The sequence below is a fragment of the Pseudonocardia hierapolitana genome (assembly GCF_007994075.1).
Taxonomy (GTDB): Bacteria; Actinomycetota; Actinomycetes; order Mycobacteriales; family Pseudonocardiaceae; genus Pseudonocardia; species Pseudonocardia hierapolitana.
Genome location: NZ_VIWU01000001.1, coordinates 1579175 through 1694517, shown reverse-complemented (window position 1 = coordinate 1694517; position 115343 = coordinate 1579175). Strand labels below are relative to the sequence as shown.

Here is a 115343-nt window from a genome sequence, read left to right as displayed (position 1 = left end):
GGTCGCGCGAACCACGCCCAACCCGTCGACGCCGGGCATCTCGTAGTCGACGAGGGCGACGTCGGGTCGCTCGGTCCGGATCGCTTCGAGGGCCGCCCTGCCGTCCTCGGCCTCGGCGACCACGCGGATCCGGCCGCTCATGGTGAGCCCGCGGGTGACGCCGTCGCGGAAGAACGGGTGGTCGTCGGCGACGACCACCCGCACCGGGGAGTCGGTCGAATCCATCGCGGTCAGGATAGGGACGCGGGACCGGATCCGGTGCCACCATTGGCAGGCCGTGCGCACCCCCGGAGGTCGCCGTGCCCGCATCCAGCGCACCCGAGGTAGCCGCCGTCGTCCTCCAGCACGCCCGTCGCGGGCTGGTGCTGCAGTCGTGGCTGCGGCTGGTGCTGCTGGCCTTCATGGTCCTGACCATCGTCGCCGTCCCACCCGAGCGGTACGCCCTGGCCTGCGCCATCGTCGTCGCGGGATACGCGCTCTCGGTGCTCGCCGTCACGGTCTGGATCCGGAACGGCGCCCCGTCCGCGGTGCGCATGGCGTGGCTGGCCCAGTTCGTCGACCTCGCGGTGCTGGCCGTGCTCACCCTGCTGACCGGGCTCGCGACGCCGCAGAGCTGGACCTCCGACGTGCTCGAGGCCGGGTTCCTTCTCATCCCCGTGATGGCCGCGACACAGCTGCGGCTGCGGGTCTGCACAGCCGTGGTCGTACCGACCGTGCTGGTGTACCTGGCGGCGGGGATCGTGACCCGCGTCGCCAACGAGGAACCGTGGTCGTCGCTGCTGCTGCGCACCCTGGTGCTGGCGGGGGTCGGCCTCGGCTGCGTCGGCCTGTCGCGGATCCAGCGCTCGCGGGTGCGCACGATCGGCGCGCTCGTGCGCGATCGCACCCACCTGCTCGCCGAGCTGACCGACATCGAGCAACGCGAACGCCGGTTTCTCTCCGAACAGCTGCACGACGGCGCGCTGCAGTACGTGCTCGCCGCGCGCCAGGACCTCGACGAGGCCCGCGAGACCGGCGACCAGGCCGCGTTCACCCGCGTCGAGCACGCGCTGACCGAGTCCTCTCAGCTCCTGCGCTCAACCGTGGCCGAACTGCACCCGGCCGTGCTCGACCGGGCCGGGCTGCCGGCCGCCCTGCGCGAGCTCGCCCGCAACGCAGGCGCACGCGGCGGGTTCTCCGTCGACGTCGACGTCCGCAACTGGCCCGACGACGTGCGCACCCCCGCCGACGCCCTGCTCTACCGCACGGCTCGCGAGCTGCTCTCCAACGTCACCAAGCATGCGGCCGCCCGGTCGGTGACGGTCGCACTCGCCCACGTCGGCAGCCGAGCGCGGCTCACCGTGACCGACGACGGCGTCGGCATCCCGGACGGCGCGGTGCAGCGCAGCGCGCAGCTCGGCCACATCGGGCTCACCTCGCACACGCTGCGCGTCGAGGCAGCGGGCGGCACCCTCAGGCTCCTCCCCGGCCCGGTGGCCGGAACCGAGGTGTTCGTCGACGTGCCGTGGCCGGAGGCGTGAGAGCCGGATCAGGAACAGCCGCCGTCGTCCCGGTGGCCGAGGACCGGCCTCGGGTTGCGGCGCGGCCGCATCATCGATGCCGCTGGACTCGTCAGACCTCGGCTACTGCAGCGCCTGGAGCGTCGAGAATCCGTAGCGCCGTGCGGATCTCCCGGCGGGCGTGCGCCACGGCGGTGGCGGCCGGAAGTCGAGCGCCCTCGGCGAGTGCCTGCTCGGTGGGTGCGGTTCCGAGCCGGTCGCGGACGCGCTCGATGGCGTCATGCAGGAGGGCACCGTCCCGCGCGATGCTGACCTGGCGGTCGCGGGCGGCGAGCACCGCCCCGGCGAGCACGGCCCCGGCCCTCGAGGCACCGACGCGCACGAGGAGTACGGCGACGATGAGCAGCACCGACCATTGCGCCGCCTCGTTGCGAAGGTCCTCCCACTCGTCGACGACGCGGCTCGCGTCGGTGAGCGCGACGTCGGCGCGACCGTGGCGGATCGCCAGCCGCAACGTCGAGGTGCGGGCGAGGTTGCCGAACAACCGGTTGTCGACCCGGGCGGCGTGCTCGGCCGCGGCGGCGTAGGCGGCGCGCGCCTGGTCGGTATCAACCTCGGCCTCGCCCGTCACGAAGTGTGCCCAGGCCAGTGTGCTCGGGTTGCCGGCGGCATCGGCGCGCTCGAGCAGGTCGGGCATCCGCGCGGCCGCAGCGGCGAACCGACCGGAGTAGGACAGCGCGAGCGAGATGGAGATCTCGCAGGCCAGCGCGCGGACGGACTCCCCGGCCGCGCGGTGCAGCGCCGCGGCCGCGGAGAACCGGGCGACGGCTTCGTCGGTGCGGCCGTCGAAGTTGGCGAGGTTGGCGCACTGGTTGACGGCACGGGCGACGCTCGGCGCATCGTCGGCGGCAGCGCGGTCGGCGAACGCCTGAGCGGCCGAGAGGCGCCCGGCCGACCAGGCTGCCGCCGCGGCCGCCGCGAGGGCGATCGGCAGCTTCGGATGCTCGACGTCCCATGTGGACACCACAAGACCCCATTCCAGCAGGTCCCGGCGCTGCCGGTGGTAGGCGTAGTCGTAGACGTCGGCGGCCAGCTGCACGGCGAGCGCTCGGTCGTGGTCCACTGCGTGGTTCCACGCGGCGTGCAGGTCGGCGCCGAGCGCCGCAATGGCGGCGACGGCGGCCAGCTCGTCGGAGGTCGAGAGCTGCGGCGCGAGGGAGGCCAGGCGCGCGGCGGTGTCGCCCGCGTGCCGGGCGCGCAGCCGGTGCGCGTCTGCGGGGTCGAGCCGCTCGGCGGCGTACACCCGCAGCGTCTCCAGCAGCCAGAACCGACCCTGTCCGGACTGCACCAGGGACTGCTCGACGAGCCGGGCGAGCAGCTCCGGAACGGATCGGGCCGCGGTTCGCTCGTCGGCGCCGACGGCTTCGGCCTGGACGAGGGTGAAGCTGCCCGGGAAGACGGCGAGCCGGGTGAAGAGTCGTGCCTCGTCCTCGGTGAGCAGGCCGTACGACCAGTCGACGAGGGCGCGGAGCGTGCGGTGGCGCGCCGCGGCCGTGCGGCGTGCCCCGGCCAGCAGCTCGAGCCGCTCGTCGAGGCGGGCGGCGAGCTCGTGCAGGCCGAACGTGGCCGCCCGCGCCGCGCCGAGCTCGATGGCGAGCGGCAGCCCGTCGAGCCGGCGGCACAGCCCGGAGACGACGCGGACGTCGTCGTCGGACAGCGACGCCGCCTCCAACCCAGGGGTGCGGTCGACGAACAGCCGCACCGCCGGGTTGTCCCGGTCGTCGTCCGCGGGGAGCGGCAGCGGGGCCAGGAGGTGCACGTGCTCCGGCGCGACGGCGATCCGTTCGCGGCTGGTGGCGAGGATGGCCAGGTCCGGGGCAGCGTCGGCGAGACGCTCGACCACGGGCGCGAGGGTCTGCAGGAGGTGCTCGGCGTTGTCGAGGCACAGCACGCCGCGGTGTCCGGCGAGAGCCGCGCACAAGGAGCCCGCCGGGTCCGCGGAGCGCGGGACCTCGATCCCGGCGGCCTCGGCCAGTGCGTCGGACACGCGCTGGGGGCTGACCGTGACGAGGTCGGCCCACCACACCTGGCGGTCGACGGCGAGCCGGTGGGCCGCCTCCAAGGCGAGCCGCGTCTTTCCCACGCCACCGGGTCCGACCAGCGTGACGAGCCGCTGCTTCGCCAGGCACCCGACGAGGAGGTGCAGATCGCGTTCGCGGCCCAGCAGCGGGCCCGGCCGCCAGGGCAGGTCGCGGCGCGGTGGTCGCGTCGCTGTGGGTGGTGGTGCCGGCGGGGGCGCCGGCGCGCGGACGGCGCCGCGCAGGAGGGCGCTCTCCAGCTCGCGGAGGCCGGGCGCGGGATCCAGCCCGAGCTCGGCGGCGAGGAGCTCCCGGTGCCGGCGGTATACGTCGAGCGCCTCGGCCGTCCGCCCGCCCGCGTGCAGGGCGCGCATGAGCAGCTCGACCGGCCGCTCGCGCAGCGGCTCCTGCGCCGTCAGGTCCCGGGCCCGGGAGACGGCCCCGGAGTCGCCCCGCCGGAGCAGGAGGGCCACCCGGTCCTCGAGCGCCGCGATTCGCAGCTCCTCGAGTCTCGCCGCGGGCGCGCGGGCGAACCCGTCGGCGAACTCGCCGTAGGCCGGTCCTCGCCACAGCCCGAGTGCCCTGTCCAGCAGCGCCTCGGCCGCCGCCGGGTCCTCGGGTGCGATCCGTCGCGCGGCCCGGTAGTCGGCCTCGAAGCGTTCGGCGTCGACGGCTGCCGGGTCGCGCGCCAGGCGGTAGCCGGCGGGACCGGTGGCCACGACATCGTCCCCCAGCTGCCTGCGCAGGCGGCCGACCACCTGGTGCAGGGCGTTGGACGCGTCCTCCGGCAGCCGCTCGCCCCACAGCGCGGCGATCAGCCGGTGTGCCGGCACGACGGTGCCAGGCTGCAGCAGGAGCGCGGTGAGCAGCGCGCGCGACCGGGCCCCCGTCAACGCGACGGGGCCCGTGTCAGCCTCGACCTCGAGCGGGCCCAGCACCCGGAACAGCATCGGTCACCTCGGCGCAGCGGGCTCGAGTCTGGCACGCCGACGGCGACAGCGCGACGACACCGGATCGACAGGAGCGTGCGCCAACGTGGTCCGCATGTCCGACAACCACTCCTATGACGCGATCGTCGTGGGCGCCCGCTGCGGCGGTGCAGCCACCGCGATGCTGCTGGCCCGCCGGGGCCATCGCGTACTGCTGGTCGACCGGGCCACGTTCCCGAGCGACATGCCCCTGTCCAACCACCTCGTGTGGCCGCCCGGAGTCGCCGCGCTCGAGCGGTGGGGGCTGCGCGACGAGCTCGCCCGCACCGGCTGCCCGGCGCTGACCTCCGGGACGATCGACGTCGGCCCGTTCGCCCTGACCGGCCGCTTCCCGCCCGCCGGCGGCGTCGCGGAGGCCTACGCCCCGCGCCGCAGGATCCTCGACGGCATCCTCGTCGAGGCCGCGACGCGGGCGGGTGCCGAGCTGTGGGAGGGGTGCACGGTCGACGGGCTGCTGCGCACCGGCGACGGGGAGACCGTCCGGGGGATCCGCGGCCGGGTCCGTGGCCGCACCGTCGAGGCGAGGGCCGCGATCGTCATCGGCGCGGACGGCATGCGCTCGACGGTGGCGCGGATGGTCGACGCCCCCACCTACCACGAGCGACCTGCCCGCCAGGGCATCTACTTCACGTACTGGAGCGGCGTGCCCGTCGCCCCCGCCGCCACCCTGTACTCGCGGCCCTACCGGTCGGTCGTCACCGTCCCCACCCACGACGACCTCACCGTCGTGAGCATCAGCCTGCCGGTGGACGCGTTCCGCGCCGCCCGCGCCGACATCGCCGGGCACTACGCCCGGACGCTCGACGAGGTCGCGCCGGACCTGGCCGAACGGGTCCGCGCCGGCCGGCGCGAGGAGCGGTGGATCGGCGCCGCCACCCCCGGGTTCTTCCGCAGGCCCTACGGCCGCGGATGGGCGCTGGTCGGCGACGCCGGCTACGTCAAGGACCCCTGCACCGCGCAGGGGATCACCGACGCGTTCCACCACGCCGAACTGCTCACCGACGCCATCGACACCGGCCTGCGCGACCCGCGGGCGATGCATGCCGCACTGGTCGGATACGAGCAGCGGCGCAACGACGCGGTGATGGCGATGTACGAGTTCACCTGGCAGCGCGCCGCGCTCGAGCCACCCACCCCGCAGATGCAGCAGCTGCTGCTCGCCCTGCGCGACGACCCGGCACGGACCGAGCTCTTCTTCGGCGTCTTCACCGGATCCGTCGCCGTAGCCGACTTCTTCGCCGCCCCTGCCCAGCAGCCGGCGGCCTGACCCCAGATTCCCACTCCCGGAAGGACTGGAGCATGTCCACGTTCCTCGGCTCCCGTGGCCGCGTCTTCCACGACCGGTGGCTGCCGGACGGCCCCGCCCGCACCACCGTCGTCCTGATCCACGGCTACGGCGAGCACCTCGGGCTCTACGACGCGCTCGCCCGCCGCCTCGCCGCGGACGGCCACGCCGTGCACGCGTTCGACGTGGTCGGCCACGGCCGCAGCGACGGCGCCCGCGCCGTGATCGAGTCGTGGGACCACCTCGTCGACGACGCCCGGCACCTCGCCGCGCTGGCCCGCGAGCAGCATCCCGGGACGCCGCTGGTGGTGATCGGACACTCCGGCGGCGCGGTCGCAGCGACGCTGCTCGCGCTCCGCTCCGCCGAACTCGCGGACGCGCTGGTGCTGTCCGGCGCCCCGGTGAGCCCGCTGGAGTGGGTCGACGCCGAGCTGGCTCTCGGCCGCGACGAGACCGAGTCGGGGGAGCCGCCGGAGTTCCTGAGCACGCACCCGGACTACGTGCACGCCCTGCTGCACGACCCGCTGACCTGGAAGGGCGGCTTCCGCCGCGAGATGCTGCTGGCGTTGCGGGCCACGTGGCCGGAGATCGACGCCGGGCTCGCAGCCGGCCGGCCCGACGTGCCGGTCCTGCTCGTCCACGGCGAGGCCGATCCCATCGTCCCCGTCGCCGACGCCCACGCCGTCGCCCGCCGGCTCCCGCGCGCGACCGTGCGGACCTTCCCCGGCGACCTGCACGACGTTCTCAACGAGCACGACCGGGACGTCGTGCACGACGTCGTCGCCGCGTTCCTCGACACCGCCGTCGCCCCCCGAGCGGTCGCCCGCTGATTCCGATCCCCGGCGCAGTCGCAGGCCGGTGCCCATCGGGTCGTTGCCGAGGCCCTCCTGGAACATCTGCGCCAGCATGAACAGCGCGCCGATCAGCGCGAAGTGCTGGAAGAAGGCCGAGACGTTGGCGATGGTGAAGCCGCGGCTGCGGAAGTGGGCCATCGGCAGCATCGCATGCGGCACGCGCTTCTCCCAGAGCACGAACGCCACCAGCAGGAGAAGGCCGCCGACGATCGGCGCTGATGGCAGGAGAAGACGACGTGGACGCCGCCGTCGCCGCCGGGCGGGTACGCCTGCAAGGAGACACCGATGCGGGCCGGGCCCTACTCGCGGCCGTGTGGCGCAGTGACATCTCCGCCGCCTGACGAATTCCCGACGATCTCCATCCCCGGCTCCGACACGAGTCAGGTGACGAGCCCTCGGCGGTAGGCGTAGACGACCGCCTGCACCCGGTCGCGCAGGTCGAGCTTGGTGAGGATGCGCGAGACGTATGTCTTGACCGTCTCCTGGCTGATCACGAGCGTCGCGGCGATCTCGCTGTTGGAGCGCCCGTCCGCGATGAGGCGCAGCACCTCCAGCTCGCGCGGGGTGAGCGGAACGTCGTCCGGCGCGCTCTCCTGCGGCCGGATCCGAGCGGCGTAGCGGCCGACGAGCTGCCGGGTCACCTCGGGGGCCAGCAACGCGGCGCCCGAGGCGACGGTGCGGATTCCGTGCAGCAGCTGCGCCGGTGGGGCGTCCTTCAGGAGGAAGCCGCTCGCCCCGGCGCGCAGCGCCTCGTACACGTACTCGTCCAGGTTGAACGTCGTCACCACGAGCACCTTCACCGGACTCGCCACGCCGGCGCCGGCGAGCAGGCGGGTCGCCTCGATCCCGTCGAGGACCGGCATCCGCACGTCCATCACCACGACGTCGGGGTGCAGCCGGCCGGCGAGCTCGACCGCGGCGCGGCCGTCGCCGCACTCGCCGACCACCTCGAGATCGGGCTGCGCGTCGATGATGGTCGCGAACCCGGTGCGGATCAGCGCCTGGTCGTCGCAGACCAGGACGCGCACCGGTGCGGTCACGAAGTGCTCTGCACGGGGATGCGCGCCCGCACCACGAACCCGCCGCCGTCGCGGTGGCCTGCGCTGAACTCGCCACCGAGCACCCCGACCCGTTCGCGGAGTCCGGCGAGGCCGCGCCCGCTCCCGCCCGGCGACGCGACCGCCGATCCCGTGCCGTCGGTCCCGATCTCGACCGCGATCTCCCCCTCGCCGTGCCGCACGTCGACGGTGGTGCTGCTGCCGTGGGCGTGCTTGAGGGCGTTGGTCAGCGACTCCTGCACCACCCGGTAGACGATCATCTCGGCGCTGCCGATACCCGCAGGCGGGCGCCCCTCCTCGGTGAACTCGACGGGCTGACCGGCCCGGCGGGTCTGCTCCACGAGGTCGTGCAGCTCGCCGACGGTCGGCGTGCGCGCCCGCGGGCCTTGGTCGGGGTCGAGCAGGTCGAGCAGGTGCCGCAGATCGGAGATGGCCTTCCGGCCGGTCTCGGTGACGATCGTCAGGGTCTGGTCGAGGCGGTCGGGCTGGGCGGTGAGGTAGCGCGCCGCCTCGGCCTGCACCACCATCGCAGTCACGTGATGGGTCACGACGTCGTGCAGCTCGCCGGCGATGCGGGTGCGCTCGGTGGCGCGGGCGGCGTCGGCGACGTGGAGCCGGCGCTCGACCTCGGCGACCCGCGACTGCCGCAGCCACACCCCGGCGCCCCAGGCGAGGGCCAGTGCCAGGTAGAAGGTGACGTAGCCGAGTACGCCCTCGGGTGCGCCACGCAGGGTCAGCGCGATCACCATCAGCACGTACGCGGCGGACGCCAGGACCGCGGTGGTGCGGCGATGGTGCTCCAGGTGCGCTGCCGTGCTCAGCAGCGCGATGGGCAGCGCGGTCCCGGCGACCGTGTGGTAGCCGAGGACCTGGTCGGCCGCGAAGCCGAGGAACACCAGCGCGAGGCTGAGGGCCGGCCAGCGGCGGCGCACCACCAGCGGGAGGCACTCGAGGGCGACCACCGCGACGGTCAGCAGGTCCATCGGGCGCGTCGGCAGGCCGCCGATCTGCGTGCCGTTGCTGTTGACTTCCGGCACCAGCGCCGCGGCGGCGAGCAGCAGCGCGAGCGGCGCGTCCCGCAGCGGGACGGGCAACCGCCGCCACCGCTGCGCGAGGTGCCCGGTGTCGATCACGGGGCGAGCGTAGTGCGCGGAGCGGTGCGGGCCTCGCGGCGAGACACGATGCGGCCGCGGCGGTGGGCCAGCCACAGGAACACGACGGTGAGGACGGTGGCGAACAGGACGGCGTAGACGCTGCCTTCGGGTCCGAACTCGCCACCGGTGAGTGCCGTTGGCCCGTTCATGACGGCGTGCAGCAGGCCGTCGGGGGTGTCGTTGCCGGACACCTCGGTGCTGAAGATGGCGCCTGCCGCGCAGTTCCAGCCGAAGTGCAGGCCGATGGGGAACCACAGCGTGCGGGTGGCGGCGTACGCGGCGGCGAGCATCGCGCCGGCCTCGACGGCGATGGCGAGCGCGCCCCAGACGGTGGCGTGCGGGTTGAACAGGTGGGACAGGCCGAACAGTGCAGCGGTGAGGACGAGCGCGGTCCAGGTGCCCGTCCACTGCTCGATGATGCGGAACAGGATGCCGCGGAAGATCAGCTCCTCGGTGACAGCGGCAGCGGCCATGAACCCGACCAGCGCGATGGCGCCGGCCGGGGATCCCCAGCCGAGGACCCGGTAGCCGTCGAGGAAGGCGATGTTGAGGATGACCGAGGCGAACAAGCCGACGCCGATCAGGGTGCCGCGGGCGAGTGCGGAAACGGCGCCGGTGCGGGACAGCTCGTCGGTTGCGCGGTGCTCGGTGCGACGCACGACCCACCTGTAGCCCAGCAGCGCCGCTGCGGCGGTGACGAGGCCGACGATCAGGGTGAGTGGCGGGTTTGACGCCACGGCGCTGACGAGGGTGCTGCCGGCGAGGGCGATTGCCGCGACGACGGCGAGCTGGATGACCAGTCGCATGGGGGTCCTTGTCCGAGGGCCGCGACCGGGGCGCGCGGCGTGGTCAGGACGGTATGGCTCCGCGGGCGCATGATCGTCACCATGGAGGGGGTACTTCTGGGTAGCTCGCACGGGGGACAACCAGCCGGAAGCGTCGTGCCGGGGACGGGAAGGCTCCCGTCCCCGGCACGAGGTGGATGATCAGGCGCTCACGGTGGCCGCGCCATCGGGCTCGTTCGCCGGTACGGAGGCCGGCGGCACGTGTCGCAGCAGGGTGACCGCGAGCAGGGCCGCGCCTGCGACCAGCACCGCCGCCACCACCCCGGCGACGTTGAGCCCGCTGGTGAACGCCTCCCGCGCCGTTGCCACCAACGACTGCGCCGCGTCGCCGGACATCGTCGAAGCCTCGTTCAGCGCGCCCGACAGCGAGTCCGCGGCCTGGGCGGGCAGGCCGGACGGCACCGTGGCGTGGTAGACGGCCGTGCCGATGCTGCCCATCACGGCGATGCCGAGCGAGACGCCCAGGTCGATGGACGTGGAGCTGACCGCCGACGCGGCGCCCTGCTTCTCCGGCGGCGTGGCCGACATCACCAGCTCGGTGGTCAACGCCATCGTCGGCGCGATGCCCGGGTAGAGCAGGTAGAACCCGGTGATCAGCAGCGGGAGCCCGGCCACGCTGTCGACCTGCGTCAGAAGGACGTACCCGGCCATCGAGAACAGCGCACCGACCGCCACCACGTACGCTGGCCGCACCTTGCGCGCCACGATCGGCGACACCGTCGACACCACCACCAGCATCAGCGCCGCGGGCAGGATCCACAGTCCGGCCGCCAGCGGCGACAGCCCGGCCACCTGCTGGAGGTACTGGGTGAACAGCAGGTAGATGCCGCCGAGTGCGATGGCGGACAGCAGCCACACGCCCAACGCGCCGCTGAACGAGCGGTTCCGGAACAGCCGCACGTCGAGCAGAGGGGTGTCCAGGCCGAGCTGCCGGCGGACGAACACGACCCCGAACGCGATCCCGACCAGCGTCGTCACCACCGCCGTCACGGTCAGCCCCGACTTGGCGTAGTCCTTGATCCCATAGACGAACGGCAGCAGCGCGGCCATGGACAGCAGCACGCTCAGCACGTCCGGCATCCGCTGCCCGGCAGCGTCCGGCGCCTTGTACTCCGCCACCAGCAGCGGCGCCAGGATCACGACCAGCGCCATCACCGGCACGCCGATCAGCAGCGCAGCGCCCCACCAGAACGACTCCAGAAGCAGCCCGCCGAGCAGCGGGCCGATCGCGACGCCGACCGACACCGATGCTGCCCACATCCCGACCGCCGTCGCCCGCTGCCGCGGGTCCTTGAACATGTTGGGGACCAGCGACAACGTCGACGGCATCACGGCCGCCGCGCCGACACCCATCAACGCGCGCGCCGCGATCAGCACCCCGATGCTCGGCGCGAACGCGGCCACCACCGAGCCCACGCCGAACACGACCGCGCCGAGCAGCAGCACCCGCCGGCGGCCGACCCGGTCCCCGATGGTGCCCATGGCCACCAGGAGCCCGGCCATCGCGAACCCGTACACGTCGTTGACCCACAGCAGCTGGTCACTGCTCGGCCGCAGGTCGGCGGCGATGTGCGGAGTGGCCAGGAACAGAACGGTCTGGGCGACGAACAGCAGCGCGGTCGGCAGCAGCAGCACCGTGAGGCCGAGCCATTCCCTGGTCCCGGCCCGGTCACCGACTTCGACAGACATCGTGATTCTTTCCCTCGCTCGAACCGTTCGGGCGGTTGGTCCGCCCGTTCGGAACCCACGGTGGCCGGTGCGGCTCCAGGAATCGTTCGGACCGACTTCGGGTCGCATTCGGGTACGGTCCGATCGTGCGTTTCGGGGTGCTCGGCCCGCTCGCGGTGTGGACGGCCGATGGCCGCCCGGTCCGCGTTCCCGAGCTGAAGGTCAGGTCGCTGCTCGCCCAGCTGGCGGTCGACGCGGGCCGCGTGGTGCCAGCCGACCAGCTGATCGACCGCCTGTGGGGCGACCGGCTGCCCGCGAACCCCGCGGCCGCACTGCAGACCAGGGTGTCCCAGCTCCGCGCCGCGCTGGACGACGCAGAGCCCGGCGCGCGGCAGCTCGTCGTCTCCCGCCCGCCCGGCTACCTGCTCGACGTCGCACCGGACGCGGTGGACGCCGGGCGGTTCGAAGCGCTACTCGCCGAAGCTGCCACGATCGGTGACCCGCGGGCGCGGGTCCCGGTGCTGGACGACGCTCTGGCGTTGTGGCGGGGTGCTGTGCTGGCCGACTTCGTCGACGAGGCATTCGCGCGGGAGGTCACGGCCCGGCTGGTCGAGCTGCGCCTCACCGCGTGGGAGCAGCGGGCCGAGGCACGCCTCGAGTTCGGAGATCCGGGCGTGCTGGCCGACGAGCTCGGCGACCTGGTGGCCCGCCACCCGCTGCGCGAGCGCCTCCGGGCCGCCCACCTGCGTGCGCTCTACCGAGCCGGGCGGCAGGGCGAGGCGCTGGCGGGCTACCGCGACGTGCGGGCCAGGCTGAGCGCGGAGCTCGGCGTCGAACCGGGCCCGCGCCTGGCCGCGCTGCACCGCGCGATCCTGGAGCAGGATCCGTCGCTCGGTGGCTCGGTGGAGCCGCCCACGAACCTGCCGCACCTGCTCGGCGACCTGGTCGGCCGGGAGGCGGACCTCGGCGAGGTGCGGTTGCTGCTCGCGGCGGACAGGCTGGTCACCCTCACCGGCCCGGGTGGCGTCGGCAAGACCCGCCTGGCACTGGCCGTGGCCCGGGAGCTGGTCACCGGGTTCCCGGACGGCACGTGGCTGGTCGAGCTGGCCGCGCTGCCGGCGGGCGCGTCGCCGGACGAGGTGGCCGCGCTGGTGGCGGCGAGCGTGGGCATCCGCGACTGCGTGGTGACGGACCTGGCCGGCACGCTCGCCGAGGCGTTGCGAGCCAAGCGGATGTTGCTCCTGCTCGACAACTGCGAGCACGTCGCACCGGCCGCGGCGGAGCTGGCCGCGGGGCTGCTGCGCGCCGCGCCCGGGCTGCGGGTGCTGGCCACCAGCCAACGCCCATTGGCCGTGGCCGGTGAGCTGCTGTGGACCGTGCCGACGTTGGCCGAGCCCAGCGCCGTCGAGCTGTTCGCGGCCCGAGCGGCGGCGAGCGCGCCCGGCTTCGCCCTCGACGCGGACAACGCCGACGCCGTCGCGGCGATCTGCCGCAGGCTGGACGGCATCCCACTGGCCCTGGAACTCGCCGCCACCAGGGTCCGCGCATGGGGCGTCCACGAGGTACTGGCGCGGCTGGACGACCGGTTCCGCGCGCTGACCGCGGGGCACAGCGACACGCCCGCCCGGCAGCGGACCCTGCGGGCGATGCTCGACTGGAGCTGGGAGCTGCTGACCGAGGCCGAGCGGACCGTGCTGCGCCGCCTGTCCGTGCACGTGGACGGGTGGACGTTGAGCGCGGCGGAGGCCGTGTCCGGCGGCGCCGGCCTCGACGTGCCGGACCTGCTGGCACGCCTGGTCGACCGCTCGCTGGTCACCGCCACCACCGCCGATCCGCCCCGATATCGGCTCTTGGAGTCGGTCGCCGAGTACGCCTCGGCGAAGCTGCACGAGGCGGGCGAGGTCGCCGAGGTCGAGCGGCGGCACCGGGACCACTACGCGCGGCTCGCCGCCACCGCCGACCCGCACCTGCGCGGACCCCGGCAGCGGCAGTGGCTGCGCCTGCTCGACGCCGAGGCCGCCAACCTGCGTGCCGCGATCGACCACGCGGCCCGCGACGGCGAGGCGTTGCCGCTGGTCGAGTCGTTGGCCTGGTACTGGGTGCTGCGCGGTCGGCTCGGCGAGGGGCGGCGGGCGCTGACCGCGGCGCTGGCCGCCGGCGGTCCCGACGGCGTGGCGGGCACGGTCCGGGTGTGGCACACCGCGTTCAACCTGCGCATGGGCGTCGGGTCCGCAATGGTGCCGCTGCTCGAGACCCGGCCGACCGACGCGGAGGCCGCGGCCCGGCGGGCGCGGGCCGAGTGGTTCCTCGGGTTCACCGGCCTGGGCATCGGCGAGCTGAGCATCGGCCACGACCTCGTCGCCGGGGCATTGGCGGTGTTCGAGGACCAGGGCGACCGGTGGGGCACGGCCGCCGCCCACGGCACTCTCGCGCGGTATGCGTTGGCGCGCAGCGACCTGCCCGCGATGGCCCGGCACGGCGAGCGCGGCATGGCCCTGTTCACCGAGGTGGGCGACCGGTGGGGGCAGTTGCACGCGACGTTCGGCCTCGGCACGCACGCCGAGGTCGTCGGCGACTACGACCGCGCGGCCGAGCTGCACCGCGACGGCCTGCGGATCGCCGAAGAGCTGGGCCTGAGCAGCGAGGTGTCGGACAAGCTGTCAGCGTTCGGCCGGATCGCGTTGCTGACCGGCGACTTCGAGCAGGCCGACGAGCTGCACGAAAGCGCCCGCGTGCAGGCCGTGGCGCAGGGCTACACGATCGGCGAGGAGTTCGCCGAGCTGGGCTTGGCGCTGAGCGCGCGGCGGCAGGGACGATTCGACGAGGCCGAGGCGTGGTTGCGCAAGTGGCTGGCCTACGACCGGCGGCTGGAGTCGGACATGGCGATCGCCCTCATCCTCGCCGAGCTGGGCTTCATCGCCGAACAACGCGGTGACGCCGATGCCGCCTGCGCCCTGCACCTGGAAGGGCTGGCGGCGGCGCGCAAGGCGGCCGACCCGCGTGCGGTGGCGCTGGCGCTGGAAGGGCTCGCCGGCGTGGAAGCGCTCTGCGGCGACCACGAGCGGGCGGCGCGGCTGCTCGGGGCGGCCGCCGCGCTGCGGGCAGAGGTCGGTGCGCCGTTGCCGGCCGGTGAACGGGGCGACGTCGACCGGATCACCGCGACGTGCCGTGCGGCGGTGGGGGACGACGCGTTCGCTTCGGCGTTCGACCACGGCCGGGTGCACGGCGAGCCAGAAGCGGGCCTCCTCGTCGCCCGCGCGACGGAATGACTGCCGGGCAGCGGCGGCGCCCGGGCATCGCACAGGCGTGCCGGCTGCTCCGAGGAGAGGGTGGGCACGGCCGCAACGATCGGCCGTGCCGTTCGCTCAGGCCGCGGGCGGGACGTAAGGGAAGACACCCGTCGGCTTACTCGTGACCGACTCCTTGCCGATGCCGAGGGAGATCGGGGTGTTCGCCGCGAGGGAGAACATGACGTCCGGCGCGTTGTCGGTCAGCGAGCGGCCGATCCAGCCGCTGAAGCCGAAGGTGGCGGCGGTGCCGACGGTGTAGGGCAGGACGTTCGGGAGCATGCGAGCGACGAGCCCCTCCGCGTATGCCGTTGGGTCCTCGGCGGTTCCGTAGGCGCCGACGATGCCGGCGATCTCTTTGGTCAGCAGGTCCCCGTATGTCGCGAGGTCCTCGCTCGGCGCGCCGGCGTTGAGGCGGTCCCCGAGATCCTCGTCGTACTGGGTGAACAGCGGGTGGATCATCGGCAGCCCGACGCGGTTGATCGAGCGCCACCCGCCTGCGTCCGTGGCCAGGGAGGCGACCGCCCACACGCCGATCCGCCCGTCGGCGGCCGACGACACCAGGGCGGCGTCCGGGACCTCGAGCACGATGGAGTGCACGGTCTGTCCGGCGAACAGATTGCTCGCCTCGGCGGGCGTCCAGCCGGTGAGGTCGACCGTCGTGCCGTCCTGCACCGCGTGTCCGACCGCGTGCAGCACGGTCGGCTCGATCCAGAAGGGATCCCCTGCTCGACCTGCCCAGATGCGGGCACCGCCCTCCGCGGTGAGGGTCTGCTCGGTGCGGCCCTGCGCGACGACGGTCCCGACGGCCGACGGGTCCGTTGCCTCGACGCCGGTGAGGCGTCGGACCTCATAACCCTGGCGACCTTCCGGATCCCGGGCGTCGAACGTGAAGCGGTAGGTCAGGTCCTCGACGACATCCCCGTCCAAGTCGATCTTGAATTCGTACCTTCCCTCGGGGTGGTAGCCGGGGACGGCCGCCTTGCCCAGGGAATGACAGACGTTGATCACGAATACGGTGCCGCTCTCGCCGCCGAAGACGTAGAGATCGGTGATGTCGAGCCGGATGTCCTGCCGCGCGAGCGGCGAGTCGAGATGGTGGGACACGGGAGAACCTGCCGTTCCGTCCGTAGGGTCAGTGTGGCCAACAGACGTGCTGGTCGGAGCCACGGAGCACGTCTGTCGTGCGCGCCGCGGTTGTCGAGGCTAAGCAGCGCCGGCCGCGCGATCCGCCGAGGACGCGCAGAGAAGTCCCGAGAACGCGCATTACCCTGTGTCGGCGGGAGGGTGGGCATGGACGTCGGCGCGCACCTGGTGGAACGCACCTCCACACTGCGCTTGGACGCGCACGAGCGCGCGGAGTTCTGGAGCCAGTACGTGCGGACCAACCACTGCAGCTTCTCGTCGGGGTTCGCCGACGCCTCGGACTTCCGCGCGCGGACCGTGCTCCAGCGCGGGCCCCGCCACCAGATGGTGGAGTTCTGGTCGGAGCAGATCCACTACGTCCGTTCGGCGAAGGACGTGGCGCGGGACGACGACTACCGGGTCCGTGTCCTCGTCCCGCTGGCGGGAAACATGCTCGTTCGGGCCGGCGACCAGGACGTCCGGCTGAATCCTGGCGCCGCGGGCCTGCTGGCGACGGCTCATCCTTTCGAGATCCGTCACGGCGACGGAGTCCGCGCGCTGGTCTTCACCCTGCCCGACGCGAGTCCCGACACCCCGCCCCGGCCGGTTCTGGACCTCCGGACGGGCCTGGGCGCGGTGGCCCACAACCTGCTCACAGGTATCGCCGCGGAAAGCGATCGCTTCGGCCCCGGCGAGTTCGAGCGGGCGGCGGCAGGAGCCGCCGAGATGCTCCGCCAGCTCGCGACGCCTGCCACGAGTGGGTCCCTCTACCTCGTCGAGCAGGCCTTTCGCGCACACGTCGCCGAGCATGCAGCGGATCCGAAACTGACCGGAGCTTCTGCCGCCGCTGCCCTCGGCTGGTCGCTTCGCCAGGTGCAGGTCGCCCTCAAGGCGGCAGACACCACGCCGAGCGAGGTGATCCGTCGGGAACGCCTGACCCTCGCTCGCAGGCTCCTCGGCGACGGGCGGCTGCGGATCTCCGACGTCGCGTTCGCCAGTGGCTTCTCGTCGGTGAACACCTTCACCGACGCATTCCGCCGAGAGTTCGGTGGGACGCCGCGCTCCTTCCGCTCCTGAGAGCCCCGGGGTAGCTCGCCGCTGCCGGCGCGGCGATGAGCCCGGCCGTCAGAGCCCGCGCGCCGCCAGCGCCTCGCGCACCGCCTTGCTGGTGGAGGGCACGGTGGCCGACGGGCCGATGTGCCCGGACACGGCGTCGAGGGTCTTGAGCCCGTCGCCGGTGATCAGCAGCACGGTCTCGGCGTCGGGGTCGAGCTGCCCCGACTCGATGAGCTTCTTCGCGGTGGCCACGGTGACGCCGCCGGCCGTCTCCGCGAACACGCCCTCCGTGCGGGCGAGGAGCCGGATGCCCTCCACGACCTCCTCGTCGCTGACGTGCGCGACGGCCCCGCCGGTGCGGCGGACGGCGTCGAGGACGTACGGGCCGTCGGCGGGGTTGCCGATGGCGAGGGAGCGGGCGATCGTGTCGGGGCGCACCGGCTGCACCACGTCGTGGCCGTCCTCGAACGCCTTGGCCACCGGTGAGCAGCCCGTGGCCTGGGCGCCGAACACCCGGTACGGGGTGGGCTCCACCAGGCCGAGGGTGCCGAGCTCGGTGAAGCCCTTGTCCACCTTGGTCAGCTGCGAGCCGGACGCCACGGGCACCACGATCTGCTCGGGCAGCCGCCAGCCGAGCTGCTCGGCCACCTCGTAGCCGAGGGTCTTGGAGCCCTCCGCGTAGTAGGGCCGGACGTTGACGTTGACGAACGCCCAGTCCTCGTGCTCGGCGGCGAGCTCCGTGGCGAGCCGGTTGACGTCGTCGTAGTTGCCGTCGACGGCGAGGAGGGTGCCGTCGTAGACGGCGGTGGTGAGCACCTTGGCCTGCTCGAGGGAGCTGGGGATCAGCACCACCGAGTCCCAGCCCGCCCGCGCGGCCGCGGCGGCCACCGCGTTGGCCAGGTTGCCGGTGGACGGGCAGCAGAGCACCGTGAAGCCGAGCTCGCGGGCCGCGGCCAGCGCCACGGCCACCACGCGGTCCTTGAAGGAGTGGGTGGGGTTGCCCGTGTCGTCCTTGACCCACAGCGTGCGCACGCCCAGCGCGGCGGCGAGCCGGTCGGCCTTGATCAGCCGGGTGAGGCCGGGCTCGGTGTTGGGGTGGGACTGCACGTTCGTGGGCACGGGGAGCAGGTGGCGGTAGCGCCAGATGGACTTGGGGCCCGCCTCGATCGACTCGCGGGTGACGGTGCCGAAGTCGTAGGCCACCTCGAGCGGGCCGAAGCACTCCGGACAGGCGAACTCGGCCGCGAGCGGGATCTGGTGACCGCATTCCCGACAGGACAGCGCACGGGCGGGTCCGAGGTCGAAAGCGGTGGTCGTGGCGCTGTCAGCAGTCAGGGACATGAGAAGTCTCCTCATCTTTCCCGCACCGTGCGGGTCGGAATTGGCACCGTGTTCGAGCGCAAGAGCGCGCATCGCCGGTTGCCGGGGCTTCGTCGGGCCGTTCCCTCTGCCCCTCTGGATGAGCCATATGCGGTTGTGCCCAACACGTTACGACACGATCACCCCGGCTCCCAAGCGCGTCCCGTGATCTGGGAGCCGGGTCACGTGATGTCGGGGCCGTGCGGGAGCATGGACGCATGGCCGCGCCAGCCCCCCTCCGCCTCGTCATCGGCGAGGAGGAGCTGCTCGTCGAGCGGGCGATCGAGCAGGTGGTGGCCGAGGTCCGGGCGGGCGACCCGTCGGCCGAGGTGCGCCGGATGCGCGCGTCCGAGCTCACCCCCGCCGACCTGGCCGAGAGCCTGGGCCCGTCGCTCTTCGCCGAGGGGCGGGTGCTCGTCCTGCTCGCGGTGCAGGAGGTCGGCAAGGAGCTGGCAGGGGCGATCGTGGAGCAGTCGGCCGACCCGGCCGAGGGCATCGTCCTCGTGGTCGTCCACTCGGGCGGGGCGCGCAACAAGGCGCTCGTCGACGCGCTGCGGAAGGCGGGCGCCCCCGTCACCACCTGCAACAAGATCACGAGGATGGACGAGCGGTCCGACTTCGTGCGTGCCGAGGCCCGCCGCGTCGGCGGCAAGATCACGGGGGACGCGATCGGCGCGCTGCTCGAGGCGGTGGGGTCCGACCTGCGGGAGCTCGCCTCGGCCACCAGCCAGCTGGTGGCCGACACCGGCGGCTCGGTCGACGAGCGCGCGGTGCGCCGCTACCACCGCGGCCGGGCCGAGGCGTCCGGGTTCGCGGTGGCCGACAAGGTCGTGGCAGGCGATCGGGCCGGCGCGATCGAGGCGCTGCGCTGGGCACAGCTCCTCGGCACGCCGTCGGTGCTGGTCGCCGACGCACTGGCCGACGCGCTGCGCACGCTCGCGAAGGTCGGGTCGGCGGGCCGGGGCGACCCCAACCGGCTGGCCGGCACGCTGGGCATGCCGCCCTGGAAGATCCGCAAGGCGCAGCAGGCGGTCCGCGGATGGGGCCCGGAGGCACTGGCCGAGGCGTTCGCGGCGGCGGCGGAGGTCAACGCCGACGTGAAGGGCGCCGCGGCCGACCCGGACTACGCACTGGAACGAGCCGTCCTGCGCATCCTGGCGGCCCGCTCGCGCCGCTGAGCCGCGCCGGCGCTACGCGAGGGTCAGGTCGGCCGTGGATGCGGTCGATCGCGGGTGCGGGCATGTCGCATCTACGTCCGACCTGCCCGGGAGGGTCGAGAACTCAGCTGTTTCCGCTGGTGCGGGACTTCTTGAACCAGCCTCCGACCTTGTCGCCCAGTAGGGCGCCGCCGATACCGGCGAGGACGGCGGGGATCAACGCGAGCAGGTCAACGAGCATCGGGGGAATCTCCTCGTGTCGGACGGGCGAGGGGAGCGTGGCGCCCGCCGGCGAACTCCTACTGTCGGCGAGAGCCGCCGGAGCTGTCGATGCGATGTATCCCATCTCACGTTTGATGCGCGTCCTCCTCGGTGGCGCTCGCATCGAGCGGAACCCGAGGGTGATCCCGCCCGTTCCGCGGGCGGTAGCGTGCTGACTGGCGCACCGACTGGTGAGGGGAAGCGATGACCGTGGCAGACGCCAAGAGCCGCATCGGCGTGACCGGGCTGGCCGTGATGGGGGCGAACCTCGCCCGCAACATCGCCCGTCGGGGCACCCCGGTCGCCGTCCACAACCGGACGGCGGCGCGTACCCGGGAGTTCATGGAGGCCTACGGCTCGGAGGGCGCGTTCACGGCGGCGGAGACGGTCGAGGAGTTCGTCGCCGCGCTGGAGCGGCCGCGGCGGATCATCGTCATGGTGAAGGCGGGCGCGCCCGTCGACGCCGTGATCGAGGAGCTCGCGCCGCTGCTCGACGAGGGCGACATCATCATCGACGCAGGCAACTCGCACTTCCCCGACACCAAGCGGCGCACCGAGGAGTGCGCCGCCCGCGGCCTGCGCTTCATGGGCGTGGGTGTGTCCGGCGGCGAGGAGGGCGCGCTGCTCGGGCCGAGCATCATGCCCGGCGGCGACCCGGCCGCGTACGCCGAGGTCGAGGAGGTCTTCACGAGCATCGCCGCGCAGGTGGACGGCACGCCGTGCTGCGTGCACGTCGGGCCGGACGGCGCGGGCCACTACGTCAAGATGGTGCACAACGGCATCGAGTACGCCGACATCCAGCTCATCGCCGAGGCGTACGACCTGCTCACCCACGTCGCCGGGCTCGACGCGCCGGCCATCGGCAAGATCTTCGAGGAGTGGAACTCGGGCGACCTGGAGTCGTTCCTCATCGAGATCACGGCCGAGGTGCTGCAGAAGACCGACGCCCGCACGGGCCGCCCGCTCGTCGACGTGATCCTCGACGAGGCGGAGCAGAAGGGCACCGGCCGCTGGACGGCGATCGACGCGCTCGACCTGGGAGTGCCGCTCACCGGCATCACCGAGGCCGTGTTCGCCCGCACCCTCTCGTCGCTGAAGAGCGAGCGGAAGGCGGCCGCGGGCACCCTCGGCGGTCCGGTGCCCGGGGCGGGCGAGGATCGCGCCGACCTGGTCGAGGACATCCGGCAGGCCCTCTACGCCAGCAAGGTGGTGGCGTACGCGCAGGGCTTCGCGCAGATGCGCGCGGCGTCGGCCGCGAACGACTGGAACCTGGACCTCGGCGCGATGGCCACGATCTGGCGGGGCGGCTGCATCATCCGCGCGCAGTTCCTCAACCGGATCCGCGACGCCTACGCCGAGCACGGCGATGTGGAGAACCTGCTGATGGTGCCGTACTTCACCGACGCCGTCGCCGAGGCGCAGGACGCGTGGCGGCGGGTGGTGATCACGGCGACGCAGCAGGGCGTGGCGATCCCGGCGTTCGCGAGCTCGCTGTCCTACTACGACGGCTACCGCCGCGAGCGCGGTCCCGCCAACCTGATCCAGGGTCTGCGGGACTTCTTCGGCGCCCACACCTACCGGCGGACCGACACCGAGGGCGTGTACCACACCCGCTGGGCGCAGGACGGCACCGAGGTTCGAACGGACGCCTGAGGAGCGCTCCCAGCGCCTGCTTCACGCCCCGCGCAGTCCCAGGTACTCCCGGGCTTCGGCGGGCGACGCGGGCGTGCGATCGAACAGTGCGGCCAGCTCGACGACCTTGGTGACGAGGTCGGAGTTGGACTTCGCGTGCTCGCCGCGGCGCACCCGCAGGTTGTCCTCCAGCCCGACGCGGAGGTTCCCGCCCATGACCAGCGCGAGCGCCGCGACCTGGTACTGCCCGGGATAGCCGACGCCTGCGGCCGACCACGTGAACCCGCCGACGCCGAAGAGCCGCTCCGCGGTGCGCACCATGTGCACGAGCTGGTCGGCCTCGACGGCGTTGGCGCCCAGCACACCGAGGACGAACTGCAGGTTGAACGGCGCCTCCAGCACCCCGTCGGTGACGAGCCTGCGCACGTTGTAGAGCTGCCCGACGTCGTAGATCTCGATCTCCGGCCGGGTCCGCGCCTCCTTCATCAGCCCGGCCAGGTACTCCATGTCGGCGAAGGTGTTGCGGAAGACGTAGTCGCGGGTGCCCTCCAGGTACTCGCGCTCCCAGTCCTGCAGGTCCAGGTCGCGCCGGGCGACCGGGTAGAGCCCGAAGTTGAAGCTGCCGGCGTTGAACGTCGCCATCTCGGGCTTCAGGTGCGGCACGACGGCCGCGCGTTCGGTGATCGTCATGCCGCGACCGCCGCCCGTCGTCGGCTGCAGGACGGCGTCGGTGCGTTCCCGGAGCCCCTCGACGACGCGGGTGAACAGCTCGACGTCCTGCACGGGCCGCCCGGTCGACTCCTCCCGGACATGGATGTGCAGGATCGCCGCGCCCGCCTCGGCCGCGGCGACGCCCTCCTCGACGATCTGCGCCACCGTGATCGGGATGGCCGGGCTCTGCGCCGGAACCGTCATCCCTCCCGTGAGCGCGCACGTGACGATGACCTTGTCGGAATCCACGGATCACCCCTCGAACACGACGTCAGACGACGGCCAGCGGGTCGACCATCGACCCGGTCGCCCCTGCGATCTTCAGCGGTAGCGCGACGAACAGGAACTCGTACACCCGGGCGGCCGCGAGTTCCTCCAGGTCGAGGCTCTCCATGATGTAGACGCCGCTGTCCACGAGCAGGTGCACGTGCACCGGCTGCGGGTTCGCCGGCGAACCGGGGTCCGGTGCGGGCTGGACCTCGAACGTCTCGGTGTCGCTGCCGACGGCGACGACGCCGCGCTCGGTGAGCATCCGCGCCACCGACAGGTCCGGTCCCGGCGTGAGGTGCTCGGCCATCCGGGTTCGGTCGGGCCACAGCCCCATGTAGCCGGTGCGGAACAGGACGACGTCCCACTGCCCGATCGTCACACCTTGCGCCGCACAGATCTCCTCGACCTCCGCGGCGTCGACGGCCGCGCCCGCGGGCAGGCAGTCGACCCCGCGGTGCGCGGCCAGGTCGACCAGGACGCCGCGGGTGAACATCGCGGGCAGGCTGGAGGCGTCACCGACCGTCGGGCCGAAGTCGCCGAGGTGCTCCGTCGCGTTCGCCCCGCCGTACCAGCGGCCCTCCTCACCGACGGTGATGTGCGCCAGCGCGTCGACGTGCGCGCCGGAGTGCACGGTGCCGGACACGACCTCCGTCATGCAGCCGAGGCCGACCTCGTTGGGCGCGGGGTCCCACAGGTTCTCCCCGGCCGCCCGCAGCCCCTGCGGGGTGCGGTAGCTGAGCACTTGGAACTGCGGGTGGCCCGGGAACAGCGGCATCCCCGGGAACCGCGTCGCCGCGAGCGAGAACGACCGGCCGGTGCGGACGAGGCCCGCGGCCCGGGCCCGCGCCGTGTCGGGTACGTCGGCGGCGGGCCCGGCGGCCGGTGGGCTGGTGCGGGTCACGACCGGTCCCGGGCGGCGTCGGCCACCATCGCGACTACGCGCTCGGGCGTCATCGGCAGCTCGTCGACCCAGACCCCCAGCGGGCGCAACGCATCGTCGACGGCGCTCGCGATCGCGGTGGGAGCCACCAGCCGGCCGCCCTCGCCGGCGCCCTTGACCCCGTACTCGGTGAACGGCGACGGCGTCTCCAGGTGCTCGACGACGATCTCCGGCACCTCGTGCATGCTCGGCAGCAGGTACTCGCGGAACGTCGGCGTGCCCAGCGCGCCGTCGTCGTCGTAGCGGTACTCCTCCATGAGCGCCGCGCCGATGCCCTGCACGACACCGCCGACGACCTGCCCCTCGACCAGCGTCGGGTTCATGACGGTCCCGCAGTCGTTCACGACGTAGTAGGCGCGCATCGTCACGACGCCGGTCTCCGGGTCGACCTCGACGATCGGGATGTGGCAGGCGTGGGAGACCATCGGGTAGAAGGCGCCCATGTCCGTGCGGTCCGCGGACGGAGGCGTCGAGTACGGATGGTCGTAGGTGTGCACCGCGACGAGGCCGCTGGACTCGCCCTCCGGGTTGTCGTGGAAGAACAGCTGGGCCCGCATCCCGACGTCCGCCATCGACATCGACGTGCCGGGCGCCCCCTTCGCGCGGAAGGTGCCGTCGACGCACTCGACGTCGCCGGGGTCCATCTCCAACGCGTGCGCGGCGATGCGGATCATCTTGTCCCGCACCGTTCGCGCCGCTCCCCGGGTCGCGCCGCAGAGCATGATCGTGAGCCGGCTGCCGCCCGGGCCGGCCGACATCGCGCCCGCCGTCGAGTCGGCGTAGGTGACCGACACGTCCTCGGGGTCGACGCCGAACTCCTCGGCCACCACCTGGCTGACGACGGTCTCGGGGCTGTTGCCCCACAACGGGCAGCCCACCTCGACCCGGACCCCACCCATCGCGTCGACGTCGAGCTTGACGCTCTCGGGCGTGCTCGTCGCGGGCAGCGGCGGCTCGTCGTAGAGGAACCACCACTCCGAGGCGTTGTAGCCGGACCGCTCCTGGCAGGTCGCGAGGCCGATGCCGAGGTAGCGCCCCTGCGCACGCAGCCGTTCCTGCTCGGCGCTCCAGTCGTCGATCTTCGCGAGCTCCAGCGCCCGGTCGAGCACCGCGGCGTAGTCGCCGGAGTCGTAGACGTTTCCCGTCGGGGTCTTGAACGGGAACTGCTCGGGCCGGATGAAGTTGCGCCGCCGCAGCTCCACGCGGTCGATGCCGAGCTCGATCGCCGCCTTGTCGACGAGCCGCTCCAGGACGAAGTTGCCCGGGTCGGCGCCGGCGCCGCGGAAGAAGCCCTGCTGCACCTTGTTCGTGAGCACGCACGACACGTCGTAGCGCAGGCTGCCGATCCGGTAGGGGCCGGTGGGCTGGGCCATCGCGTTGCCGTGCTGGCCATGGGCGAACTGGAAGTAGGCGCCGTAGTCGTCGACGATCCTCAAGCTCAGGCCGAGCATCTCGCCGTCCTCGGCCAGCGCGAGCTCGGCGTCGTAGATCCGGTCGCAGCCGACGTTGTCGTTGGCCGCGATGTTGTCGAGCCGATCCTCCAGGTACTGCACGGGCCGACCCGTCGCCTTGGTCAGGGCGCCGGCGATTGCGAGCACCTTCGTGATGAAGTGCTTGCTGCCGAAGCTGCCACCGACGGCACAGGGGATCATCCGCAGCCGGTTCGTCGACACCCCGAGCATCCCCGCGAACGCCCACGGCAGGAAGTTGTGGAAGTTCGAGTTGGAGTAGACCGTCATCGACCTGCTGAACGGGTCCCACGACGCGACGGCGCCCGCGGTCTCGATCGGCTGCGCGCCCATCCGGTGCCAGCGGGCTCGAGTGCGTACGACGGTGTGCGCACGGGCGAGGTCGGCGCCGACGTCGCCGAAGTCGAGCGTGCGGTGGAACACGACGTTGGAGTCGAGCGTCTCGTGGATCCGGGTCGCGTCCGGCGCCATCGCGGCCTCGGGGTCGACGACGGCGGGCAGCACGTCGTACTCGACGCGGATCGCGGCGCAGGCGTCCTCGGCGATGTAGCGGTCCGTCGCCGCGACGACAGCGACGGCCTCGCCCGGATAACGCACCCGTTCGACCGCGATCGCGGTCTGCGGGACGGGTTCGGCGCAGAACGCGGGCATCGGGTTGACCAGCTCGGCGGCCTGCGCGCCGGTGAGCACCGCGGCCACCCCCGGCATCGCCTCGGCTGCGCTGGTGTCGATGGAGACGATCCGCGCGTGCGCGTGCTGGCTGCGCAGCACGGCGCCGTGCAGCATGCCGGGCAGCACCACGTCGCCGACGTAGTTGGCGCGCCCGGCCAGCAGCTTCGGGTCCTCCTTGCGCGGGACGGCGCGCCCGACCCAGCGGCGTTCGGCAACCGCGGGACGGTCCTCGACGGTGCTCATGCCTTCGTTCCCCTCGGCTCGGCGGCCATGATCCGGCCGGCGGCGCAGACCGACCTCACGATGTTCTGGTAGCCGGTGCAGCGGCAGAGGTTGCCGCCCAGTGCCTCCCGCACGTCGTCTGGGTCCGGCTCGGCGGTGTGCTCCAGCAGTTCGCAGGCGGCCATGAGCATCCCCGGGGTGCAGAACCCGCACTGCAGACCGTGGTTCTCGTGGAATGCCCGCTGGATCGGGTGCAGGGTGCCGTCGGTGGTGGCCAATGACTCGACGGTCCGCACGGCGGCGCCGTCGAGCTGGGCGGCGAAGACCAGGCAGGAGCGGGTGGCGGTGCCGTCGACGAGGACGGTGCACGCCCCGCAGACGCCCTGTTCGCAGCCGAGGTGGGTGCCGGTGAGCCCGAGCTCGCCGCGCAGCAGGTCGGCCAGCAGCGTGCGCGGCTCGACGAGCAGGTCGTGCGGCACCTCGTTGACGGTGAGCCGGATGCGGACCTTCTCGGGTCCCGTCGTCTCAGGCATCGGTGGCCTCCCCGGCCGCTCGTGCGATGGCGGTGCGCAGCGCGCGGCCGGTGAGCACGCGCGCGAGATGGCGGCGGAAGTCCGCCGAGCCGTGGCAGTCGGCGATGGGGGACCGGCCCTCGGCGGCGCGGGCCGCGGCTTCGGCGACGGCGTCGTCGCCGCCGTCGGAGCCGGTCAGCGCGTCCTCGGCGGCGCGGGCGCGCACGGGCCGCTCGCCGACCCCGCACAGCGCGATCCGGGCCTCGCTCACCCGCCCGTCGGCACCACGGGTCACGGTGGCGGCGACCCCGCACACCGGCAGGTCGCCGTGGCGGCGCGCGACCTCGACGAACGCGCTGCCGGTCCGAGCCGCGGTCGCGGGGACCTCGACGGCGACGACCATCTCGCCCGGTGCGAGGGACGTCGTGAACGGGCCGGTGAAGAAGTCGTCGGCCTCGACCGTCCGCTCGCCGGAGCGGCTGCGCACCACGACCCGCCCGTCGAGGGCGAGCAGCGCCGTCGGCAGCTCAGCCGACGGGTCGGCGAACGCCACGCTGCCGACGACGGTCCCCCGGCCGCGCACCGGCGCGTGCGCGACGTGGGCGCCGGCCTCGGCCAGGAGGGGGGCGTGCGCGGCGACCTCCGGCGAGAGCTCGCTGGTGCGCTGGCGCACCGTCGCTCCCAGACGCAGCGTTGCGGGGCCGGAGCTGTTCCGTACCTCGAGGGCGTCGAGACCCGGGACCCGGTTGATGTCGACGACGACGGCCGGTGTCGCCAGCCGCGCGTTCATCAGCCGGACGAGGCTCTGGCCGCCGGCGAGCACGCGGGCGTCGGAACCGTGCTCGGCGAGCCGGTCGAGCGCCTCGTCGAGGTCGCGTGGTGCCAGGTAAGCGAACGCCGCAGGCTTCACTCCACACCTCCTTGTGCGGGACTGCTGGGCGACCGGGGAAACCGGTCAGCTTCGTGCGAAGGCCAGCTCGCCGAAGTGCTCGATGTGGTGGCGCATCTCCTTGCCCGCGAGGGCGGGGTCGCGATGGCGCAGTGCCTGGAGGATCGGCACGTGGGACTCGACGATCTCGGTGAGCCCCACCCGGACGCGGGTGTAGGTGACGAGCGCGCGGATCTCGGCGTGCAGCGACCGCCACACGTCGAGCAGCAGCGCGTTGTCGGCGGTCTCGAAGATGATCTCGTGGAAGCGGGCGTCGTGCACCAGGACGGCGTGCACGTCGTCGTCGCGGGTCGCGGCCCGCATCGCCTCGATCTCGTCGTTCAGCCGTTCGAGCGTCTCGGCGGTGACGACGGGTGCCGCCGCCCGTCCCGCGACCTCCTCGAGCGCGGCCCGGACCGGGTACATCTCGGCGAGCTCGCGCTCGGAGACGAGCCGGACCCGGACCCCTCGGTGCGGGAAGCTCTCGACGAACCGCATGGCCTCCAGGTCGCGGAGGGCCTCGCGTACCGGGGCCTGGCTGACCCCGTACTCCTTCATGACGTGGCTCTCGACGATGCGCTCGCCGGGGGCGAACTCCCCGTCGAGGATGCGGGCGAGCAGGCGCTCCCGGAGCTGTTCACGCAGTACCGCGCGAGCCAGACCCCCCGTACCGTCGGCCACCCTGCCTCCCCGGAATGTGCGGGACGTCCCGTGCTGCTCGATTATCGATAATCGAGCAGCACGGGTCAAGTCTTCCCGTGCTTTGCAAGATGCGGCTCAGCCGCGCCGAACTGCCTCCACTGGGCCCGGCATCGAGATCCCGTACTCGCGGATCTTGCGGTAGATCGTGGCGCGCGACGAGCCGAGCAGGCGGGCGGCCTCGACCTTGTTGCCGCCGGTGTCGAGCAGCGCCTCGATGATGGCGTCGCACTCGATCGCCTCGAGCGGGGTGAGCACCCTGCGGGTGGTGATCCGGCACTCGGGCGGCAGGTCGCGGGCCTCCACCACACCGGCGCGGCGCTTGGCCACGACCTTGCGCAGCACCTGGTGCAGCTGTTCGATGTTGCCCGGCCACCGGTTGCGCATGAGCACGTGCATGGCCTCGGGTGAGCAGGTGAGGGCGCCGCGGGCGAGGCGGGTGAGCAGGTGCGGCACCAGTTCGGTGACGTCCTCGATGTGGTGGCGCAGCGGCGGCACCTCGACCGTGCGCGGGAAGCAGGTCAGCAGGCCGGCGAGATCCGGGCTGCGCCCGCGGGGATCGCGCGTGACCGTTGCGGCCACCCACGGCCGGTCGATCCCGGTCGCCTCGCGGTAGGGCTCGAGCGCATCGGCGAGTGCGGCGGCGCCGGCCGCGGGCAGCCGGTCGAGGTGGGTGATGACGAGGGTTCCGCCATGCTCCAGCTCGCCCGTCACCTCGCCGATCCACTGCGGGCCGTAGTCGTCGGCGTCGAGGACGCGCAGGTGGCCCGCGGGGGTCCGGTTCTGGTGCGTGGCGCGAACGAGGGTCGACTTGCCGACGCCTCGCTCGCCCTCCAGGACGAGCCATTCCTGCGCCTGGAAGTGCCGGTCGACGGCCTGCCCGCACTTCTTCCACGCCGTGCTGGACCCGACGGCCGTCGGCAGCGACAGGGCGTGCGGCGACGCGGTGACGCCCCGCTCCGCTGGGGTCATCTGGGCGACGAGCTGCACCTGCAGCACGCCGCCGGACACGCCGCCCTCGCTGAAGCTCGGCCTGCAGTGCGCCCGGGCGGTGTGCCCGCTGGGGAGGTCGACGACGAGCCGCTGCTCGCGCCCGGCGGCGAGGGCCTCCACCGCCTCGGCGAGCAGTGCCCCCTGGTCTCGCGCGTCGAACAGCTCGCGCGCACGGTCGTTCATCATCAGCAGGTCCGCGCCGATCGCGAAGACGGCTCCCCGCCCGCGCCGGCAGACCCTGAGGTAGTCCTGCAGCAGCAGGTGCTCCCGCCGCCCGGCGTGATCGAGGACCGCCTCCTCGATCCGGCGGCCGATCGAAGCGACCGCGGCGGCCATCATCGGCCCGGCGTTGCGGCGCCAGCAGGTGATGTCGATGACGCCGAGCACCCGGCCCGTGTTCGGATGCCGGACGGGGACGCCCGCGCAGGCGAGGTCCTCGAGGTGCTCGACGTAGTGCTCGTGCCCGAACACCTGCGCCAGCCCGCCGCCCTCGAGGGCGCTGCCGATGCCGTTGGTGCCGACGTAGCGCTCGGCGTAGCTGAAGCCGGGGGAGAGCATCACGCGGTCGAGGTGTGACTCGAGGCCGGTGTCCGCGGTGCGCCGGTCGAGCACCACGCCGTCGGCGTCGCAGAGGATCACGCTCACCGGCTCCGTGGCGAACTGGTCGGAGACCTCGGCGAGCACGGGCCGCGCTGCGCGCGCGAGCAGGCCGTCCGGGTCGATGTCGTCGGCGTGCGGCAGCTCGATGTGGTCGGCGGGGACGCGCCACGCGATCGACCGCGACCAGGACGCGAGGATCGGCTCCCGGACCACGCCGGCCTTGACCGGCTCGTCAAGGAGGAACGACACGCGGGCGCGCGCGAGCTCGTCGGTGGCGGGCCCGGCCGGCGCCCGCGTTCCGCTTTCCGTTCGCGCAGCCAAGAGGCCTCCTCGGAGCAGCGTCGATCCGGCAGCGTCGTCCCAGAGTAGGCGGTCGGGAGCCGGGGCGGGCGTCTCATATTGAGACCGCGTGTGCAAGCCGCAGGGGGTGTGATCGGCGACACGAGCGGTCGACACCCGCGCCGTCGACGACTCGCCGCCAACCCACCACCCCAGGAGGAGATGACGTGAGTCGGCAGAGTCTGGCGAAGGCTCACCAGAAGATCCAGGAACTCGCCTGGGAGCCGCAGTACCACGAGCCCTACATGAAGTACGGCACTGACTACACCTTCCGGAAGGCCGCGAAGAAGGACCCGCTGAAGCAGATCCTGCGGTCCTACTTCCCCATGGAGGAGGAGAAGGACCACCGCGTCTACGGCGCCCAGGACGGCGCGATCCGCGGCAACATGTTCCGCCAGGTGCAGGAGCGCTGGCTGGAGTGGCAGAAGCTGTTCCTGTCGATCATCCCGCTGCCGGAGATCTCCGCGGCGCGATCGATGCCGATGCTGTTCCACACGGTGCCGAACCCGGAGCTGCACAACGGCCAGGCGATCCAGATGATCGACGAGGTCCGGCACTCGACGATCCAGCAGAACCTCAAGCGCCTGTACATGAACAACTACATCGACCCCGCCGGGTTCAACAACAGCCTGCGCGGGTTCCAGGGCGACTACTGCGGCACCATCGGCCGCCAGTTCGCCGAGGGGTTCATCACCGGTGACGCGATCACCGCGGCCAGCATCTACCTGACGATCGTCGCCGAGACGGCGTTCACGAACACGCTGTTCGTGGCCATGCCGGCCGAGGCGGCGGCCAACGGCGACTACCTGCTGCCCACGGTGTTCCACTCGGTGCAGTCCGACGAGTCGCGCCACATCTCCAACGGCTACGCCACGCTGTTGATGGCGCTGTCCGACGAGGAGAACCACCAGCTGCTCGAGCGCGACCTGCGCTACGCGTGGTGGAACAACCACCGGGTGGTCGACGCCGCCATCGGCACGTTCATCGAGTACGGCACGAAGGACCGGCGCAAGGACCGCGAGTCGTACGCGGAGATGTGGCGTCGCTGGATCTACGACGACTACTACCGGTCCTACCTGGTGCCGCTGGAGAAGTACGGCCTGAAGATCCCGCACGACCTCGTCGAGGAGTCCTGGAAGCAGATCTGGGAGAAGGGCTACGTCCACGAGGTGGCGCAGTTCTTCGCCACCGGGTGGCTCGCCAACTACTGGCGGATCGACGGGATGACCGACGAGGACTTCGAGTGGTTTGAGTACAAGTACCCGGGCTGGTACGACAGGTACGGGAAGTGGTGGGAGAACTACAGTCGCCTCGCCACCCCCAACGGCCACAACCCGATCGTCGCCGAGAACGTCGACTACGTGTACCCGCACCGGTGCTGGACCTGCATGGTGCCGTGCCTCGTCCGTGAGGACATGGTGATGGACCAGGTGGACGGGCAGTGGCGGACGTACTGCCACGAGATGTGCCACTGGACCGACAAGGTGGCGTTCCGGCCGACCTACCAGGGCCGGGAGACCCCCAACATGGGCCGGCTGGTCGGGCACCGCGAGTGGGAGACGCTCTACCACGGCTGGAACTGGGCCGACGTCGTCAAGGACATGGGCTTCGTGCGCGACGACGGGAAGACCATGACGGCGCAGCCACACCTGGATCTCGACCCCCAGAAGATGTGGACGCTCGACCACATGCGCAGGCTGGCGCCGCTGCAGAGCCCGAACGTCCTGCTGAACGAGATGAGCGACGCCGAGCGTGCGGCGTTCGCGGCCGACTACGTCCGTCAGGGACCGGCCGGGCGCCCCGCCCCCACCGACGCCTGAGCGCGGGTCAGGCGAAGGGGGAGGGCCGGTACTCACCGGCCTTCTCCCTGCCCGAGCCTGCCCTTCCCGGAGCTGCTTGGAGATCCAGTTGGGTGAGAAGCACGTCGTCCGGTTCGAGCCGGTCGGCATCGAGATCGAGGTCGACGAGGACCAGACCATCCTCCGCGCGGCCGCCGAGCAGGGCGTCCAGCTCATGCACGGCTGCAAGGAAGGCCAGTGCGCGGCCTGCAAGTCCTTCGTGCTGGAGGGCGAGGACATCGAGCTGGACCGCTACTCGACGTTCGCGCTGCCGGACTACGAGCGGGAGGAGGGGCAGACGCTGCTCTGCCGGGCGCATCCCTACGAGGACCTGACCATCGAGCTCCTCAACTACGACGAGGAGATCATCCGTTCCGGGCTGCCGTTGCGGCGCGGCACGGTCGAGGTCGTGGCGATCGAGGCGGTCACCCACGACATGCGGCACCTGGTCGTCAAGCTCGTCGAGCCCGAGGAGATCAAGTTCTTCCCGGGCCAGTACATGGACTTCCGGGTGCCCGGCACGCAGGAGAGCCGGTCGTTCTCGATGGCGAACACGCCCAACCGGGACGGTCGCTTCGAGTTCGTCATCAAGGTCTATCCCGACGGGCTGTTCTCCGGGCTGCTGGCCACCGGCCTGCAGGTCGGGGACCGGCTGGAGGTGGAAGCGCCGTTCGGCACCTTCACCCTCCGCGAGAGCCGCACGTCGGACCTGGTCTTCGTGGGCGGCGGGGCCGGCATGGCCCCCATGCTCGGACTCCTGCGGTCCATGGCCGAGCGGGGGATCGCACGCCGGGTGACGTTCTACTACGGCGCCCGACGGGCACGTGACCTGTGCTTCGAGAAGGAGCTCGTGGGGCTGCAGGAGCAGCTGCCCGGCCTCACCTACGTGCCGGCGCTGTCCGAGCCGTCCGAGGCCGACGCCTGGGCGGGCGAGACCGGTCTGATCACCGACGTCGTCGCCCGGCACGAGTCCGACCTTGCCGGCAAGGACGCCTACGTCTGCGGCCCGCCGCCGATGGTCGACGCGGCGATCGCGGTGCTCACCCGGCTCGGCTGCAAGGCCGACCACATCTTCTACGACAAGTTCACCACCACCGGTGATCCGGAGGACCAGTCATGACGACCACCGAACGTCCCGAACGGAGCGTTCCGAAGCCCGTCTTCACCGATGCCGAGGCCGGGGCGCGGGAGTTCCCCGACTCCGGCGCGAGCGCCCGGCGCTACAACTACTTCACGCCCGCCAAGCGCAAGCAGACGCACTACGAGGACGTCACCGTCGAGGTGCAGCCCGACCCGCGGCACTACCTCACGCAGGGCTGGATCTACGGCTTCGCCGACGGCCAGACCGGCTACCCGCTGCACTGGACGAAGCTCAAGGCCTGGGGTGTCGACCGGCCGGAGCCGCAGCGCGGCCCCGGCACGGGAGGCATGCCCGTCGAGAACTGGCCGGCCCACGGATGGCACGAGTTCCGCGATCCCAACGAGGAGTGGGAACAGACCATCTACCGGTACAACGCCAACGTCGTCCGGCAGCTGAACCAGAACATCGAGAACGCGCGGAACACGAAGTCGTTCGAGCAGTGGTCGCCGAACTGGATCCGGTTCGTCGAACGCCACGTCGGTGCCTGGATGCACATCGAGCACGTGCTGGGCCTCTACGTGTTCGCCGCGAACGAGCGTTCCGCGCCGACCAACATGCACAACACGGCGCTGGCCGTGAACAGCGCGCACAAGATCCGGTTCGCGCAGGACCTCGCGCTCTACAACCTCACGCTGACCGAGGAGATCGAGGGCTTCGACGGCACCGCGCACCTCGACGCGTGGAACTCCGACGTCGAGTGGCAGGGCGTCCGGAAGGTGTGCGAGGCCCTCACCGCCATCGAGGACGACTGGGGCGAGGCCGTTCTCGCGGCGAACATCGTGTTCGAGCCGCTGCTCGGGGAGCTGTTCCGCAGCCACCTGGTGATGCAGTCCGCGGCCGGCCACGGCGACTTCGTGACGCCGACCGTGATGGGCGCGGGCGAGTACGACTTCGCCCAGCGCGACCTGCGCTGGACGATCGCGTGCCTCGCGCCGCTCACCCAGGACCGCGAGTTCGCCGAGCACAACACGGCGCTCATGCAGGGCTGGCTGTCGCACTGGGTGCCGCAGGCACTCGAGGCGGCCCGCCAGCTGCAGCCGCTGTGGTCGCAGCCCGACGCCAAGCCACCGCGGTTCGAGGACAGCCTCGACCGGGCCAAGAACCGGTTCGCCGGGATCTGCCGCGATCTCGGCCTCGCGACCCCCGAGGAGCTGAAGAAGTGACGACCACTGCAGCGAGCCGTTTCGAGTCCAACAGCACCGCTTCGAACATGTGCGGCTTCACGCTGATGAACAGCCAGGTCGGCGTGCTCATCGCCCACGTGCTGGAGCGGCTGGACAACGTCGAGGTCACCCACCTGCCCTCGATGATCCGCGTCGACGGCCGGGGCCGGTTCGACGTCGTCTACGCCGACGTCGACGAGGAGGCCGGCGAGGAGGAGGGCTGGTTCAACGCCGCCGAGTTCGAGGAGGCGATGTCCACCCACTACGGGCGGATGGTCCACCTCGACGACCGCACGATCATGTTCGCCAATCCTGAGGACGCGGCCGAGTACCTGGACTTCGACCTGAAGCCGGTGGCCCAGAACCCGGTGTCGTAGCCCCTCCGGCCGGGCCGCCGCCCGCTCGCCGCAGGCGGCGGCCCGGCTCGTCGATCCCACCCGCGCAGCCGACCGACGTTTCCGCACACCCAGGAGGACCCAGACCATGGCGAAGGAACTGCGATTCGGAGAGGAGGGCCGGCGGCTGCTCCAGGCCGGGGTCGACCAGCTGGCCGAAGCCGTCAAGAGCACGCTCGGGCCCAAGGGCCGCAACGTCATCCTGGAGAAGATCACCGGATCGCCCGAGGTCACGAACGACGGCGTGACGATCGCGCGGGAGATCCACCTGCGCGACCCGTTCGAGAACATGGGCGCGCAGCTGGTGAAGGAAGCGGCGGTCAAGACCAACGACACCGTCGGCGACGGCACCACCACCGCGATCGTGCTGGCCCAGGCGATCGTCCGGCAGGGCATGAAGGCCATCGCCGCAGGCGGCAACCCGGTGCTCGTGAAGCGCGGCATCGACCTCGCGGTGCATCGGATCGTGGAGCACCTGCAGCAGGTGACCCACCCGGTGTCCACCGAGCAGGACTACGCCCGGGTGGCGTCGATCTCCGCGAACGACGACGAGCTGATCGGTCGGGTCGTCGCGAGGGCGCTGCACACCGTCGGCGAGGACGGCGTGGTCACCGTGGAGGACGTCCCGCAGCACGGGGTGAGCGTCGGGTTCGTCGAGGACTTCCAGTTCGACAACGGCTACATCTCGCCGTACATGGTCACCGACCCCGGAAGGCTCGAAGCCGTCGTCGACGACCCGTACCTGCTGTTCACAGCGGAGAAGGTCACGGACGTCCGGTCCCTCATGCCGGTGCTCGACAAGATCATGCGCGGTGAGCGGCGCCCGCTGGTGCTCGTCGCCGAGACCGTCGAGGGCACGGCCCTGCAGATGCTGGTGCACAACCACGTGAACCGCACGTTCCAGGCAGTCGCGATCAGGGCGCCGGGCTTCGGGGAGAAGCGCATCCACCTGCTCGAGGACATGGCGGCGCTGTGCGGTGGCAAGGTGCACAGCCGCAGCTCGGCGTTCGCGTTGGACCAGATGACCACCGAGCACCTCGGGCGGGCCGCGCAGGTGCGCGTCACCAGCGACAGCACGACGATCATCGGTGGCGGCGGGGACCGGGAAGCCCTGGAGCTGCGGCTCACGCAGCTGCGGGCCGAGCTGGCCCGCGCGACGATCGGCAGCGACGAGGACTTCCTCTCCGAGCGCATCGCCCGGCTGTCGGGCAAGGCCGCGGTGATCGGCGTGGGCGCGCCCACCAACGCCGAGGCCAAGGAGGTCCGCCACCGCGTCGACGACTCCCTGCAGGCCACCCGCGCGGCCATCGGCGAGGGCATCGTCGCAGGCGGCGGCGCCGCGCTGCTGCACGCGGAACCGGCGCTCGACGACCTGGACGTCGATGGTGACTACCGGATCGGTGTCGAGATCGTTCGCCATTCCCTCACCGAGCCGGTGCACCTCATCGCCTCGAACGCCGGCTACGACGGCGACGACGTGGTCAAGCAGCTCACCGGCCGGAGCGTCGACGAGGGGTTCGACGCGCTGGAGGGCCGCTTCGGGAACATGGTCGAGATGGGGATCATCGACCCCCTGCGGGTGGTGCGCTCCGCGCTCCAGAACGGCGCCTCGGTGGCCGGACTGATCCTCACCACCAACTCGCTGGTGGCCGAGGAGGTCACCCCGTGGAACAAGTCGCTGATGACCGAGTTCGGGCAGCTCGACGAGGGGATCCCGCAGCCGTCGCCGGACTCGAGCACGCCGCAGTCCCTGGGCCTCGGCCCGTCGATCGGCTGAGGGAGCTGTCATGAAAGCCGTACGCGTGCACGACTACCACGCCGACCCGAAGATCGACGACATCGACGAGCCGCGGCTGCAGGGCCCGCTGGATGTGATCGTGAAGATCGGTGGGGCCGGGGTGTGCCGCACCGACCTGCACATCCTGGAAGGCCAGTGGGCGGCCGCGATGAACCCGCAGCTGCCCTATGTGATCGGGCACGAGAACGCCGGCTGGGTGCACGCCGTGGGGGACGGGGTGACCAACGTGGCGGTCGGGGACACGGTGATCCTGCACCCGCAGCCCTCCTGCGGGTTGTGCCTGGCGTGCCGGCGGGGCAACGACATGCACTGCGCGAACGCGTTCTTCCCCGGCCTGAGCGACAACGACGGCGGGATGGCCGAGTACCTGCGCACCACCGCCCGGGCCTGCGTGAAGCTGGACCCGGCGACCAACCCGGCCGATGTGGCGGCGCTGGCCGACGCCGGGATCACCGCCTATCACGCGGTGCGCAAGGCGGTGCCGGTGTTGTGGCCGGGCACGACGGCGGTGGTGCAGGGCGCCGGCGGGTTGGGGCACATCGGGATCCAGTGCCTGGCCGCGTTGACCGCGACCCGGATCGTGGTGGTCGACCGCAATCCGGCCGCCCTGGAGCTGGCGAGGGAGATCGGGGCCGACGAGACGGTGGTCGCGGACGGCTCGCACGTGGACGCGGTGAAGGACCTGACCGGGGGTGAGGGGGCCACCGTGGTGTTCGACTTCGTGGCCGAGCAGGGCGCGGAGAACGACGCGTGGCAGATGGTGGCCCCGGACGGTCACCAGTACGTGATCGGTTACGGCGGGCAGTTCTCGGCGCCGACGCTGGATTTCGTGGCCGGGGAGAAGAACGTGATCGGCAACATCGTGGGCACGTTCACCGACCTGGCCGAGCTGATGGTGCTGGCCCAGGCCGGGAAGGTCACCCTCCACACCAAGCAGTACCCGCTCGATGCGGCGCTGGACGCGCTGCACGACCTCGACGCCGGCCGGGTCCGCGGCCGGGCGATCCTCGTCCCCTGACGGCTGTTTTCCTGACGCGAAAGGCCCACCACGATGTACGAGAAAGACGGCGAGAAGTACTTCATCGTCGATTCGCACAGCCATTTCTGGGACGCGAGCCGGGAGAACTGGAAGCCGGGCGCCGAGCAGTACGCGAAGGGCTGGATCGACTGCTTCTACGGCTACCACCAGCTCGGGCCGCCCGAGACCCACTGGGACTACGAGAAGTACCTCAAGGTCACGCCCGAGGACTTCGAGCGCGACATGTTCATCGAGGGACACGTCGACTACGCGATCTTCCAGTCGACCTACCTCAAGGAGTGGTACACCACCGGCTTCAACACCGCCGAGCAGAACGCGCAGCTCCTGGACCGCTTCGGTGACCGCCTGATCGTCAACGGGCGCTTCGACCCCCGCGACGGCGACGCCGGGCTGAAGGAACTCGAGGCGGACGCCGAGAAGTACGGCCTGAAGGGCGTCAAGCTCTACACGGCCGAATGGAACCGCGGGTCGCGCGGCTACAAGCTGTCCGACCCGGAGTCCTACCGCTTCCTCGAGGCAGCGCAGGGGCTCGGGATCAAGAACATCCACGTCCACAAGGGCCCGACGATCTGGCCGCTGGACAAGGACGCCTTCGACGTGTCCGACGTCGATCACGCGGCGACCGACTTCCCGGAGCTGAACTTCATCGTCGAACACGTCGGGCTGCCGCGGATCGAGGACTTCTGCTTCATGGCCGTGCAGGAGCCCAACGTCTACGCCGGCCTCTCGGTGGTGATCGGCGGCCTGATGCACGCCCGGCCGAAGTTCTTCGCCAAGGTTATGGGCGAGCTGCTGTTCTGGGTCGGCGAGGACAGGATGACCTTCGGCGGCGACTACAACATCTGGGTGCCCAAGTGGCAGGTCGAGGGGTTCGTCGACTGGCAGATGCCCGACGACGAGGCGTTCACCGACTATCCCCGGTTGAGCACGGCGGGGAAGAAGAAGGTACTCGGGTTGAACGCGGCCAAGCTCTACGACATCCCGGTCCCGCCCGAGCTCCGGCTGCAGACCTCCGCCGGGGACCAGGACAAGCCCGGCGAGCAGCTGCTCACCGAGGCCGCGGCGGCCGGTTCGCCGTGACCGCTCTCGCCGCCGCGGTGTGGGCGGCGTTGGCCACGGTGCGCGACCCCGAGCTCGACGAGCCCATCACGAACCTGGAGTTCGTGTCGTCGTGCACCGTGTCCGGCGACGGGGTGGCGGCCGTGCGGCTGCGCCTGCCCACGTTCTTCTGCGCGCCCAACTTCGCCTGGCTGATGGTGGCCGACGCGCACGACGCGGTGGCCGCCGTCCCGGGCGTCACCCGCGCCGACATCGCCCTGGATGACCACTTCGTCTCGGCGACGATCAACGAGGGCGTCGCGGCGCGGGCCGGGTTCGTCGCGTCGTTCGCCGGGGAGGCCCAGGCCGAGCTGGACGAGCTGCGCGCGGTGTTCCTGCGCAAGGCCGCACTGGCCGGGCAGGACCGGATCGCCCGCCCGCTGGTCGACGCCGGTGCCACTCCGGAACAGCTGGCCGGGGCCCGGCTCGGCGACCTGCCGCCGTCGGCGGATCTCGACCGGCTCCGGCGGCGGCGGGCCGAGGTGGGGCTGCCCCACGGTCCCGACGCCCCGCTGCTGCTGCACCCGGACGGCGGGCCGGTGACCGCCGAGCAGGTGCCGCTGCACCTGCGCAGGGCCCGGCTCACCCGGGTCGGCATCGAGGCCAACGGGCACACCTGCCGCGACCTGCTCGCCGTTCGCTACCCGGAGGAGGTGGCCTCGTCGTGACCGCGATCGAGGCGTCCGTGCTCACGCCGCTCGACCAGGTCCGCCGGTACGCGCTCGTCGAGCTGTTCCTGGTGCGGGTGCTCGACCTCACGCCCGCCGACGCCCCGGCGGAGGCCGGCGCCCTGCAGCACGCGGTGTCCGCACGGCTGCTCGGGCGCATCGACGCGCTTCTCGGCTGGCCCGACCGTGACCTGTGGGGCAACGCGATCCCACGACCGGACGGATCGCCATGAGCCGCGAGACCTACAACCCATGGACCGTGGTGAACCTGGTGTTCAACCACCTCGCGGCGGCGGGCCTGCACCCGGTGCTCGGCGAGACCGGAGACCCGGCGGTCCCTGCGTCGGCGCTGCTGCGCGCACTGGGCATAGAGCCGGGACGCGAGGACGAGGGGCCGGCCGCACCGGCGATGCAGGCCCACCTCGCCGACATCCGGGCCACGATGTTCCCCGACGTCGACGAGGGGCGACCGTGACCGCGCCCGCCGCGCCGAGGTCCGTGCGCCGGCTCGACACGCCGAGCGCCGGCGAGCTCGCCGGCCTGGCCGCCGTGTTCGAGGATCTGCAGTACGCGCTGCGCTGCTGCGAGCAGCTCGTGTCCCAGCTGGGCCGGCGCGGACCCGACGCCGTGCTGGTGGAGGCGCTGTGGACCGGTGCACTGCTCGCCTACGTCCGCTGTTTCTCGCCACGCAGCGCCGTGCTCAAGACCGCCGACCTCGATGAGCTCGAGAACGGGGCCGAGTTCCGGCGGATGCACGACGTCTTGCTGCAGCTGCGCGACCACCTCGCGTCCCGGCACGTGAACCCGAGGGAGGCGTTCACGATCGGCGCGGCGCAGGCGAACGACGGCACCCCCACCGGGATCGCGGTCGTCTCCAGTCCGCGCCCTCTGGTCGATGAGTCGACGGTGCGCATGCTCGGGCGGCTCGCCTACCTCCTCGCCGGCCGGGTGGACGCCCGGATGCAGGAGCGGCAGCGTGAAGTGCTCGGCGAGGCCGCGGCGCTGTCGCCGGCGCAGCTGGCCGCGTTGCCGCTGGTTCACCTGACCGGCAGCTCGTAGGCGGGCGCGGTCGGGTGGCGTGAACGGCAGACTTCCGCCCGTGCGCCGCGATCCCTCCCCGCCCGATCCCTCCCCGCCCGATCCCTTCCTGCCCGATCTCAGCGGAACCGTCGTCCTCGTCACGGGCGCGAGCGGGGGGATCGGGTCGGGGATCGCGCTGCGCTTCGCCGCGGCCGGCGCGGCGGTCGTGGTGCACCACCACTCCGGAGCGGAGCGGGCGGCCGCGGTGGCCGCCGAGATCACGGCCGAGGGCGGGCAGGCGGCCACCGCGCAGGCGGACGTCACCGATCCGGCCGCTGCCGCAGCGCTCGTCGACCTCGCCGTCGACCGGTTCGGACGGCTGGACGCGGTGGTCGCCGCGGCCGGCGTGCAACCCGTCGCCGAGCTGGCGGGGATGCCCGTGGAGAGCTGGCGGGAGGTCCTGGACGGCAACGCGACCGGCGCGTTCGCCACGGTGCAGGCCGCGGCGGCGGTGATGCGCGGCCGCGGCGGCTCGATCACGCTCGTCGCGTCCGTGGAGGGCACCCGGCCCGCGCTCGGCCACGCCCACTACGCGGCGGCGAAAGCCGCGACGATCATGCTGGCCAGGGCGGCGGCCCTCGAGTACGGGCGTGACGGCGTGCGGGTCAACTCGGTCTCGCCCGGCCTCGTCGCGCGCCCCGGGCTGCGCGAGGACTGGTCGGACGGCGTCGAACGCTGGGAGCGCGCGGCGCCCCTGAACCGGCTGGGTGAGCCGCAGGACGTCGCCGACGCGTGCGTGTTCCTCGCCTCGCCCATGGCCCGCTGGATCACCGGGCATGATCTGGTCGTGGACGGCGGGATGGCGGTGGTGCCGGCGTGGTGAGCGAGGGCGAGCGGGTGGCGGAGCTGCTCGGGCTCGAGCCGCTGCCCGACGAGGGCGGCCTGTTCCGCCGCACGTACATCGACGCGCACGCGTCGGCGATCTACTTCCTGCTGATCGCGCCCGACTTCTCGGCGCTGCACCGGCTGACCGCCACGGAGATCTACCACTGGTACGCAGGCTCCCCGCTGCGGCTGCTGCTCCTCGGCGGCGCCGGGGACGTCTCCGAGCCGGTGCTCGGCCCGGACCTCGCGACCGGTCAGCGGCCCCAGATCGTGGTGCCCGCCGACGTCTGGCAGGGCTCCAGCTCCACGGGCGAGTGGTCCCTCGTCGGTACCACCACGGCCCCACCTTTCGGCTGGGACGGGTTCGAGCTGGGCGAGCGGGCCGCGCTTTCCGCCGGCTACCCGGAGGCAGCGGACCGGATCGCCGAGCTCACCCGCTAGCGACGATGCCACTGTGCGGGGATTGGCCGTGGCGGCCCGGCGCGCGGCCATCGATCCTCCAAGCATGACAAGCCGCCCGTTCGCCCAGGTCGACGTCTTCTCCGCGGTTCCGTACCGGGGCAACCCGGTTGCGGTCGTGCTCGACGGCGAGGGCCTCACCACCGAGCAGATGCAGCGCGTCGCGAACTGGACGAACCTGTCGGAGACGACGTTCGTCCTCCCGCCGACCGACCCGGCCGCCGACTACCGCGTCCGCATCTTCACCCCCTCGGTGGAGCTGCCGTTCGCAGGCCACCCCACGATCGGCACCTGCCACGCATGGCTCGCCCGGAACCCGCAGCACGCGACCGACACGATCGTGCAGGAGTGCGAGGCGGGGCTGATCACGCTGCGGCGCACGGGAGACCGGCTCGCGTTCGCGGCCCCGCCGCTGCTGCGCGACGAGCCGGTGGACGAGGAGCTGCAGGCGCGCATCGCGCGGGTACTGGGTATCGAGCGGGCCGGGATCCGGGACGCCCGTTGGGTCGACAACGGCCCGGGCTGGGTGGCCGTCCTCCTCGACGACGCGAAGACGGTGCTCGCGGCCGAACCGGACACCGGGGACCTCAAGCTCGGGATCGTCGGCCCGTACCCGCCGGGATCGCGGGAGGCCGTCGAGGTGAGGGCGTTCTTCCCGGCCGGCCGGAGCAGTTTCGAGGACCCGGTGACCGGCAGCCTGAACGCCGGCCTCGCGCTCTGGCTCCTGCGCACCGGCCGGCTCCGGCCCCCGTACGTCGCCTCCCAGGGCACGGCGCTGGGCCGGGCGGGCCGCGTGCACATCGACCAGGACGCCGACGGCACGGTCTGGGTCGGCGGCGACGCGGTCACGTGCGTACGGGGTGAGATCGAGATCTGAGGCTCGCCCGCGGGGCGGGGGTGCGCTAAGAACGATTCATGGCCCTGGCCTACGTCATCGGAACCTTCGACACCAAGGGCGCGGAGCTGGGCTACGCGGCCGAACGCCTGCGCGCGGCGGGCGCGGGGGTCATCACGGTCGACGTGTCCACGCAGGAGCGCGGCACCCTCGCCGACGTGGGCGCCGACGAGGTGGCTGCGCACCACCCGGACGGCCAGGGTGCGGTGTTCACCGGCGACCGCGGCACCGCCGTCGCCGCGATGGCGGTGGCCCTCGAGCGCTTCCTGCTGAGCCGCTCCGACGTCGGCGGCGTGCTCGGGCTCGGCGGCTCGGGCGGCACCGCGCTGATCACCCCGGCGATGCGGGCGCTGCCGGTCGGCGTCGGGAAGATCATGGTGTCGACGGTGGCGTCCGGGAACGTCGCGCCCTACGTCGACGCCTCCGACGTCGCGATGTGGTACTCGGTCACCGACGTCGCCGGCCTCAACCGCATCTCACGCCGCGTGATCGGCAACGCCGCGCACGCGCTCGCCGGGATCGTCACGCACGAGGTCCCGGCCGCCGCGGACCGGCCCGCGGTAGGGCTCACGATGTTCGGCGTGACGACCTCGTGCGTCACCGCCGTCACCGAGCGTCTCGGCGATGCCGTCGACCCGCTGGTCTTCCACGCCACCGGCACCGGCGGCCGGGCCATGGAGAAGCTCGTGGACGACGGCCTCATCGGATCGGTACTGGACATCACCACCACCGAGGTGTGCGACCTGCTCGTCGGCGGGGTCTTCCCGGCCACGCGGGACCGGCTCGGCGCGATCGCGCGCACCGGCGTGCCGTACGTCGGCTCGTGCGGGGCGTTGGACATGGTCAACTTCGGTGCGCCGTCCACGCTGCCCGCGCACTTCGCCGGCCGCACCCTTTACGAGCACAACCCGCAGGTCACACTCATGCGCACCACGCCGGACGAGTGCGTGGAAATCGCCCGCTTCATCGCCCGCGGGCTGAACGCGTGCGAGGGGCCGGTGCGGTTTCTGCTGCCCGGCGGCGGGGTGTCAGCGCTCGACGCGCCGGGTCAGGCGTTCTGGGACCCCGACGCCGACGAGGCCCTGTTCGCCACCCTGGAGACCGAGGTGCGCCAGACCGACCGGCGGCGCGTCGAGCGCCTGCCGCACCACATCAACGACCCCGAGTTCGCCGACGCGTTGGTGGGCGCGTGGCGGGAGGTGAACAAGTGAGGTTCGCTCGCGCGGAGCTCGTCGAGCGGTTCCGGGACATGGCCCGGCGCGGCGAGCCGATCGTCGGCGGCGGTGCGGGTACCGGGCTCTCGGCGAAGTGCGAGGAGGCCGGCGGCATCGACCTCATCGTCATCTACAACTCCGGCCGCTACCGCATGGCCGGTCGCGGTTCCCTCGCCGGCCTGCTCGCCTACGGCAACGCCAACGAGATCGTGGTGGAGATGGCGGCCGAGGTGCTGCCGGTCGTGAAGCACACCCCGGTGCTGGCGGGGGTCAACGGCACCGACCCGTTCATGATCACCGACAGGTTCCTGCGCGAGCTGGCCGACCTGGGCTTCGCCGGCATCCAGAACTTCCCGACCGTCGGATTGATCGACGGCGTCTTCCGGGCCAACCTGGAGGAGACCGGCATGGGCTACGGGCTGGAGGTCGACCTCGTCGCGGCGGCGCATGAGGCCGACCTGCTCACGACGCCGTACGTCTTCTCCGCCGACGACGCCCGCGCCATGACCCGCGCAGGCGCCGACATCATCGTCTGCCACATGGGCCTGACCACCGGCGGCTCGATCGGCGCGGAGACCGCGAAGACCCTCGACGACTGCGTCACGTTGATCGACGAGTGGGCCGCCGCCGCCCGCGAGGTCCGCGACGACGTGCTGGTGCTCTGCCACGGCGGCCCGATCGCGATGCCCGACGACGCCGCGCACGTGCTGGACCGCACGAAGAACTGCCACGGTTTCTACGGCGCCTCCTCGATGGAGCGCCTGCCCACCGAGAAGGCCCTGACCGAACAGACGCGCGCGTTCAAGACCCGTCTCGCCAGATAGGAGCCGTCATGCCCCGTGCGTACGCCAGTGGTGTCGTACCCGCATCCGCCGACGAGGTCTGGTCGCACATCCGCGACTTCGACAGCCTGCCCGAGTGGCATCCGGCGATCACGGCCAGCGAGTTGACCTCGGGCGCCGGCGCGGAGGTCGGCGCGGTGCGGCGGCTCACCCTCGGCGACGGCGGCATCGTCGTCGAGCGGCTGCTGGTCCTGGACGACCCGGACCGCAGCGTCACCTACGAGTTCGTGGAGAACCCGTTCGGTGCCCGCCGCTACGTCGCGACGCTCCGGGTCGCCCCGGTGACGGCCACCGGGGAGGCGTTCGTGGAGTGGTGGGCGGAGTTCGACGCGGAGGGGGCGGACGAGAAGCGCCTCACCGACTTCTTCGCGGACGGTGTCTACGCCACGGGTATCAAGGCTCTGGGGAAGAACTTCGCCGCAGAGGGCTGAGGTGGCGCGTTCCGCGGAACGCGGGATGGCCTGCCGGATCAGGACCGCGGGCGGGTAGGTGCCCAGTTCCCCGCAGCCGCCGCGGCGCGTCGTCGACGTCCCTGGAGGGGCGGACGGCTTCTTCTGATCAGGGCAGGGCCGCCAGCTCGGTGCGCCGGGAGATGCCGAGCTTGCGATAGGCCGCGCCGAGGTGCGTCTCGACGGTCTTGGTCGTGACGAAGAGGGTCTGGGCGATCTCACGATTGCTCAGGCCGTCCCTCGCCAGCTGAACGACCCGCCGCTCGCTGGGGGTGAGCGCGTCCCACCCGGTGGCCGCGGGGCGGCGGCGCCGGGCGCCGCAGGCCGTCAGCTCCTCGCGGGCGCGGGCGACCAGGGCGTCGGCGCCGCAGGAGTGCGCCTCGTGCATGCCGTGTTCGAGGTGCTTCCGCGCATCGGTGCGGCAGTTGGCCCGGCGCAGCGCGGCTCCGAGGTCGACGGTCGCGCGGGCGTGCTCGAGCCGGGCGGGCGTGGTGGCCAGCACGTCGACGGCTTCCCGCAGGGTCTCCGGCGCGTCGTCGACCAGCCCGCGGGCGTGCAGGGCCATGCCGAGCGCTCGCGGGGCGGCGAACCGCCGCGCGAGGAGCACGGCTTCGTCGGCGGCGTCGCGGGCCTCGCCGAGCCGGCCGAGCCGGCGCAGCACCGTCGCCGCGGCCGGGCGCCATGGCACGAGCCCGGGGTGGTCGAGCTGGCGCCCGGCGCGGGCGCCGGCCGCGAGGAGGTCGGCCAGCGCCTCGTCCGCGCGCCCCTGCGCGGCCCTGAGGTGCCCGCGTGCCTCGAGGAGCACGGAGAGGTTCACCGGCACACCGCTGCGCTGCAGGATGTCGTCGGCCTCGGCGAGCTCGCCCCGCTCGACCAGACACCGCACGAGCCATGCCACGGTCCACCGCCGCGCCGACGGGCCGGCGGTCTCCTCGGCGATCCGGTCGGCGAGGCGGGCGTCGGCCTCGGCGTCGGGGACCATCCCGAGCCGGTGGTTCAGCATGGCGCGGAATGTGGTCGCCTCGCCCAGCTGCAGGAGGGATCCGCGGTGCCGGGCCACCACGATGGCCCGGTCGAGGGCGGCCCGGGCCGGTTCGACCCGGTCGAGGGCGAGCAGGACGTTGAGCGCGGCGGCGACGAGACCGAGCGCGGGCTCGTCGAGATCGTTGGCCACGCCCGCTGCCCGGACCGCCAGGTCGGCAGCTCGGTCCGCGGTCACCGCGCCGCCCAGCAGCGCGTCGAACGCCAGGACCAGCAGGACGTTCGCGCCCGCCGCGCCACCGGCCGCTGCCCGGTGCTCGAGCGCACGTGCGCGCGCGGTCATCTCCGCTCGCCGCGCCGGATCCGTCCAGTGGACGAACACCGCCTCGGCCTCGACCCGGTACCGCAGGGCGTCCTCGAGCTCGTCGAGCCGGTCCTGCACCTCCGCGAGGAAACGGCCCGCGGTGCGGAAGTCGGATGCGGACCTCGCCGCGCGGGATGCCACGAGAGCGGCGCGGGCGCGGGCCGCGGCGCCCGGGGCGAGCGCGAGTGCCTCGGACAGCGTGGCGAACCCGTCGGATGCCGCGATCTCCAGCTGGGCTGCGCCCAGCTCGATCCGGGTGTCAGCACGGGCGCCGGGGTCGGGCGGTTCGGCGACGGCGCGGCGCAGGTAGGCCACCGCGGTGGTCGGTGCTCCTTTGCGGAGGGCGCTGCGGGCGGCCTCGCGCAGCGCCGCCACCACCCACCGGTCGCCGAGCCGTTCGACGTCCAGCAGGTGAGCGGCCACGCGCTCGGGGTCTGCTTCCTCGGCGTGGAGGCGCCGCGCGGCGCCGAGATGGCCGTCGTGCCGCTCGCCGGGCGTCATGTGGTCCGCGACGACCTGCCCCACGAGGGGATGCGCGAATGTCAGTGGTCGTCCTTGCGCGAGCAGCCCGGCCGCGGCCAGCGCGTCCGCGGCCCCGGCTGCCCGGTCGTGGTCCAGCCCGGCGAGCGCGGCGACGTGCCGCAGCTCCGCGTCGGGGCCGAGCATCGCGACCGCCCGCGCGACCGCCGCAGCCGGGGGTGGGAGCCTGCGCAGCCGGGGCAGCACGGACGTCGCCACGATCGCGGGTGCCCGCTCGTGCACGGCGGCGACGCCGTCGTCGTCCGGCGGCGTCTCGGCGAGGGCGTCGACGAGGGCGAGCAGCAGCATCGGGTTGCCACCGCACGCCTCGTGGCACGCCGCGCAGAACTGCGGAGCCGGCGCCGCGAACCGCGTGCGGACCAGGGCATCGCTACCGGCGCGGGAGAGCGGGCCCGGGCGGGCCACCGTGGCCACCGGTTCGGCTCGCACAGCGGCGAGCAGGTCGGACGCGGCGTCGTCGCGAGCGGCGACGACCAGCCCGACCGGGAGATCGGCGATGCGGTGCGCCAGGTAGGCCAGCGCCCGCAGCGACGGCTCGTCGGCCCAGTGCGCGTCGTCGACGAGCAGGACGATCGGGCCGCGGTCGGCGAGGTTCGCGGTGAGCCAGTACAGACCGTGCAACCGCTCGGCGATGCCCGCGGGGCTGTCGGCCGCGCCCAGGACGAGCACCGGGGCCGCCAGCCGGGCGGGGCCGGTGAGCAGCTCAGCGGCGCAGGCGGTGGCCAGAGCAGGCTCGTACAGCGCACGGACGAGCCCGAACGCGTACTCCCGTTCCACCTCGCCTGCCCGGGCGGTGAGCGTGGACAGGCCTGCGGCGCGGGCGCGTTCCCGCGTCGCGTCCAGCAGCCGGGTCTTGCCGATCCCGGCCGGGCCCTCGACGAACAGGACGCGGCCCGCCCCGCCGGCGACGGAGTCCACCAGGGCGTCGACGCGGCCGAGCTCGGCGTCCCGTTCGAGCAGCAGCATCGCCACCCCCGCAATCCCGGGGTCTCACCCCGAGGCGATCTCGCGCCGGGTCGGGGTTGTGTTTCCGCACAATAGCCCGGCCGAGGGAGGCAACCATGATCATTACCAGCGCGTTCGGCGACGTCGGCATCCCCGACGTGACGCTGCCCGAGTACGTGCTCGCGCACGCGCCGGAACGGGGTGCGAAACCCGCGATCGTGGACGGCGCGAGCGGGCGGGTCCTCACCTACGCGGATCTGGCCTCCGGCGTCCGCCGCTGTGCCGCGGGGCTGGCCGCGTGCGGCCTCCGCCCCCGGGACGTGTTCGCGATCATGATGCCGAACCTGCCCGAGTACGCAGGCGGCGTCGTGACCACGCTGAGCCCGCTCGCCACCGCAGACGAGGCGGCGTACCAGCTGGCCGACACGTCGGCGCGGTTCCTGCTCACGGTCCCGCCCTGCCTCCAGACCGCGCTCGCGGCCGCGGACAAGGCCGGCGTCGAGCGGGTGTTCGTGCTCGGCGCGGCGGCCCCCGGCGCGTCGGCGTTCTCCGAGTTGTTCGGGTACGGCGACACACCGCCCGCGGTGCGGGTCGACCCGTCCCGCGACCTGGCCGCCCTGCTCTGCTCCAGCGGCACCACCGGATGGCCGAAAGGCGTGATGCTCACCCACCGCGCCCTGGTCGCCGCGCTCGTCGAGCTCGACCGGCTCGCCCCGTTCGGCGAGCAGGAGCGGCCGATATGCCCGATCCCGTTCTTCCACGTGGCGGGCCAGTCGGCCGGCATGAACAAGGTGCTGCGGGCCGGTGCCACCGTCGTCACCATGTCCCGATTCGACGTCGAGTCGTTCCTGGCGCTGATCCAGCAGCACCGCGTGACGGCGGTGCTCGGCGCGCCCCCGATCGTCCTCGCGCTGGCGAAGCACCCGCTCGTCGACCGCTACGACCTCTCGTCGCTGGAGAAGGTCGTCTCCGGCTCGGCGCCGCTGTCCGCCCAGGTCCAGGCGGCGTGTGCGGAGCGGCTGGGCCGGTTCGTCGGGCAGGCGTACGGACTCACCGAGACCGGGTTGATCGTCTCCGCATCGCCCCACGACGGGCGTCCCGCACGGCCGGGTTCGGCCGGAATGCTCGTGCCGAACACCGAGGCCCGGCTCGTCGACCCGGCGACGGGCACCGACGTGCCGGCAGGGGAGGCCGGCGAGCTGTGGGTTCGCGGGCCACAGCTGATGTCCGGCTACCTCGGCAACCCGGAGGCCACCGCGGACGTGCTCGATGACGACGGATGGCTGCACACCGGCGACCTCGTCCGCATCGACCCGGACGGCTGGCTCTTCGTCGTCGACCGGGTGAAGGAGCTGATCAAGTACAAGGGCCACCAGGTCGCGCCCGCCCAGCTCGAGGCGCTGCTGGGCGCCCATCCCGCGGTGGCCGACTGCGCGGTGGTCGGGCGTCCCGACGAGGCGGCGGGGGAGATCCCGGTGGCGTACGTCGTGCGGCGGCGCGACGTCGAGGCCGTCGAGCTGATCGAACACGTGGCCGGGCGCGTCTCCCCGCCCCGCCGGGTGCGGGCCGTCGTGTTCGTCGACGAGATCCCGCGGTCGCCGGCCGGCAAGATCCTCCGCAGGGTCCTCGCCGATCACGAGCGCTCGTGATCGAATAGCCGGGTGGACAGAGTGCGGGTCGCGACGCTGCTCCCCGGCCTGACCGGCCGCGGCGTGCTGCTGGCGGACCCGACGGACGCCGAGCGCGTGCGCAGGACCCTGGCGGGCAGCGGGTTCGCCGTGGCCGAGGCGGGGCGGGCGGCCGGGATGCGCGAGGCGCAGGCGGCGATCGCCCGGGCGCTGCGGCTCCCCGCGACGGCCGGCCGCAACCTCGACGCGCTCGTGGACTCGCTGCGCGACCTGGCGACGTGGTGGCCGGACGACGAGCGCGTCGCCCTGCTCTGGCCGGGTGCCGATGAGCTCGTGGACGCGGACCTGCCCGGGTTCCTGACGCTGACCGACATCCTGCGCGGCGCCACCGACGACCTGTGGCGCGGCGGCGGGTCCGGTGACCGCCAGTTCGAGACGGTCGCGTTCGTCGGTGGCCACGGCGTGCGGGCGCTGGGGGAGGCGCAGGCGTGATCCGGATGGTGATCGGCCTGGTGCTGGCCGGGTTCGCGCTGGCCGGTTGCCAGGTGTCACCAGCACCGGCACCGCCTGCCACCAGCCCGGCGGCCGCCGTCACCGAGAACGACGGCATTCCCGACTGCGCCGTGGCGGCCCTGCCGCCCGAGGCGCACGAGGTGATCGAGGACATCGAGGCGGGCGGGCCGTACGAGTACCCGCGCAACGACGGCGTCACGTTCGGCAACCGCGAGGGCATCCTGCCCGACGAGGGGCGCGGCTACTACCGGGAGTTCACCGTCGAGACGCCGGGGCTGAACCACCGGGGCGCCCGCCGGATCGTCACCGGTGGGCCGGACGAGCGCGACCCGGAACACTGGTACTACACCGACGACCACTACGAGAGCTTCTGCGAGTTCGTCCCGCAGCCGTGAAGGTGAGGTCGCATGGATGCCCGCCGGCTCGTCGTCGTCCGGCACGCGAAGTCGGCGTGGCCGGACGACGTGCCCGATGCGGAGCGGCCGCTCAACGCGCGTGGCCGCCGCGATGCGCCTGCCGCCGGACGCTGGATCCGGGACCGGGTCGGGCGCCTCGACGCGGTGGTGTGCTCGCCGGCCACCCGGATCCGCCAGACCTGGGGGCTGATCGCGCCGGAGCTCGACGGCCCGCCCGCCCCGATCCTCGACGAGCGCGTGTACGCGGCGTCGGCCGAGGAGCTGCTCGCCGTGGTGCGCGGGCTCCCGGACGACGTCGGCGCGGCACTCCTCCTGGGGCACAACCCCGGTGTCTCCGAGCTCGTCGCGGGGCTGACCGGTGAGCCGCTGGAGATGAAGACGTCGGCCATCGCGGTGCTCGGCCTCACCGGTTCCTGGGCGGACGCGGCGCCGGGCCGCGTGACGCTCGTCGACCACGCCACACCCCGCGGGTGAGATCTGGGCAGTGACCACCGATGCCGGGGACCGGGTGTCTCCCCGACGGTGTGTCCATGAGATCGAGTGACATCGCCTACGCCCTCCGGCTCGACCCCGGTGAGCAGCAGCGGTACCGGATGATGGCGGCCGCGGCGCGGCAGGCTGAGGCCGTGGAGTGGGCGCACGCGGGGATCGGCCCCGGTGCGTCCGTCGCCGACGTCGGCTGCGGGCCGGGTGCGCTCCTGCGCCTGCTCGCCGACGAGGTGGGGGAGGCCGGCAGGGCGGTCGGTGTGGACGGCGCCGCGGACGCCGTCGAGGCGGCCGTCGCCGAGGTCGGGCACCTGCCGCAGGCGTCGGTGCGCCTCGGCGACGCCGCCGCGACCGGCGCACCCACCGGTGCGTTCGACGTGGTGATGTGCCGGCACGTGCTGGCGCACAACGGTGGCCGCGAGGCGGAGATCGTGGGTCACCTGGCCGAGCTGACCCGGCCGGGCGGCACCGTGTACCTCGTCGACGTCGACCACTCCATGCTGTGGATGTCGCCGTCGGACCCCGACCTGGACGACCTGCACGGGCGCTACGTCGAGTACCAGACCGGGCGCGGCAACGACCTGCAGGTGGGCCGGTCGCTCGGACCCCTGCTCGAGGGCGCGGGACTCGCGGTCGAGGTGTTCCGGGTGACCGGGCCGATCATCCGCGCGCCTGCGGGGGTCCGCTCGCCGGGATGGGCCGCCCGTGGCGAGCTGATGGCTGCTGGGCTGGCGACGGACGCGGACGTGGCGCGCTGGGACGCGGCCTTCCGGCGGATGGACGCTCTCGCGCAGCGTCCGTGGGGCGCCATGCCGATCGTGTTGGCTGTGGGACGCAAGTCCTGATCCACCGAAGTCCCGGCACGGCTACGATCCGCCGGTGTCGTCCGCCCGGTCGCCCAGGACGAGGGCGCGCGATCTCGACCGCACCGAGGTGTGCGGGCTGCTGGACACGGCGTACGCCGACGGGCAGCTCGACGCCGCGGAGCACCGCTCCCGCACCGCGGCCGCCACGGCGGCGAAGACCCTCGGTGAGCTGCGTGACCTCGTCGAGGACCTGCAGTTCGACAAGCCGATGCCGGACCTGCGGGAGCGCGCCCCGCAGCGGCGGCCGCGGCGTGCGAACCTCGTCGGTGCCGGTGTCGTCGCGCTCGTGCTCGTCGGCACCGGGTTCGGGATCGGGCGGCTGACCGGGCCGTCGCCGATGTCCGTGGGCCCGGACGGCGTGCCCGTCGCGGCCGAGGGCCCGGCCGCCGCGCCGATCGTCCTCGGGGCTACCGCGCTGCACACGCCGGCCGGCCTGCGGGCCCTCATCGACGGCATGCGGGCCGAGTTCGGCACGACGCAGGTGGCCGACCTGACCGTCTACCCGGACTACGCCTCGCTCGAGATGCCGGTCCCCGACGCCCCGGCCCGCGCGCAGAGCTACACCTACCGGGGCGGCTTCGACATCTCCAGCCAGACGAGCCGAGAACCCGACGACCCGCTCGTGGATCTCGCGGCCGTCGACGTCGACAAGATCCTCGGCCTGGTCGCAGGCGCCGGGCAGAGCCTGAACGTCCAGAACCCGACGGTGCAGTACCTGATCGTCCGGGACACGGGCACCGGGCCGGAGGTCGCGATCCACACGACCAACAACGACACCGGTGCGTCCGGCTACATCGAGGCGAAGCCGGATGGGACGATCATCGCCCTGCGCCCCTACGAGCCGGGCTGAGCCGGATCACTCGGCGAGCCACCCGTAGGCCGTCTGCCGGGAGATCCCGAGGGCCTTGGCCATCGCGCTGATCTCCAGCCCCTCCCGCTTCCCGGCGGACAGCAGCTCCCGCTGGCGGACGCGCAGCTCCTCGATCCGGTCGGCGACCTCCCGCATCTGCGCGAGCAGCGCCTCGGCCTCGGGGCCGGCGGCGGCCCGGCGGTGTCCCGCACCCGGGCGCGGCCAGCGGCGCACCTCGTCGGCGTCCCACTGCTTGCGTCCCTGCGCGTCGGGCTCCGGGATCGGCTGCGGTGCCTGGCCGCGTGAGACGTAGCCGAGCCAGGTCCCGGGCTTCACGCCCCACGCGGCCGCGCACTCGGCGCCGGTCCAGCGCTCGGTCACCAGATGCGCACCCGCTCCGCAGGCGCCCGGTAGAGCGCGTCGGAGGGCTGCACGTCGAACGCCTCGTGGAAGGCGTCGAGGTTCGAGATGACGGCGTTGCAGCGCAGGTCGGGCGGCGAGTGCGGGTCGACGGCGAGCCGCCGGATCGCCTCGGCCTCGCGGGTGACGATCCGCCACACCTGCGCCCAGCCGATGAGCACCCGCTGCAGCCCGGTGAATCCGTCGATCACCGGCGCCTGCTCGCCGCCCAGCGCGATCTCGTACGCCTTGATCGCGATGGTCAGCCCACCGAGGTCGCCGATGTTCTCGCCGACGGTGAGCGCGCCGTTGACCTTGTGGTCGGGCAGCCCGGCGGGGGACAGCGCGCTGTACTGGTCGATCAGCGCCTGGGCGCGGCGCTCGAACTCGGCGCGGTCGCCCGGCTCCCACCAGTCGGTCATGTTGCCGTCGCCGTCGTACTTGGAGCCCTGGTCGTCGAACCCGTGCCCGATCTCGTGCCCGATGACGGCGCCGATCCCGCCGTAGTTGGCCGCGTCGTCGGCCGCCGCGTCGAAGAACGGCGGCTGCAGGATCGCGGCCGGGAAGACGATCTCGTTCATCCGCGGGTGGTAGTAGGCGTTGACGGTCTGCGGCGTCATCAGCCACTCGTCGCGGTCCACCGGCCGGCCGATCTTGGCGAGCTGGAAGTCGGTGGACCAGGCTCCCGCGCGCAGCGCGTTGCCGAGCAGGTCGTCGGCCCGGATCTCCAGGGCCGAGTAGTCCTTCCACTTCTCCGGGTAACCGATCTTGGAACCGAACTTCCCGAGCTTGGTCAGCGCCCGCTCGCGCGTGGCCGGGCTCATCCAGTCCAGCTCGCTGATGCTCTGCCGGTAGGCCTCGACGAGGTTGGCGACGAGCTGGACCATCCGTTCCTTCGCCTCGCCGGGGAAGTGCCGGTCGACGTAGAGCTTGCCGACCGCCTCCCCGAGCGCCCCCTGGACGACGCCGACCCCGCGCTTCCACCGCTCCCGCAGCTGTGGCGTGCCCGACAACGTGCGGCCGTGGAAGTCGAAGTCCTCCTCGACGATCGCCGCGGTGAGGTAGTCGGCGCAGGCGGAGGCCGTGTGGATCGCGAGCCACTCCTGCCACTGCGACAGCGGCCGCTCGGCCCACAGCTTCGCGGCCGCGGCGACGAAGCTCGGCTGCCGCACGATGATCTCGTCGAAGGCGCCCTCCGGAGCGCCGAACGCCGCGAGCCACGGCTCCCAGTCGAACTCGGGCGCGTTCTGCCGCAGCGCCGGCAGCGTCATGAGGGTGTAGGTCTTCTCCGCGTCGCGGTTGGTGACGCGGTCCCACGAGGCGGCCGCGAGCGCGGTTTCGAGGTCCAGCACGCGCTCGGCGAGCCCGGCCGGGTCGGGCAGCCCGACGAGCTCGGCGAGGCGCGCGAGGTGCGTGACGTACGCCTTGCGGATCTCGGCGTAGGCGTCCTCGCGGTAGTAGGACTCGTCGGGCAGGCCCAGCCCGGACTGCTCGAGCTGCACCAGGTAGCGCGTGGCGTTCTTGGGGTCGGTGGAGACGAACGCGCCGAAGAGCGCCGTGCGCGCCTCCCGCTGGCGACGGCCGAGCACCTCGGCGAGCGCGGCGCGGTCCTCGGCGGCCGCGACCTCGTCGAGGAGCGGCTTCAGCGGCGCCGTGCCGAGCGCCTCGATCCGCTCGACGTCCATGAAGGAGGCGTACAGGTCGGCGATCTTGCGCGCGTCGGTGCCCGGCTCGCCGTCGGCCTCCTCGATGATCGCGCGCACGTCCTCCTCGGCCTTGTCGTACAGCGCGCGGAACGCACCGTCCTGCGCCCGGTCGTCGGGGATCACGTGCGTGCGCAGCCAGGTCCCGTTGACGTGGCCGAACAGGTCGTCCTGGGGGCGGATGGCGGGATCGACCCAGCGCAGGTCGAGCCCCGAGCGGATTGCCGAGGTCGTCACGGCTCCCCATCATGCCCGCCCGCCCGCGGACGCGACCGACACCGGCCTTCACAGTTTCGAGTACTCGATTACTTGACCGAACCTCGGGTCTGGCGATACTGTGGTCGTCACTGAGGTGAGGACGAGTGGCCCGGACATGAGCTTGCCCCGGGCGGCATGCGAAGCAGGGGCGACCCGGGGCCTACGACAGCGAGCGTAGCACAGCCGGCTTTCGGCTGCCCTCTGTCGGCAGAGGGGGACGCCATGGGGACCGAACCGCCCGCATGGGTCAGCGCCGTCCTGTCGGAGCCGAGGTTCACGCCCTATCTCACGGCGGCCGGGGGAAATGCCGAGGCAGCGGTCGACCTGGAGTGGTGGAATCTCGAGGTGGCGGCTGCGTTCGTGGTGCCGCTCAACCGGCTCGAGCTGGCGCTGCGCAACGCTCTGCATCGCAGGCTCGCCACGAGGTTCTCCCGGCCGGACTGGTGGCGGTCGGCTCCACTCAATGAGAACGGGCGGCGCAAGGTCGCGGAGGCGAAGCGGAATCTGGTCCGGCTCCAGCAGCGGCCGGAAGTGCCGGACGACGTCGTCGCGCAGCTGACGCTCGGATTCTGGGTCTCGCTGCTGAGCGGCCGGTATCACCGGACTCTCTGGACGCCCGCTCTCCACCGGGTGTTTCCCGGAGCGGATCGCGGGGCGCTGCACCAGGACTACGACAACGTCCTCGTGCTTCGGAACCGCATCATGCACCATGAGCCGATCCACCACCGGCACCTCGAGGCCGACCACGCGACGGTCTACCGGCTCCTCAGGCAATTGTCGCCGGAGGTCGTCGAAGAACTCCTCCCGCGCGATCGGGTTCCCCGCCTCCTCGCCGGACGGAGCGCGATCGGAACGCGTGGGGAGACAGGATGACGAGAGCCGTTCGTCTGGTTTCCGCTACGGATGTGGCGCGGTTGGCGGGGGTCGGCCCTGCTGCCGTCAGCAACTGGCGGAAGCGGCATCTCACCTTTCCGGACCCCAGGCGGACGGGTGGCCAGGAGATGTTCGCCTTCAGTGAGATCGCAGAGTGGCTGGGAGCCCGTCGAATCCCGAAGAACGGGTTGAGGCCCGATGAGCATCCGGGCACCACGTACGGCGACCGGTTCCTGAGGAACAGCGGCATGCCGATCGAGGCCGCGCACGCGGTCGAGCCGCCTCCGGCGCAGCGCGAGCCGGATGTCGTCAGCGCGATGTGGTCAGCCATGGACAAGGTGCGCGGGTTCCTCGACATCGATTCGGCGTTCGACCTGTTCGAGGCCCTGCTGATCCTCAAGCTCCGGCATCGGCGGCTCTGGAGAGGGGTGACGCAGGAGCCGCGGTCCGACGTGCTGCGTGATGCGCTGGATCGCGCCCTGCAGGACCAGGCACGCATATCGCTACCCCAGCAGGTCGTGGACCAGGTGCGGGATGCCGGGCGTGAGCGCGTGCTCTCCCTGCTCGTCCACGTCGTCGACGCGTTCGCCATTCCTACCGACAAGGGCGACGTCGCTCGCTTCCTCCTCGAACTGCAGGGGCGGATGGCCTCCGCGACGGGGCGACGGGGGGACACCTACACGCCGCTCTCCGTGACGCGCGTCATGGTCGGCGTGACGGCGCCGACCTCTTCGGATCGGGTGTACGACCCCTTCTGCCGGTCCGGGGAGCTGCTCCTAGGCGCAGCCCTCCATGTGTGGGGCAGCTCGGCGGAATCAGGACGCGTCTCGCTGACGGGCCATGCCGCAAGCGAGCGTCATGCTCAACGCACGTCGATGAGCGCCGCGCTCGCCGGGATCGACATCGATGTCATCCGGTCGATGGTGCTCGAGGCCGGCGTCGGAATCGAGAACGAGTTCGACGTCGTACTCGCCAACCCGCCCTTCGGTCTGACGAATTGGACGTCGCAGGCTCCCACGCTCGACAAGCGGTGGCGGTACGGTGAGCCTCCGCCCCACAACGCGAACTTCGCATGGCTGCAGCACGCGGCGGCGGCGCTCCGTCCCGGCGGTCGGGCCGCCGTCCTGATGGCGAATGCCGCCACTACCACTGAGAACCGGTCCGAAGCCGCCATCAGGGCGAGGATGGTCGAGGCCGGTGTCGTCGAATGTGTGATCGCGCTCCCTCCGGGATTGTTCACCTCCACAGGTATCCCGGTGACGCTTTGGATCCTGCGGGTGCCTCGGCAGCAGACCGTCCCCGAAGTGCTTTTCGTCGATGCGACGCACCTGGGATCGATCCGCGATCGCAGCCGGCGGGAGCTCGGCGACGAGGATGTCGAGCAGATCGTCGGCGCGTACCACGGCTGGCGCGACAGCGGAGGAACGGCCGGGTACGAGCCGCCGCGTGGGCTCGCCCGGAGCGCGCGGGTCGAGGAGATCCGTGAGCGCAGATTCGTCCTGAACCCGCGTTCGTACGTCGAGACCGCAACGGTCGTGCCAGGCGTTGCTTCGGGGATGCGAACGGTCGCCGACGTGAGATCAGAGCTGACCGAGCTCGGGAATCGGGCAAGGGAGCTCGACCGGGTGCTCGACGACAGGCTCTCACGCGTCGATGAGGAGGACGTCTTCCGGCGAGGGCTTCCGTCGGGATGGCAGAAGGTCCTGTTGGGCGATGTTTGCGACATCCTGGCCGGACCCGGGTACGTGGCCAGGCTCATGGGGCGCGAATCGCCATGGCGGCTCGTCGTGCCCCGCACCATCCGCTACAACGCTCTGGCCGGAGACACGGAGTTCGTCGGGGAGGGGGAGAGTGCGAGGTTGTCGCGTTACCGGCTGGATGAAGGTGATGTGGTCTGCGTCCGCACGGGCGAACCAGGCAGGGTCGGCCTGGTCGCACCCGCGGAAGAGGGCTGGTTCCTGGGGCCCGGCTGCATTCGGCTCCGCCCGCGGCATCCCGTCGACTCCTCGTATCTGACGTACTACCTCGGGACGCCCGAGGCCCGGGACTGGATTGATCGGAACAGCTCCGGGTCTGCAGTCCGTTCGATCAGCTCGAGAACTCTGGCCGATCTTCCCGTCGCTCTGCCGGCGATGCCTGTGCAGCAGGCCGTAGGAGGGCTCCTCGGGGCCGTCGACGCGAATGCCATGCTCCACGACCGGCTCGGCTCGCTCGTCGTCGAGGTCCGGGAACTGCTGCTGGCCTCGCTGGTGAGCGGACTGCGGAGATCGGAGAGCGACTGACGGTGGGAGCGGGATTCGACATCGATCGGGTCGTCGGCACGCTGCTCGGCGTCGCGGTGGGCGACGCGCTGGGCGTTCCCTACGAGTACGGCAGCAGGCCCCTTCCCGGGCCGGGCGAGCAGGCCCGCATGCTCGGCGGCGGGCTCGGCGACTACGCGCCGGGGCAGTGGAGCGACGACACCGAGATGACGAGCGTGATCGCGCAGGTGGCCGCCAGGCACGCCGACCTGCGTGAGAAGGCCGCACTCGATGCGATCGCCGCGGGCTTCCTGCGCTGGCACGCCGACGGCCCGGCGGACATCGGCGTCCAGACCCGTTCCGTGCTCGGGCCCATGGGAGGCACGCCGGAGGACGGGGCCGCAGGCCGGATGCTGATGCGCGCAGCCGAGGTCCACGCCTCGACCGGCCGCAGCGCCGGCAACGGCTCCTTGATGCGCACCGCACCCGTCGCGCTCGCGCACCTCGGTGACCGGGCCGCGATCGCGGCGGCCGCGCGCGTGGTGAGCGCACTGACCCACCACGACCCGCAGGCAGGCGACGCCTGTGTCCTGTGGTGCCTTGCCATCGACCACGCCGTCCGGACCGGCGAGCTCGACGTGCGGGCCGGGCTCGACCTCGTCGGGCCGCAGTGGCCGGGCGTGCTCGACGAGGCCGAGCAGGCCCCGCCGGAGCGGTTCGCGTCGTCGAACGGCTGGGTGGTCGCGGCGCTCCAGGCCGCGTGGTCGGCGATCGTGCACACGAGCGGTCTGGTGGACGGGCTGCAGGCGGCCGTGCGCGGGGGCGGGGACACCGACACCGTCGCGGCGATCGCGGGCGGGCTGCTCGGGGCGGCCCACGGCGCGAGCGCGGTGCCGGACGAGTGGCGGGCCGCCGTGCACGGGTGGCCGGGGCTGCGGGCCGACGACCTCACGGCCATGGCCGAGGCGATCGCCGGTGTCGGGGGCCGCGCGTAGCGTCCGCCCGGTGGCGTACGACGAGGACCTGGCGGAGCGGATCCGCGACCTTCTGGCCGGCGAGTCGGACCTGTCCGAACAGAAGATGTTCGGCGGCCTGGCGTTCCTCCTGAGCGGCAACATGGCGGTCTGCGCCAGCCGCGAGGGCGGCATCCTGGTGCGCATCGATCCCGCCGAGCGCGAACGGCTCCTGGCGTCCACGGCCGCGTTCCCGATGGTGATGGGCGGACGCACCATGACGGGCTTCCTCCGCGTCGAGCCCGAGGACGTGCGCACCGAGGATCAGCTCGCCACGTGGGTCGGGCGCGGCGCCGCCCACGCGCGCACGTTGCCTCCGAAGTAGCTCGCGCGCTTGACGCAATCCAGCGGTTGCTATAGCTTGAATAGCAAGCAGTTGGTTGCTATACGCCTGGAAGGCGGACGCCGCGATGAAGACTCCCCCGATCGTCTCGCCAGAGGAGTGGGAGGCCGCGCGCCAGCGGCTGCTCGTGAAGGAGAAGGAGCTGACCCGCGCCCGGGACGCGATGGCCGCCGAGCGGAGGCGGATGCCGTGGGTTGCGGTGGAGAAGGAGTACCGGTTCGTCGGGCCCGAGGGCGAGGTGAGCCTGCTCGACCTGTTCGAGGGCCGTCGTCAGCTGGTCGTGTACCGCGCGTTCTTCGAGCCGGGCGTGTTCGGCTGGCCCGACCACGCGTGCAGGGGCTGTTCCCTCGTCACCGCCGACCAGGTCGGCCACCTCGCGCACCTGCACGCCCGCGACACCTCGCTCGCCTTCGTCTCGCGTGCGTCGCAGCCGGACATCGAGCGGCTGAAGGCGCGGATGGGGTGGTCGATGCCCTGGTACACGATGACCGACGGGTTCGACGCCGACTTCGGCGTGGCCGAGTGGCACGGCACGAACGCGTTCATCCGCGACGGCGACCGCGTCTTCCGCACGTACTTCATCAACGCCCGCGGCGACGAGGCGCTGGGGAGTACCTGGAGCTACCTCGACATGACCGCGCTCGGGCGGCAGGAGGAGTGGGAGGACTCGCCGGAGGGCTACCCGCAGACCAAGCCGTACGAATGGTGGAACTGGCACGACGAGTACGGCGACGCCGACGGGTCGCGGGCGTGGCTGGCCAAGCTCGCCGAGGTCGGTGACGCGGGGCGCAGCGGCTGATGATGGCGCTCGTGTTCACGGCTGCTTTCGCCGTGGCCGGGCTGTCGTCGATGGTCCGGCTGTTCCGGCCGGTCGCAGGCGGGGGCCGGATCGCCGCGTTCTCGCACCTGCTGACGAGCATCGCGATGATCGGGATGGCGTGGGGGTGGCCGGGGCCCGGCACCTCCGTCGGCATCGTGCAGCTCGCGGTGTTCGGGCTGCTCGCCGCCGTGTTCGTCCTGCGTGTCCTGCGTCCGGTCGGACACGGGCGGGGCGCCAGCGCCAACCACCTGCTCGACCTGGTGGCGATGGTGTGGATGCTCGGGGCGGTGCCCTGGCTGATGGGCGCCGACCACGCATCCCATTCGCACGACCTCGCTGCGGTCCCGGTGTGGATGCAGGTGGTCACCCTCGCCTTCCTGGTGCTGCTCGGAAACGCCGCGCTCGCCTCCGTCGTCGAGGAGCACCGCAGCTCACCGGACCCGGCCGGGGCGGTCTCGCGGCTCGATGCGGCCGGCCGCGTCCTGATGAGCGGGGGCATGGCCGGGATGCTCCTGACCATGCTCTAGAACCACCCGCGGGCTCCGTTCTCGTGGTTCGCTACTGCGATGGACCACGTCTATCGCGTCACCGAGATCGTCGGCAGCAGCTCCAACAGCCTCGACGAGGCGATCCGCCACGGAATCGACCGGGCCACGCAGACGCTGCGCAACGTCGACTGGTTCGAGGTCACCGAGATCCGCGGGGCGGTGCAGGACAACCGGTTGAGCTACTTCCAGGTCGGGATGAAGATCGGGTTCCGGCTCGAGGACGGCTGACCACGCGGCAGCGCGACCTACCGCGCCCCGAGCGCCGTCCACTGGTCGACGAGGGTGTCGAGCACGGAGTCGTAGCCCTGGAACCCGTACGAGCCCACCGACTCCTGCGAGTTCACCTTGACGACGCGCCCCGCCCGCACGGCCGGCAGGGTCGGCCAGAGCGGGGAGCCCTCCAGCTCGGCGAGTGCGGCCTCGCCCGCGGCGCCGGTGTTGTGCATGACGACGATCGTGTCCCCGGTGACCTGGCCGAGGTTCTCCGGGCTGATCAGGACGAGCTCGTCCCCGTACGGTTCCCCGATGGCGGACGCGAGGTCCGGGACGATCCGCCCACCCGCCTCGGCCAGCCAGCGGGCCACCGACGACCCGGTCGGCTGGTACACGCGGAACTGTTGGTTGCCGATGCCCAGCACCACCGACACGTTCCCGATCTCGCCGATCTCCCGCAGTCGCGCCGCGCGGCGCTCGTCGAACGCGGAGATCACGGCGTCGGCCTCCGCCTCACGGCCCAGGGCCGCCGCGATCGCGCGGAGGCTGACCGAGGCATCGGTGAAGTCCACGTCGACGGCCACGGTGGGCGCGATCGCCGACAGCGCCGCGTACTTCTCCTCGATGCCGCCCGTCCAGCCGATCACGAGGTCCGGCTGCAGGGCGGCCACGGCCTCGAGGTTCGGGTCGTCGGCGCTGCCCGCGACCGGCAGGACCGCGACGTCCCGCGCCTGCTCGGCGATGACCGGCGGGAACGGGGTGCCGATGATGCTCTCGTAGGTGAGGGCGGCGATCGGTGTGACGCCGAGCGCGAGCAGGTGGGGGAGTGCGGCGCGGCGGTCGAGCGCGACCACGCGCGTCGGCGCCACCGGTACCTCGGTCGTGCCGAGCGGGTGCTGGACGGTGCGGGTGGCCGGTGCAGGCCCGCTCCCGGAATCGGTCGAGCATGCGGGGAGCAGGGCTGCGGCGGCCAGGATCGCGAGGAAGTCCCGGCGGGTGGCAGCGAGCACGGTCGAGGGCATGGCGGGAGATTAAGTAAGGCTCAGCTTGCTTGTCGAGCGTGACCGTGGCCGCTATCCGAGCGGCGGGATGTTGTGGTTGCGGTGGAAGAGGTTCCCGGGGTCGTAGGCCGTCTTCACCTCCCGCAGCCGGCGGTGGTTCTCCGGAGTGAAGGCGGTGTGCGTCCGCGTCGTGTCGTGCAGGAAGTTGAGGAAGGAGCCGCCGGTGGCCGAGGCGGTGATCGCGTCGGCGGCCGGCGCGGCGATCTTCATGACGAACCGGGCGTCGCGGTGGCTGACCGGGCCGGGGTCGTCGTGGGCCGGGCGGGCGATCGCGCCGCCCCAGTGCTTGACCTCCACGGCCGGGACATCGCCGTTCACGACCTGGTCGACGATCGCCGCGATCGTCTCCTCCGACAGCTCGTCGTACATCGCGAACGTGATCGGGGGCGTGCCTCCGATCGTCGACACCTCGGAGTAGCGCATCTCGCGGAACCGGTCCACGACCGGGGTGCCGGCGGCGTCGAGCAGCGGCTGCAGCGCGGCGCGACCGTCCCGGCCTGCGTGCACCGCGCGGATCACCAGTGATTCCTTGCCGATCATCAGCGAGACCGACAGCTCGTCGGGCAGCTCGTCGCCGTGCTCGGCGAGGTGGCGCAGCGCGCGTTCGGCACCGTCGACCGGGAACTCGGCCCAGCCGCCGTAGACGCTCGGGACGGGGTACAGCCGCAGCTCGAGCGAGGTGACGACCCCGAAGTTGCCGCTCCCGCCGCGGATCGCCCAGAACAGGTCGGTGTGGTGGCGCCGGTCCGCGACGACCACGCGGCCGTCCGCGGTGACGAGCTCGGCCTTGAGCAGGCTGTCGGCGGCGAAACCGTACTTGCGGGACAGCCACGAGAGGCCGCCGCCGAGGGTGTAGCCGACGACGCCGACCGATGGCGTGTCCCCGGAGAGCGGGGCGAGCCCGAACGGCTCCGCTGCGGCGATCACGTCGCTCCAGCGGACGCCGGGCCCGAGGCGGGCGACGCGGCGGTCGGGGTCGACGAGCACCTGCGCCACCCGCGAGGTGCGCAGCAGGAACCCGCCGTCCGGTGCGGCGACGGTGCCGTGGCCCGTGGACAGCACGGTGAGGGGGAGGCCGCTCCGGCGGGCGGCGAGGACGGTGGCGCGGACGTCGGCCACGGTCTCGGCGTCGACGACGACGGCCGGTGCTCCGCGGAAGCCCTCGCGTTGGCGCTCGTACCCGGCGTCGCCGGGCAGGTGCAGCGCTCCGGTCAGCCGGATCTCCAGCTCGTGGGCGACCCGGCCGAGGTCGAGGGCCTGCGCAGTCCGGTGGGTCTCGATGCTCATCGCCATCTCCTCGGGTTCGTCGCTGATGACCGACCTCCGGCCGGAAATCCATCGGTCGGACACGAGAAAGGCTGCTCCGAGGCGGCGCCGAGAGCGTCCCTCCGCCGTCGGCTCCTCGGCTACGTCGCCGCGCCCACGGTCCCGGTGCGGCCTACGCCGCCGGGGGTAGCGGCATGTCAGCTCGCGGCGACGACGCCGTTGCGGAGCAGGGTGGACACCGCGCTCACGGTCTTGTAGCCCCGCCATTCCAGCGCGGCGGCGGGTGAGTAGCTGTCGAAGTCCACGCTCCAGCCCCCGTCGTCGTGCTGGGCGTCGGCCAGCGTCTCCAGCTCGGCGGCGATCGTCTCGGCGGAGAACAGGCCCCGAGCCGGTCCCGGGGTGGGGGCGAAGTCCAGGGGACGCAGCGCTTCGCCCTCCGCGCCGCCCGCGACGGGAACGATGCCGTCGTCGGGGATGAACGCGCCGAGTCGTTCGAGCAGCGCGGGTGCTTCGGGACGGCGATCGTGCGCGGCGTCGAGGACCTGGACGGCGAAGCACAGCTCGATGGCGTGGACCGAATCGTCGATGCGGCGGATGGCGTCGATGCAGTAGCCGGTGGCCCGCTCCAGCCACGGGTGTTCCGCCACCGCGGGATCGTGCTCGCCGACGCGCAGCGCGGCCGCGAGCGCGAACGCGGTGCTCTGCAGCGTGGCGACCGTCGGGTCTGCGCCGACCCAGAACGGTGCGCAGCCCGCGGGGTCGGCGATGGGAAGGGCGAACGGCAGCCCGCCGTCCGCCAGCGTGACCGACGCCAGCCAGTCGCACACCTGCACCGCGCGTGGCGTGGTGACCGGGGCGACGTCCGCGAAGGCCTCGAGGGCATGCAATGCGCCACCCGGTTGGCTCTCGGGCGCACGCAGGTCCGGCTCGAGCCCCCAGCCGTACCCGCCGTCGGCGTTGCGGTAGCCGTCCACGGCCGCGAGCACCGCGTCGGCATCGGCTGCGCCGAGCAGGTAGGCGAAGCGCCGCCGGTCCAGCACCCGGGCATGCCGGGCCATGAAAGAGGCTGCAGCGGCCAGATCGATTCCCATGGACGGCAGCCTGTCAGCGCGGCGCCAGCCGGGTCGTGAACAGATCGGACAACGCTCGTAGCCTCTTCGTGTGAGCGGAGCACTCGGGGTGGCGCCCCGCAGCAGCTCGGCCCTCGTGGTGGCGCTGACCGGGCCGCCCGACGTCCGGCTGCTCGCCCGCACGCACGTCGACCTCGTGGGCCACGACCTGCCCGCGCAGGCGTACCACGCCGCCGCCGGCCTGCCGCTGCCGGAGGCGGAGCGGCTCGTGCACCGGTGGGCGGAGGAGGCGCTGTCGTCGGTCGAAGCCTGCTTCGCGGAGCTGATGCGGCAGCACCCGACCGTCGCCGTCGGGATCGCCGCCGTCGTCCGGCCGGTGCCCGCGCTGGACGCCGTCCTGCGCTCGCACCCGCTCCTGCACCTCGCCGAGGGCCAGCTCTCGCGGGAGGCGGTCGCCGAGGCGGCCACCCGTGCCGGGCTACCGGTGCACTACCTCGATCCGAAGGGCAGGCACGACCCGGTCGGGGTGGAGCGGACGGCCGCGCTGGGCCGGGTCGCCGGGCCGCCGTGGCGCAAGGAGCACAAGATGGCCGCTCTCGCGGCGCTGACCGCGCTCGGTTGATCAGCTCTCGGCGATGTGGCGCCGCAACGCCTCGGCGGCCGCCGCCGTCTGCGGCCCCGGCACGGACGGGAGCGGCCGTCCGTCGATCGCGGACACCGGCTGCACCTCGCGCGTGGTGGAGGCCAGGAACGCCTCCTCCAGCTCCGGGAGCTGCTCGCAGTGCAGGACGCGCTCGGTGGCGTCGGTGAGCGCGATGACGTGGCGGCGGGTGATCGAGTCGAGGATGTGCTCTGTCAGCGGTGGGGTGTGCAGCCTGCCGTCGAGCACGTAGAAGAACGCCGATGTCGGCGCCTCGAGCACGCGCCCGTGCGGGGTGACCAGCAGCGCCTCGTCGGCGTCGGCTTCCCGGGCCAGGCGGCCGGCGAGCATGTTCGCGGCGTAGGAGAGCGACTTGACGGCGTCGAGGACGCGGGTCGGGGCGTACCGGACGGTGGCGAGCCGCGCGCTGGGGAGGCGTTCCGGGAGCGGGCTGAGGATGGCCACCCGCCGCCCGCCGCGCGTGATCAGCAGCCGGATCGTCCCGTCGACCGCACCCGCCCGCGCCAGCAGCGCGTCGACCTCGGCCTTGGCGGCGTCCAGGTCGAACTCCAGCCGTACGTTCGCCGCCGACCGTTCGAGCCGGGCGAGGTGCTCGTCCCACGCGAAGGGGCGGCCGCCGTAGAGGCGGGCCACCTCGAACACGCCGTCGCCGCGCAGCAGGCCGTCGTCGGTGACCGGGATCGTCATCTCCTCGGCGCGGCCGATGGTGCCATTGACGGATGCCAGCTCGTCCACGGAGGAAAGCCTACGGTGATCGATGATTGGCGCTCACCTGCTGCTCGACAGCTGCCCCCGGCTGCGGGCGTGCTGCTCGGACGAACCGAAGGGTAGCCCCCACGCGCTCGTCGACGCCCGCCTTGCGCAGCTCGTCGTCCGCGGTCGTAGTGCGATTCGTCGAAAGCTCCGCGTCGGCCTCGTCGAGCCCTCCTGCCCGCCGAGCAATCGCCAGGCCGAGCGGGGTGAACGAACCGGATCTCGTTCCGGTGGTGGCAGAGGAGGAGCAGCTGAGTGGCCGTTCGCCGGCTTCGCTGCCGATTGCCGGAGATCAAGGAGGCCGCCGGATGAGCCTGCCGTTCAGTTCGTCCCGCCACCCGCCGAGCGCACTTGCTCCGGCGGGGCGTGCCTATAGGTCAGCGGTACATCGCTCGTCTCGTTATGTCGCAAGAAACCCATAAGAACCGCGTTGCGCCGACGCTCCTGCGCTGTGTCGGACGGTGGCGGCAGACGCAGACGTTCGTAGAGCTCGAAGCGGTTGAGCGTGACGAGTACACCCAGTGCGCGGCCGTACTCGCCGGCGATGACCACAGCACCCCGGTATGCGAGGTAACCCGCGGCGTAAGGGATGAGCGCGACGAGGAGCCACAGACCGTGCCGGGCGAGGAACAGCACGCTGAGCCCCGTTGCTGTGAAGGCGACGATCGCCATACGCACCGCGAGGTCGAGTTGCGATCGCTGGTCGTTGACATATTCCATGTCCCCGGGTGATGCTGTTCGGGAGAGGAATGGCACGGTCGTGACCGTCTCGATTCCGTATACCCTTCCGACCTGCCGCTCGTAGTACCGCAGGACGTTCCCCAGCCGGGTGGGCATCACTGCGCCGGGGGTGTTCGGCGGCGCGGTGGCGGTGAGGCGTTCGAGCTCGTCGTGGATGGCCCTGAGCTCGGCGAGTGTGCGCGCAACCGGTTCTCGCTCAGGGATCGGAAGTTGGCGCAGCTGCCGCCGCATCACAGGGATCCGCTTCGCGAGGCGATCCGACTCCGTGCGTAGCTCGTCCAGCCGCTCCCAATGATGCTTGATCCGTAAATAGCGCAATCTGCGGGCAAGCGCTGAGACGCCCCAGTAACCCTCGAGGAACTGCACGAACGCGAATTGCACCGGATGGAGTACGAGCCCCAAAGCGAGGCTGGCGAGCACCAGGCCGGCGGTTCCGCCGACACCGAGCTCGCCGAAGGCGCGAAAAGCTTCAGCGGGATCCGGCACGCCGCTCCACGCCCCGCTGCCGACGAGCAGCACGATCCAGGCGACCAGCAAGGCCGATGGCAGTGCGCTTACGAAGCTGAAGTAGCGACCGATCGAATCTCTGGCGCTGGAAGCTACCTGTGACAAGTCCGACACGAGCTACCTACGCCGAGTCTCGTGTCCGGCCTTGCAGCGGTAAACCGTGCCCCGCCATTGCGCCACCTGGCCGCACTCGTCGCATTCGATCGGGTCCCGCTCGTCGGAGTCCGGTGTGCCGGGCGGTGTCGGCCCGGGCGAGTTGCGCATCCCGACCCTCCGTCTCCTACCACTCCCGACGTGCGGGGATCGTATGGCTTGACAGCAAGCTTGTCTGCCGTCGTCCGCGTGGGATCATGTCTCTCGATGCCCACCAGGACGCGTCAGGTATCGATCTGGATCTGGCCCGTCGTCGCCATCGTGCTGGTGGCCGTTGCCGGGCAGATCTTCGGGCTGCTCGGCGCAATCATCGCCGCAAGTTCAGCAGGAGCGGCCCTGCTCTTCACGGCCGCCGAGCTGCTGCGGTCACGCCGTGCACGGCAGGGCGCAGCGGTTGCGGCTGTCGCCACGACCGTGGCCGTCATGGCGATCTTCGCTCTGCAAGGGGCCGTGCCGTGGTCGCGGGCTTCCACCGGGACGGGAGGAGCCCTGGACATGCGGGGTGACCGCGTCGCGGCTAATGATCTCGCCGCTGCCGACCTCCGCGGTGCGCGGTTCGCAGGCGCTGATCTGACCGCAGCGGACTTGCGGGGGCGCGACCTTGCTGGGGCCGACGCGGCTGGAGCGATATTGCGCGATGCGGACCTGACTGGTGCCTCATTGCGCGGCGCCGATCTCAGGGGTGCGGACCTCAGCGGGGCATGTCTGGACGGAGCTGACCTCACAGGCGCTGATGTGACCGGCGCCGACGTCACACGGGCGTCGATCGCTGTGCCCGCCGGCGCAATCGTTGCAGGCACAGCACTTCCAGCCGGCCAGCGCGCGCCCAGCTGCGGTTGATGGGGCACCGGTCACGCGGGTTCCACCGCGCCAATTTCAGTAGACCCAACGTCGGCAGGCGTTCATTGGTAGCGGTGGCAGATCAGCGCGCACGCGAGTGGAGCAGGCCGAGGTGGATGTCGGTGCGGCGCTCGTAGCGAGTGCGTGGGCGTTGAAGGCTGCAGCCAAGCGGAGCCGCGTTCGATGACCCAGCGGGCCTTGCCCAGGCCGGATCCGCGCACGACGCCGCGGCGGGCGATCGGTCCGGTGGGGCCGTGGGCTTCGACGATCACGTGGTGCTCCAATCCGGGATAGCCACTGTTGACCGGCGAAGGTCCGACGTGATCCCCACTTTGAGTGCGTGCACGTGCGAGTCCACCGCGCAGCGGTCCTGATCGAGCTGACCGGTGGCGAGCAGTAGCTCGTGCAGGGCCCGGCCACACCGGCCTCGGTGCGTCGCGGAGCCGTCGCCAGTAGCTCAACCACGGATAGTCGATCACCTCAGCGGGAGGTGCTCGTCCCATGTGACCGGCGGCCGCCGTAGAGAGGTGGCCGGTCGGCGAAACCGGTGGGTGGCCGGGCACGAGGGCGGCGTGACTCAATGGTCGGGTGGGGTGGGTGGACCGGCAGCGGTACGCGCAGGAGATCTGCCGACGGGTCGGCGATGTCGATCGCAGGGTCGAGGAAGCCTTCGGCGTGGTGGACCGGGCGGACTTCGTCGACGGCTTCTACGTGCGAGGCGACGGCGGTTGGTCGTGGGTCGCGGCGGACGTCCGTCCGCCGCCGCCGGAGGTCGCCGAGCTGATCTACAGCGACAGCGCGCTGGTCACGGCGGTCGGAGCGGGCGGTGTACCGCGGAGCTCGTCGTCGCAGCCGAGCCTGGTCGTGAGGATGCTGGACCGGTTGCAGCTGCGAGTGGGTGGGCGGGTCCTGGAGATCGGGACCGGGACCGGCTACAACGCGGCGTTGCTGTCCCGCATCGTCGGTGAGACGGGCCGGGTGACGACGGTCGACGTGGACCCGGATCTCGTCGCGGCGGCGGCCGCTCGGATCGGTACGGCCGCCGGCGAACCGGGGTTCGGTCCGGTCGAGGTGATCTGCGGGGACGGCGCCGCCGGCTGGCCGGGTGGTGCGCCGTACGACCGCATGATCGCCACGGTCGGTTGTGGCGCTGTCCCGGAGGAATGGTGGGACCAGCTGCGCGACGACGGTCTCGCAGTGGTGCCGCTCTCCCACGGATCGGCCTTCCCCATCGTCGGCCTGCGTCGAGGGGAGCGGCGAGGCGAGTGGTCGGGTCGCTACCTCGGGCACGCCGGCTTCATGGTGGCTGTTGGTGACGGGCTGCGACGGCGCGAGTCGTTCGAGCTGGTCCGGGTGCCGGAGGACGTGCCGGTGCTCCAGGAGGCCCTCGATGCCGAGCCGTCGCGGTGCGCCGACCTCGCCTTCTTCCTGTGCCTGGAGGTCCCGGGCGTTCGGCTGCTGGGCTTGTCCGGCGGGAGCCTCGGTCCTCGCGTCGTCGGTGGGCCTGGTTGGCGAAGCGCGGACGGTGACGGCGCCACTGTGCTGTCCGGAACCAGCGTCCAGTCGGTGGCCGATCCCGACGGCCTCCGCCGCGTGCGCGAGGCGACGGAGCGCTGGGTCGAGGTCGGCCGGCCGGGCTTGGAGCGGTACCGACTGGGTTGGGGAGGAACCCTCGCGGATCCGCCCGAGGGCGCGATCCGATCGTGGACCACGACACGTGGCTCAGCGGTGCAGACGGTCCACCTCGTGACGAGCGTGGTCGATGACGACGGTTCGTCCTCAGGTGAGCGCGGTCGCGTCGACCTGCCGCGGAACCGGGGCTGAGGTGGCTTCACCGCTCTCGTTCGTCCAGGCGAGCGTGATGCGCATTTCGCTGAACCGCCAGCCCGCGGGGGTCCGCACGGCGGTGCAGGCCGTGCGCAGGCCGCTGGTCCGGTGGGGTGGTTCGCCGCTGCGGTAGAAGTACACGAGCTGGTTCGCCGTGGCCTCGGCACGGTCGCCGTCGATGTGCACCAGCACGTCACCGTGCACGTGTTGGGTGTGCTCTCCCTCGACCTGGCTCCGGTTCAGGTAGGCGGTCACCTCGTCCAGGCCGTGCAGCTCGCCGCCGCGCGGCGAGCGCACCACGACGTCGGCGTGGTAGACGCCGTCGGCGTCCTCGTGGCGGCCTTCGTCCAGCAGATTGGCCAGGCGGGCGAACAGTTCGGCGATCTCGACGCGGTCGGCAGCGGACACGACGACTCCTCTTTTCGAATGTTGGTGCCACCAACACTATCTGCTGGGTGTTGGTCTTGCCAACACCAATAGGGTGGCCGCGTGGACGAGATCCCCGAGCGGCTGGCGGTCAAGCCGAGCTGGCTGATCACCCAGCTGGCCATGCACGCCCGCCGCCTGGTGTTCGACGGTTTCACCGCCGCGGGGGCGCGCGGCTACCACTACCGCATCCTGGCCGCGCTGCAGGAGTTCGGGCCTGCGAGCCAGGCCCAGCTGGGCCGCTGGTGCCGCATCGACCGCAGCGATGTCGTGGCGGCCGTCAACGAGCTGGTCGAGCACGGCTTCGTCGACCGGTCACCCGACCCGGAGCATGGACGGCGCAACAGGGTGACCCTCACCAGCAGCGGACTCGAACAGCTGCGGCGCATGGATGCCGTGCTCGATCAGGTGCAGGACGATCTGCTCGAACCGCTGTCGGCCGATGACCGGCAGGCCCTGACCCGCCTGCTCAGCCGGGTCCTCGCCCACCACGACCCGGCCTGATTCCCGATCGGGCGGGCCCTTACAACAACCCCGGCCGCCGGGCCGGCTGCTCGGTCGAGCCGAACGTGGCCCGACGAACTCGTCCGCGCCCGCCTCGCGCAGCTCCTCGATCCGCTCGGCGCCGAGGAAACGGAACACGCTGATCCGCGCTCCGCCACCTCGCCAGGCGGCACGCCGCGGACACGAAGCCGCTCCTGCGCGGGTTGTTCGAGATCGCCGTGGCGACATACAGCCCTTTCCGGCCCCGTGAGCTCGTTTCACCCGCGCCGGTTGCGGCGGGCGAGCTCCGCGGTGAGCGCGGTGGCGTAGGTGGTCCAGGCGACGTAGGGCAGGAGCGCGATGCCCGCGTTGCGGTCGAGCCGCCACGTCCGGCGGGCGAGGTCGACGGTGGAGGCCTCCAGCGCGAGGACCTCGAGGACCGCCAGCGGCGGGTTCTTGGCGCGGAAGAAGCTCCAGGTCCAGCCGGCGTTGAGCACGAGGTTCGTCCCGTAGGCGCCCAGGTACCGGCGGCGCGCCGGCCCGCCGTCGCGTTCCGCCCGGTCCAGCGCCTGCGCGCCGCTACCGGCGAGCAGGGTGTACAGCGCGGGTCCAGACGAGGGGAAACGCCACGCCGGGTGGTTGCCAGCTGGGCTTGTCCAGGCGGCGGTACCAGCGGGAGGACACGTCCGTGCCGAGGCGACCCACCGCCGCCGTGACGGCCACCGCGGCGGTGGTGAGCAGCAGGGGGTAGACCTTCCCGAAGGTCTTCATGGCCGGTGGGTACCCGTCCGTCCCCCATCTACGGCGACGCTCGGGACCGCGCGAGCCTCGATCGGCCGGTGGCCGACGGGCCGGCGCGCTCGGCGGGATTCACCCGACGAGAAGAGCTACCGAGATGCCTGCCACTCGCGTCACCACGCTCGCCGCATCACCAACTCGACGAGCTGGCGCTGTTCCCCGCCGACGGCCAGTGCGCGCACCCGTTCAAGGAGATCCGCCTGATCATCGGCGTCCTACTGACGCGCCAGGCCCTTCCGCATGTGTGCGTCGAGCGACGTGGCCGGCTGCCTACCTGCAGGTCAGCAGCAACGCCCGGCTGCGGGCCCGCTGCTCCGACGAGCCGAAGGTGGACCCGACGAGCTCGTCCACGCCCGCCTCGCGCAGCTCCTCGATCCGCTCGGCGACCTCGGACTCGGTGCCGATGAGCGCGGCGTCCTCGGGGCCCGCCCAACCCTCGCGGTCGAGCATCGCGCGGTACGAGGGCAGCCTCCCGTAGATCGCGTACTCGCTGGCGGCCTGCGCGCGAGCTGCCGCGGCGTCGTCGGTGACGCAGATCGGCAGCGCCGTCACGACCTCGACCGGCCGTTCGCCCGCCGCCTCACGCAAGACCGGCCGGACGTGCTCGGCAACGGTGCGCGGCCCTGTCATCCAGGTGACCGTGCCGGCGGTGCGCCTGCCGGCGAGCTTCAGCATCTGCGGGCCGAGGGCGGCGAGGTAGACCGGTGGCGTCGGCGCGCCGGGGATGCGCAGCTCGCCGCGCGTGGTGGTGAACTCGCCGGTGGCGTCGGCCTTGTCGCCGGCGAGCAGGGGGAGCAGCCCGTCGAGGAACTCCGACATCCGCCGCACCGGCCGCTCCCAGGACATCCCCCAGGTGTTCTCGGCGACCACCTTGTGGCTCAGCCCGAGCCCCAGCACCAGCCGCCCACCGGAGATCAGGTTGACCGTCAGCGCACGCTGCGCCAGCTGCATCGGGTGCTGCACCTGGATCGGCAGCACGCCCGTGCCGACCTCGATGCCGTCGACCTCGCGCAGTGCCACCGCCACAGCCGTGAGCAGGTCGGGCTCGTGGGGCAGCTGCGCGGTCCACAGGCGCGTGAAGCCCTCGTCCCGAACCCGGCGGAGGTACTCCACGTAGCGGTCGACGGGGGAGCTGCCACCTCCGTCGCCGAGGAATCCGAAGACGCTGATCCGCATGGGCTCACTCTGCCAGCAAGCCCAGGATCGGGCAGGAACTCACGGCGTGAGAACCGCACTCACCACTCGTTCTGCCAGGTCTGTCGCTGGGCGGCTGCGGCGCACGGGTTGCGCCTGCGCGTTGATCACCGTCGTCTCGTCGCGGATCGACGCGTAGTGGTCGCCGGTGTAGCGCACGTCCTGGTACGGCCCGGTCTCGCGGGACAGCTCGGTGATGTTGCCGGTGCCGTCGCGGTCGACTAGCTCCTTGAACTCGCGTGCCCGCCGGACGTCGGGCATGTCGACCCAGGCCACCGCGACGAGCACGACGTTGCCCCGTTCGTCCCGTACCTCGAACAGGGCGCGGAAGAGCGCAGAGCATGGACAGCCTCGGAAGAACTCGCGCACGAGGCCGTAGGAGTGGGCTGCGCAGTCGCCGTCGTCCGAGCTGAAGCGCTGCTCCACACGCAGGCCCTGCCGCGCCAGCCGGGACAGTAGCCGTTCCGGGTTCCGGTCCCGCGCCTTCTGGCTCTTGGTGGTGTCCTGTGGCCGGTACGTGCCGCTGGTACCGCCGCTCGCCCCGGACGCGCTGGTCAGGCCGGTTCCGGACGCGAGGCCGAGCGCCAGTGCGATCGCTGCGATCAGCGCGCCGCCTCCGCGGGGGATCCAGCGACCGTCAGGACCTCGAGGTTGATCCGGTTTCCCCACGTGGTGCTCCCGTCGAGGGTCAAGATCGCGCCAGAACCGGACGTCCGCCGCCCCTCGTCATCCGGCAAGGAACCCCTGGCACGGTAAGTACCTCGCTCACCACGCACGGTCACTCGGAGACGGTTCGCCCGGATGTCGTAATGAATGGACTTTCGGTGAGGTCTGCACGTCTGCGACGGTTCAGCCGGCCATGATCGTCGCGGCGAGCGCGACCCGATGGTCCTTGGCCCATGGCGGCCCCAGCGTCGCCCGGGGACCGTTCAGAACCGCTTCGGCTCGCGCACCGAGCACCGCGACAGCCTGCCCCACGACGTCCTTCGCGTCGTAGAGGTGGACGTCCCAGCCACGATCATGCGCGAGCTCGGAAAGCACCTGGCGATACATGATGGCGTCAGCGCGGGCCTGGTACGGCGCGCGCCGTTGGACGGCGACGTCCTCGGGGAAATCCGGCGGCCACACTCGGAGCGAGATCGAGATGACCGGTTCGGGCAGCACCGTCGCGATCTCGTCGAGCGCAGCCGACGCCGCGCGAACGGCAGACGCCCGCACCTTCGCCACGAGCGCAGTCGCGGCGGCGACATCGAGACCCTGGCTCTCGTGCTCGATGGGCGCCGCCGGCACGCCGGGTTCGAGCAGCTCGATCCGCCGACGGTCAACGACCTCGTGGTCGGCCGACGCGGTCACGGCAACGGCCCAGCCGAGATGATCGGCGATGCCAAGACGCATCTCACTGACTCTCCCTTTGCAGTGCGAGCGGTGGAACCGGCGGGCGCTCGGGATCGTCCGTGCCGTCCATGACGATCCGAATCCTGCTGGTACTCGTCGGAATTGCCGTCGCCATGACGCCGGCCGGCGCCGCGGTACCCGGCGGCGTCACCCGGTACGTTCCGTGCCCCGTTCCGACGGACGATCCCGGGCGGTACGCGGGGCAGAACGCGCCGTTCCGCTGCCACTCTGCGATCGCCGACCCGAACGGCCTGGTCGTCATCCTCCGGGAGGGCCGGGCCGCGGCCGCGGGACCGGGGCCGTTCGGCCGTCAGCACGCTGCCGTCGACCGTGGCGTCAGCGACGAGGTGATCGCGCGGGTGGTGAGCAATGTCGTGCCGGCCGCAGGGGAGCAGCGCAGGCTGCATTACGTCGAGGACGTCCGCATCGGGGAGGACGCGGCGGAGATCTGGGTGGTGGTCGACCGCGCGCCCTCGTGGAAGGCGCCGGACACCCGGCCGTTCGGGGTGATCACGGCGTTCTGCAGGAGTGAGGGAGGTGGGGAGCCGGCGAGGTGTCCATCGTGGGTGAGTGCTGGATGATCTCGACGACGCGGCTACGTGATCGGCGGCAGGTCAGCCTGCGTGGAGATCTGCGAGGAACTCGGCGAGAACGTGTTCGTCCTCGACGCCGTGGCCCATGACCCGCATGGCTTCGGCGAGCTCCGGGTCCCAGGAACAGACCACGGGTTCGCCGGTGAGCGGGCGACCCGCACCATGGAGGGCAGAGCGCCGGTAGGCAGCAGCGTCGAAACGCCGCGGCGCGACCGGGAGCCGCCCGAACATGACGTTGCCGATTGCGCACCCGCCCCAGTCGTACCGCTCCTTCCGCCCGCCTCTTGCCAGGGCCACACTGGCGATGTAGAACCGATATATGAGTGATGCACGACCGGTCGACGAATTTCCCGGGTGGCGGCTGACGAGCGACGGCGGCAGCGATCTGCCCGTGGTGCACGACGTCGACGTCGTGGTGGTCGGCGGCGGCGCCGCCGGGGTCGCCGCGGCGACCGTTGCCGCCGAGGCGGGCCACTCCGTCGTGCTGGTCGAGAAGTACGGCTTCTGCGGCGGCGCCGCCGTGGCGGGCATGTCGGGGACGATCTGCGGGTCGTACCTCGCCTCCGACTCCGACGACGGCCGCCGGCGCGTGGTCGACGGGTTCACGGGCCGCTTCCGCTCGCTCCTGCTCGAGCGCGGCGGCCTCACCGAGCCGCAGCTCTACGGCAAGACGTTCACCGAGGCGCACGACCCGCTCGTCTGGCGCGAGGTCGCCGACCACCTGCTGGCGACCGCGGGCGTCACGATCCTGCTGCACACCACCGTGGTCGGGGTCCTGATCGACGCGGACGGCACCCACCACGGCGTCGTCGTCGAGTCCACGGCCGGCCGCTCCACGATCCGCGCCGCCCGCACGATCGACGCGTCCGGCGACGCCGCGGTCGTCGCCCGGGCGGGGCACCGCACGCTCTTCGGGGCTGACGGCTCCATCCAGAACCCGACGATGTTCTTCCGGCTCGGCAACGTCGACATGCCGCAGTTCGACCGGGGGTGGGGGCGCGACACGATCTGCGCGCCCTGGGTGTCGGCGGCGATCGTCGCCACCCGCGCCGAGGGCCTGGACCTGCCCCGCTCCAAGATCTGGGTCTTCCGCACCACCCGCCCGCACGAGCTGCTGGTCAACGCCACCCGGCTGACCGCGCGCGACGGGCGGATGCTCAACGTCGTCGATCCCGCCGACTTCACCGAGGCCGAGATCCTCGGCCGCGCGCAGGTCCGGGACTACGCGGCGTTCCTGCGTGCGCACGTCCCTGGCTGCGCCGACGCCCATGTCATCGACACCGGCGTCGAGGCGGGCATCCGCCAGACCCGTTCCATCGTCGGCGCGGAGAGCCTCCGCAACGAGGACGTCCTCGCCTGCCGCAAGCGGCCCGACGGGGTCGTCCGATCACCGTGGCCGATAGAGCTCCACAGCGGCGACCGGCCGCGCCTGGAGTGGCTGCTCGACGACGTCTACGAGGTCCCCTACCTCGCCCTCGTGCCCGCGACCGGCGAGAACGTCATCACCGCGGGCCGCTGCCTGTCCGCGGAGCACGAGGCGCTCGCGTCGGCCCGCGTCACCGCGCAGTGCTTCGAGTACGGCCACGCGGCGGCTGTCGCGACGTCGCTGTCGCTGCGCAAGTCGCTCGGTTACCGCGAGATCGACGGCGCCGACGTCCGCGCGGTGATGCGGGAGCACGGCAGCGCCCTCTGACCCTCCGTTCCCCCGACCACAGGCGAAGGAGCCCTCCGTGAGTCGTCCCCCGTCCGGCTTTACCAGCCCCACCAAGCTTCGCAAGGTCATCGCCGCCTCCATGGCGGGCACCGTGGCCGAGTGGTACGAGTTCCTGCTCTACTCGGCTGCGTCCGCGCTGGTCTTCGGCGCGCTGTTCTTCCCCGACACCGACAACCCCCTCGACGGGGTCATCAACGCGCTGCTCATCTACGCGGTCGGCTTCGTCGCCCGCCCGCTCGGCGGCATGGTGTTCGGCTACTTCGGGGACCGGTACGGGCGCAAGAAGCTGCTGCAGGTGAGCCTGCTGCTGGTCGGGGTCGCTACCTTCCTCATCGGTTGCCTCCCCGGCTTCGACACGATCGGCTACGGGGCTCCGGTGCTGCTGGTCCTGCTGCGCTTCGTGCAGGGCTTCGCGGTGGGCGGCGAGTGGGGCGGTGCCGTCCTCCTGGTGGGCGAGCACAGCCCGGCGGAGCGGCGCGCGTTCTGGTCGAGCTGGCCGCAGGCGGGCCTGCCAGTCGGCAACCTGCTGGCGACGATCGCCCTGCTGTCGCTGGCGTTCACACTGCCCGAGGACGCGTTCCTCGCGTGGGGCTGGCGGGTCGCGTTCTGGGCGTCGGCGGTGATCGTGCTGATCGGCTACTACATCCGCACCCAGGTCGAGGAAGCCCCGATTTTCCTGCAGGCCGTCGAGAAGGCGAAGGCGCAGGCCGTGGAGAACGCGGGCGTCTTCGAGGTGGTGCGCCGCTACCCGCGGGGGATCCTCGTCGCGATGGGCGCCCGCGTGGCCGAGAACATCCTCTACCAGGTCGTCGTCACCTTCTCGATCACGTACCTGTCGATCAAGGTCGGGAGCAGCACCACCGACATCCTCCTGCTGCTCGTCGTCGCGCACGTGATCCACTTCGCGATCGTGCTGCTGTTCGGCCACCTCGCCGACCGCATCGGACGGCGGCCCGTCTTCCTCGCGGGGTCGGTGCTGATGTGCGGGTGGGGCTTCGTCGGCTTCCCGCTGATGGACACCGGCAGCGACGTGCTGATCGTGGTCGCGCTCGTGCTCGGCGTGTTCGTGCACGCGCTGATGTACGCGCCGCAGCCGGCGATGATGGCCGAGATGTTCCCGACCCGGATGCGGTACTCCGGGGTGTCCTTCGGCTACCAGATGACCTCGATCTTCGCCGGGTCGCTGGCGCCGTTCATCACCGCGTCGCTGCTGCGGGCCTACGACTCGTCCGTCCCGATCGCGCTGTACCTGCTGGTCGCCGCCGTCATCTCGACGGTCGCGGTGGCCTTCGCCCGGGAGACGAAGGGCATCTCGCTGGAGAGCGTCGACCTCGCCGACGACGCACGCGAACCCGCGGGCGTCCCCGCCCACTAGATCCTCCGGAAGGGAGGCCGGCCGTGCTCTCGGGCGTGTCCGTCGTCAGCTTCACCCATTTCCTGCAGGGCCCTTCGGCCACGCAGATCCTCGCCGACCTCGGCGCCGACGTGATCAAGGTCGAGCCGACCGGCGGCGCGTTCGAGCGCGGCTGGTCGGGCCCCGACGCCTACCTCGACGGCGAGAGCGTCTTCTTCCTGCTGGGCAACCGCAACGCGCGCAGCCTGAGCATCGACATGAAGGCGCCCGAGTCGATCGAGCTGCTGCGCAGGCTCCTCGCCGACGCCGACGTCCTGATCGAGAGCTTCCGCCCGAGCACGATGGATCGCCTCGGCCTCGGCTACGAGTCGCTGAAGGAGATCAACCCGCGGCTCGTGTACTGCTCGCTGTCGGGCTACGGATCCGACGGGCCCTACAAGGACCGCCCGGGCCAGGACGTCCTGATCCAGTCGCTGTCCGGGCTCGCGCACGCCACCGGCGGCGGGGAGGCCCCGCCCACCCCGGTCGGCGCCTCGGTCGTCGACCAGCACGGCGCCGTCCTCGGCGCGCTCGGCATCCTGGCCGCGCTGCACGGTCGCGAACGCACGGGTCGGGGTTGCCTGGTCGAGAGCAACCTGCTCAGCGCCGCCCTCGACCTGCAGATCGAGCCGCTCGCGTACCACCTCAACGGGTTCCGCGGCGAGCGCAGCCCGTCGCGGATCTCGTCGATGTACTACAAGGCGCCCTACGGCGTCTTCCCGACCGCGGACGGGCACATCTGCGTCTCCATCACGGCCCCGCCCGTGCTGGCGGAGGTGCTCGACGACCCGTGGTTCGCGACGGTCGGCGACGACGAGGTGCTGGCCCGCCGGGAGGAGATCAACGAGCGGGTCGCCGGCCACCTCGTTGGCCGCACGACGAAGGAGTGGGAGGACCTGTTCACCGAGCGCAAGGTGTGGTTCGCACCGGTCAACGACTACGCGGCGGTCGTCGACGACCCCCAGGTGCGCCACAACGGGTCGGTGCTGCGTTTCGAGCACCCGACCGCGGGCGAGGTCGCCGTGCTCGGGCACCCCGTGCGCTACGACGGCGAGCGGCCTGGCCTGCGGTCCCTGCCGCCCGCGCTGGGCCAGCACACGCGCGACATCCTCGCCGGGCTCGACCTCACCCCCGACCAGATCGACGCACTGGTGGAGCGGGGTGTCGTCCGTGGCTGAGTGCGCGGTCCGCGCCGAGCGGCACGGCGCCGTCGAGCTGCTGGTTCTGGACCGGCCCCGGGCGCTGAACGCGTTCGACCTTCCGATGCTCACCGAGCTCGACGCCCACCTGGTCCGGGTGGCCGCCGATCGCGACGTGAGGGCGGTCGTGCTCGCGGGAGGGGAGCGAGCGTTCTCGGCAGGCGCCGACATCCGCGGTTACCTCGATGCCCCGCCGGACCGGCTGCGCACGATCACCGAGACCGCCGGAGCCGTCTGCCGCCGGATCGCGGAGCTGCCGGTGCCGACGGTGGCGGCTGTGCGCGGGCTCGCCCTCGGCGGCGGGTTCGAGGTCGTCCTCGCGTGCGACCTGGTCGTCGCCGCGGAGGACGCCCAGCTCGGCCTGCCCGAGACCGAGCTGGGCCTGATCCCGGGCTGGGGCGGGACCCAGCGCCTCACCCGGCTGCTCGGGGTGCACCGCGCGCTCGAGCTGATCCTCACCGCGGGACGGCTGGACGCGGCCGAGGCGCACCGGCTCGGCGTCGTCAACCGGGTCCGTCCCGCCGCCGACGTCCTGTCCGATGCGCTGGCCTGGGCCGAGGAGCTCGCCCGCCGGGCCCCGCATGCGCTGGCGGTGGCGAAGACCGCCGTGCGGGCCGCGGCGGCAGGTGCGGGGGAACAGGGTCTCGTGCTGGAGCGGGAGCTGCTGCTCGGGCTCTACCCGACCGCCGATGGGATCGAGGGCGTCCGGGCGTTCGCCGAGAAGCGGAAGGCGGTGTTCGGCGGGCGGTAGGGGTCCAGTTGGCGATTGCCCTCGAGGCTCCAGCCGCTGGAACCGATGACGCGCCTGGAGCGTGCGACTGGCCGGGGCCGAAAGCCACCGCTGCAGGGCATGGCCGGGTGGGTGGCGAGCCTGCCGGCCGCGGAGAAGGACGCCGTGCTGCTCACGCTCCCGCGCGGTGACGACCTGCACCTGCGCGCCGGCTTGCTGCGCCGGACGACCGGGCTCACGTGATCCCGTCGAGCAGGTGGGGCAACACGGCCTCCTCGTGCACGGCCAGTCCGTGGTGGCGCATCGCCGCACCCAGCTCGGGGTCCCACGCCGGCTCCACCGGCGCCCCGACGAGCGGGAGTGTGGCGCCGGCGAGCCCGCGCTCGTAGTCGGCGGCCGCCATCCGCCACGGCGTAACGCCGGCTGAGGCGATCAGGCGGTGGGCGATCGCGACGCCAGCCCCGTCGAAGTCGCCGTGGTAGCGCAGGTCCGCGCCCCGCAGTGCGGCGAGCACGTCCAGGACGACGAGCGCGGGCTGCCCGCTCGTGCACACGACGGGCGTGCGCGCTCCGCGCTCGGCGACCGCCTCCAGCACTCGCGGGTTCTCGCACACCAGGACGGTGTCGGGGACCCGCAGCACGCAGCGTCGCAGATCCCACGGGGTGAGGTGCACCGGGTCGCCCGCGTCTGCGGCGAGGTCGAGTCGGGCGGCGACGGGTCCGGTCCGGCCGCGGAGACCGAGGGCGAGACAGGTGGTGGAGACGAGGTCGACCCGCACCCCGGAGAGTTCCCACAGGTCACGGCGGCCGGACGCGGTGGTGGGCACCGGGTCACCGGCCTGCGCCGCGAGGGCACGCAGCACCAGCGCGGCGGCTGTCGAGCCGTCGTCCAACGCGTGGGCGTGCCCGCCCGCGGCGACGGCCAGCTCCGTGCGTGACAGTTCGCGTCCGGGCAGGCGGGACAGGGCCGCGGCCGCGGTGCGGACGGCCGCCGTCGCGTCCGTCGCCCGGGACAGCACCCCGGACCGGCGGATGTCCTGGATCCAGGTTTCCAGCCAGGGCTTCCCCGCGAGCAGCGTGCGGGCCAGCTCGACGGGGGCGTCCCGCTGCGCCGCGTGCCGCGCGCGGTCGGAGGGCCGGTCCCGCAGGGGCGCCCCGGTGGCGTGCTCGACCACGGCGACCAGCCCGCCGATCCCGGACCGCGCTTCGAGGTCGGCGTCGAGGCCGGCCAGGTCGATGCCGATCCGCTCGCGCACCACGCTGCGTCCGAGGAGCCCGGCGACGGCGTGGCGCTCCTCCCGGTTGAGGCCATGCAGCACGACCCGTCCCTCGGCCCGCAGCCCCCGCGCTTCGAGGCGCTCCCGCAGCACCTGCCAAACCCGTCGTAGTGCCGGGTCGTCGAGCCAGCCGGCACTCATCGCTCGGCCTCGCCGACGCTCATCCGACCGCGTGCAGCCGCTGGCCGTCCCAGGTGTGCCGGTACTGGGCGATCCCGCGCTCGTTCGGGTCGCGCAGCGCTTCGTAGATGGCGAGCGAGGGCACGGTGTCGTGGTCGCCCCACAGCCGCTCGCTGGTGACGACGAAGTCCAGGTCGAGCTGCACGAGCAGGCCGAACAGCAGCGGGTGGGTGCGGACGTCGATCTTCGGGAAGGCGTCGTCGAGCAGCACGAACCGGGGCGAGTGCGGGGCCGCTCCGGCGAGCGAGCTGAAGTGTGCGGCCGCCGCGGCGAACAGCGGCAGGTAGCAGACGACCTTCTGCTCGCCCTGCGACAGCGGCGAGCGCCGGTGCAGGTCGTGCCAGGTGCCCGCGGTCTCGGGGCGGGTGTAGCGGATGCGGAATGCGAACCAGCGGCGGTAGTCCAGGGCGCGGGTGAGGTGCTCGGTGTAGGAGTCCTCGGGAGCGTCGGCGCGGGAGGCCTCGATCAACCGGTGCAGGGCGTCCCGCAGCTCACGGCGCTCGTCGGGCAGCAGCGCGCCCACCGGCCTCCCGAGCAGCTCGACGGCGCGGCCGGCGTCGCCGGACACGTCGTCGCGCAGGTGCCACCGCAGCTGCACGTGGATGCCCTGGCTGGTGCTGACCCCGCGCAGCTGGTTGTTCATCTCGGTGACCAGTTCCTCGGCCTCGAGCCTTCGCGCGCGCAGCGACTCGCCGAGGTCGCCGAGGATGTGCTCCTCGAACAGCCGCCGCTCCCGCTCGGTGAGCAGGTCGGCGTCGCGCCTGACGGCCGCGGCCAGGCGCTGAGCCAGAACGCCGATCGGGTGCTCGCCGGCGTCGTCGCGACCGATGACGGCGAGCGCCACCCCGTCGTCGACGACCCGCGGGTCGACGTCCCCCGCCGGCCCGCTGGCCGCCTCCTGCCACGCGGCGAAGACCGCCGCGGTGGTCGCAGGCCCGGCGGGCGCCGGCAGTGCGGCGAAGCGGCGGGCGAGCGCGAGCACCGCCGCCGGGACGGGACCGCCCGCGGTGAAGCCACGGGCGAGGCCGAGCGCCATGTCGCTCTCCGTGGCCTGGTCGTCACCCGACGCGAGCAGACCCGGAACGTCGGCCAGCCCGGAGAGCGCGGTGACCGCCGCGGCCAGCACCGGCACGTGCTCGGCGAGGCGGTCCTCGGCGTCGCGGGCCGCCTGCTCGGCCGCTCCGCCCGTGACCAGCAGCTCCTCCACCCGTTTGCCGAGCTCGGCTTCGCGGCGGCGCAGGGTGGAGTCCCGCTCCTCGGCCACCTCGATGCGACGGCGGATCTCCCGGAGCGGGGCACCGACCGTCGCTTCCAGTTCGTCGGCCGCGGCCTGTGCCTCCGCGGCGCGGCCGGCGGCGTCCTCGGCCTCCTGCGCCATCTCCTCGGCCTCGGCGAGCAACGCTTCGTGGGCGGACGCGTCGTCGGACCAGCGGCCCAGCCGCGCGGCCAGCGCACCGCCGCGCTCGACGTGGGTGGCGAGCGCGGTGTCGAGAGAGCGCAGCGCTTCCCGGCGCGCGCCGAGCGGGCCGGCCTCGGTGGGGAGGTCGTGCGCGGTGGCGAGGTCGTGCAGCTCCCGCCGGTGCGCGGCCTCCACCGACCGGGCGCGGGCGGCCGCCTCCTCGGCCTCCGTGACCAGCCGTTCGGCCCGCTCGGCGCTGCGCGTGCGCTCCTCCAACCGGGTCCACGCGGCGACCAGCTCGTCGGTGGCCGGCGCCGCGGTGAGCCAGGACTCGATGGCACGCGCGGTGTCGGCGGCCGTCCGTTCGGCGGCCGCGGCGGACTCCCGGGCCGCGGTGTGCTCGGCGATCAGCGCGTCGAGCTCCGCGATCCGCCGCGCCCGCTCCGCCGCCCGCGCCGTGGAGCCGATGTACTGCGCGGCCGGCTTGGCGGCGCGGCCGGTGAGCGGGCCCAGCCGCCAGCTGCCGTCCACCGCAACGGCGGCGCCGTCCTGCGGCTCGACACCGGGACCGAGGGCGACCCGGGCGAGGACGCCCGCCACGACGTCGCCGGTGACCGGGCTCGACTCCGGCGGATCGGGCACGAGCAGCGTGGTCAGCGACGGCCCGGCGACCCCGGGGCCTGCGGAGAGCACTGTGTCGTGCCGGTCGGCGTCGAGCACGGCCCCGTCGGCCCGCACCCAGGCGTCGAGCAAACCGGACGCCTCGAGCGCCGCCTCGACGCCCGCCCGCCGGGCGTCGTCGACACCGTCGGCGAAGTCGATCAGGCGCCACAGCGGTGCCCCGTCGGCGCCGTCGCGCGGAGAACGCGCCCACGCCGGCTGCGCCGGTGCGGGATCGGACTCGGCGACGACCGCGGCCCGCCTGCGGGACGCCTCGGCAAGGGCCCGCTCGGCCGCCGCCCGGTCGGCTGCCGCGGCGGCCTGCTGCACGCGCAGCCCCTCCAGCACGGGTGCGGCCACGGCGCGGGCGTCGGCTGCTAGGGCGGTGACCGCCTCGACGGTGAGCTGGGCGGGGAGCTCGAACGGAACGGCGTGCGGGGCGGTGCGCCAGCCGTCGAGGGCGGCGGCGTAGGCCGACTCGGCGCGCTCGGCGCTGCCGCGGGCGTCGGCGAGCAGCCCGCGTTCGGCTTCGGCCTGCTGCTCGACCCGCGCCGCGTGCTCCTCGGCGCGTTCCCGCTCGGTGGCGGCCCGGTCGAAAGCGGCGAGCGCCTCCTCGACGACCTGCACCGCGGCCCGCAGCTCGCCGAGCACCGGACGCGCCGCCTCGACCGAGCCCTCGTGCCGGTGGAGCGCGTCGGTGAGCGGCCCGGCGTCGGCGGCCGCCGTGAGGTGCGGTTCGTGCAGGTCGGGGGCGACCGCCAAGCTGGTGCGGGCACCGAGCCGGGCGAGGTCGGCCGCGTGCCGGCCGGCCGCCGACGCGTACGCCCGCAGGTCTTCCCCCAACCGCCCGGCGTCGGTGTGGACCCGGGCACCCGACTGTTCGGCCCGCTGCCGCGCGGCCGCCGCGGCGCGCTCCGCGCGCTGGGCCGCCTGCCGCCGCTCGCCCGCCAGCTCGCGACGGCCGGCCAGCTCGCGCTCGGTGCGCATGAGCGGGTCGGCACGCAGCTCGGCGAGCCGGGCGGCGAGCGTGGCGCGCTCGCGGCCGGCGTCGGAACGTTCCCGCTGCGCCGACTCTCGCTCCCCGACGATCTCCGCCAGCCGCGCTCTGCACCGGTCGACCTCGCGGGTGAGCCGCGTGCGTTCGCTGTGGGCGGCGGCGACGTCGGACCCGCGGGCCCGCAGCACCTCGCGGGCGTGGTCGGCGTAGACCCGGGCGAAGGCCGCCACCCCTTCCGCGCTGCGCCGCTGCCGGTCGAGCTGCTCGCCGAACGCCGCGAGCTCGTCGAAGGTGTCGCCCGCGGAGCGGACGGCGTCGTCGTCGATCTGCGGCAGCGCCTGCACGAGCTGCTCGGCCAGCCGGGCCGGCTCGATGTCCTCGCCGACCTGCGGCTGCCGCAGCCAATACAGCAGCCGCAGCAACTCGTCGTACTGCAGCGGTTCGAGCCCGAACAGGGTGCGGCCGACGTGCTGCTTGTAGGCCCGGGGCGAGTCGAAGAAGTGCCCGCCCCGCTCCTCGACCGCCGCGCGCAGCCGGTCGCGGGCGAGCGGGCCGGCGTCGTCCTCCAGGTGCAGGTCGGCGCCGATGCGGCCGGGCAGGGTGAAGTACCAGGCCGACGCCTGGCGCGCGGACTGCGACGCCCGCACACCGACGCCGCAGGTGAACGACTCGCTCGCGGTGGCGAACTCGACCCACAGGTACCCGGCCCGGTTCTGCCCGGTGTACCCGTCGAGCATGAGCCAGAGCAGGCTGGTGTGATGGCGACCCGACGCCGTCATGCGGGCCTTGTCGCCGTCGAGGACGAACGGCAGCAGCATCTCGAGGGTCTTCGACTTGCCGGCGCCGTTGGAGCCGCGCAGCAGCAGCCGCCCCTCGGCGAACTCGAAGACCTGGTCGTCGTACTGCCAGACGTTGAGGACGCCCGCGCGGGCGAGCCGGAACCGGTCGTTCACGCGTCCCCCTGTCCGTCCCCGGCGAGCGTCGCGGTGACGGCGTAGCGCGCCGCAGCGGCGTGGAGCAGCCAGCCGCCGTCGGGCTCGACGCGCACCAGCCCGAAGTCGACGAGCACCTGCCGGGCCTCGGTGACCGCGTGCTCGGTGTTCTCCCGGTGCTCCCGCTTGAGACCGGCGCCCCACTCGGCGATGACCTCCGCCGACACGGCCGCGACGAGCTCCGGGTCGGCGCGGCGCCACACCCGCTCGGGAGCGGCGGCTTCGCGCGCGCCCGGCCGGAGCCGGGCGACGAGCGCCTCCAGCAGCAGGAGCGCCAGGTGCCGGCCGGACCCGCCCGCGGGGAACTCGACGTCGGTGAGCTCGCCGTCCGGGTCGATCGCGACGGCGCCCTCGGCGCGCAGCTCGACCTGCAGGCCGAGGCGGTCGGCGAACCACTCGCGCTCCCGGTTGCGGCCGCGCCGCCACCACTCGGTCTGCTCCTCGGTGAGCGCGTCGACCGACAGGATCGGCGACTCGACGACGCGGCGGCGCACGGCGACGCGGGCGCCACCGGCAGCGGAGGGCAGCGCGGCGCGGTCGATGAGGTCGTCCGGCCCGTCGGCGCCAGCGAGGACGGCCGAGACGAGCAGCCCCAGCCGGTCGCGGCGGACGTCGAGCAGGGAGGCGGTGCGGTGGTCGGCCCAGTGCTCCAGGTCGCCGTCGCGCTCGTGCAGCACGCCGAGGTCGGCCAGGGCCGACAACGCCGCGTGCAGTGCACGGCGATCGGTGATGGAGTCGAGGTCGACGTCGAGGCCCGCGTCGACGGCGGCCGACCGGACCTGCGCCACCAGCTCGTCGACCAACAGCTGCGACTTCCCGCGGCCCAGGGCGGCCACGGTGAGGCAGAGCAGCGCGTACATGCGCGGCGTGAAGGGCTTGCCGCCGCGGCGGCGCAGCGGGCGGGTGGCGTCGCGCCCGAGCCCGGTCTTGAACAACCGCGCGGCGCCCGGGTCGACGACGAGCCGGTAGCCGAAGCCGTCGGCGAACAGGCGCTCCAGATCCATCCGGTGGCGGCGCACGAGCCGCAGGTCGTCGGCGCCCGGTCCGTCGGCGTGCAGGAGCGGGGTGCGCAGCAGGGCCCGCGCGGCGCGCTGGCGCTCGGCGACGGCCTGGACGTCCTCGGCCGGCGCCGGCCGCTCGATGCGGCTCATCCCGTGTCCCGCTGCCGGTACTCGGCCGGGTGGACGGCGAGCGCGAGGTCGTGGAGCTCGAGCCGGCCGGCCGGGCTGACGATCGTGGTGCCCGCGCCGGGGGCGTGGCTCACCGTGAGGCTCCAGCCGCCGCCGTCGACCTCCGCGACCTCCCCGACACCCAGCGGGCGGCCCCGTTCGACCAGCGCGCGGGCGTAGAGGCCGAGCAGCGCGGAGCGGGCGTCGTCGGAGAGCCGGACGGTGCCGAGCCGCCCGGTGTGGGCACGGATCTCGGCCAGCGCGCCCGCCCGCCGCTCCTCGGCGCGTTCCCGTTCCGCGATCCGCGCCGCCTTCGCCGCCGCGTAGTCCTCCCGCCGCCCGGCCCGCCCGCGGACCGTGCGGGCACCGGTGCGACGCAGCGCGAGCGGGACGTCGGCGACCGGGGTGCGCCACCACGAGGCGGTGGGCGGGACCGGGTCGGCGTCGTCGTCGGCGACGAAGGCGAGGTGGCGGCACGGGTGGAGGCCGAAGGCGGCGGCCCAGAGGGCGTGCGCCGTGTCGTCGTCGGCCTCGGCGAACCAGCGTGCGAGCACCAGCAGGTCGGAGTAGCGGCTCTGCTCGCGGCCGCCCGTGGCAATGCGGCGCAGGTTGACCAGCAGCGCGCGCATCGCGTCGGTGGCGAGACGACGCACGCCGGCGGCGTCGGAGTCGCGGCCGGCTCCGCCGATGAACCAGGCGTGCAGGCTCCGCCAGTCGGCCGGGTCGAGACCGGCGCTGCGCCGCGCCACCTCGCCGTCGACGCCGCGGAGCCGCTGCCCGGTGTTGGCCCGCGCACAGAGGGCGTCGACATGGGTCTCGACCCGCTGCAGCACGTCGGCGATCTGCGGCATGTGCCGGGCGATCTCGTCGACGAACCGTTGCAGGTAGTCGAGCAGCGCCGTCTTGAACACCGCGAACTCGGCGCGGTCGAGGTCGTAGCGGATGAGCACCTGCGACAGGTAGGTGTAGAAGTCGCGGGTGGACGAGACCAGGCGCTCGAACTGCGCGAACACGGTGACGAGGTCGCGTGCGAGCGTCTCCGGGTCGGCCGACCCGATCGCCGCCGCGTCGAGCGCGGACAGCGCCGTGAGCCCGTCGAGGATGCCGCCCAGCATCTCCGTGGACACCTCGCGCGCCGACTCGGTGTGCCCCAGCAGCTCCTCGACGAACCGGTGGACCAGCTCCCCGCGCTGGGTGAGCTGGTAGCGGGCCCGATTCTGGAGGTACTCCCGCAGGCTGCGGGCCTCGGTCTCCCGCGGGCTGCGCGCGAGGTTGCCGTGCTCGACGAGGTAGGACAGCCGGTCGTCGATGGTCTCCCGATCGAGCTCGAACCCCTGCGCTGCCAGCCGCGCGGCGACCTCCGCCGCCGACTGGTCGGACAGCAGGCCGGCGATCTCCCCGGTGAACGTGCGCATGATCGCCACGTAGGTGGCGGACTCCTCGCCGGTGGCGTAGCGCAGGGCCTCCAGCCGCACCCGCTCGGCGTGCGTGAGGGAGGCGCTGGTCATGGTGGGGAGGGTAGTGAGGGGTACCGACAGGATGTGCACGTGACTCGGGTGGAGGCCGGCAGCGCCAACCGGCGGCAGATCCGGTCACGCCGAGGATCGGCCGAGCGGTGTGCAGCCGTGCCCTGCGCGAGCTGATGTCCCCAGTCAGGAGTGTTGATGACTCGATCAGTCCCGAGCTCGTTGACGCGGTCGAGAAGCACGGCCGTCCGGATGTGTCGGTCGCCGAGCAGCACGCGGCGGTGGCATCCACCTCGTCACATACCTTTGCGGAACCGTTCGGTGATCTGCCGGCCCCAGTGCGGGCGGGTGGGCCGCACGCCCTGACCATCGGTGAACCGGCTGACCAACTCCTCGAGGTGCACGTCCACGGCGGCCTCGACCAGGCCGGCGTAGACGTCGGCGGCAGACCGGTACCGCTGCCGCCCGACGAGCCCCGCGACCAGGCCGATGATCGCCGACGGCCACCACACCGCACCGAGTGCCAGGTAGAGCAGCGCCCATCCGCCGAGCCGGGCGGCGTCGTCCAGCTGTTGCCGGGCGTCCGCCAGCGGGGTGCGGGAGCTCTCCGGCAGCAGCAGCCACAGCCGGGGCCAGAGGAAGGTCAGGTCCACGCCGTACTCCTGGTGGACCCGTACCGTCGGGGCGTCCAGCCGGTCGCCGACCCAGGTCGCGTTGATCGGCTCGATCAGCGCGATCCGGTTCCGGCGGGCGGCCAGTTCGGCGAGGCGGTCGCGCTCGCCCGCGTTGCTGGCGCGTTCCCACTCCTCGTTCGCCCGCGTCCAGGCGGCGCGCCGGCGCCGGGTGCAGGCCCGGGCGAGGCCTCGCAACGGCGGTGGCCAGCGGCCCGCGAGGGCGTGCTCGACGGGCGTTGCGAGCGCGTTCGCCAGCAACGCGGTGCTGACAGAGACGACCAACAGCACGACCAACAGGACCACCGTCCGGGGCAGGCCGGCCGATGCCCCGGCGTCCACCGGCACCAGCTGCCCCACCCGCTGCCCCAGCAGTGGGAGATCGGCCCAGTGCCGGTGGCCGAGCAGCGCCGCGACGGTGGCCGTGGCCGTGAACAGCAGGCCGGGCAGCACCAGGAGCGCCACCCAGCGCTCGGCCAGCTTCTTGCCGATCTCGGTGACGAAGGTGTTCACCGGGTCGGCTCGGCGTCGGGGTGGAAGCGCAGCGCCTGCTGGTACACGTCGCAGTGGGGCACCGGGGAGCCCGCCCGGCGCGGTTCCGCCCGGCTGCACGCGTCGGCGGGGCAGATGTAGCCGCCGGTCGGCGGTGGGAGCGCGACGTCGGGCAGCCGCGGCGGCAGCGCAACGCGTGGCGGCGCGCCGGTGTCCGCGGGGACCATTCCGTCGAGTGCCGCGACCAGCCCGGCGACCGGCTCGCCGCGGCGCGCGGTCCGCACGACCTGCTCGACCTGGGCGCGGGCAGCGGCTCCTGCCGGGCCGCGCAGGAGCGCCCGCATCGGGCCCAGGTGGGCGCAGAAGCGGGCCAACTCGTCCCGCTCGACCTGCTCGCCCACGATTCCCCCAGAAGCCGGTGGCCGCCCGGGATTGTAAGGGCGTCCACTTCGGAGTGAATGCCCGGTACTGTCACCGACCGTGCGTGAGCGGCTCCTCGCGGCAATCGTCGCCCGGCTCGAGGCGGGTGGTCCCGACGCGGTACTCGCCGAGGAGGCACGTGCCGAGCTCGACGAGCTCCTCGGTGTCCTGGCGGTTCCCGATGGCCTGGACGCGGGTGTGGCGTACGTGGCGGGAGGGTTCCACCTGGCGCGGGCCGAGCTGCTCGGTGCCGGCGCCGAGCAGGACTGGCAGACAGCCGCGGTCCTCCTCCTGCCGGTGCTGCTGAGCCATCCGGACGCGCTGCCGGAGGAGGTGCGGCATTGGCTGGAGCCGGCGCGGGAGGCGTGCGAACAGGCAGGCGACGCCCCGGCTCAGGTCCTCGGCCGGGCGCTGGCCGACGTGACCTGGCTGCTGGTCCAACGGCTGGCACGGCGTTCCGAGGACGACCGGGACGGGCTGGTGGCCGGGCTCGCCGAGCAGGCGGTGCGCCTGCTTCCGGCGGGACACGAAGCCCGGCCCGCCGCACTCTGCGCGCTCGGCTACGCGCTGATGGGCGGCGCGGATCTGCTCGTCGCCGGCGCCCGCGAGGAGCGTCTGGACCGGATGGCCACGGTCTTCCGGGAGGGGTTGGACGCCCTCGCGTCCGGCGTCGAGCCCTATGCGCGGTGCGCGTACGGCCTCGCCTCCGTGCTGGCCATGAAGGCGGAGCCGGCCGGGGACCGGCCGATGATGGCGGAGGCCGAACGCCTGTTCCGGATCGCGGCGGCCCCGGAGTCCGGCGGCGACCCGGACCTGATCCGGAACGCCGCGGAGGCGGCGCGCGCCGCCGAGGCCTGGGGACGGCCGGGCGGGATGCTCGGACACATGCATCAGGTGCTCGCCCAGCTGGAGGAGACCGACCGGCAGTTGGACGGGCTGCGCGCGGGGCTGCACCGGGAACGTGCGGAGCGGGGTGGGACCGCTGAGTTCGATCGCGCACTGTCCGAGCTCGACAAGGCGCGCAGGGACATCGACGCGCAGCGACACCAGATCCGCGAGCTGCTCGCCGATCTGGAACGCAGGCACCGGCAGCCCGGCCCGCGCCGGGCACCCGGTGAGGACGAGCTCGCGGAGCGGCTGATGGCCGCGCTCCAGCAACAGTCGGGCAGTGACTCGCGCGTGGCCGATGCAATGGCGACGAGCCCCCAGTACTTCCGCGACCTGGCGTACCTCGCGCAGTCGGCCGCCCGGGCGCTCGACGACGTGTCGCGGGAGTTCTGGTTGGGGCCGGGTTCCGGAGGCGGGCGAGCGCCCCTGCTGGCACTCGAGCACACGCCACCCGCGGACCGCAGCGACCTCGACGAGATCGTCCAGCTCCACGAGCGTGCGCTGCGCGAGCTGACGCCGGACACACCCGAGTACACCCAGCTTCAGGTCAGCTACCTCGCGCTCACCACGGAGCAGATCACCGATCCCGACGCCCGGGCACGGGAGCTCCCCGAGCGGACACCGCTGCTCATGCAGGCGGTGACGACGATGCTGGAGCAGCAGTTCGCCGACACCGGCCAGGTGCACGGCGCCGTCGCCATGGGCACCGCTGCGTCGTCGCCGTTCGAGATGATGGCCGAGACCAACGACACGATCGCGCGGAGCCGGCTGAAGCTCTCCGCCCTGCCGCCCGATCACCCGGACCGGCGCGCCGAGCAGATCGCGCTCGCTCGCGCGCTCTTCAACCGCTACCTGGTCACCACTGAGGACGCGGCGTTCCACGACGCGGTCGACGCGGCTCGGCAGACGATCAGCGCCGATCAGACCCCCGATGCCGCCCTGCTCCATCTCTGGGGAATGACGGCTCTCGTGCGCGACCCGGCCGACCACCAGGCGCAGTCCGCCGCCGTCGCGCCCGTGAGCAATCCGTTCGTCACCCTCAGGATCGGCGACGGTGACGGCGAGGGCGCCCTGACGGCCTGGGAGACCGGCCGGGCCCACCTGCTGACGTCCGCACTGATCACCCGGCACGAGCTGGACCGGCTGCAGGCCGCCGACCCCGGCCTGGCCGCCCGGATCGTGGCGGTGCGTGAGCGCATGCGCGCCGGCTCCCTCTTCGCGACGAACCCTCCCGCGGAGTGGAACGCCCTGCTCGAACAGATCCGGGCCCTGCCCGGGTTCGACCGGTTCCTGCTGCCGCCGACGGTCACCTTCGCCGAGCTGGCGCCGGCCGCCGCGCACGGCCCCGTGATCGCCGTGAACGTGGACCACTCCCGCTGCGATGCCCTGGTACTGCGGGACGGCGCCGCGGCGGTGGTGCCGCTGCCCCGGTTGCGGCTGGACCAGCTGGCGGAGCAGGCCGACGCGTTCCGCGCCGCGATCGGAATGCTCGCCTCGCCGGAGCCGGATCCGCTGGTGCGCGGCATGGCCGGGCGCGTCGTCGTCGACACGCTCGCCTGGTTGTGGGACGTGCTGGCCGAGCCGGCCCTGGAGGCGGCGGGGGCGACGGTGCACCCGGGCGGCGGGGCGCCGTGGCCGCGGGTGTGGTGGTCGGTGGGCGGGCCGCTGAGCTTCCTCCCGCTGCATGCCGCCGGCCGTCACGACGTTCCCGGCGCGTCCGTGCTGGACCGTGCCGTCTCGTCGTACACACCAACCGTGCGCGCCCTGCTGCATAGCCGGGCGCGACCCACGCCGACCGGGCCGCGCACCGCGCTGGCGGTCGCCATGCCGGAGACGCCGGACCACGCCGCGCTGCCCGCCACGGCGCGCGAGGCCACGGCCTTCGCCGCCGGGTTCACCGGCAGGGGAGTCTCCCCGGAGGTGCTGGTCGGGCCCGCCGCCACCGGGGAAGCGGTGCGGGCGGCGTTGCCGAGGGCGGCGTTCGCGCACTTCGCGTGCCACGCCAGCAGCGACCCGCTGAACGCCGAGGCGAGCCACCTGCTGCTGCACGACGGGCCGCTGCCCGTCACCGAGCTGAGCCGGCTGCCGTTGGAGGGCGCGGAGCTGGCGTACCTCTCCGCGTGCGCCACCGCACGGGGCAGCGCCACCCTCGCCGACGAGGCCGTGCACCTGGCGTCGGCGTTCCAGCTGGCCGGATACGCACAGGCGATCGGCACGCTGTGGGAGGTCGGCGACGAGCTCGCCGCGCACATCGCCGAGCAGGTGCACCACGAACTGGCCCGAACCACCGGTACGGCGGGCCGGCCCCCGGCCGCGCACGCCCTGCACGCGGTGATCCGCCGGTTGCGTGCCGAGCGGCCCGACGCCCCGTGGACGTGGGCCTCGCACGTGCACAGCGGCGCCTGATCCGGGCCAGCGGTTCATCCGAGGTCTCGCCGTCGGGTGAGCCGGTGAGGACGCGGGCACGGTGGAAGTCCTCGACCGGGTGCCGCCGAGCGCACGGCTCGCCGTTGGGACGAGAGTCGATCATTTAGCGAGACCATCGCGACGGCGATGCGGCGAGCGCCCGGATCAGCGGAGAGCACGTGGTGATCGACCTGGTTTCCGAGGACGAGGAGTCCGGACGACTTCGACTGGGGTGACGAGGGCCGGCTGTCGAGCATCGTGCCGCTCCGCGCAGAACTGGTCGTCGGCGACCTGCGGGCGCTCTTCCTCGCCTGGCTGCTCTGCGTTCAGGGCCACCAGGCCCCCGGACCAGGGCATTCCGCCGGAAGCTTCGCACGAGCAGCCAGTCGACCCAGGCCGGGCGCGTCCGACTGGATGGGTCCGGATACGACTCGTAACACGCGCATTTGCCTCACCGATCTTTGGTGGGCACGCGCGGAAGGACGATCACTACATGGCGAAGCTGGGCACGATCCTGGACCAGATCGATGCTGGATCGATGCTCTTGCCGGAGTTCCAGCGCGGGTACGTGTGGAACCGGGAGCAGGTACGCGGGCTGATGCGCTCGCTGTACTACGGCTACCCGGTCGGGGCGCTGCTGGTGTGGGAGACCGAGGGGAGCGGCCAGGCCGTCCGTGGCGGCGGGGCAACCTCGGGCCCGAAGCAGTTGCTGCTCGACGGCCAGCAGCGCGTGACCACCCTCTACGGCATCGTGCGCGGGAGGCCGCCGTCGTTCTTCGAGGGCGAATCCGACGCCTTCGACGATCTGAGGTTCAACGTCGAGACCGAGGCGTTCCAGTTCCACGCGCCGGTGAAGATGAAGGACGACCCACGGTGGGTCGATGTCACCGCCTTGTTCGTCGAAGGCCCAGGTGAGACGTACGCGGTGCTCTCGACGCACCCCGAGACGCGCGACCGATTCACGTTGTACGTCGACCGGCTCCAGAAGGTCCGCAACATCGTCGAGCGGGTCTTCCACATCGAGGCGATCACGGGCGCGGACAAAACCGTCGACGTCGTGGTCGACATCTTCAATCGGGTCAACTCCGGAGGCACGAAGCTCTCGAAGGGCGACCTCGCGCTCGCGAGGATCTGCTCGGAGTGGGGCGACGCGCGGCCGACGATGCGTCGCAACCTCGACCGCTGGCGGGACGACGACGGGTTCTCGTTTACCGCCGATTGGCTGTTGCGCAACGTCAACGCCGCGGCCACCGGGCGTGCGCCGTTCTCAGCGCTCGAGGATGTGTCCGCCGACGATTTCCGCGATGCGTTGAACGCGACGCTGCACCACATCGAGCACTTCTTGCGTGAACTCGCGGTAGGCCGACTGGGGCTCGACCACGACCGGGTCCTCATGGGCCGCTACGCGATCCCGGTGCTCACCCGCCACCTCCACAAGCACGGCGGGCGTTTCGCCGACGGCGCCGAGGCGGACAAGGCGCTGTACTGGTACGTGCAGGCCGCCCTGCGTGGTCGTTTCGCCGGTTCCACGGAGACGTTCCTCGCGAAGGACTTGGAGACCGTCGACAAGCACGGGATCGACGGGGTGATCGCGGCGCTGGCCCGCACCCGCAAGGGCAACATGTCGATCGACGCGCAGGACTTCGAGGGCGTCGGAAAGGGCTCGCGCTCGTATCCGCTGCTGTACATGCTCGCCCGGGTCACCGCGGCGCTGGATCTTGTCACGGGACGCCCGCTCGGCGCTGACACGGATGCCGTGCAGACCCACGAGATCTTCCCGAAGCAGACGCTCAACAAGGCCGGCTTCAGCCGCGCCGAGGTGAACCAGATCGCGAACTTCGCGTTCCTCACCCCGTCGTCGGCGATCCAGTTCAGCGGGCTTGATCCGGCGACCTACCTCGGGTCGCTCGACCCCGTCGCGCGCCGATCGCAGTTCATTCCCGATGACCCCGCTCTCTGGCGGGTCGAGAACTACCGGCGGTTCCTCGACGCGCGCCGGCAGCTGCTCGCGGCGGCGGCCAACGAGTTCCTCGACGACCTCCTCGCCGGCCGCCGGCCGTGGTCCAAGCCGCTGGAAGCCATCGCCGTCTCCCCCGAGATCGACGAATCCGACGCACGCGCGGTGCAGATCCGCTCGCTCGTCGACGAGCTGGTCGAGATGGGATACGCCAAACCGGTGCTGGACACCGAGATCGCGGACCCGGAGACGGGGCGCACGCTCGCGGTGGCGGAGGCGTTCTGGCCGGAAGGGCTGCAGCCCGGGCAGGGCGCTCCCGTCGTTCTGGAGCTCGACCCCGAGGAGGCCGAGCTCGCCCGGCTCGCCGAACTCCGGTTCGAGGTGTTCACGTCCGTCGATGCGCTACGCGGATACGCACAGCGCCGCGGCGAGGTCGCATCCGGCGATCGCGAAGACGACGGCGTCTCGCCGGTGGCGGGAGATCTGCTGGCCGCGGCGCATGATCCGACACCGCTCGCGCCCGCCGAATCCTCTCCTGCTCCCGAACAGCTCGCCGATGCGGACACGCCCGACGTCGGCGGTGCGCTCGACCGCGCGTTGCTCGACGTCACCGAGCGGTGCCGCACGGAGCTTGACTACCACCCGCGCTACTTCGTGTCCATGGTCGCTCAGCACGGATCTCTCGGTGCGGTGCGTCGTCTGCTCGCCGCGCCAGCGGTCAGCGACGGCTTCGTGCTGCTCTGGGAACGGCAGCGGCTTGATCTCAGCGTCGAGGCGATCGTGACCGACTCCCGCTTCGCACACCTGTTTACCGAGCAGGAGCAGGCGATCGCACGCAGGCGGCTCGAGGACTTCGGGTACGACCCGCAGGCCGCCTGAGCGGCTGATCGTCAGGACGTGCTTCGGCTGAGTGTGGGACGGCCGATCTCGTGGAGCCGCGCCGTGAGTTTTGGTCGGGCCTTGGACTCGATCTGCCGGACTCTTTCTCGGGTGACCCCGAGTGATCGGCCGATCTCGTCCAGCGTCGCCGGTTCACCGTCGAAGCCGGCTCGTTGCCGGAGTATGTACGCCTCCCGTTCGCTGAGCAGCGCCAGCGCACGGTGCACATCGTCGGCGTCGTAGCCCAGGAGTTCGGGCTCGGCGTGGTGGTCGGCGTAGCGGTCGATCAGGTCGTGTAGCCGGGCGGTGCCGAGCACTGCCGCCGCGTGGTCGAGCGGCGTCGTTCGGGGCAGACCGAGAAGCGCTTCGACCTCGTCCTCGGGGAAACCGGTGATCTCGGAGATGGCCTCGCGGCTTGCTTCCTGGCCGGCTTCGGTGAGTCGCACTGCCGTCGCCTCGACCTTGACGAGCCGCTCGACCACGTGGACCGGGAAGCGAATCGTCCGGCACTTGTCGGCGAGGGCTCGGCCGATGGACTGCTTGATCCACCAGCTCGCGTACGTGGAGAACTTGTTGCCCTGCCGGTAGTCGAACTTCTGGACGGCGCGGATCAGCCCGAGGTTGCCCTCCTGCACGAGATCGAGGAGATCGAGGCCTCGGCCCTGGTACATGAGGGCGATCGACACGACGAGACGGAGATTGGCCTGGAGGAACCTTCCGTACGCCCGTCGCCCGGCGGCGACCAGCGCGCGCAGGTCCCGGACGGCATGTGGAGGCCGATGGATCACCTCGAGCCGTTCCTCCGCCAGCAGCCCGGCCTCGATCGCCTGGGCCAGCCGCACCTCCTCCTCGGCGGACAGGAGCGGCGTTGCGGCGATCTGCGCGCGGTAAAGGGCAACCAGGTTCAGCGCCGGAGGTTCCCGGTCGTCCTCGTCGCACCCGAGCTCCTCGCCCTGATCCGGCGCAGATGCCGGGGGCGACGGCGTCGGGGCGATCCCGAGGTCGGCCAGGGACATCCGCGACAGGTCCAGGACCTCGTCGCCGCGGAACAGCTCGCGTTCCGGCCTTGGCGAGGGGATGACCTCGGTCAGTGCTGGAGGCGGACTGAAGGCGCGCGCCGCGGACGGCGTCGGCGCCCCCGCCAGCGAGGCCGGCAGATCGATCCCCCCGCCGCGCAGATCTGCGAGGAGCGTGCGCAGATCGTCCCCGGAGAGCCCGTGGGCTTGCACGACCGCGGCAACGGTCGGGAAGGGGAGCGGACCGCGTTCGGCGGCGACCCGCAGCGCGTGGAGGGCCTCGTGCCGAGACGCGGTGCTACGGGTGGTGAGCATCGGCCCGGACCTCCTCAGGCACGCGAATGAGTTCGCCGAGCAGGTCGAGCGCGGCTCGGCGCGAGAGCTCCTCGTGGTAGCGCTGGTTGCGGTAAGCCCGCAGGCAGCCGTAGCAGCTCGTCTCCTCGCCGCATTCGCAGGCGGCGACCCGGCTCACCCCCGCGCGCACGACATCGGTGAGCCGATGCGCGATCCGCAGCGTGTTCCCGGCGCCGCCCGGTGTCGTGTCGAACAGAACGAGCGCAGGCTCTCCGTCCGCACCGCGGTGGACTGTGCCGTCGATGTCGTCCCGGCTGATCTCCAAGGCGAGCGCGGCGCCTTCGAGTAATGCGTAGACCGTCGAACGGAGGTGGGATGGGGTGGCCCGGATGGTCACGAGCGGGTCGAACCGGAGCTCGACGAAGTCGGTCTGATAGCTGTGCGCGAGGGATTGCACCCGTGCCGGGCCCGTGCAGGGGCCGTCCTTGAGCAGGTGCTTGTGCTCGCCGGCCCGCCCGGACAAGGTCGATGCACCTGCTCCGCACCACTGGCAGATCCGGAAACCGGCTTTGTGCTGTCCCTCGCTGATGACGACGAAGCTGCCGCGGGCGCCGGCCCGCCAGCGCAGGGTGCCGCCCGCGGGGAACTCCACTCGACCGCTCTCCACGTCGGCGTGGGTCTCGACGATGTAGGTGGCGGCCGACCAGTTGCGCTGGGGCGCCTGCGACGCGCCCTGCCGCACGCTCTCGGAGGCGACGAAACCGAACTCCGGCTCGACGTAGGACCGGGCCGCTCGCGTCTGGATCGTGTGGCAGGCCGGGCACTCCGGCTCGGGCGGCTCGACGCCCTCGCGGTAGTGCCCGCAGGTTTCGCACACGGCGTAGTACCGCGTCACGAGGTCGCGGCCCGGGAGCCGGTAGAGACCGCCCGACTTCCACCGCATTCCGCCCGCGATGACCTCAGCACCCGGGGCGTACTCGTTGATCGCCATGCTGAGGTCGCGGGTCAGCTCCAGAACCCGGTCCCGACCGCCGCGGACCCGATCGGTCCGGAGCTCGACGGTGTCCACGGGGAACCCGTACTTCGGGAGCACGTTCCGCGTCGCCAGATAGCCGATGAGCGGCCGTGACTGCAAGGTCCGCACCACCTGTTGGCACTGCCGGGCGAGTGCGTAGTTCTGCTCTCGCACGGCGGCGTGCTCCCGCGCCTCGAACGCCTCGACGTCCTGGCGTAGCTGAGCACCGGCGTCGTCGACCAGCCGAATCAGCTCGTCGACCCACCCGTCGTCGTCGATGCCGATCTCGTCGTGCACGGCCGGCGGCAGGACGCTGCGCAGGCTCCGCCGGACCGGGGCAGGGACCGGGCGCAAATAGCGTTCGAGTCGCTGCACCGGGCTCACCCAGTCCGGTGGCGTCGGGGACGGAGTCAGGAAGAACCCGCCCGCATCACGCCACGAGAGGCCGACGTGGCGGGCCATCGTGCGGAAGAACGCCGCAAGGGCGACGGAGTGGGCGTGGCGGCGGTCGATGCGCACGTTCTCCAGCGGCACGATGGGCGCCCGCATCTCGCCGGCGATCATCTTCTCCGGTTCGGCGAACCGGGACAGGTCGTGCGAACGGCGTTGGGCGTAGGTCAGCACCAGCGCAGCGGAGTCCGCGCGACGACCCGCCCGGCCGGCGCGCTGCACGTAGTTGGCCGTGGTGGGCGGCATGTTGCGCAGCACGACGGCCTGCAGCTCGCCGACGTCGACACCCAGCTCGAAGGTGGTGGAGCAGGACAGCGCGTTGACCTCGCCGCGCACGAACTGTGCCTGGATGTCGGCGGCCTTCTCGCTCGTCCATTGGGCGGTGTGCTCCAGCACGCGCATCGGCACGGGGGACGACTCGAGGTAGAGGTGCCGGTAGTGGTCCCGGTCCTGCGCAGGCGCGGGGCGGTGCCACGGTTCGAGCCTGCCGTCGCAGCGCAGCGTCGGGCACACGGCGCGTACCGACACGGCCGCGAGCCGCCGGCATCGGTCGCAGCGGTAGAGCGGGTCGTCCGGGCTGACAGCTCGCAACCGGAGCTTGCGGTGGTCGATCCGGCGGAGCGGGCCGAGCTTGGGGATCGTGTCGCACCGGAACCAGGTGCGCGGTCCGTCTCCTCCGCTGTTCGGGTCCAGCTCCTGCCAGATTTCGTCGAGGAGGGTCTTGGCTTCGACGCTGCTGCCGACGGTGTCGAGGACGCGGGCCAGGTAGTCCACGCGGCGGTTGGTCCCGGTCGTGGGCAGCCAGCTCAGGACCTTCCTCTTCGCCTCCGATCCGAGACCGCGGACGTAGATCGGCCCGCGGCGGGGGGCGAACGCCTCGTCCGCCGGGTCGACCTCCCCTGGCATGTCGATCGCGCCCTGGGCGCGCAGGCTGCGCATCAGCTCCTGCAGCAGCGCCCAGCTCTCCTCGTCGTCGAGTCCCAGGTCGAGGAGCCGCTGGGGTGCGCGCCAGGAATCCTTCTTGGCGAGCTCCACCCGCAGGAGGCCGACGCCTTCGAGGGATTGGCGGTCGTCGTAGCTGATGACCTCCTGGATCGTCCAGAGCGACGCGTGGCGCTTGCGCTCGCTGCGGGACGCGTCCTCGTCGAAGACATGGGCGTGGCGCGCGACGCGGAGGGCGTAGTCGACGAGGTCGTCGATCCGGGCAGGCTCCTCGCCCTCGTCCCGGGTCCACCGGTCGAGGGCCATCGTCAGCATGCGCCGCTGGGACACCCGCTGGTGGGTGTCCTCGAGGTACGGCGCGAAGTAGGCAGCCATCTGCCTGCTGTCGCTGAAGAACAGGAGCTTGCGGCCCTGCCCGGGCAGATCGCCCGCGGGGCCGTCCGGCTCGGGCGGCAGTGCCTGGTAGAGAGACGTGCCGAGGACCGACGCGGCGGCTTCACTTCCGCTCTCCAACAGTCGGATGAGCCGCGTGCCCCGGGCGCCGCATCCGGCGCACGAGCCGAGCGACTCCGCTCCGGTGTCCAGGAGCCGGACGTGGCGGATCTCCGTTCCGGGGCAGCCGTCGATCCCGCACTTGATGGGTGGTGTCTCGTGCAATCCGCCGCAGCGCACGCAGAGGTGGTACGGGACGCCGTCCGCGGGCTTGATGTTCTCCAGCGCGCCGTCGTCCTCGTCGTGCTCGGTGGCTCCACCGCCACGGGACGACTGTTCCTCCAGCAGGAGCCAGGCGTGCCGCCGGTCCGTCCCCGACCGGTACGGAACATGCCGCGGCACGCCGCCGCTCGGGTCGAGTGCCCCGTGCAGGTGCACGGCGCCGCAGCGGCGGCAGCCGCCTAGCTCGAACACCACACGGGCGCAGTGCTCGCACTGCTCGCGCCGGCTGAGCGACAGGTGCGGGCTGTCGCCGCCCAGGCAGCTGAACGCGCCCTCGGTGGCCCGGGCGAAGAGGTGGAACCGCGCCGACAGCACCGGGGAACGGTCGGGATTGCGCACGTTGGCCCCGAGACGGACGAGATCGGTCAACGCCTCCGCGGCGGCCGATGCCGGTTGGCTGGGAAAGAGCGTTGCCGCGATCTCCTCGAATGGTCGCGGCCCACTGTGCAGGGCCGCACGCAACCCGGCGATCCGGGACTCGGAGCGCAGCGCGTCCGGGGCCGCCCCGGATCCGCTCCAGCCGTGCGAACGAGCTCGCGAACCGAGGGCACCGGCTGGATCGGGCTCGCGGAGGAGCTCTCCGTACGCGGTGGGAGGCAGCGGACCCCACGTCGGTTCGTCCGGGAACGCGACCCGGGCAGACGTCACGAGGTCACGGCGGGCCGGGTCCGCGTCGTCCCACTCGAAGGGAACGCCGAAGAGGTTCGCCGCGAAGTCGGTGACCGCACGCGGGTCGCGGTCTGCACCGACCGTCGCGCTCGTTGCGATCGCCTGCAATCCTGGTGAAGCGACCCGGTCCCGCAGGCGACGCAGGAGCATCGCGAGCTCAGCGCCCTTCGCCCCGTCGTAGACGTGTGCCTCGTCGACCACGACGAACCGCCAGCTCCCCGCGGCGTCGCCCTCGAACAGGTCCATGTCCTGCGGACGCAGCAGCAGGTACTCGAGCATCGCATAGTTCGTCAGCAGCAGGTGCGGCGGGGTCCGCCGCATCTCCTGGCGGCTGAGCAGTTCGTTCGGCAGGCGGGTCTCGCCGGGGTTGAGCCGGTGGAACTCGCCTTCTGCCCGCCCGGGGTCCTCCGATGTGTCTCCGGTGTAGCGGCCGAACGTGATGTTCGGAGCGGATGCGAGGAGCCGGCGCAGCCGCTTCATCTGGTCGTTGGCCAGCGCGTTCATGGGGTAGAGGAGCAGCGCTCGCACGCCCGGCCCGAGGGTGCCCGCGGCGGCCTCCTCGGCGAGGTGCGCGAGGATCGGAAGGAGGAAGCTCTCGGTTTTGCCCGAGCCGGTGCCGGTGGCCACGACGATGTTGCGGCCGGCCCGGACCTTCCGGATCGCCTCGTCCTGGTGGCGGTACAGGGGCCGGTCTGCAGGGAGCTCGGGGGCGGTCAGGTCCAGGAACTCGCGGTCCAGCACCCCCTCGTCCACCAACTCGCGCACGGTCGCGCCGGTGGCATACGCCGGGCTGGCCTCCAGGAGCGGGCCCTTGCTGAGCAGCGGACTCGTGTCAATGGCTTCGTCGAGCGCGGCGGCGAGCGTGGGATCGCGCAGTGGCAGCAGCGAGCGCAGGTAGCGCCGGTACCCCTCGACGATCTCCGTACTGGTGGAGAGCGGGTCGAAGGCGGTCATCCGATGGGTCCTCTCGTTGCTGTCATGCGTGGTGGGCGTACCAGCCCGAGACCGCGAACTCCGCCTCGACGAGGTGCTCTGCGGCGCGTCCGGGGTCGCGCTGTGCGAACTCGACCCACAGGTGGCGGATGCGACGCTCGAGTGCCGCCGCGCCCTCATCGCCTTGCGCGGTGATCCGGGCGACGAGGGCGCACCCGAACCACAGGGCCGCCGCCGCGCCCCTCGCCCGTGCACGCACGGCGTCGAAGAGCACCGCCTGCGGTGCCGCCGCGCCGAAGGTGAGTACGTCGCGCAGCGCCTCGTCGATCTCCGGTGTGGAGACGCCATCGGGCAGGTCGAGGGCTCTCGCCCGCTCCGGCGCGGTGAGCAGGGCGACGACCTCGGGCGCACAGTGCGCCCGCGCGACGTCGAGCAGATGCTTCTCGGCGTCGTCGAGCTCGGCGGGATCCCATGCCGACGTGCCGGCCAGGTAGGGAAGGAGCGGGCTGGTCAGGAGCAGGGCGGCCAGGGGCGCGACCCGCCACAAGTCAGCGGTCGGCGCCGGAGCGGCGACGCTCCGGACGCCGTGCGCGGCCAGCCCGGAACGGATCAGCGGTCCGATGGACTCCTCCCCGCCGAGCGTCGCCGCCTGCAGCGCGGCGGTCGGTGTCGCGCCGAGCCGGGCGGCGCACTCCTGTGCGGTCAAGGCCCCGAGGCCTGGCTCGAGCAGGCCGGTGGCGCGCGCAGCGGCCAGCCAGACGAGGCCGAGCTCGGCCGTCCCGGCGGGTAACGGCGCCCGCCCCGCCAGGTAGTACGCCATGTCCCGGCGGCTCCTGCTGTCGGTGGGCAACGTGGTCGCGCCGGCCACCCGAAACGTGCAGGCCGCGGGGTGGTCCCGCCCCGGTCGCGGCCAGCGCGTCAGCTCGATGCCGGCATCGGCCACGGTGACGAGGAGCGAGCGACCGGCAAACGCGCTGTTGAGCTCGATGACGTCGGAATCCTCGTCCAACGTCGCGATCAGAGGTTCGAGCCAGGGAGCCAGCGGTGCACAGACGCGCACGCTCAGACGCCCAGCGGGGCGGCGGTCGCGGAGCACGAGGCGGTGTTCACTGATCGCGGCACCTGTGGCCGGTTCGCTACCCCGGATCGTCCCGACTTTCGCGTCGCGACCGGGCAGGAGGAGCCAGAGTGCGGTCGTCCCCGCAAGCCGGACGGCGTCGGTCAGGCTGCCGAGTGGATAGCGGTAGACGTCGCCACCCGGGAGACGACGCCCTCGGATCCGCTGACCGCCCGTGTCATCCGGTCGGCGCGCGGCGAGGAGGTCCGGCACGCCGATCTCGTCGATGATCGGCCGGGGCAGCCGGACGTCGACGGCGCCGGCCTCGTCCAGGTCTTCCAGGGTGAAGGCCTGTGCGTCGGTGCCCCACTCACCGGTGTGGCTCCCGGTCCGCTTGCGCACCGCACACCAGGGGAGCTCGACGCACAGATCGAACGTGTCATCGCTCCCCGCGATGTGCATCCGGACGTCCTTGCGGGTCTCGGCGGGACCGAGATTCAGCACCGACGGCACGGGATGCACCCCGCGAGGCGCCCGGACCACGGCCCGCGCGGGCGTGAGCCCATCAGTCTCAAGCAGTCGGATCCGGGGTGAGGCCTGCAGGGTCACCGCCGTGGCCAGGGAGAACGCTCCCGCCACCGAGCGATGTCCCGGGGCGTGGGCGTGGACGACGAACCTGCCGAGGGCCGGCTGCGGCAGCCGCCCGGAGAGCGTGACCGTGGTGCCGCCCGGTTCCGTCCACCGGTGCGGGGCCGCGGCGCCGGAACGCCGTGCCTCGATCGTCCAGATGTCGCCGGATCCGCCGGGGAGGTGCAGTCGCGGCGCCGTGGCGTACACGACGTCGCCGTCGCGGTCGAGTACGCCCGCGAGCGGAGCATCGAACAGGAAGTCGGCCCGCTCGGTGCTCGTCACGGGCCGCCACGACCCACCCCGCAGCTCGCCGCCGCGGGCCACGACCGACCGCACGGCCTTCGTCGAGGCGAGGGACACCCGGCCGAGCCACCACCGCGACCACCCGACGGGAGGGGCGGCTTCCTCGACGACGTGCCGAGGGCCGTCGAATGCGTCGTCCGGCGGCTCACCCAGGTGCACCATCCACACGTCCCCGGCCGGGAGTGGCGCCCCATCAGGGATCAGCGTGCCGTCCTCGTCGAACACCAGGAGCGGGTCGCGCGGGTCGACCACATGCACCCGGTGCACGTTCCCGAGCACGTCGAAGCAGTTGGCGGCGAGGACGGGACGGGGGAGAACCCAGCGGTCCTCCGCAACCGGGCACTCCCCGCCGCCGGCCTCGACACGTGCTCCACGCCCGGGAGCCCCGGGGAAGACGATCGCCAGCGCGCCGGTCGGCGGATGGAGGCGGAGCTCCGGGACGACATCGAGCGCGGCGCCCAACCCCGACAGGTGGAGCAGCAGCGGCACACCCGGCGCGTCGTACGGTGCCGTCCCGCCCGCAGCCTGCCCCTGGAGCTGTTGCCAGCACGCGCCCCACCCGGCGAACCAGGTGGACCCGGGCGCCGAGCCGGTCCCCGGGATCCGCGAGAGCGCCTCCTCGACCGCGACCCCGTCCTCGGCGCCGGCCGCCAGCCGGGCCAGTGCGACAACGGTGCAGGCCGGCCAGCGCCGGAACACCGCGATCTGGTCGGCGTGCTCGTCGTGGTCGCGGAGGAGGCGCACGTAGGCGGCGAGCACCTCGAGGACCAGCCGGATCCGGGCTGTCGAGTCGGGCGATGGGGCGGCGCGCAGGGCAGCGTCCGTGTCGGAGAGCCAGAGCTGCTCGCTCTCGTCCAGCAGCTCCCGAGCGCCGATCGATCGCGGAGGAGCGTCCACAGTGCGGGGGAGCGGCCGCTCAGCCGTGGCCAATGCGGTCTGCACGCTGGTATCTCCCGAGATGTTGGGCAGGTGTTACGCGCCGCTGGTTCACCAGGATCAGGTCCGCGACGATGCTGCTTCGACGTACGCCGAGAAGACTGCGTCGAGGAGCGTCGGCGTGAGCGTGGTGGCGATGGTGCCCTTGCCCATTGGTGTCCCGGCAGCGGCCTCGACCGCCGCGATGCTGGCGGGTGCCCGTCGCTCGAAGACCGAGCGCCACGACTGCAGGGCGGGGCGACCGTCGGCCCGCATGTAGAGCGAGACCAGCCCGACTTCTTCGGGTGGGACGTAGGGCAGCAGCACGGTCTCGTCGTTCTTGCCGAAGTAGGTGTGAACATCTGCGAGATCGGCGTTGGACAGCCGTTTTGCCCAGTCCACGAACAGGTCCAGCGTCGGCCGGTAGGCCGCCGGTGCTGTCTCGACGCGCTCGGCAAAGGCGTCGAAACCTCGAACCTTTCCCGTGGTCTGTGTGGGCAGGGCACGGTTGGTCAGAGTCGCCGGCTCGGGGCGGGTCGGGCGATCGGGCTCTTGCCGTTGAGGGACGACGACCATGCGATCGGCGACCTGATAGGAGGTCACGGTGATCAGATCGATCGACAGACCGTGGGTGACGGCCTCCAAGTAGCCGACCAGCTTGATGAGGTCTTGTGGTGCGTGGTCCAGGACGAGGACGACTCGTACGTCGCCGTCCTGCAGCGTCGAGTCGAGGGTGGCATAGAAGTCTGCCGCCTCGGGCGCCTCGGCCTGCGCAGCGTCTCGGACCACGTCGTGCAGCTGCCGCCCGTTGAGATGCTTGGAGAGGTTCTGCTCGAACTCCGCGGCAGTTGTGCCGTGCACCGCTGCTGCGTAGGCGAGCACCTGGGAAACGACTGCTCGTCGCGACTCGGCGTTGTTCCGCAGCTTCACTTCGATCATCACAGGGCGACCACTCGGTTCGATCGCCAGCACGTCGACGTAGCCGCTGCCTAGCCGAACCTCGCGGCCGAGCACGACAACGGTGGGAGCACCGCCCAGCGGCAGCATGCCGGGTGCCCGCTCGACGAGGTCCTGCAGAGTCTTCTCATCCGGGAAGCCGGTGGGAGCCAGCAGCTCCCACCCGTTGTCACTCTCGGACCAGATCGATGTCATCCGTGCCTCTTCTCGACGTTGGTGATCACCAGCTGGATTCGATCTCAGGCGCGCCCGGCGTTACGCGTCGTTGATCGCAGCTCGCCTTGGCTGAACCGCGAGCCCTGCCGTCGGCTACCCGTCGCGGTAGTTCTTGCGGGACTCCCAGACCCGGTCCATGTCGAACCGCGCGCGCCGGACCTCTGCCCACCACCTGCCGACGAAGTAGCCGATCACGATGCCGACGACCAAGATGACCCACATCGCGTTCGTCATGCCCTGCTCCCCTCGTGTCCTCTTCGGTGACGCTTGTCGCGCACCGGCATGCGCGTCTCGATCTGTGGAACGTGACGGCTGGTGGACCCGGCCTGGTGAGCACGGTCAGCCCGCGAGGGCGACCGTGGCTCCGTCGGAGAACATCGACTCGCGCAGCTCGATCGCGGCCGGGGTGAGCCCCTGCGGCACGTCGAAGACGAGGACGCCGTCGACGGTGTTGCCCGGGTTGATGTCGGTGAGGAACGACTCGCTGTCCGGCACGTTCATCATCGCCGCGCCTGCGTCGGCCTCGAACTCGCGGCCCTGCGCGTCGAGGAGCGTCTGGTTAACGCTGGTGAACATCGCCGACTCGGCGCCGACGTTGGTGACCGTGACGTGGACCAGCACGTAGCTGCCCTGGGCCTCGGAGCGCAGGAACCCGTCGCCGAGGGCCTCGCGCCCGGTCTCCACCTTCGTGACCGTGAAGGCGAACGCGCCGTCCTGGACCTGGTCGCCGATCCCGGCCTGCGGCGCGTCGGCGCTGCTCTGCTCCGCGGCGATGTTCGGCGTGGGCGCGGCGAGGCCGGTCGGTGAGGTGGAGGCGGCTGGCACCGTGGAGACCGCCGCCCCGAACGCGGCGGCGTAGCCGATGCACACCAGCAGCCCGATCGCCGAGCAGGTGACTCCGGCGATGGTGAGGCCCATGTTCGTCGCCCGTCCGTTGCGGGCGCGGGACAGGCCGATGCCGGACAGGATCACCCCGAGCAGCACGAGCGGCCAGGCGATGATCCCGATCAGCGGGATGAACGAGAACAGCAGGCCGACCAGGCCGAGGACGAAGCCGGCGGTCCCGAGGCCGTTCTGCGGGGCAGGCGGGGGCGTGCTGTGTCCGGCCGGCCGGGGGAGGTAGGGGCCGTAGTGGGTCATGACATGCCTTTCGTTTCGTTCAGGTCGGCGCAGAGCTGGCGTGCCTCTCGCAGCCAGCTCCGCAGCTCGGCCGCGGTGGGAGCGAGCTCGTAGTGGTGGTGATGGGCGGCGCGGCTGAGTGCCGTCCACAGGGCGGTGGCGCGGTGCTGGATCTCGGCGTCGAGGACGACGCCGAGCGCGAGCAACTGAGAGCGCCTGGTGCAGGTGAGCACTTCGGGACGGCGACGGCGCCAGACGGCATCGATCTCGTGCTCGACGGCGAGGCGGATCATCCAGGCCGCGCAGCGCGGCCACACCCCAGCGAGTCGGCGACCGTCGAGCAGCTTCTCGGCCAGGTCGAAGCGGTCGGAGCTGTTCATCGCAGCACCAGATCCGCGAGATCGCGGGTGCTGCGGACGAACGAGTTGAGGTCCCCTTCGAGCCCGCCGTGAGCACCTTGTTTGCAGGCCTGCAGGGTGTCCGCCGCCCACCCGCCGATGAGCGCGAGATGCGGAAGGAGCGCGCGGCGGCGGGCCGGGTCGTCGAAGATCGCCAGCGTCACCTTGTCGTGCGTCGTCCGGGCGTCGGTCAGAGCACGATCGACGTCGGTGTGCGCGTCCCCGCGACCCAGCCGGACCCGCCGCACCTTCGCGTGTGCGGCCGCCTCCAGCGCGCCGCGGCAGCAGTTCGCGACGATCTCCCGGCGCAGGTCGTCGGGCATGTCCGAGTCGTTGATGACGGCGCGGGCGTCCGACAGGTACCGGCGGATCGGGTCGTGGTTGGGCACGACCTGCACCTGGGACCGTGCGCCGCGCTGTACCTCGTAGACGTGCGCGGCGTCCGGGAGGCGCCGTACCGCGTCGGCGAGCCGGTCGTCGTGGCTGAAGACGATCACCTGCCGGTCCTTGGCGATCTCGGACAGCACGCGGGCGAGACCGTCGACCTTCGCGGGGTCCATCGCCTGCACCGGGTCGTCGATGAGGACGAAGCGGAACGGGCTCTCGTCGCGGGTGGCGCGGGGGAGGAACAGCGACAGCCCGAGTGCGTGCAGCTCTCCTTGGCTCATGACGCTCAGCGCGGCGGTGTCGTTCCCGTCGACGGTCACGTCCAGCAGGACCCTGCGCTGGTTGCCGCTGCCGGTGAGCGTGATCCCGCCGAGGTCGACGTTGCTCTCCTGTCGCAGCTGCCGCCAGATCTCCTGGGAGCGGGTGGCGAACGGCATCATGCGCTCGTCGCTCAGCTCGCCCGCCGCCACCCGCAGCCACGACTCGGCCTTGAGCAGGTTCGTGACGGTCGACGCATCCCTTGCGGACGCCGTGGCTGCCTCGTGCCAGGCCCAGAGCCGTGACGACACCGGGCGCCAGGTCTCGTCGAGCCGGACCAGCGCCTGCTTTGCGGCGGCCTGCACGGCGTCGACCGCGGACGTCAGCTCGGCGTGGGCGACGCGCAGTGCCTCCGGCAGCTCGTCAGGGGCGGCGCTGCGGGCGTCCTCCCACGTGGACCAGGCCCGCCGCGCTGCGTCGGTGTCCACGGGCAGCGGGCGGCGCAGGACCGCAGGCACGGTCGTGACGAGCCTCCGCGCCTCCTCGACCGCGGCCTGCACCGCCGCATGTGCGGCCCGAAACTCCGCCGCGTCGCGGTTCAGCCGAGCGATCTCGGCGGCGGTCGCCGCCTGCCAGTCGGCGTCGAGGGTGCCCGTCCGGCACACGGGGCACCTCATGTCCCCCTGGACGGAGTGGTGGTCGAGCGCGGCCTGGAGCAGGGCCGCGACCGCGCCGGCGGACGTCGCATCAGGCGTGCCCACCTCCGCGAGCTGACGATCGGCCTCCCGGATCCGTTCGCCGGCAGCAGCGACCTCGTCGACCGTGGGAACCGCGATCGCGACGACGGCGTGGAGGTCGGCGATGGCGTCGGTGTCGGCGTCCTCGGCGAGGAGCTGCTCGGCCAGCGCATCGAGGTCGGGTCTGGTCGCGCCCAACAGCTCCTCGACCCGCCGGGCCCGCAGATCGTCGACGGACGCCAGCTCGGCGAGCAGGCGCTGCTTCGCGTCCTTCACGGCCTTCGCCCGGGCGTCGTACGGGGCCCGCGCGGCCTTCAGGCGGTCCCGGGCGTCGTCGAGAACGCCGAGGCCGAGGAGGCCGTGCAGCATCTCGTGCAGCTCCGTCGGGCGCTTGTCGAGCAACGCCCCGAGCTCGCCGTAGGAGAGGAACGGCCGGTAGACGTCGATGCCGGGAAGCCAGCCGGCGGTCACCGGCTCGCGCTTCCCCGCCTGCTGCCCCGTGTGCGGCTGGACGGTCCAGTTGTCCTCGCCGAGGGCCTGTCCCTCGTCCCAGCTCATCCGGACCGTCGTCGCCCCCGCCCGACCCTGCACGACGAGGTCGACCTCGACCTGCGTCGGGCCGGCCGCGTGCAGGTTCCGCCAGCCCTGGGTCCAGAGCGCCTTGTTGGTCTGCCGGTCGCGCCACCGGGAGTTGTCGCCCGTCAGTACCAGCTCCGCCGCTTCGGCGAAGCTCGACTTGCCCGAGCCGTTGCGTCCGGTGACCACGGTGAGCCCCGGGCCGGGCTGGAGGTCGAGCGCGGCGGCCGGTCCCACGCCGCGGAACCCCTGTGCACGGATTGACCGGAGGTAGATCCCGCTCGGGCCGTCCGGCTCAGCCCCTTCCGCGACGTCCGCCCGCGGGGGCGCCGAGCCGCCGTTCAGTACGGCAGTGAGTGCCTCCTCGCTCTCCACCGCCGCGAGGACGAGGTCTGCGCTGGTCGAGCTCAGGGTCGGATCGGCCACGACCCGTTCGAACAGCAGCTCGTGCAAGCCGATGCCGGTGTCTCCCACGTCGTGCCCCTCTCCTGCCGATCCGACGGGAGTCAGTGAAGCAGTGTCTGTTAGCGAAGTCAACAGACTGTTGACACGATGGCTACCTTGTGACGCGGCTTTTCTGCGCTCGTGTGTTTACGAAGTCAACGGTTCGGATGTTGTGATGCCGCGCCATCCGTGTACGCTCGGCGGATGGGTCCCGATCGCCATGCCGTGGCCGACACGCTGGTGACGGCTGTGGAGATCGCGAGAATCGCCAAGGTCACTCGCGCCGCCGTGTCCAACTGGCGCAGGCGCTACCCCGACTTCCCGGCCCCGGCCGGCGGCACCGACCGCAACCCGCTGTTCGCTCTTGCTGACGTCGATTCCTGGCTGGCCCAGCACGACAAGGGCACCGAGGTCTCACCGGAGGTTCTGCTCTGGCAGGAACTGCGCGGGACGTACGGCGACGACATGATCCGCGGGCTCGCGGACGTCGGTGAGTTCCTCGTCAGCGGCTCTTCGGACGCGCTTGCTCCTGCCCTCCGGTCATCCGTGCGGGAGTTGGCCGACCAGAGCACGCCGGCCGAGGTCGTCGAGGGGCTCACCGAACGGCTTGTCGGCTCGGGACGGATGAGCGCGGACCAAACCGTGACGCCGCAGCTCGTTCGCGCGGTGCGCTTCTTCGCGGGGCGGGTGACGGGCACCGTCTTCGATCCGGCGTGTGGGATCGGTTCGCTACTGCTGGCCATCGCCGGCGACTCCGCGGCAGCCGGGCAAGAGATCAACACAGAGGCAGCCCGGCTCGCGTCGGCGCGCGCGCGGCTACGCGGCCTCGCCGACGTCACGATCATGACAGGCGACTCGCTGCGGGACGATCAGTGGAAGGAGCTCCGCGCAGAGCTCGTGGTGTGCAACCCGCCGGTCAACGTGACCGACTGGGGCCGCGACGAGCTGCTGCTCGACCCGCGGTGGGAGTTCGGCGCCCCAACGCGCGCGGAGGGCGAGCTCGCGTGGTTGCAGCACAGCTACGCCCACGTGGGTCCCGGCGGCCGGCTGATCGTCGTGATGCCGGCGTCGGCCGCCTACCGCAAAGCCGGTCGCCGGATCCGGGCCGAACTGGTCCGGCGGGCCGCTCTCACCCAGGTCGTGGCGTTGCCTGCGGGCATGGCCGCGTCACACTCGCAGGCCGTACACCTGTGGCTCCTGACCCGGCCGAGCGGCACGGAACCCGCAGGTGGCGCGGTCCGGATGGTCGACCTCAGCGACAACGACCCGGAGGGGCCGTTCGACCCGACCCCGGCCCAGGTGACGGACGTGCCCCTGATCGACCTGCTCGACGACGAGGTCGACCTGACGCCGGCTCGCCACGTCAGCGCCGTCGCGATCGATCACGTCGCCGAGTACGCCGCGGCCTGCGAGGCGACGTTGGGCCGGCTCGAGGAGCTGCGGGCGCTGCTCCCGCACCTCGCCCCCGGGCCGGGCGCGCTCGACGGTGCCACGGTCAGGGTGAGTGAGCTAGCCCGTGCCGGGCTCGTCGAGGTCTCCGATGGCGACGTGCTCGCCGCGAGCGACCACCTCGACGCCGACTTCCTGCGGGGTTTCCTGCGCAGCGCGGCGAACATCCGGCGCTCCACGAGCGGCAGCGGTAGCTTCCGCGCGGACGTCCGGGGGTCGCGCATCCCGCAGATGGGCATCGACGACCAGCGACGGTACGGTGCCGCGTTCCGCGCGCTCGACGAGTTCGAACGTCACCTGGCGGATCTGGCGAAGCAGGGGGAGCGTGCCGCCTCGCTGGCGAGGGATGGACTCACCCAAGGCGCCCTTCGGCCCGACCAGCAGCGGCCTCGTTGAGTCGATCACAGCCGATCCGCGCATGTTGCGTCTCCAGCCGCTCGTTGAGCTTCCGGAAGCTGTCGGCGACGGCGCGCCGGGCCATGAGTCAGGTGTCCCGCCTCCGCTACGATGGCGATCTTGTCATGTGTCGCCCGGTGGTCGTGGTGCGAAGCGTCGTTCCGTCGAGACATGGGCGGCCGAACGGGGCGAACGAGGCCTGCGCTTCGACACGGTCGATGCCTCCAAGTCGGCCCACTCGACCACCGGGAATGAGGTACCAGCGGCTGCGATGGCGATCCCCAACTTCCAGCACGTGATGCTGCCGATCCTGACCGCGACGTCGGACGGGGATGTCTACCCGTGGCGCCGGCTACGCGATGAGTGTGCTCGGCTGTTCGAAGCGACCGATGACGAACTGGCCGAGAAGTTGTCGAGCGGTGGCAGCAGGTTCGACAGCCGCATCCAATGGGCCATCACTCACCTTGTGCAGGCCGGTCTGCTCTCCCGTCCCCGGCGCGGGCACGTGCAGATAACTGTGCGTGGCAGGGAGGTATTGGCCGAGCGGCCGGAGCGGGTGGACATGTCGCTTCTCAGTCGGTTCGACGACTACCTCGATTTTCGGTCACGGACGAAGTCCGGGCCGACCGAATCGACCGGCGCCGCAGAGGTCGAGCGTGAGGAAGGGACACCGCTCGAAGCCATCGCCGCTGCAGTGCGGGAGAGCAACGAGGCGCTCGGTGTTGAAGTGCTTCGTCGTATTCGCGATCAGCCTCCGGACTTCCTGGAGCGGCTCGTCCTCAAGCTGCTTACCGCGATGGGCTACGGCGGTCGGGCGGGCGCGATCACCGAGCATCTGGGCAGATCTGGCGATGGCGGGATCGACGGCGTCGTTTGGCAGGACATCCTCGGACTGGACCGCGTCTACTTCCAGGCAAAGCGTTATGCCGCCGACAACACTGTCGGCCGACCGGACATGCAGGCGTTCGTCGGAGCGCTGCACGGCCAGCAGGCCGAACATGGCGTGTTCATCACGACGAGTACGTTCAGCTCTGGCGCGTTGGCCTACGTGGACAAGATTCCCAACCGGATCGTCCTGATCGACGGGCGGCGACTCGCGGAGCTGATGATCCTCCACAACGTCGGGGTGCAGGACGAGACGACCTTCGTGCTGAAACAACTCGACGAGGACTTCTTCGAACAGTAGCGGTGCCTTAGCGCCGCCCGGGCACGGGTCCAACACCGCAACTTCCAGTGATCGTCAGCTGCCGGGCAGGAACGGGCTCGGGGTGCCGCTCCAGGAGACGGCAAGGGCTTCCCGTGCGCGGGTGCAGGCGACGAACAGAAGGCAGCGTTCCTTGAGCAGGTCGTTGTCGTGCTGCTGGCGGTCGACGTCCGCGGGCGTGATCTCCTTCGCGAACGGTACGGCGCGTGCGGTGACGCCGGCGACCGCGACACAACGGAACTCCAGCCCTTTCATGAGGTGCATGCTCGCCAGCCGCACCCCGTCGACGTCCGGACCGGGGCGGTCCTTCACCCGCACCGCCGGGATGCCTTCGGCAGCCAGCCGGTCGTGCACCTTGTCGAGCAGGATGTTGAACCGCGAGCACACGGCGATCTCGCTGGGGAGAATGCCCTGTCCGACCCAGCCCTGCAGGCGTTCGACGAGCGCCGTGATCTCCGCGTGTTCGGATGCGTACCCCGAGGCGTCCGGACGCTTCCCGCGCAGCAGCGAGCGGTAGCCCGTCAGGGTGTCGGGTCCGTCGCCGCCCAGCTCCTCGACGAGCGACCCGTCGAGCACCGCGGTCGACCACCCGAGGATCTCTGCGGTGCTGCGGTAGTTGATGCGCAGCCGGCTGCTGCGGCCCGCGACGGAGATGCCGAGCGAGCGCAGCGACACCCGGGAGTCGTAGATCCGCTGGTGCGGGTCGCCGGTGATGAACAGATCGTCTGGGCCCTCGGCGACCGCCGCGCGCACCACCCGCCACTGGGCCGGATGCAGGTCCTGGGCTTCGTCGACGACGACGTGGTCGACGCGGTGCTCAGCGGCCTCCGCGGCGAGCAGCTCCGCCGCTCGCCCGCAGATCTGCAGGTGCGTCGTCCGTCCCGCGGCGCGCAGCTCGGCCGAGAAGTCCTCGACGGCCTGCCAGAGCTGCTCGCGCTGCCGCCCGCGCAACGCCGAACCTCGGCCGCGCCGCTCGACCCGCAGGTAGTCCTCCTTGCTCGTGACCTGCTGGGCGAGGATGACGTGCCGGTACTCCTGCATCAGGAACTGTTCGGGCCAGGGCAGCTTGTGCCGGCGGCAGACCCGCCGCCAGAGCTGCAGCTCGTCGGCATCCGTGATCGGGGACTGCGGGCGACCGGTCGCCTCGCGCACCACCCGGTTCGCGAACGCGTCAGTGGTGGTGATCTGCACGCGGGCCAGCTGATCCTCGTCGTCGAGCAGCAGCGTCAGGTTCTCGCGCAGCATCCCGGCGAGCGCGGTGGTGAACGTGGTCAGCAGCACCCGGCTGTCGGGGGAGCGGGACAGCAGGTGCTTGACGCGGTGCAAGGCGACCACCGTCTTGCCCGTCCCCGGGCCGCCGCTCACCTGCGTCGGCCCCTGGTACGAGACCCGATAGGCGACGCGGCGCTGCGACGGGTGTAGGAACACCCGCCACGCCGCGAACGGCTTGTCGAGGATGTCGGCGAGCTCGTCGGGGCTCGTCACGAGCGTGATCCGGCTCGTCGTGTTGAGGATGGCCATCTCGAGGCTGTCGCGGTCGGTGGAGTCGGCGGCTGCGGGCCGGCGTTCGGTCACGACGTCGCGGTAGACCTCCTCGGGCGAGAAGCCCTCGGCGAGGTACAGCAGCACCTCGTACTGGTCCTCCGGCAACAGGCTGGCGAACGCCTCCAGCTGGGCCTTGTTGCTGATCGCCCGGGCTGCGCGCAGCACCTGGTCGTCGATGCCGAGATCGCGCAGCACTGTGTCGGAGAAGGAGGCCAACAGCAGCGACGGCGCGCTCGCTGCCGCCTCCTCCAACGGGGGCGTGAGCTGCTCGATCGCGACGACGTTGCGCACCTCCAGCCCGCGCGTGGCCGTGTTGACGGTGTAGAGCCGCTTGGCCGCGAAGTCGTAGGCGTCGTCGTGCGGCACGACCCGGATCAACAGGAAGACGTCGCTTCCGTCGTCGGGGGCGAGGACGACCCCGCGCCAGAAGTCGGTGATGCGGATCGTCCGCATCCGTGCGTCACGCGCCTTGTCCACCGACTCCAGGTGCAGGCCCTTGTCCGCGTACAGCTCGGCGATCGAGAGCTGCTGGAACTTCGCCATCGCCTTGCGCACGCCGGCCTTGACCTGCTTCTCCAGCAGGTCGTAGCTTTCCCAGAAGCTGTGGGCGAAGGCGAGTTGAGGCATGCCTCGCATCATGCTCCATTACCAGCTGTAGGTGGGAGGCCGAGATCAGCGGGATAGACGGTGGTTGACGCATGGGCGCCTTGATGATAAGGCGTTCCGCTTCGGCTAGTTGTCACAGAATTTGTGTTTGCTTCTCGTGATCGTTCGGGGTCACCTGCTAGTGTGATCAAGCTGACTCGGGTAGGTTAGCTTCGAAGGTGACGAGGTGGCTGGATGTCGACCGAGCGCGCAGATGGCTGGGGGATGTACGACGATTTTCGCGGCTATCGAGTTCCTGATGAGGATGCGCTGAGTAATGCAATACGGACCGCGACTGTCGTACTGGACGCGAATGTCTTGCTCAGTCTCTATCGCTACAATTCCGCAACCCGTGATGACCTCCTCGACATCCTTCGACGGCTGGGTGAACGCCTTTGGATTCCGCATCAGGTTATGCGTGAGTTCTGGCGGAACAGATTGAGTGTGATTGTAAACCGTGGAGCCAGTACCAAACAGGTCTTGGATGCATTTAGCAAGAGTCAGCGCTCGCTAATAGACGCGATCGACCAATGGGCGCGTACGACGGCCGTGCTCAACAGAGATCGGGAACGACTGATCAGCATGGCCGGTGCCATGTATGGAGAGCTGAATGAGGCGGTCGAAGCTCATGCTCCGGCGTCCGTTGGCATTGCTGGCGGTGCAATGGGCGAGGAGGTTCTGAAGCAACTCGAGGAACTGCTTGACGGCCGTGTGGGTGCGGCACCTGCCGAGCAGGAGTGGAGAGCTGCGATCAAAGAAGGTGCTGCGCGAGTGGCTGCGAAGGTCCCGCCAGGCTACCTCGATTCGGAGAAGGCTGATAGTTCGTTGCCGGAAGGCGCGGCAGGCGACTATT

General features: G+C 72.2%; 98 protein-coding genes, 1 pseudogene and 1 riboswitch (2 of these 100 running past the window's edge). Of the genes and pseudogenes, 53 read left to right on the top strand and 46 right to left on the bottom strand.

From position 1 onward, the window contains the following. Nucleotides 1–225, bottom strand: partial view of a response regulator transcription factor gene (locus FHX44_RS07975; RefSeq protein WP_147254889.1) — the beginning only. The gene continues 423 nt to the left of window position 1, outside the view; 225 of the gene's 648 nt are visible here — the first part of the coding sequence; its start codon is at nucleotides 223–225; the stop codon falls past the left edge of the window. A gap of 74 nt (nucleotides 226–299) precedes the next feature. Here FHX44_RS07975 and FHX44_RS07970 point away from each other — a divergent pair, with 74 nt between their 5' ends. Further along, complete coding sequence (locus tag FHX44_RS07970; RefSeq protein WP_170308827.1) at nucleotides 300–1520, top strand: sensor histidine kinase; 1221 nt, start codon at nucleotides 300–302, stop codon at nucleotides 1518–1520. A 91-nt stretch (nucleotides 1521–1611) separates the two neighbouring features. Here the strand turns inward: FHX44_RS07970 and FHX44_RS07965 are convergent, their stop codons facing one another. Continuing rightward, nucleotides 1612–4527 carry an ATP-binding protein gene (locus FHX44_RS07965; RefSeq protein ID WP_147254888.1) on the bottom strand — a complete coding sequence of 972 codons (2916 nt, stop codon included), beginning with the start codon at nucleotides 4525–4527 and terminating at the stop codon, nucleotides 1612–1614. Between the two features lie 94 nt (nucleotides 4528–4621). Between FHX44_RS07965 and FHX44_RS07960 the strand changes: the two genes are divergently transcribed. From FHX44_RS07960 to FHX44_RS43795, 3 genes are all read left to right on the top strand, one after another. Beyond that, nucleotides 4622–5833 (top strand): NAD(P)/FAD-dependent oxidoreductase, encoded by a 1212-nt coding sequence (locus FHX44_RS07960; RefSeq protein WP_212612377.1) that lies wholly within the window; start codon nucleotides 4622–4624, stop codon nucleotides 5831–5833. A 32-nt stretch (nucleotides 5834–5865) separates the two neighbouring features. After that, on the top strand, nucleotides 5866–6681 hold the full coding sequence (locus FHX44_RS07955; protein ID WP_147254886.1) for an alpha/beta fold hydrolase: 816 nt from the start codon (nucleotides 5866–5868) through the stop codon (nucleotides 6679–6681). Between the two features lie 242 nt (nucleotides 6682–6923). Then, nucleotides 6924–7046, top strand: a complete 123-nt coding sequence (locus FHX44_RS43795) for a hypothetical protein (RefSeq protein ID WP_281287879.1) — start codon at nucleotides 6924–6926, stop codon at nucleotides 7044–7046. 39 nt (nucleotides 7047–7085) lie between these two features. On the opposite strand, the gene FHX44_RS07950 is transcribed toward FHX44_RS43795, so the two are convergent. From FHX44_RS07950 to FHX44_RS07935, 4 genes are all read right to left on the bottom strand, one after another. After that, on the bottom strand, nucleotides 7086–7745 hold the full coding sequence (locus FHX44_RS07950) for a response regulator (RefSeq protein WP_147254885.1): 660 nt from the start codon (nucleotides 7743–7745) through the stop codon (nucleotides 7086–7088). Further along, nucleotides 7742–8896 carry a sensor histidine kinase gene (locus tag FHX44_RS07945; protein WP_147254884.1) on the bottom strand — a complete coding sequence of 385 codons (1155 nt, stop codon included), beginning with the start codon at nucleotides 8894–8896 and terminating at the stop codon, nucleotides 7742–7744. The genes FHX44_RS07950 and FHX44_RS07945 overlap by 4 nt, the downstream gene beginning before the upstream one ends. Beyond that, on the bottom strand, nucleotides 8893–9723 hold the full coding sequence (locus FHX44_RS07940; RefSeq protein ID WP_147254883.1) for a CPBP family intramembrane glutamic endopeptidase: 831 nt from the start codon (nucleotides 9721–9723) through the stop codon (nucleotides 8893–8895). Before FHX44_RS07940 ends, FHX44_RS07945 begins: the two co-directional genes overlap by 4 nt. Nucleotides 9724–9903: 180 nt before the next feature. Then, the gene (locus FHX44_RS07935) at nucleotides 9904–11451 is read right to left on the bottom strand and encodes an MFS transporter (RefSeq protein ID WP_147254882.1); all 1548 of its coding nucleotides are present in this window, start codon (nucleotides 11449–11451) and stop codon (nucleotides 9904–9906) included. Between the two features lie 125 nt (nucleotides 11452–11576). On the opposite strand from FHX44_RS07935, the gene FHX44_RS07930 reads away from it, so the two are divergent. Next, nucleotides 11577–14699, top strand: coding sequence for an AfsR/SARP family transcriptional regulator (locus FHX44_RS07930; RefSeq protein ID WP_147254881.1), 3123 nt, complete (start codon nucleotides 11577–11579; stop codon nucleotides 14697–14699). Between the two features lie 96 nt (nucleotides 14700–14795). On the opposite strand, the gene FHX44_RS07925 is transcribed toward FHX44_RS07930, so the two are convergent. Continuing rightward, on the bottom strand, nucleotides 14796–15824 hold the full coding sequence (locus FHX44_RS07925; protein WP_147254880.1) for a DUF4331 family protein: 1029 nt from the start codon (nucleotides 15822–15824) through the stop codon (nucleotides 14796–14798). Between the two features lie 186 nt (nucleotides 15825–16010). Between FHX44_RS07925 and FHX44_RS07920 the strand changes: the two genes are divergently transcribed. Then, on the top strand, nucleotides 16011–16919 hold the full coding sequence (locus FHX44_RS07920) for a helix-turn-helix transcriptional regulator (RefSeq protein ID WP_170308826.1): 909 nt from the start codon (nucleotides 16011–16013) through the stop codon (nucleotides 16917–16919). 48 nt (nucleotides 16920–16967) lie between these two features. Here FHX44_RS07920 and thrC read toward each other — a convergent pair whose 3' ends face one another. After that, entirely contained in the window at nucleotides 16968–18239 is a 1272-nt protein-coding gene (gene thrC / locus FHX44_RS07915) for a threonine synthase (protein ID WP_147254878.1), read from the bottom strand. 8 nt (nucleotides 18240–18247) lie between these two features. Further along, nucleotides 18248–18364, bottom strand: a riboswitch (SAM riboswitch). A gap of 111 nt (nucleotides 18365–18475) precedes the next feature. Between thrC and holA the strand changes: the two genes are divergently transcribed. Both holA and gndA read left to right on the top strand, forming a co-directional pair. Beyond that, nucleotides 18476–19435 carry a DNA polymerase III subunit delta gene (holA, locus tag FHX44_RS07910; protein WP_147254877.1) on the top strand — a complete coding sequence of 320 codons (960 nt, stop codon included), beginning with the start codon at nucleotides 18476–18478 and terminating at the stop codon, nucleotides 19433–19435. Nucleotides 19436–19879: 444 nt separating this feature from the next. After that, the gene (gndA, locus tag FHX44_RS07905) at nucleotides 19880–21328 is read left to right on the top strand and encodes an NADP-dependent phosphogluconate dehydrogenase (protein ID WP_147254876.1); all 1449 of its coding nucleotides are present in this window, start codon (nucleotides 19880–19882) and stop codon (nucleotides 21326–21328) included. 21 nt (nucleotides 21329–21349) lie between these two features. Here the strand turns inward: gndA and FHX44_RS07900 are convergent, their stop codons facing one another. The 7 genes from FHX44_RS07900 to FHX44_RS07870 all read right to left on the bottom strand — a co-directional run bounded on the left by FHX44_RS07900 (nucleotide 21350) and on the right by FHX44_RS07870 (nucleotide 29644). After that, on the bottom strand, nucleotides 21350–22267 hold the full coding sequence (locus FHX44_RS07900; RefSeq protein ID WP_147254875.1) for a beta-keto acid cleavage family enzyme: 918 nt from the start codon (nucleotides 22265–22267) through the stop codon (nucleotides 21350–21352). A 22-nt stretch (nucleotides 22268–22289) separates the two neighbouring features. Next, a complete protein-coding gene (locus FHX44_RS07895) occupies nucleotides 22290–23189 on the bottom strand; it encodes a cyclase family protein (protein ID WP_147254874.1) in 900 nt (299 codons plus the stop codon). Continuing rightward, nucleotides 23186–25612 carry a xanthine dehydrogenase family protein molybdopterin-binding subunit gene (locus tag FHX44_RS07890; RefSeq protein WP_147254873.1) on the bottom strand — a complete coding sequence of 809 codons (2427 nt, stop codon included), beginning with the start codon at nucleotides 25610–25612 and terminating at the stop codon, nucleotides 23186–23188. Before FHX44_RS07890 ends, FHX44_RS07895 begins: the two co-directional genes overlap by 4 nt. Further along, nucleotides 25609–26124, bottom strand: a complete 516-nt coding sequence (locus tag FHX44_RS07885) for a (2Fe-2S)-binding protein (RefSeq protein ID WP_147254872.1) — start codon at nucleotides 26122–26124, stop codon at nucleotides 25609–25611. Before FHX44_RS07885 ends, FHX44_RS07890 begins: the two co-directional genes overlap by 4 nt. Further along, nucleotides 26117–27013 (bottom strand): FAD binding domain-containing protein, encoded by an 897-nt coding sequence (locus FHX44_RS07880; protein ID WP_147254871.1) that lies wholly within the window; start codon nucleotides 27011–27013, stop codon nucleotides 26117–26119. Before FHX44_RS07880 ends, FHX44_RS07885 begins: the two co-directional genes overlap by 8 nt. A gap of 45 nt (nucleotides 27014–27058) precedes the next feature. Next, nucleotides 27059–27712, bottom strand: coding sequence for a GntR family transcriptional regulator (locus tag FHX44_RS07875; RefSeq protein ID WP_147254870.1), 654 nt, complete (start codon nucleotides 27710–27712; stop codon nucleotides 27059–27061). 96 nt (nucleotides 27713–27808) lie between these two features. Next, a complete protein-coding gene (locus tag FHX44_RS07870; RefSeq protein ID WP_147254869.1) occupies nucleotides 27809–29644 on the bottom strand; it encodes a sigma-54-dependent Fis family transcriptional regulator in 1836 nt (611 codons plus the stop codon). A gap of 200 nt (nucleotides 29645–29844) precedes the next feature. Here FHX44_RS07870 and FHX44_RS07865 point away from each other — a divergent pair, with 200 nt between their 5' ends. From FHX44_RS07865 to FHX44_RS07785, 17 genes are all read left to right on the top strand, one after another. Further along, nucleotides 29845–31482, top strand: a complete 1638-nt coding sequence (locus tag FHX44_RS07865) for a ferritin family protein (RefSeq protein ID WP_170309282.1) — start codon at nucleotides 29845–29847, stop codon at nucleotides 31480–31482. 88 nt (nucleotides 31483–31570) lie between these two features. Further along, a complete protein-coding gene (locus tag FHX44_RS07860) occupies nucleotides 31571–32620 on the top strand; it encodes an FAD-binding oxidoreductase (protein ID WP_147254867.1) in 1050 nt (349 codons plus the stop codon). Further along, the gene (locus tag FHX44_RS07855) at nucleotides 32617–33804 is read left to right on the top strand and encodes a ferritin family protein (RefSeq protein ID WP_147254866.1); all 1188 of its coding nucleotides are present in this window, start codon (nucleotides 32617–32619) and stop codon (nucleotides 33802–33804) included. Before FHX44_RS07860 ends, FHX44_RS07855 begins: the two co-directional genes overlap by 4 nt. Beyond that, nucleotides 33801–34181: a propane 2-monooxygenase effector subunit MimD gene (gene mimD, locus FHX44_RS07850; protein ID WP_425469118.1), complete on the top strand. Its 381-nt coding sequence runs from the start codon at nucleotides 33801–33803 to the stop codon at nucleotides 34179–34181. Before FHX44_RS07855 ends, mimD begins: the two co-directional genes overlap by 4 nt. Before the next feature lie 106 nt (nucleotides 34182–34287). Continuing rightward, nucleotides 34288–35976 carry a chaperonin GroEL gene (gene groL / locus FHX44_RS07845; protein WP_147254865.1) on the top strand — a complete coding sequence of 563 codons (1689 nt, stop codon included), beginning with the start codon at nucleotides 34288–34290 and terminating at the stop codon, nucleotides 35974–35976. Between the two features lie 10 nt (nucleotides 35977–35986). Beyond that, nucleotides 35987–37015, top strand: a complete 1029-nt coding sequence (locus FHX44_RS07840) for an NAD(P)-dependent alcohol dehydrogenase (protein WP_147254864.1) — start codon at nucleotides 35987–35989, stop codon at nucleotides 37013–37015. Between the two features lie 33 nt (nucleotides 37016–37048). Continuing rightward, a complete protein-coding gene (locus tag FHX44_RS07835; protein WP_147254863.1) occupies nucleotides 37049–38116 on the top strand; it encodes an amidohydrolase family protein in 1068 nt (355 codons plus the stop codon). Further along, on the top strand, nucleotides 38113–38802 hold the full coding sequence (locus FHX44_RS07830) for an iron-sulfur cluster assembly protein (RefSeq protein ID WP_147254862.1): 690 nt from the start codon (nucleotides 38113–38115) through the stop codon (nucleotides 38800–38802). The genes FHX44_RS07835 and FHX44_RS07830 overlap by 4 nt, the downstream gene beginning before the upstream one ends. Beyond that, the gene (locus FHX44_RS07825; protein WP_170308825.1) at nucleotides 38799–39035 is read left to right on the top strand and encodes an iron dependent repressor, metal binding and dimerization domain protein; all 237 of its coding nucleotides are present in this window, start codon (nucleotides 38799–38801) and stop codon (nucleotides 39033–39035) included. Before FHX44_RS07830 ends, FHX44_RS07825 begins: the two co-directional genes overlap by 4 nt. Beyond that, the gene (locus FHX44_RS07820; protein ID WP_147254860.1) at nucleotides 39032–39277 is read left to right on the top strand and encodes a hypothetical protein; all 246 of its coding nucleotides are present in this window, start codon (nucleotides 39032–39034) and stop codon (nucleotides 39275–39277) included. Before FHX44_RS07825 ends, FHX44_RS07820 begins: the two co-directional genes overlap by 4 nt. Continuing rightward, a complete protein-coding gene (locus tag FHX44_RS07815) occupies nucleotides 39274–39861 on the top strand; it encodes a hypothetical protein (RefSeq protein WP_147254859.1) in 588 nt (195 codons plus the stop codon). The genes FHX44_RS07820 and FHX44_RS07815 overlap by 4 nt, the downstream gene beginning before the upstream one ends. Nucleotides 39862–39901: 40 nt before the next feature. Continuing rightward, nucleotides 39902–40705, top strand: a complete 804-nt coding sequence (locus FHX44_RS07810; protein ID WP_246170264.1) for an SDR family NAD(P)-dependent oxidoreductase — start codon at nucleotides 39902–39904, stop codon at nucleotides 40703–40705. Then, nucleotides 40699–41148, top strand: coding sequence for a cupin domain-containing protein (locus FHX44_RS07805; protein WP_246170263.1), 450 nt, complete (start codon nucleotides 40699–40701; stop codon nucleotides 41146–41148). Before FHX44_RS07810 ends, FHX44_RS07805 begins: the two co-directional genes overlap by 7 nt. A 64-nt stretch (nucleotides 41149–41212) precedes the next feature. Continuing rightward, nucleotides 41213–42043, top strand: a complete 831-nt coding sequence (locus FHX44_RS07800) for a PhzF family phenazine biosynthesis protein (protein ID WP_147254858.1) — start codon at nucleotides 41213–41215, stop codon at nucleotides 42041–42043. 38 nt (nucleotides 42044–42081) lie between these two features. Beyond that, nucleotides 42082–43272 carry a Tm-1-like ATP-binding domain-containing protein gene (locus FHX44_RS07795; RefSeq protein ID WP_147254857.1) on the top strand — a complete coding sequence of 397 codons (1191 nt, stop codon included), beginning with the start codon at nucleotides 42082–42084 and terminating at the stop codon, nucleotides 43270–43272. Beyond that, nucleotides 43269–44099 carry a phosphoenolpyruvate hydrolase family protein gene (locus FHX44_RS07790; RefSeq protein ID WP_281287878.1) on the top strand — a complete coding sequence of 277 codons (831 nt, stop codon included), beginning with the start codon at nucleotides 43269–43271 and terminating at the stop codon, nucleotides 44097–44099. The genes FHX44_RS07795 and FHX44_RS07790 overlap by 4 nt, the downstream gene beginning before the upstream one ends. A gap of 8 nt (nucleotides 44100–44107) precedes the next feature. Further along, nucleotides 44108–44548 (top strand): SRPBCC family protein, encoded by a 441-nt coding sequence (locus tag FHX44_RS07785; protein ID WP_147254855.1) that lies wholly within the window; start codon nucleotides 44108–44110, stop codon nucleotides 44546–44548. A 127-nt stretch (nucleotides 44549–44675) separates the two neighbouring features. Here the strand turns inward: FHX44_RS07785 and FHX44_RS07780 are convergent, their stop codons facing one another. Beyond that, a complete protein-coding gene (locus FHX44_RS07780) occupies nucleotides 44676–47417 on the bottom strand; it encodes a helix-turn-helix transcriptional regulator (protein ID WP_246170912.1) in 2742 nt (913 codons plus the stop codon). A gap of 95 nt (nucleotides 47418–47512) precedes the next feature. On the opposite strand from FHX44_RS07780, the gene FHX44_RS07775 reads away from it, so the two are divergent. Genes FHX44_RS07775 through FHX44_RS07750 form a run of 6 tightly spaced genes read left to right on the top strand, consistent with a single transcriptional unit; the run spans nucleotide 47513 to nucleotide 52155 of the window. Further along, entirely contained in the window at nucleotides 47513–49045 is a 1533-nt protein-coding gene (locus tag FHX44_RS07775) for an AMP-binding protein (protein WP_212612376.1), read from the top strand. A gap of 12 nt (nucleotides 49046–49057) precedes the next feature. Next, nucleotides 49058–49516: a barstar family protein gene (locus tag FHX44_RS07770; RefSeq protein WP_147254853.1), complete on the top strand. Its 459-nt coding sequence runs from the start codon at nucleotides 49058–49060 to the stop codon at nucleotides 49514–49516. A 5-nt stretch (nucleotides 49517–49521) separates the two neighbouring features. After that, nucleotides 49522–49932 (top strand): guanyl-specific ribonuclease, encoded by a 411-nt coding sequence (locus FHX44_RS07765; RefSeq protein WP_147260997.1) that lies wholly within the window; start codon nucleotides 49522–49524, stop codon nucleotides 49930–49932. A gap of 12 nt (nucleotides 49933–49944) precedes the next feature. After that, entirely contained in the window at nucleotides 49945–50427 is a 483-nt protein-coding gene (locus FHX44_RS07760) for a SixA phosphatase family protein (RefSeq protein WP_147254852.1), read from the top strand. 56 nt (nucleotides 50428–50483) lie between these two features. After that, complete coding sequence (locus tag FHX44_RS07755; RefSeq protein WP_170308824.1) at nucleotides 50484–51284, top strand: methyltransferase domain-containing protein; 801 nt, start codon at nucleotides 50484–50486, stop codon at nucleotides 51282–51284. A 34-nt stretch (nucleotides 51285–51318) separates the two neighbouring features. Further along, on the top strand, nucleotides 51319–52155 hold the full coding sequence (locus FHX44_RS07750; RefSeq protein WP_170308823.1) for a DUF1707 SHOCT-like domain-containing protein: 837 nt from the start codon (nucleotides 51319–51321) through the stop codon (nucleotides 52153–52155). 6 nt (nucleotides 52156–52161) lie between these two features. Here FHX44_RS07750 and FHX44_RS07745 read toward each other — a convergent pair whose 3' ends face one another. Both FHX44_RS07745 and FHX44_RS07740 read right to left on the bottom strand, forming a co-directional pair. Further along, nucleotides 52162–52536, bottom strand: a complete 375-nt coding sequence (locus tag FHX44_RS07745) for an RNA polymerase sigma factor (RefSeq protein ID WP_246170262.1) — start codon at nucleotides 52534–52536, stop codon at nucleotides 52162–52164. Continuing rightward, a complete protein-coding gene (locus tag FHX44_RS07740) occupies nucleotides 52533–54494 on the bottom strand; it encodes a M13 family metallopeptidase (RefSeq protein WP_147254849.1) in 1962 nt (653 codons plus the stop codon). The genes FHX44_RS07745 and FHX44_RS07740 overlap by 4 nt, the downstream gene beginning before the upstream one ends. 366 nt (nucleotides 54495–54860) lie before the next feature. Between FHX44_RS07740 and FHX44_RS07735 the strand changes: the two genes are divergently transcribed. The 7 genes from FHX44_RS07735 (at nucleotide 54861) to FHX44_RS07705 (ending at nucleotide 60580) form a co-directional block, all read left to right on the top strand. After that, a complete protein-coding gene (locus FHX44_RS07735; RefSeq protein ID WP_246170261.1) occupies nucleotides 54861–55388 on the top strand; it encodes a hypothetical protein in 528 nt (175 codons plus the stop codon). After that, on the top strand, nucleotides 55385–57670 hold the full coding sequence (locus tag FHX44_RS07730; RefSeq protein WP_147254847.1) for a type I restriction-modification system subunit M/S: 2286 nt from the start codon (nucleotides 55385–55387) through the stop codon (nucleotides 57668–57670). Before FHX44_RS07735 ends, FHX44_RS07730 begins: the two co-directional genes overlap by 4 nt. A 2-nt stretch (nucleotides 57671–57672) precedes the next feature. Further along, entirely contained in the window at nucleotides 57673–58623 is a 951-nt protein-coding gene (locus FHX44_RS07725; protein ID WP_147254846.1) for an ADP-ribosylglycohydrolase family protein, read from the top strand. 10 nt (nucleotides 58624–58633) lie between these two features. Then, complete coding sequence (locus tag FHX44_RS07720; protein WP_147254845.1) at nucleotides 58634–58966, top strand: TfoX/Sxy family protein; 333 nt, start codon at nucleotides 58634–58636, stop codon at nucleotides 58964–58966. Between the two features lie 85 nt (nucleotides 58967–59051). Next, nucleotides 59052–59783: a DUF899 domain-containing protein gene (locus tag FHX44_RS07715; protein ID WP_147254844.1), complete on the top strand. Its 732-nt coding sequence runs from the start codon at nucleotides 59052–59054 to the stop codon at nucleotides 59781–59783. Beyond that, nucleotides 59783–60331: a DUF5134 domain-containing protein gene (locus tag FHX44_RS07710; protein ID WP_147254843.1), complete on the top strand. Its 549-nt coding sequence runs from the start codon at nucleotides 59783–59785 to the stop codon at nucleotides 60329–60331. The genes FHX44_RS07715 and FHX44_RS07710 overlap by 1 nt, the downstream gene beginning before the upstream one ends. A 39-nt stretch (nucleotides 60332–60370) precedes the next feature. Beyond that, nucleotides 60371–60580, top strand: a complete 210-nt coding sequence (locus FHX44_RS07705) for a dodecin (RefSeq protein ID WP_147254842.1) — start codon at nucleotides 60371–60373, stop codon at nucleotides 60578–60580. A 17-nt stretch (nucleotides 60581–60597) separates the two neighbouring features. Here the strand turns inward: FHX44_RS07705 and FHX44_RS07700 are convergent, their stop codons facing one another. The 3 genes from FHX44_RS07700 to FHX44_RS07690 form a co-directional block, all read right to left on the bottom strand. Next, nucleotides 60598–61587 carry an ABC transporter substrate-binding protein gene (locus FHX44_RS07700; RefSeq protein ID WP_147254841.1) on the bottom strand — a complete coding sequence of 330 codons (990 nt, stop codon included), beginning with the start codon at nucleotides 61585–61587 and terminating at the stop codon, nucleotides 60598–60600. A 51-nt stretch (nucleotides 61588–61638) separates the two neighbouring features. Then, entirely contained in the window at nucleotides 61639–62913 is a 1275-nt protein-coding gene (locus FHX44_RS07695; protein ID WP_170308822.1) for an FAD-binding oxidoreductase, read from the bottom strand. Between the two features lie 176 nt (nucleotides 62914–63089). Next, entirely contained in the window at nucleotides 63090–63983 is an 894-nt protein-coding gene (locus FHX44_RS07690) for a hypothetical protein (RefSeq protein ID WP_147254839.1), read from the bottom strand. A 70-nt stretch (nucleotides 63984–64053) separates the two neighbouring features. Between FHX44_RS07690 and FHX44_RS07685 the strand changes: the two genes are divergently transcribed. Continuing rightward, on the top strand, nucleotides 64054–64584 hold the full coding sequence (locus FHX44_RS07685; protein ID WP_147254838.1) for a hypothetical protein: 531 nt from the start codon (nucleotides 64054–64056) through the stop codon (nucleotides 64582–64584). On the opposite strand, the gene FHX44_RS07680 is transcribed toward FHX44_RS07685, so the two are convergent. Both FHX44_RS07680 and FHX44_RS07675 read right to left on the bottom strand, forming a co-directional pair. Beyond that, a complete protein-coding gene (locus FHX44_RS07680) occupies nucleotides 64585–65358 on the bottom strand; it encodes an aminotransferase class IV (RefSeq protein ID WP_147254837.1) in 774 nt (257 codons plus the stop codon). A 339-nt stretch (nucleotides 65359–65697) separates the two neighbouring features. Continuing rightward, nucleotides 65698–66654, bottom strand: coding sequence for a hypothetical protein (locus tag FHX44_RS07675; RefSeq protein WP_170308821.1), 957 nt, complete (start codon nucleotides 66652–66654; stop codon nucleotides 65698–65700). 330 nt (nucleotides 66655–66984) lie between these two features. Here FHX44_RS07675 and FHX44_RS07670 point away from each other — a divergent pair, with 330 nt between their 5' ends. Further along, nucleotides 66985–67617, top strand: a complete 633-nt coding sequence (locus tag FHX44_RS07670; RefSeq protein ID WP_170308820.1) for a pentapeptide repeat-containing protein — start codon at nucleotides 66985–66987, stop codon at nucleotides 67615–67617. A 62-nt stretch (nucleotides 67618–67679) separates the two neighbouring features. On the opposite strand, the pseudogene FHX44_RS43145 reads toward FHX44_RS07670, so the two are convergent. After that, nucleotides 67680–68188, bottom strand: a pseudogene (locus tag FHX44_RS43145) (hypothetical protein); the annotation flags it as partial. A gap of 26 nt (nucleotides 68189–68214) precedes the next feature. On the opposite strand from FHX44_RS43145, the gene FHX44_RS07665 reads away from it, so the two are divergent. Then, on the top strand, nucleotides 68215–69441 hold the full coding sequence (locus FHX44_RS07665; protein ID WP_147254835.1) for a protein-L-isoaspartate O-methyltransferase family protein: 1227 nt from the start codon (nucleotides 68215–68217) through the stop codon (nucleotides 69439–69441). On the opposite strand, the gene FHX44_RS07660 is transcribed toward FHX44_RS07665, so the two are convergent. Next, nucleotides 69397–69852 (bottom strand): nuclear transport factor 2 family protein, encoded by a 456-nt coding sequence (locus FHX44_RS07660; protein WP_147254834.1) that lies wholly within the window; start codon nucleotides 69850–69852, stop codon nucleotides 69397–69399. The two genes, FHX44_RS07665 and FHX44_RS07660, sit on opposite strands and share 45 nt — an antisense overlap. Nucleotides 69853–69933: 81 nt before the next feature. On the opposite strand from FHX44_RS07660, the gene FHX44_RS07655 reads away from it, so the two are divergent. Continuing rightward, a complete protein-coding gene (locus FHX44_RS07655) occupies nucleotides 69934–70374 on the top strand; it encodes a MarR family winged helix-turn-helix transcriptional regulator (protein WP_147254833.1) in 441 nt (146 codons plus the stop codon). 257 nt (nucleotides 70375–70631) lie between these two features. On the opposite strand, the gene FHX44_RS07650 is transcribed toward FHX44_RS07655, so the two are convergent. From FHX44_RS07650 to FHX44_RS07635, 5 genes are all read right to left on the bottom strand, one after another. Next, entirely contained in the window at nucleotides 70632–70955 is a 324-nt protein-coding gene (locus tag FHX44_RS07650) for a TspO/MBR family protein (protein WP_281287949.1), read from the bottom strand. Beyond that, complete coding sequence (locus FHX44_RS43790; RefSeq protein WP_281287877.1) at nucleotides 70933–71124, bottom strand: tryptophan-rich sensory protein; 192 nt, start codon at nucleotides 71122–71124, stop codon at nucleotides 70933–70935. The genes FHX44_RS07650 and FHX44_RS43790 overlap by 23 nt, the downstream gene beginning before the upstream one ends. Nucleotides 71125–71421: 297 nt before the next feature. Next, a complete protein-coding gene (locus tag FHX44_RS07645; protein ID WP_147254832.1) occupies nucleotides 71422–72327 on the bottom strand; it encodes a TIGR03564 family F420-dependent LLM class oxidoreductase in 906 nt (301 codons plus the stop codon). Between the two features lie 39 nt (nucleotides 72328–72366). Further along, nucleotides 72367–73014 (bottom strand): hypothetical protein, encoded by a 648-nt coding sequence (locus FHX44_RS07640; RefSeq protein WP_147254831.1) that lies wholly within the window; start codon nucleotides 73012–73014, stop codon nucleotides 72367–72369. 180 nt (nucleotides 73015–73194) lie between these two features. Further along, nucleotides 73195–73740: a hypothetical protein gene (locus tag FHX44_RS07635; protein WP_147254830.1), complete on the bottom strand. Its 546-nt coding sequence runs from the start codon at nucleotides 73738–73740 to the stop codon at nucleotides 73195–73197. Nucleotides 73741–73808: 68 nt separating this feature from the next. Here FHX44_RS07635 and FHX44_RS07630 point away from each other — a divergent pair, with 68 nt between their 5' ends. Further along, entirely contained in the window at nucleotides 73809–74321 is a 513-nt protein-coding gene (locus FHX44_RS07630) for a hypothetical protein (protein ID WP_147254829.1), read from the top strand. Between the two features lie 33 nt (nucleotides 74322–74354). On the opposite strand, the gene FHX44_RS07625 is transcribed toward FHX44_RS07630, so the two are convergent. Further along, the gene (locus FHX44_RS07625) at nucleotides 74355–74630 is read right to left on the bottom strand and encodes a DUF2399 domain-containing protein (protein WP_212612375.1); all 276 of its coding nucleotides are present in this window, start codon (nucleotides 74628–74630) and stop codon (nucleotides 74355–74357) included. A 22-nt stretch (nucleotides 74631–74652) separates the two neighbouring features. On the opposite strand from FHX44_RS07625, the gene FHX44_RS07620 reads away from it, so the two are divergent. The 5 genes from FHX44_RS07620 to FHX44_RS42025 are packed head-to-tail and all read left to right on the top strand — an operon-like array spanning nucleotide 74653 to nucleotide 79612. After that, entirely contained in the window at nucleotides 74653–76026 is a 1374-nt protein-coding gene (locus tag FHX44_RS07620) for an FAD-dependent oxidoreductase (RefSeq protein ID WP_147254828.1), read from the top strand. 37 nt (nucleotides 76027–76063) lie between these two features. Next, nucleotides 76064–77422: an MFS transporter gene (locus tag FHX44_RS07615; RefSeq protein WP_342792473.1), complete on the top strand. Its 1359-nt coding sequence runs from the start codon at nucleotides 76064–76066 to the stop codon at nucleotides 77420–77422. A 23-nt stretch (nucleotides 77423–77445) separates the two neighbouring features. Then, nucleotides 77446–78618, top strand: coding sequence for a CaiB/BaiF CoA transferase family protein (locus FHX44_RS42030; RefSeq protein ID WP_170308819.1), 1173 nt, complete (start codon nucleotides 77446–77448; stop codon nucleotides 78616–78618). After that, on the top strand, nucleotides 78611–79390 hold the full coding sequence (locus FHX44_RS07610; RefSeq protein ID WP_170308818.1) for an enoyl-CoA hydratase/isomerase family protein: 780 nt from the start codon (nucleotides 78611–78613) through the stop codon (nucleotides 79388–79390). The genes FHX44_RS42030 and FHX44_RS07610 overlap by 8 nt, the downstream gene beginning before the upstream one ends. Nucleotides 79391–79435: 45 nt before the next feature. Next, nucleotides 79436–79612, top strand: coding sequence for a hypothetical protein (locus FHX44_RS42025; protein ID WP_170308817.1), 177 nt, complete (start codon nucleotides 79436–79438; stop codon nucleotides 79610–79612). Here FHX44_RS42025 and FHX44_RS07605 read toward each other — a convergent pair. The 6 genes from FHX44_RS07605 to FHX44_RS07580 all read right to left on the bottom strand — a co-directional run bounded on the left by FHX44_RS07605 (nucleotide 79605) and on the right by FHX44_RS07580 (nucleotide 89072). Then, the gene (locus tag FHX44_RS07605) at nucleotides 79605–80786 is read right to left on the bottom strand and encodes a TIGR02679 family protein (RefSeq protein ID WP_147254826.1); all 1182 of its coding nucleotides are present in this window, start codon (nucleotides 80784–80786) and stop codon (nucleotides 79605–79607) included. The genes FHX44_RS42025 and FHX44_RS07605 overlap by 8 nt on opposite strands. A 19-nt stretch (nucleotides 80787–80805) precedes the next feature. After that, complete coding sequence (locus FHX44_RS07600) at nucleotides 80806–84834, bottom strand: TIGR02680 family protein (protein WP_170308816.1); 4029 nt, start codon at nucleotides 84832–84834, stop codon at nucleotides 80806–80808. Further along, the gene (locus FHX44_RS07595; protein WP_147254824.1) at nucleotides 84831–86024 is read right to left on the bottom strand and encodes a TIGR02678 family protein; all 1194 of its coding nucleotides are present in this window, start codon (nucleotides 86022–86024) and stop codon (nucleotides 84831–84833) included. Before FHX44_RS07595 ends, FHX44_RS07600 begins: the two co-directional genes overlap by 4 nt. Continuing rightward, a complete protein-coding gene (locus FHX44_RS07590; RefSeq protein WP_147254823.1) occupies nucleotides 86021–87550 on the bottom strand; it encodes a TIGR02677 family protein in 1530 nt (509 codons plus the stop codon). The genes FHX44_RS07595 and FHX44_RS07590 overlap by 4 nt, the downstream gene beginning before the upstream one ends. 254 nt (nucleotides 87551–87804) lie before the next feature. Further along, nucleotides 87805–88692: a hypothetical protein gene (locus tag FHX44_RS07585; protein WP_147254822.1), complete on the bottom strand. Its 888-nt coding sequence runs from the start codon at nucleotides 88690–88692 to the stop codon at nucleotides 87805–87807. After that, nucleotides 88689–89072 (bottom strand): hypothetical protein, encoded by a 384-nt coding sequence (locus tag FHX44_RS07580; protein WP_147254821.1) that lies wholly within the window; start codon nucleotides 89070–89072, stop codon nucleotides 88689–88691. The genes FHX44_RS07585 and FHX44_RS07580 overlap by 4 nt, the downstream gene beginning before the upstream one ends. Before the next feature lie 79 nt (nucleotides 89073–89151). Here FHX44_RS07580 and FHX44_RS07575 point away from each other — a divergent pair, with 79 nt between their 5' ends. Continuing rightward, entirely contained in the window at nucleotides 89152–92385 is a 3234-nt protein-coding gene (locus FHX44_RS07575; protein ID WP_147254820.1) for a CHAT domain-containing protein, read from the top strand. A gap of 232 nt (nucleotides 92386–92617) precedes the next feature. Continuing rightward, nucleotides 92618–95221 (top strand): GmrSD restriction endonuclease domain-containing protein, encoded by a 2604-nt coding sequence (locus FHX44_RS07570; protein WP_246170260.1) that lies wholly within the window; start codon nucleotides 92618–92620, stop codon nucleotides 95219–95221. Between the two features lie 11 nt (nucleotides 95222–95232). On the opposite strand, the gene FHX44_RS07565 is transcribed toward FHX44_RS07570, so the two are convergent. The 8 genes from FHX44_RS07565 to FHX44_RS07535 form a co-directional block, all read right to left on the bottom strand. Beyond that, the gene (locus tag FHX44_RS07565; protein ID WP_147254819.1) at nucleotides 95233–96552 is read right to left on the bottom strand and encodes a sigma-70 family RNA polymerase sigma factor; all 1320 of its coding nucleotides are present in this window, start codon (nucleotides 96550–96552) and stop codon (nucleotides 95233–95235) included. Continuing rightward, nucleotides 96536–101275, bottom strand: coding sequence for a DEAD/DEAH box helicase (locus FHX44_RS07560; protein WP_147254818.1), 4740 nt, complete (start codon nucleotides 101273–101275; stop codon nucleotides 96536–96538). The genes FHX44_RS07565 and FHX44_RS07560 overlap by 17 nt, the downstream gene beginning before the upstream one ends. Nucleotides 101276–101297: 22 nt before the next feature. Continuing rightward, nucleotides 101298–104186, bottom strand: a complete 2889-nt coding sequence (locus FHX44_RS07555) for a hypothetical protein (protein ID WP_147254817.1) — start codon at nucleotides 104184–104186, stop codon at nucleotides 101298–101300. Nucleotides 104187–104240: 54 nt separating this feature from the next. Next, a complete protein-coding gene (locus FHX44_RS07550; protein ID WP_147254816.1) occupies nucleotides 104241–105311 on the bottom strand; it encodes a PDDEXK family nuclease in 1071 nt (356 codons plus the stop codon). Between the two features lie 114 nt (nucleotides 105312–105425). Then, entirely contained in the window at nucleotides 105426–105566 is a 141-nt protein-coding gene (locus FHX44_RS42020) for a hypothetical protein (protein ID WP_170308815.1), read from the bottom strand. Nucleotides 105567–105671: 105 nt separating this feature from the next. Then, nucleotides 105672–106472, bottom strand: coding sequence for a DUF4352 domain-containing protein (locus tag FHX44_RS07545; protein ID WP_147254815.1), 801 nt, complete (start codon nucleotides 106470–106472; stop codon nucleotides 105672–105674). Next, on the bottom strand, nucleotides 106469–106831 hold the full coding sequence (locus FHX44_RS07540) for a hypothetical protein (RefSeq protein WP_147254814.1): 363 nt from the start codon (nucleotides 106829–106831) through the stop codon (nucleotides 106469–106471). Before FHX44_RS07540 ends, FHX44_RS07545 begins: the two co-directional genes overlap by 4 nt. Further along, on the bottom strand, nucleotides 106828–109281 hold the full coding sequence (locus FHX44_RS07535) for an AAA family ATPase (RefSeq protein WP_170308814.1): 2454 nt from the start codon (nucleotides 109279–109281) through the stop codon (nucleotides 106828–106830). Before FHX44_RS07535 ends, FHX44_RS07540 begins: the two co-directional genes overlap by 4 nt. A gap of 174 nt (nucleotides 109282–109455) precedes the next feature. Between FHX44_RS07535 and FHX44_RS07530 the strand changes: the two genes are divergently transcribed. Next, nucleotides 109456–111096 (top strand): N-6 DNA methylase, encoded by a 1641-nt coding sequence (locus FHX44_RS07530; RefSeq protein ID WP_147254812.1) that lies wholly within the window; start codon nucleotides 109456–109458, stop codon nucleotides 111094–111096. 271 nt (nucleotides 111097–111367) lie between these two features. Beyond that, entirely contained in the window at nucleotides 111368–112282 is a 915-nt protein-coding gene (locus tag FHX44_RS07525) for a restriction endonuclease (RefSeq protein ID WP_147254811.1), read from the top strand. A gap of 54 nt (nucleotides 112283–112336) precedes the next feature. Here the strand turns inward: FHX44_RS07525 and FHX44_RS07520 are convergent, their stop codons facing one another. Further along, nucleotides 112337–114472: a UvrD-helicase domain-containing protein gene (locus FHX44_RS07520; RefSeq protein ID WP_147254810.1), complete on the bottom strand. Its 2136-nt coding sequence runs from the start codon at nucleotides 114470–114472 to the stop codon at nucleotides 112337–112339. Nucleotides 114473–114685: 213 nt separating this feature from the next. Between FHX44_RS07520 and FHX44_RS07515 the strand changes: the two genes are divergently transcribed. Then, nucleotides 114686–115343 carry the 5' portion of a PIN-like domain-containing protein gene (locus tag FHX44_RS07515; RefSeq protein ID WP_170308813.1) on the top strand. It continues 899 nt past the right edge of the window, so only the first 658 of its 1557 coding nucleotides appear in the window; the start codon lies at nucleotides 114686–114688; the stop codon falls past the right edge of the window.

Bases quoted from the DNA above. Each gene is read 5' to 3' on its own strand.
- FHX44_RS07965 (WP_147254888.1), bottom strand. From the start codon at position 4,527: ATGCTGTTCCGGGTGCTGGGCCCGCTCGAGGTCGAGGCTGACACGGGC.
- FHX44_RS07960 (WP_212612377.1), top strand. From the start codon at position 4,622: ATGTCCGACAACCACTCCTATGACGCGATCGTCGTGGGCGCCCGCTGC.
- FHX44_RS07955 (WP_147254886.1), top strand. From the start codon at position 5,866: ATGTCCACGTTCCTCGGCTCCCGTGGCCGCGTCTTCCACGACCGGTGG.
- FHX44_RS43795 (WP_281287879.1), top strand. From the start codon at position 6,924: ATGGCAGGAGAAGACGACGTGGACGCCGCCGTCGCCGCCGGGCGGGTA.
- FHX44_RS07940 (WP_147254883.1), bottom strand. From the start codon at position 9,723: ATGCGACTGGTCATCCAGCTCGCCGTCGTCGCGGCAATCGCCCTCGCC.
- FHX44_RS07935 (WP_147254882.1), bottom strand. From the start codon at position 11,451: ATGTCTGTCGAAGTCGGTGACCGGGCCGGGACCAGGGAATGGCTCGGC.
- FHX44_RS07920 (WP_170308826.1), top strand. From the start codon at position 16,011: ATGGACGTCGGCGCGCACCTGGTGGAACGCACCTCCACACTGCGCTTG.
- thrC (WP_147254878.1), bottom strand. From the start codon at position 18,239: ATGTCCCTGACTGCTGACAGCGCCACGACCACCGCTTTCGACCTCGGA.
- holA (WP_147254877.1), top strand. From the start codon at position 18,476: ATGGCCGCGCCAGCCCCCCTCCGCCTCGTCATCGGCGAGGAGGAGCTG.
- gndA (WP_147254876.1), top strand. From the start codon at position 19,880: ATGACCGTGGCAGACGCCAAGAGCCGCATCGGCGTGACCGGGCTGGCC.
- FHX44_RS07890 (WP_147254873.1), bottom strand. From the start codon at position 25,612: ATGAGCACCGTCGAGGACCGTCCCGCGGTTGCCGAACGCCGCTGGGTC.
- FHX44_RS07885 (WP_147254872.1), bottom strand. From the start codon at position 26,124: ATGCCTGAGACGACGGGACCCGAGAAGGTCCGCATCCGGCTCACCGTC.
- FHX44_RS07855 (WP_147254866.1), top strand. From the start codon at position 32,617: ATGACGACCACCGAACGTCCCGAACGGAGCGTTCCGAAGCCCGTCTTC.
- groL (WP_147254865.1), top strand. From the start codon at position 34,288: ATGGCGAAGGAACTGCGATTCGGAGAGGAGGGCCGGCGGCTGCTCCAG.
- FHX44_RS07840 (WP_147254864.1), top strand. From the start codon at position 35,987: ATGAAAGCCGTACGCGTGCACGACTACCACGCCGACCCGAAGATCGAC.
- FHX44_RS07835 (WP_147254863.1), top strand. From the start codon at position 37,049: ATGTACGAGAAAGACGGCGAGAAGTACTTCATCGTCGATTCGCACAGC.
- FHX44_RS07820 (WP_147254860.1), top strand. From the start codon at position 39,032: ATGAGCCGCGAGACCTACAACCCATGGACCGTGGTGAACCTGGTGTTC.
- FHX44_RS07800 (WP_147254858.1), top strand. From the start codon at position 41,213: ATGACAAGCCGCCCGTTCGCCCAGGTCGACGTCTTCTCCGCGGTTCCG.
- FHX44_RS07795 (WP_147254857.1), top strand. From the start codon at position 42,082: ATGGCCCTGGCCTACGTCATCGGAACCTTCGACACCAAGGGCGCGGAG.
- FHX44_RS07785 (WP_147254855.1), top strand. From the start codon at position 44,108: ATGCCCCGTGCGTACGCCAGTGGTGTCGTACCCGCATCCGCCGACGAG.
- FHX44_RS07780 (WP_246170912.1), bottom strand. From the start codon at position 47,417: ATGCTGCTGCTCGAACGGGACGCCGAGCTCGGCCGCGTCGACGCCCTG.
- FHX44_RS07775 (WP_212612376.1), top strand. From the start codon at position 47,513: ATGATCATTACCAGCGCGTTCGGCGACGTCGGCATCCCCGACGTGACG.
- FHX44_RS07765 (WP_147260997.1), top strand. From the start codon at position 49,522: ATGGTGATCGGCCTGGTGCTGGCCGGGTTCGCGCTGGCCGGTTGCCAG.
- FHX44_RS07760 (WP_147254852.1), top strand. From the start codon at position 49,945: ATGGATGCCCGCCGGCTCGTCGTCGTCCGGCACGCGAAGTCGGCGTGG.
- FHX44_RS07755 (WP_170308824.1), top strand. From the start codon at position 50,484: ATGAGATCGAGTGACATCGCCTACGCCCTCCGGCTCGACCCCGGTGAG.
- FHX44_RS07730 (WP_147254847.1), top strand. From the start codon at position 55,385: ATGACGAGAGCCGTTCGTCTGGTTTCCGCTACGGATGTGGCGCGGTTG.
- FHX44_RS07715 (WP_147254844.1), top strand. From the start codon at position 59,052: ATGAAGACTCCCCCGATCGTCTCGCCAGAGGAGTGGGAGGCCGCGCGC.
- FHX44_RS07710 (WP_147254843.1), top strand. From the start codon at position 59,783: ATGATGGCGCTCGTGTTCACGGCTGCTTTCGCCGTGGCCGGGCTGTCG.
- FHX44_RS07705 (WP_147254842.1), top strand. From the start codon at position 60,371: ATGGACCACGTCTATCGCGTCACCGAGATCGTCGGCAGCAGCTCCAAC.
- FHX44_RS07700 (WP_147254841.1), bottom strand. From the start codon at position 61,587: ATGCCCTCGACCGTGCTCGCTGCCACCCGCCGGGACTTCCTCGCGATC.
- FHX44_RS07695 (WP_170308822.1), bottom strand. From the start codon at position 62,913: ATGAGCATCGAGACCCACCGGACTGCGCAGGCCCTCGACCTCGGCCGG.
- FHX44_RS07690 (WP_147254839.1), bottom strand. From the start codon at position 63,983: ATGGGAATCGATCTGGCCGCTGCAGCCTCTTTCATGGCCCGGCATGCC.
- FHX44_RS07670 (WP_170308820.1), top strand. From the start codon at position 66,985: ATGCCCACCAGGACGCGTCAGGTATCGATCTGGATCTGGCCCGTCGTC.
- FHX44_RS43790 (WP_281287877.1), bottom strand. From the start codon at position 71,124: ATGAAGACCTTCGGGAAGGTCTACCCCCTGCTGCTCACCACCGCCGCG.
- FHX44_RS07645 (WP_147254832.1), bottom strand. From the start codon at position 72,327: ATGCGGATCAGCGTCTTCGGATTCCTCGGCGACGGAGGTGGCAGCTCC.
- FHX44_RS07635 (WP_147254830.1), bottom strand. From the start codon at position 73,740: ATGCGTCTTGGCATCGCCGATCATCTCGGCTGGGCCGTTGCCGTGACC.
- FHX44_RS07630 (WP_147254829.1), top strand. From the start codon at position 73,809: ATGACGATCCGAATCCTGCTGGTACTCGTCGGAATTGCCGTCGCCATG.
- FHX44_RS07620 (WP_147254828.1), top strand. From the start codon at position 74,653: ATGAGTGATGCACGACCGGTCGACGAATTTCCCGGGTGGCGGCTGACG.
- FHX44_RS42025 (WP_170308817.1), top strand. From the start codon at position 79,436: ATGACGCGCCTGGAGCGTGCGACTGGCCGGGGCCGAAAGCCACCGCTG.
- FHX44_RS07605 (WP_147254826.1), bottom strand. From the start codon at position 80,786: ATGAGTGCCGGCTGGCTCGACGACCCGGCACTACGACGGGTTTGGCAG.
- FHX44_RS07595 (WP_147254824.1), bottom strand. From the start codon at position 86,024: ATGAGCCGCATCGAGCGGCCGGCGCCGGCCGAGGACGTCCAGGCCGTC.
- FHX44_RS07590 (WP_147254823.1), bottom strand. From the start codon at position 87,550: ATGACCAGCGCCTCCCTCACGCACGCCGAGCGGGTGCGGCTGGAGGCC.
- FHX44_RS07565 (WP_147254819.1), bottom strand. From the start codon at position 96,552: ATGCTCACCACCCGTAGCACCGCGTCTCGGCACGAGGCCCTCCACGCG.
- FHX44_RS07560 (WP_147254818.1), bottom strand. From the start codon at position 101,275: ATGACCGCCTTCGACCCGCTCTCCACCAGTACGGAGATCGTCGAGGGG.
- FHX44_RS07550 (WP_147254816.1), bottom strand. From the start codon at position 105,311: ATGACATCGATCTGGTCCGAGAGTGACAACGGGTGGGAGCTGCTGGCT.
- FHX44_RS42020 (WP_170308815.1), bottom strand. From the start codon at position 105,566: ATGACGAACGCGATGTGGGTCATCTTGGTCGTCGGCATCGTGATCGGC.
- FHX44_RS07545 (WP_147254815.1), bottom strand. From the start codon at position 106,472: ATGACCCACTACGGCCCCTACCTCCCCCGGCCGGCCGGACACAGCACG.
- FHX44_RS07540 (WP_147254814.1), bottom strand. From the start codon at position 106,831: ATGAACAGCTCCGACCGCTTCGACCTGGCCGAGAAGCTGCTCGACGGT.
- FHX44_RS07530 (WP_147254812.1), top strand. From the start codon at position 109,456: ATGGGTCCCGATCGCCATGCCGTGGCCGACACGCTGGTGACGGCTGTG.
- FHX44_RS07525 (WP_147254811.1), top strand. From the start codon at position 111,368: ATGGCGATCCCCAACTTCCAGCACGTGATGCTGCCGATCCTGACCGCG.
- FHX44_RS07520 (WP_147254810.1), bottom strand. From the start codon at position 114,472: ATGCCTCAACTCGCCTTCGCCCACAGCTTCTGGGAAAGCTACGACCTG.